This window comes from Dyadobacter psychrotolerans, assembly GCF_004349265.1.
Classification (GTDB): Bacteria; Bacteroidota; Bacteroidia; order Cytophagales; family Spirosomataceae; genus Dyadobacter; species Dyadobacter psychrotolerans.
The window spans coordinates 1-115,343 of record NZ_SMFL01000006.1; the positions used below are offsets into that span (position 1 = coordinate 1).

Genomic DNA, 115,343 nt, shown 5'->3' on the forward strand with positions numbered 1-115,343 from the left:
AAGTTAGATTGCCTGTATTGACAGATCAGGATCGGATTGAAGCAGATTTTGGCCCAATGACCTCCGTTTTAAGATGCCTTGACCAACTCTCACCCGAAGGAATGGCCCATTGACTTCCGAAATCAAAATCATTATTGGCCCAGTAACCTCCGTTTTCGGTCAAAATCGAAATCTTGACTTGCTGATAACCTGGCCCAATGACCTCCGAAAAATGATCCTGAATTTTGGCCCGTTGATTTCCGTTATGACTGGCCCATGATACTCCGAAATGACTGGCCCGGTGAAGTCCGTTTTAGACAACCGCTTAAAAATTATACATGATGAATCAAAAACCATACAAGACTATGTAAAAATCAACCGTCAGTTTATCGAAGTCTATATTTCTGATAAATCGAAGGTCGAGATCATGGTTAAGAATTGGTATTTGCAAAAGGCAAAAGAAAGGTTTCATCAATTGGCAAAGCCGTTATTCGAGCAGTTTACTTCAAAGTATAATTTGACAGATGCTAATTATCAGCTTGTAATCCGGGAGATGCAAAAAAGATGGGGAAGCTGTACACCAAAAGGGAAAATCATTCTTAATCCTGAATTGATAAAAGCGCCAAAAGGCTGCATTGAATATGTTATCATTCATGAACTGTCTCATTTAATTCATCATGACCATACCCAGAAGTTTATTGATCTGCAAAGTAAGGAGATGCCGGATTGGGAAAAATGGAAAGCCAAACTGGAAAAGTTGTTGGCTTAGCAAGGCCGGCTACATGCTTTTCAATAATGTTCCCCAGTCGGCCGTTTCTCCATAAATGGGCCTGGTCTGACGAGTACGTCAAGCCGTCATTGGCTTCTTGCTAACATATTAATCAGACCACACCCAACAAAAATTACCTCCCTACTCCTCATCCGCCAAATCCACAATCGGCAGCGTAATCTCATTCCGCTCATTAAGGCCGATTATTTTTTCAAGAACAGATCTTGGGGAATCTTCGGTGAATCTTACAATGTGTTCATATACCACATCATCATTTCCAATATTGTCGGTTACTTCGTATTCAGTTATTAAAAGCTCGTCGTAGCTGACGCCCAAAAGTTCAGCCAGCTTTCTCTCGAATTTTTCGGATTCCTGGTCGGCCATTTCATCTTGTAGTGACATATCTCGGTAATTTAGTTATGATAGAATTTTAAACTTTTATCATAAGTTTCGTGCCAGTCAAAGGTCTGTCGCAAGTTACTTTTTTACCATTGCGTCATTCGGAGCTTTGTCATACAACTCCATAGAGTTATTCAGCGGCAGTCCCTGTTTATGGATGCAATCACAGAATATAGCCCCTGCCTTTGTCCTGTTGGTTCCTGCAAATTGTGAGTTACAGTCCCGAAGGTTGTTCCTTGGGGCAATTTGCCAGCCGAAGATGGAGAATAAAATAACGGCTACAATAATTGCCGCTGTGCCAAGAAAAAATTTGATGGGAAAGGTTTTGTTCAGGGTTTTTGGTACGGTAATGATGTGCGGCGCGTTGCTGTGGTCGAAAGGAAGGATGTATTTGATCTTATCGTAGTTCCAAAGGATCAGGTACAGACAGGCCAACATCATCAATGGCGAGGTGAAGGCTGAGCCTTCGAAACGAACGGCGTAGGAGAGCATGAAAATATTCAGGATGACAGGAAAATAAATGAGTGCACCAAGGATTACCGTTCTGGGTATCACCAATAGCAGCGCGGCGATTACCTGGACCACACCGATGAACGTGTAATAAAAACCGGTATGGTGCAGCGCTACCAGGTATTGTCCCATGGGATGATTGGCTGACAGGCCCACGGCAAAACGCTCGCCCAGTATCTTGACCATCCCCGAGGCAATAAAGCCGTAAGCGAGGATCACACGCAGGAAAATGGCAAAATAATTCATCCATTTGTTTGATTTCGCCTGCAAATGGATCTTGTCTAGTCTAGCAGAAATTCCCATTGTTTTTCTTTGTTATATTAAAAGTACTTTGCAATACAAAGCAAAACAATTTATTTCAGCTTTCAAAATGCTATAACGGTCATCCTAACTTAATCATGCTGCAAAAAAACGCCCGCCATGTTTTCTAAAACACAGCGGGCAGTCTCTTTTAATTTTCCTCGCAAATCTTAATTCAATATCAGTATTTTCTGCTGCTGAACATTTTCATTGCCGATAAGCCTTACGATATACATACCGGAAGTGATTTTGTTTACAGGAATGTTCAGCGGCCCCTTTTTACCTGAAATATCTTCTTTGTGGAATACAGCTCCATTTGTACTTACCAGTTCGAAAGACTGATGACTCCCTTCCAAAAGCAAATTCATAGACCCCGAATTCACCAGCGACGGCCTCACAAATCCACCTTCTGCCAGTTCGTCTGTTTGCAAAGAAACAATCCTGGAATACTCAAAGGTTTTGTCCAGATCCATCATTTTCAACCGGTAATAAGCATTACCCAATGCCGGCATAGAATGTGAAAACTGATAAGTGGTGCCATTTATTTGATTGGAAGACGCAACAGTACCAACGGTTTGAAATTTACCCTGATCAGCACTATACTGTACTTCGAAGTTTGAAAAATTCTCTTCTGATGAGGTCTGCCAGTTGAGCCTGGCGCCTTCTGCTGTTTTAACGGCTTTAAACGATGTTAATTTTACTGGTAAAACAACGCTTTCCAGGCGGTAAATGGCATTACTAGCCAAGCCTACAAGATGAACTTCGCCACTTTCCGATTCACCTATGTCACTAATATCAAAATCAGCAATTCCTGCGATTGTGTTCGCTTTTACCACCGTTTCCCAACCGTCATTGGCCGCATTCCGTTTTGTAAAATGAATATTACCAGAACCATAATCGGCACTGATAAAATAATTGGCCAAAACCCCGTCGGTTCCACGATAAAAAACACCGCCAATTACCGAGACTCCCTGATAAGCGAAAGCAGGCGCAAAGTTAGGGAAACCACCGCAGTTACCTGCAGCAGGTGTATATGGCAAATCTCCTTCAAAACAATTCCATCCATAATTTACACCAGGCGCAGTTGCTGCCGGCCTGAAATCAATTTCTTCCCTCATTGATTGTCCAACATCTCCTATCCACATGTCTCCTGTCGTTCTGTCAAAACTCCATCTGAACGGGTTTCTCAGACCGTAGTCATACACTTCATTGCTAAAAGGATTACCCGCAGGGATAGCGTACGCAAGTCCCTGAGAAATATTGTTTACATCCAAACGAAGTATTTTCCCCAATAAATAGGATTTATCCGTTGGTGACGCCGGCGTGGTACGTTGCGAATTATTACCAGGGCCTCCCGCTCCTCCTCCATCGCCAACGGATAAATAAAGCAGACCGTCGTTCGGACCAAAATGCATTTCACCGCCGTTGTGATTGGAGTAAGTCGGATGAGGAATCCTTAGTATTTCATCCGAAGCGGTCACAGAAGCCGTATAACTTAGCGGATCGGCGACCTTGTATCTTCTTAAAACCAGATCGCTGTTCGGCGCATTTGCATTGTCTGTGAAATAGACAAACAGTTCCCCCCGATGCGTTGTGTTTTGTTCAAATTCCGGGTGAAAAACAATGCTCAGCAAACCTCCTTCACCCTGGCTGTAAATCATGCTGCTGATGTCCATGAAGATACCTCTGTAAGGATATAACCCTTCTTTGGTATCGCTGTTATCAAATACCTTAATGACGCCGGCACGCTCGGCAACGAACATTCGGCCGGTTGCATCCCCGGCATGTACAAATTGCATTGGAGCGGTCAGATTTTCAGTAATCACAGGCCTTAAAGTTACAGAAGGCTGCGCGTACAAATTTTCCGCAGCTGTAATCAGGGTAAGAACCAATCCTAAAAGCCTGAGTGTACACCGCTTAGCGTAGTTAGATGTGATGATCTTCATAATGTGTAGTAAAGTTTAGTTTTTCATTCAGTTCAAATAAATTCTACTGTTTTTGAAAATAACCCCTACAACATCTGTGCCAAAAATCTACAACATATTCTTTTTATAATCTGATTTACAAAAAGATATAGACAGTGCTAAAACAAAAGGCCCCCAAATCATCAGATATGAGGGCCTCAAACATTTTCTTTAAATATTAGGAATATAAAAATTCACCAAATTCACTGGTGATCGTCAGTTTTTTTACATCCGATTCCTCAACCCGGCCAATGACTTGTGCATCTATGCCAAACGAATTTGATATTTCAATTACACGGTCCGCATGCTCCGGAGAAAGATAAATCTCCAGACGATGCCCCATGTTAAAAACCTTATACATTTCCTGCCAGCTTGTGCCACTTTCTTCCTGTATGAGTTTAAACAAAGGCGGTACAGGAAGCAGGTTATCTTTGATAATATGTAAATTGTCAACGAAATGTAAAATCTTGGTTTGCGCACCGCCGCTGCAATGTACCATCCCATGGATTTCCGGGCGAAGTTCATCCAGTAACGCCTTGGCTACGGGAGCGTAGGTACGTGTGGGAGAAAGGATGAGCTGACCAACATTCAGCGTTGTTCCTTCAACAGCGTCTGTAAGCTTTTTTGTACCGCTATATATCAGATCTTCATTTACCTCAGGATCAAAACTTTCGGGGAATTTTTCAACAAGATATTTCCCCAACACATCATGACGGGCAGAGGTTAGTCCGTTACTGCCCATACCACCGTTGTAGGAGTTTTCGTAAGTTGCCTGTCCGGAAGAAGCCAGTCCGACAATTACATCACCTGCCTGGATATTTGCATTATCGATCACTTCTGATCTTTTCATCCGGGCAATGACGGTGCTGTTAACCGTTACCGTTCTAACCAGGTCGCCCACATCGGCTGTTTCTCCGCCGGTACTGTATATTTCAACCCCGTAACTGCGGAGCATATCCAACACTTCCTCCGCACCGTTGATCACTTCGGCGATTACTTCACCGGGAATGCGGTTTTTATTCCTGTCAATGGTAGATGAATACAACATTGGGCCCGTCGCTCCTACGCATAACAAATCATCCGTATTCATGACAATGGCATCCTGCGCAATTCCTTTCCAGACTGAAATATCGCCGGTTTCCTTCCAATATAAATACGCCAGAGATGTTTTTGTTCCTGCGCCATCTGCATGCATAATCGTGCAATATTCGGGATCACCAGCCAGGGTATCAGGAACAATTTTGCAGAACGCTTTTGGATACAAACCCTTGTCGATCTTTTCAATTGCCTTATGCACATCTTCCTTAGATGCTGATACGCCGCGCTGCAGATAACGGTCGGTGGTTTTCATTCGGGAATAATTTATTGAATACGGAAATCCATTTGAAGGCACAAAAGTATGAAAAAACCGGGGGGTAAAGAAGAGAAAGTGAAAGCTGCGACTCTTGTTAAACCTTTGGTTTCACGTAAAGATGCCTAACTACTAGTTTTCAGAAACTTATATTTAAATTGGCAATTTAACATAAGAATAAAATAAATATATCTAAAAAAGGGCGTTATCTTTGTAAATAATAGATAAGTTAATAAAAGGCAATATATTCTTCTGTATAGATTTTACTATACACTGAACCAAACTGATCCTTCATGCAATTATCGATTCGACGCGTTTTTCTCTTTATTATTCTGATTACAGCTACTTCGGTTTTCAACCCGTCCAACGCCCAGACCAAAAAAAAGCAGATCGCCTCAGCAGATACTTTGACACACATTGAATCGCTTGTTTCATTCGCCACCAAACACCTCCATATTCCTTACCGCTCAGGCGGCGCTTCAAAAAGAGGTTTTGACTGCTCCGGTTTTGTAAGATATTGTTTTGATAAAATGTCTATCACCCTGCCCCATTCCAGCGCCGCCCAGGCAGAAAAAGGTGAACTGATAGAACTTCCTCAAGCCAAACCCGGCGATCTCATTTTCTTTAAGGGACAAAGCTCCAGGAGTTCTAGAGTTGGCCATGTTGGAATCATTACTGAGGTGACTCCCGGATATGTAAAATTCATCCATTCTGCTTTTAAGGGCGGCATCCGCTACGATTTGCTGAACGCAGACTATTACAGCAAACGCTTTGTAGCTATCCGCCGGTTGGTTGATTAACACAATACTTCACCGCTAAGCCGGAAAATCTCAACATAGCTTGTAAATTTGCAGCAGTCACGGAGATCATTCTCCGGTTCACTATTGATTTACTGCATTTTGAAACTCTGGCAAAAAGAAAATACCGTTACGTCTGAAAAAATTGAGCGCTTCACAGTTGGCAAAGACCGTGAAATGGATTTGTACCTGGCTGAATTTGACGTGCTTGGCAATCTCGCACATGCAACCATGCTCGAAACCATTGGCCTGCTCACCAGTGAAGAACTTACCGACTTACGCGCCGAACTAAAAGTTATTTATGATCAGATTGAAAAAGGATCGTTTGTAATTGAAGATGGCGTTGAGGATGTTCACTCGCAGGTAGAGCTTATGCTGACCAGGAAACTGGGGGATACCGGTAAAAAAATTCATAGCGGCCGATCAAGGAATGATCAGGTACTGGTAGATATGAAGCTTTATACCCGCAACCGGTTGTTTCAGGTTGTGCAGGCTACGGAAAAGCTTTTTTCTACACTGATAAAAAAATCGGAAGAACATAAAAATGACCTGCTCCCGGGTTACACCCATCTACAAATCGCCATGCCGTCGTCCTTTGGGCTTTGGTTTGGTGCTTATGCGGAAGGCTTGATCGATGATGTGATCCAGTTAAATGCGGCTTATCGTTTGGCAAACCGCAATCCTTTGGGATCCGGTGCGGGTTATGGCTCTTCTTTTCCACTTAACCGTACGCTTACGACAGAATTGCTGGGCTTCGAAGGAATGCATCATAATGTGGTTTATGCACAAATGAGCCGCGGAAGAACGGAACAGGCTGCGCTTACTGCTATATCGTCTTTGGCCGCAACGGTTTCGCGCCTGGCGATGGATGTTTGTCTTTACAACAGCCAGAATTTCAGCTTTATCGTTTTGCCGGATGACCTCACTACGGGAAGCAGCATCATGCCCCACAAAAAAAATCCGGATGTTGCAGAATTGCTTCGTGCAAAAACCAACCGGATGAAAGCTTTACCGATGGAAATAACGATGGTTTTGAGTAATCTGCCATCGGGTTACCACCGCGACATGCAGCTGCTAAAGGAAATACTGATGCCAGCTTTTGACGAAATACTGGATTGCCTGGACATCGCTTCTTTCATGCTCGAAAACATGAAAATCAAGCAAAATTTGCTCGATGATGCCAAATATGATTTACTCTTTAGCGTGGAACGTGTAAATGAACTGGTGATTAACGGCGTGCCTTTCCGTGATGCGTACAAGCAGGTTGGTGCAGAAATTGCTGACGGAAGTTACGCTGCTCAAAGGGTATTAAAACATACGCACGAAGGAAGTATTGGCAATCTTCAGAGTAAGGAAATTGAGGAGCGAATGAAGAAGGAAATCGGAGCTTTTGGCTATGATAAGGTTACAGCGGCTCTGGAAGAGTTATTGAAGATGTAAGCAGGAGTAGTTGTTTGCATAAACTGCTTTTTTATAATAATTAAAATTAGAAATTATGCCTTCAACTACAGCAACTCGTTTTATTCTTCTTTCCGCAATATCGTTGGTAATATACCCGGCAGCAGCTTCATTTTTCGCAGAATATTTGCTGGGTTTATTTTCAGAACGCACGGTATTTAATAATTATCTTGGCTACCAGTTTACGGCTGAGAACTGGCGTATGACGTGGTCTATGCTGATGGTATACGATCTATGGTCTTACATCCTGCTCGTGCAGCTGCCATATTCCTTTATTTACCGGTTCAGCGGACTAGACAAGTTGCATGTAATTTTTAAGTTAGCCGCATTTTATGTTCTGCTTTTCTCAGTTAAAATGCTGACACCGCAGTCCTCCATCGTGAGCTTTTTCGGATCAGAACGTTATATGGAAAAGTCTGTTTTGCTGCTGGCTATAACTCTGGTTGTTTGTCCGGTATTGATTGTTGTATTGGATAGATTCGGAGGGATTTTGAAACGACAGGAATCGATTGCATGACATCGTTTTTGATTTTTTTTACAAATGAGTCGAATACGAATCTGTTTACTTTTAACTTAAAACTAAAAAACTTTCTTACTTACCAGTTTGTCAAAAAGAATCAGCACGGAAAGCAGAACACCTATACCTAACAGCGCCACACTACCCCAGTTTTGAATAAAAAACAAAGTTCCGATTAATAAGGTACTCAATGCCGTAGTTGTCAGTAATATGCGCAGAATGGTCATTGAAGACTTTTCTGAATGTGGAAATTGAACAAACGCTCCCAGCATAAGAACTAATCCAGCACCCATCATCAATCTCCCTCCATTCCAATGTTGAATAAAAAACAGGCTCCCCACCACGATCAGTGCGAAGGCGGCAAAAAAGAAGATGATCCGGATTAGGGTAAGGTAGGTTTTCATAATGCTAAAAGTTAGGGAATGATTAATTGGCTTCTTCAATTACTCGTTTTATTTCTGTAAATCAAAAAGTAATAATTCAACAACAAGTGAATAATCAAAAGTCCAGCAAGCAGGATAAACAGACTTTTTTGATGATCTATTTTCAGAAAAAAATCATTTAACAAAGTAAATAAAATAATGTAGGCAACTATAAATAACCAGTGAGTCACATTACCCGGCCTTTTCGCAAAAATCAAAACATACTTGTTCATTACGCTTGTGGTTATTTAGATAAAAGGAAACCATTTCCTTATTTACTCATCCAGAACTATATTCTCATCTCCCTCTTTATAATTGGCATAAATCAGGAGGAGCGTCATCATTTCATTTTTTGAATTCATATCTCCAAATGAAAAGACAGGTTTTGGCGGATTGTTTGGATTGAATGGATTGTCGGCTGTGTTGTCATAAGTACAATCCAGATGAATCACTGAACCTTTTGGCACTTTCACCAATTTCTTAACCTTATAAAGTTCCTGCCAGCGGAAATCCCATTGAGGAATATGCACCAGTTTGATCGTATCTCCAGCGGGTGAAACAGCGTAAGCGTAAAATTCCTTTCCCAGATAATGCATGTGTGGCCAGACGAACATAACCGACTGGTCTTCCTGTGTTTTTACATGAAGCGTATGCCGGCTGATATCATTTGGTAACAGCAGCAATGGCGGTGTGATATCCCGCTCCCCGATTCCGCCTGAACCCAAACTGATCACTTTTACCTGTCGTGCGGCGTTTTCCTTCCGATAAAAAAGATTAACCCCGACAACCGAACTTTCGTCGACAGCGCCTGGAGAATAATGTGCGGTGATGATGACAACACCCCGTTTCGGTAAAATCCATCCAAAATTCTTCGGATAATTTTCAACTGATGTCCCCGGAATCCAGCCCGTGTAATACACCATTTTCTTCTTAAACCTTTCCTGCATAAGAAGCTTGGTACTGCTCATTTCATCGTCGGTTGTATTGATGGCTTCCTCGCCAGTCTGGATATTTATTCCGGGTTCCGGGATATCGTAAAATCCGTAGTTGATGTGGTGGATAATTTTTTTGTTGTTGCTGTAAAGCTCCACGGCTTCAATATTCTGTGCCTGTGCAAAATCGAACGGAATTTTAAATACAACAAACCGTTCTTTGTTATCTCCTTTTACGGTAAAAGATGAATCAATTTTAAGCGTAAGGTCCGGTTTTCTGTTATAAGAAGTTACATTTAGCAGCGCCTGTTTAGCAGCGTCCGACTTTTCTGAATAATCACCCTTTGGTGCTTTGTTATCAATCCAGGAAAGGATTTTACTTTTTTCGGCTTCGCTTAAAGAACGGTCGTTGGCAAATTCGCGGTAATGATTGTCGGCACGCCATGGAGGCATGTAGTTGCTGGTAATTACTTTTTTAATGGTTGTAATTCTTTTGGAAACATCCTGATAGGTAATCAAAGAAAACGGAGCCGCATCACCCGGACGATGACAGGAAACACAGTTTTTTGTAATGATGGGTTCAATGTCTTTAAATGTCAGTTTTTGGGCAAAAACATCTTGCAGACAGAGTATTAAAAAAGATAAAAAGAGTAATTTTTTTTTCATAAAATGATCAGAGATCGGTGATGTAACATCCCACTGCTTTTGTGCTGACCAGATCAACCGGTTTGCTTTGGATGTATGAGGTTATTGCGTCGGAAAGGTAATATGCAGTTGCTTTGCTTCTTTTTTTGCCAAGATCAATCACCCAATTGTCGATCGCGCCGCTGTAAATAACTTTATCATTTACATCCAGCAAAAACACTTCGGGGGTGACTTTGGCGTCCAGCTTGACAACCAGCTTTTTCGCAGAGTCAGTCAGCAACGGGAATGTGATTTTATATTTTTCTTTAAAAGCCTGGTAATCTTTTGGCAGATATGATGTCCCCGGAAAAATACCGATAACATCCGTAGTCTCTTTGTTTTGCTCCTGGATCTGATTTAAGACCAAAGAATAATTCTGGCTTAAAGGACATTCCGGTGAAAGGAAAACAATTATCCGCAGTTTTTTGTCAAACGAAGAAAGCTTAACCACTTTACCATCCAGATCCCGTAGCGTAATCCCGCCCACATGCTGACCAAAAGCAAGTGAAGAAGCCAAACATACAAACAGGAAAACAACCTGTAAACATCTTTTTAAAAACATCTTCAAAATTACAAAAAGTCCTGTAAACAATAACTCCGGCTTTTGGCCGGAGTTATTGTCAATTCAAAATAAATCATTGAAACACCTTATGGCATATCCCACCAAACGCGTCCTTTGATATCAGAAGGAATACCAAAGCTTGGATCTTTCTGCTGAGCATCCAGAGCCGCTTTGTTATTCTCATAGTTGATATCCGTAATAGACGGAACACCTATTGCGAATCTTCTTGGCATTACCTGAACCGTCCCACCCTGGCGTACCGTTTCCAGTTTCAGAATTTTTCCGGTTGTACTTGGTAAACCGGTCCTTTTGATAATTGCCCAGGCCTCGTTCTGGTTTTTGTAGTAATTGATATACTGCTGAACAATGATTTGTTCCAAGGCGTTGGCAGCATCGTATTTAATACCAGGCTGAGCCTTGTAGGTTGTTACCTCGGCAGGCGTTAGTGCCACATAGTCAGCCAGCTTAGACTTATTAGCCATTTCATCGTAATTGGCCAATGAAGCATCGATTCCCTTGTAATACCAGCCTTCGGCATCGGTACCCAAAATACCTCTTACTGCAAGCTCCGCACGCATGAAACACATATCAGCATAAGTGATGACAGGGAAAGTAGTGTTTCCTGTTCCATTGTTATAGGTACTTAGGAACAAACGATTCTGAATCATTGACGGAAGTCTTCCTGTTGAATCAGCACCACCAAGCTTAACAGTTATAGCTGTATAATAGGCCCTTGTTACAGGATTAGTAGATGCTGATGCATCCGGATCTACAAACTGTCCACGGTATAGCTGTCCGTCCCAAACCATTTCAGCAGGAAGTTTACCTTGTTCTTTTGCCGCATCAAACCTTCTTTTATTGAAAAATGATGGCGTATAGAATACACGGGTTCTTGGATCCTTGGTATTCCACATAAAATCCACGAGATTTTTAGCGCTTGACATATCGCCATTACTTGAAGGATTGTAGTTACCGTCATTAAAATAGGCGGTACCACCAATAAGCTTCCAGTCATCGGCAATTGCGTTGATCACCTCAGCATCATTTGCCAGCACTTCTGTAGCAATTGCTTTTAGTTTTGCAGGATTGCGTTTCATCAAACGGAAGGCCATTCGTAATCTTAAACTATTGGCAGCTTTAATCCATTTTGTAACATCTCCTTTGAAGTAAACATCGTTGTTTGCCAGAGCAATCTGCCCCACCGGCTGAGTTGTTTTAAGTATTGCAACAATCGCTTTAAGTTCTGCATCCAGAATGTTATACAGCTCTTCCTGCGTATCGTATTTTGGTGTAAATAAGGCAGGTGTTGCATATCTTGCCTTAAAACCTTCACTATACACAATACTTCCGTTCACGTCAGAAGTATACCAGGCATAATAGGCAAGCGGGATACCGGCAATGGCACGTAAATGAACATACTGTGCTTTTTTCTCTTCCGGAAGTTTGTCAATAATCTGCTGAACATCTACCAACTTGTTTCCAACAGACCCGTAGAATGTCCCCGGACGATTGTTCATATTACCCGATCCGTCAAAAACTGTGGCGGCGTTCCCGTTTACCGGTACATAACTTTGTGCCCAATAGTGCATCCCTCTATTATAATCATAGTAGTACTCAAAGCTGTTGCGGTGAATGGCCAGCAACCCCGAGGTGAATTCATATTCAGGTGGGATACTCAGGATCGCATCAGGATCCGTATTCATTTCAGCAAACTTGTCGCGGTCGCAGGCAGCAAGAAAAACCGAAACAAAAAATACCAGAATATATTTTATGGATTTTATCGTTTTCATACTTTTCATTTTTTTAAAAATTGGCTTGATCATCCTTAGAAACTACCATTAATTGTAAAGCCCATGCTGCGAATGTATGGCATACCAGAGCTTTCTGTCATGGCACCGGAACCGGTACTGTTCAGGTTCATTGGATTCACTTTATCTTTTGCACTATTGTACAAATACACCAGGTTGTTACCAACAATAGATGCTCTAAGCCCATTCAACAGGAATTTGTTGGCAATGTTTTTAGGCAGATCGTAGGCGATGCTCACCTGCTGCAGAGAAACCCATGAAGAAGTAAAAATGGCATCTTCACGAATACCTACACCCCAGCTGTGTCCATTTGCATAATAAGCAAGCGCTCTTGTCGGACGAACAATTCCCTGATCGTAAGCTTCCTGATTCGTCATACCGGAGATATCATGTGTTTTACCATCAAGACCTGTGATGACAGTTCCCTGTCTATAAACACCGTCTGCAATAATTCCATCAGTCATTTCTACTCCACTTGCATTGGTATAAGTAAGTCCTCCGGTTGCTGTGTTACGTCCGAACAAGGTACTCTTGGTATTTCCAAGCCACTGGCCTAAATCCGTAGTGGTTGAGAATATTTTACCACCGAATTTAGAATCAAGCATTACATTAACAGCAAACGCTTTGTATTGGAAATTATTTCTCCAGCTTCCCATAAATTTCGGAAGAATAGATCCCACAACAGGTGATTTGTCAAGACCCTGAACATAGTTCGTTGCTCTTGCAAAATAGGTAGAACTTGCACTACCTGCAATTAGCACGCGTTTGCCGTTTAGCGGGCTATCGATTGGACTTCCGTCTGCAGCTGTTGCCTGATATTTGGCATACGCATACGGCGCAATGATTGTTCCATATTCTCCTCCTACTTTTGCAACGGCTTCATAACCATCGCCACCACCTAAACTGGTGTATTTAAGACCAAAAGGCAGGGAAACAACCGTGTTGCGGTTACGTGTGTAGTTAATGAAAGTAGTCCAGGAGAAATTCTTTGTTTTAACCGGAGATGTATAAAGCTGAACTTCAACACCACGGTTACGAACAACACCTGAGTTGATCAACGCATTACCAACACCTGACGAATTTGGTACACCAAAAGAAATGATCTGGTTTTTGGTATCCTGCGTGTAGTAAGTAAGGTCTGCACCTACACGGTTACGGAACATTTTCAATTCCAGACCAGCTTCAAACTTGGTGGTACGTTCCGGTTCCAAAGCCTGGTTTGGCAAAGTGTTGGACTGATACTCATAGCTGATCACCGAGTTTCCGTTGGCATCGATGTATGGGCTGTTTGATCTATAAGCACCGGTGTTGGCCGTGTAGGCATTAGTACCGTTACCTGAGATCACATAAGACATACGAAGTTTACCATAGTCAAAAGCCATTGGAAGCGAGCTTTTGAAGGAATCTGTAAATACCCATGCAAGATCGACACCAGGATAGAAGTAAGAATATTTACCATGGCCATCATTATAAACCAGTGTTGAGTTCCAGTCATTTCTACCATAGATATTCAAAGTAAGGTAGTTACGGAATGCCACACTTCCCTGATAGAAGAATGACGACAACTGTGTCTGTCTTGGTGGCGCTTCCGACAAACTAATCGGGTTTCTTGAGTTGGAAAGCCTGTAAATATCAGGCAGAATAGCTCCGTTTGTGTTGTAACTTGCTTCTTTGGAAGTGGAAGTATTTAATTCTCCACCACCTTGTAAAAGCACGTCAAAATCACCCATTATTTTGTTGTAATTCAAATTTGCACGGTAACGGGCAACAGTTACATTTCTGATTGAAGAGCTATACCCCGGATTTGCAAAGCCGTTATCACGGCCTCTTGTCTTTTTCTCGTAGTTGCTTCCAATATAGTTTACACTGGTCGTTCCTTGAAATTCCAAGCCTTTGAAAAGCGGAGCTTTGATATCGATACTTCCACGGAAGTTGTCATCGATTTTGCTAGCTTTATCTTCAAACAGCGGGAACAACACGTTATTAGACAAATCGCTGAAATCTCTGTTTCTTTCAGAACCGCCGTTTACTGCATCTTTGTAGTTATTAAGCCAATAGTTGGTATCGTAGTTACGTGCACCTCCGTAAGCGAAATTACGGAAGATACCCGCTCCACCCTGATTAGCAGGGTTGTACGAATTACTTTTTACATAGGTAACATTACCATCAATAAGCACTTTTCCAAGTAGACGTTGCGTAGCACGGAAATTGATACTGTGCCTTCCAAAATCGTTACCCGGTGTAACACCTTTGGCATCGTTTCTAGAATATGACATACGGAAAGTCCCGTTTTCGCTTCCACCCGTAACACTAACATTGCTGTTGTTTGTTACACCGGTACGGAAAAGGTCCAGGATGTTGTTAGGCATTGGATTATTGGCTCTAAGCTCGCCTGTGATATCACGGAACATTTGACCGGTCATTTCAGGACCAAAGCTATATCCATAGTTCGCAGTGTTGATAGCGAGCTCACCAGCTGCATTGGTAATCCAGTCGTTTGTATGCGCTCCAACACCAAACTGATTTTGGAAATCGGCTGTGCGATAGGCCTTATCCCAAATTGTAGAATGTGAAACACTTACACCAAGACCTTTTTGAGAGAACCCTTTTTTGGTTTTGATCAAAATTACACCGTTGTTGGCGCGGCTACCATAAAGTGCAGTAACAGCTCCACCTTTCAGTACGTTAATAGATTCGATATCATCCGGGTTGATGTCTTTAAGGATGTTACCAAAATCCTGATCTGCACCGCCATTGTGCTGAACTACGTCCTGCTCCATGATGATGTCATCGATTACGATCAAAGGCTGGTTACGATACTGATCCAAAGACGCACTACCACGAATTAAAAAACGTGGTGATGACTGAGGACCGCCAATACCCGGCTGCACCTGCAGACCCGGAACCATACCCTGAAGGGCGGCGATCGGGTTGATTGCGCCTGTGCGGCGGATATCATCTCCTTCAACAGATGTTGTTGCATAACCCAAGCTGCGTTTTGCACGATCACCAAAACCGGTTACAACAACTTCGTTCAATGCGTTATTATCCGGTTTCAAAACAACGTCAATTGTCTGAAGATCGGCAACAGCGACTTCTTGTCTTAAATAACCAACAAAACTAAAAATCAGGGTTGCTGATTTGTTTGGTACGTTGATTTTGTATTTACCGGTTGCATCCGTCGTTGTTCCGATCGTTGATCCTTTTACAACAACGTTCACACCCGGAAGCGTTTCTCCGTTTTCTTCATCTGTTACTTTTCCGCTGATGGAAATGTCAACAGCAACGTTTGATGATGAACCATCTTTGATGATGGCTTCTTTGGCGTAAACAGAAGATGACAGTAACGCAGCGATCAGCAACTGATGCACGCTTAACCTGATTCCTCTGCCACCCGATTTTGTTTGTAAATCAGACTTCATAGATTGTTGTTTTATTTTAAAATAGCTTCTTGAATAATGTTTTTCCATGGCTTTTGGATTTAATAATAAACATTAGATTCTTTTTAAATGATTGATAATTGATGTCTCCTTTTTCTATCCATTCAGGCGCTGTTTTGGTGAATACTATACGTAAACTAATCGGGTAATAATGTGAAACAGAGGCCGCTGCCGGAGCGACCTCTGTAGGTAAGGGTTTTAGTTTAATAATCTTATTTCTCCAACCAGGTCTTCGTGCTGGTAAGATCTGCTCCTCCGGTTGCTGTCCGCCAGTTTGCCGAGTTATAATCTGCTTCCGATGAAGGATATACGAGTCGGTGGTAAATACCAAAATTGGAGTCGTAATAGGCTGAGTTGACGGTTGTCATAGGCGTCAGGTTTCCTGTACGTCTTTTCAAAGCCCACACGTCCCATGGCTGCCTGAAACCATCAACCCACATTTGGGCATAAATCTGTTTCAGCGCATTGGCTTCGTTGGTAGCATCAAAAGCAACTTTTGCATTCGTAAGTAAAGCGGTAATCGTAGCGGCACTTGGCAACGCAGTAGGTTTGGAAACAACCCATTCAGGTGAATCCATTGCCACTTTTGTCCAGAAGTTAACAGATGCAGTAACTCCTTTTTCATATTCGCCTTTTGCAGTAGTCAGATTCTTGGTTGCTCCAATTCCGGATGTATAAATTTCCGCTTTAAGAAAATGAATTTCTGCAGCAGTGAAAATAGGTTCAGGAATAGTCGTTTGATCCTGCGCGAAGTAATAATTCAACGGAGAGTAAAGGTTTCCTGCTCCTTTGGTTGCCCAGCTGGTTAATCTTATATTATCGTAAGGCAATCCACCTTCACCGACTGTGGCAGTGGTTGGATTTTGTGGATATGGTGCCCACTGTCCGGCGTTGTTTGGCTCAAAAAAGATCTTGCAGCGCGGATCAAAAATTCCACTGCCGTCTTTGTTGTCATTGGATGACATATAGCTCCACATGGTGGTTCCCATACGGTGAAACAAGCCTGAATTGAATGACCATCTTCTGCCATCCAGAGTTAAATTTAATGCCTTTGGCCATATCGCTATATTCTCTCCGTCAGCAAGTAAAGGTTTGGCAAGTGCTTCTGTAATAATTGGTGTTGCAGTTGCTGCATCTTTTGCAGACATCGTTAAAGCATAACGCAGGCGCAGTGAATTCGCAAATTTTGTCCACTGTGTTATATCCCCTTTCAGGAATGTTTCATATCCACCGATGGAGATTTGATCCGCACTGGTGCTGAAATTATCCACTGCCCATTTAAGTTCAGCCAAAGCACTTTTGAACACATCGGCCTGTGAATCATATTTTGCACGATATGCTGCTGCTCCTTCTGTTGCAGCCCGTCCTGCCTCTGTATATGGCATAGCTCCAAAAAACTCAGAAACTTTTAGCGTTTTATAAGCCATTATCGTCTTTGCCATCGCCTGAAGATTTTTGTATTTGTCCTTATTTGGACTTTCTTCAATGCGTTTTTCCAACAAGCGGAAGTTACCAAGCGCCAGATAATAATTTGACCATAATTCCGATGCAGCATTTGCCAAAACATAACCAGAGTTAGAAGTCGTTACCGCCTGCTGTGTGATTGGATAGATCCAGGTGTGATAGGTAACCTGTTCCTGCCAGCCCAATACCAGTGTTGATACCAACCCGTTATACAATTGCTCTACCGGAGCTGCAACATCCTTATCCCACGGCTTGTTTATTTCTTCGAAGCCGTTTTTACAAGCTGTAACCGACAGAATCACTGCGATCAGGCTCGTATATATCAATTTATTTAATTTCATGATATTCATATTTTCAGTAATCGATACGATTATAATTGCGCTTTGATAGAGAATCCGTAAGTACGTGTACCAGGGAAAGCAGACCATTGCAGACCTTGAGTATTACCAATTCCATTCACACCTTCAGGATTCAGATTATCAGGCAGTGTGGTGAACAGATAGAATAAGTCACGGCCAATGACTGATAAAGATAGTCCCTGGAATACTTTGGTTCTGGCTGCGATGCTTTTAGGAACTGTGTAAGTCAATGAAAGCTCTCTCAGCTTAGCCCATGAGTTTTCAAAAACAGAGGCGCTGCGGGGCATGTGAATATCTGACCATCCGCCATAAACACTTGCATATTTGAACATGTAGTTAACCACATCCGTGTTTGGGGTACCGTCTTCAAAAACACCGTCAAGTATTACACCATGATTTGCTTTTGTTTCGTCAGGATAAGTGTAAGGAAGTCCGCCACCGTTACGTTCCAGCAAGGTTTCAGGAGCAAGTCCGTTACCCATAGCAGCAGCGTAATCCGTTGAGTAAATCTGACCGCCGAATTTGTAATCGATCAGGGCATAAAAACTGAAATCTTTGTAACGGATGTTGTTACCCAAGCCTCCTGTTAATTTAGGAGTAGAATTTCCGATGGCAACCGGAGCGTCAGTAGTAACATATTTTGTACCCACCACTTTTTTTCCGTCGGCATCCATGATCTTCTGTACGATTCTCTTGCCGTTCGCATGAATTTTATAATCGTATCCGTAGATGGTACCATAGTTTTCTCCAACTCTTACCTGCTGAGCTGCACCGTAAGTAATTCCAAATACATCGCCAAGGGGATAAGTATCAACGCCCTGATCAAGGCTCACAACTTTATTCTGGTTGTGCGCTCCGTTGAAGGTTGCATCCCATGTGAAGTTATTTTGTTTGATTATAGAACCTCTCAGGATAAATTCAAACCCTTTGTTCTGCAACTCTCCTGTGTTGAATGTAACACTTTCCACACCCGAAGAAACCGGTAGCGGCGCACTTAAGATTTGGCTGGTTGAGTTGATCTGGTAGTAGGAAACATCCAATCCAAGTCTGTTATTAAGGAATCCAAGCTGAGTTCCCAACTCGAATGATTTTGAGCGCTGTGGTTCAAGAGCCAAAGGAGGTAAACTTTTCTGCAGACTACGTGTTGGTGAACCGCCAAATGCTCCGGCAGTATACACGTAGCTCGTTCTGTAAGGATCTGTACCGTTTGCACTCGCTGCGTAAGCCACTCTCAATTTACCAAAGTCAAGCCACGATTTGGTTGACTCCATGCCGAATGCTTCCGTAAACACAAAGCTCAAACTTGCAGAAGGGTAAAAGAAGGAGTTTGTCGCAGTTGGCAATGTGGACGACCAGTCGTTTCTTCCTGTAACCTGTAAGAACAGATAATCTTTATAACCTAAGTCAACAATACCATAAACAGAGTTGATTTTACTTTCCTGGCGGTATTCTTCCGGAAGCCATTTGGTGTAATCAGTTCCCAAAGTTGCAGTAGTGTTACGCAGGAAGTACTGATAAGGAACACCAAATGGACCGGCATTCCACTGTTTTGAGCCGTGGTAACGGTTATACCATGAACTTCCACCACCTGTAAGACTGGCAGTAAGATCTTTGGTAAACAAATGGTCTGTATGAAGTGTACCGATTACCTCAGAAGTGATCGTGTAGTTTTTGTTCATTTCGTAACCATACTCTCCATTTAACCCGGCAATATCTGTCGGTGTATATTTGGATTCGAATTCATTGGTGTTGTAATCGATACCCGTTCTTCCAACAAGGTTAAACCAAGGTGTGATTTCAGCAGATAATTTCACCGATCCAAGCAATTGATCTCTCTGCAGATTCGTATTTCTCTCCATTGCATTCCAGTAAATGTCTTTACCATAACCGGCATACGGGTAACTCAATGGATACTTATCTGTATTAAACATGTTTTTAGATCCGTCTGCGTTTTTGTAAACATCTTTTTCAATGTTTTTATAATCACGTGACATACCGTAAACCATAAATTTAGTCCAGCTATTATTATCTCCGATGTTCGGGGTGTTCAAACGGTTAAAGCGTGTATAGCTTGAGGTTGCTTCTGCTTTAATCTTCTTCGAAATATCGATGTTCGAACCAATGTTTACCGTAGTCTGATCGTAGTTACTGTTTGGAACAATAGCTTTGTTATCGCTTCTGCTCAAAGAAACGCGAACGGTACCAAACTCACCGCCTCCCGAAAAGGATACGTTATGAGTCGTTGTATTGCCTGTTTTGAAAAAGGACTTAATGTTATCCGGATTTGGCTCCCATTTTCTTTTGGTGCCGTCCCACCACGTAATTTCGGTACCATCCAGTTTATGACCCCATGATGCACCTGTTCCGTACCAGCTAAATAATCCCCAGGAATTAAGTCCGCCCGGAACAGATCCCTGGCTGGCAAATTTGTCAGGAATGTTTGCACCTGACCACGGATCAGCAGCAGGGTATCTTGGATTTCCGGCAGCGTCTGTTGGAAAAGGTTTGTCAGCAGACCAAAGACCGATCGCTCCGCCATAACCGTATTCATTTTGAAAATCCTGGTAGCGATAAGCCTGAGTCCATCTTGTAGAAAAGTTATAATCAATTCCTAAACCCGGCTTTTTCGTTCCTTTTTTCGTAGTAATTAAAATAACACCATTGGCTCCTCTTGCTCCATAAAGCGCAGCAGCCGTAGGTCCTTTCAATACGTTTACCTCCTGAACATCATCGCTGTTGATAAAGTTAAGATATGATCCCCAGTCTTTTAAAGCACCAAGATCGTTAGACTGAGTTCCTGATTTATTATCAAGCCCCATTGCATTTTCCTGAACCTGAACACCGTCTATAACCAAAAGAGGCTGGTTATTACCCAAAAGACTGTTGTTACCCCTTATAACTATACGTTGCGATCCACCCTCTACTCCGTTTGGGGTTGAGATGTTAAGACCGGCAACTTTACCCATCAAACCCTGCGCAAGGTTTGGTGGTGCTACTTTGGTAATATCCTTTGATTCAACTTTCTGAACGGAGTATCCGATTTGCCTTGACTCTTTTTGAATGCCTAGGGCAGTCACTACAACTTCTCCTAATTGCAGGTTATCTTCTGATAAGGAAATATCTAAAACAGAAGAGTTTCCAACAGCAGTTTCTTTGGTAACAAAACCAATAAATGAAACCACAAGCGTGTTGCCACCTGCGACATCAATAGAATACGTTCCGGCCAGATCCGAGGTCGTGCCCTTGGTAGTACCCTTTACAATGACCGAAGCGCCCGGGATCGCCGACCCTTTCCCGTCAGTGATCTTACCGGTTATGGTCTGTGCCATTACCGGAGCGCCTACCATCAAAAAGACAATAAGTCTGAGTAAAAAATTTCGCATATAATGTATTGGGTTATAGTGAATATTTCTCTCCCTTGTCATAAAACTTATACTAAAATGGCAGAAGGAGAATCATGATGCCAAATTAATAAATTATTTTAATAATTATTCTGCAATTAGTTAATTTTTTTTTCAAAAACTCCATAGTAAAGGTATCAACGATAGAGATAACCCCAAATAATCTATTGCTTTTTTACTATTACCCGAAAGAATATTCGCCTTAGTCTGTCGTAAGACAAACAAATACAACATCTTAACAATAAAATATTTTTTATTGGAATAGTATTATAAAGAAGAAGATTTCACCGGTTTTTGGCTGACCCTAAACGTATTTGAAGGTCAAGTAAGAGACAGCGAAGTTCCAGCTGATCCTGAAATTGCAGTCTGCAGCTCATCAGCGTGACATATTGTTACCTTAAAAACACCTTCATCTAACGCCACAAAAGCATTGTCAAGTTTAGGAATCATTCCTTTATTTATTACGCCGGAATTTTTATATTGTGAATAGGTAGAAGGTGTTAGGGAATTAATAACGGCATTGTCATCATCCGGATCTGAAAGGACACCCTTTTTCTCAAAGCAGTAAATCAGATTTACTTCATAGTGTTTTGCCATCGCCACGGCTACTGCCGACGCCATGGTGTCAGCATTGGTATTAAGAAGTAACCCCTGGTCACTATACGTGAGCGGCGCTATTACAGGTGTGAGGCTGCTTTTCAGCAAAGCCTCAATCTGAATATCGTTCACTTCTTCAATATCTCCTACAAAACCATAATCGATTGTTTTGACCGGACGTTTGACCGAACGTATGATCCCGCCATCGGCACCGGTTAGCCCGATCGCATTACATTTAACCGCCTGTAACTGCGCAACCAGATTTTTATTCACCAGCCCCCCATATACCATCGTCACCACATCCAGCATTGCCTTATCCGTGATCCGGCGGCCTTCAACCATCACCGTTTCGATCTGAAGTTTCGCAGCCATTTGCGTTGCGACTTTTCCGCCGCCGTGTACCAGTATCTTTGGTGAAGGTAATTTTGCAAAATCATTTAAAAACCGGGAGCAGGCTTCCGGATTATCGATTACATTTCCACCAATTTTTACAACGTACAAAGGCATAAGCATAGAATGATCTGTTTTTCTGGCAAAGAACGTATGTTTGCATGAAATTACATTTCAATCAGACGATTTTGCTGAATGAATTTTTTCATAAAAATTACGTTGGGTACATTAAGCCGGAGTAAAATCTACAAGCTTACCAGACAATTTAATTAAAAAACGCAGGATGTGTTTTATCCTGCATTTACCGCCGACATATCAGATGAACCGTTTTATTTTTCTTTCGTTTCTTGCCTTCACTTTTCTGACAAGCACGCTTTCATACAGCCAGATTCAAGATGTGGCTCGCTGGACTTACGCCTTTTCCAAGACGGATGTTAAAAAGGGTGAAACTGTCGATCTTGTTTTTACAGCAGTAGTTGACAACGACTGGTATATCTACGCCTCCGATTTCGATCCTGATCTTGGCCCGACGCTTACAACGATCAAGCTGGAGACAAACAAATCCTTTGAGATTATAGGTAAACTGAAATCGATTAATCCAAAGCAAAAGTATGAGGACGTATGGCAGGGCAACGTGCGTTATTTTGACAAAAAGGCCGTTTTTAAACAAACGGTAAAAATCCTGACAGACAATCCGATTATTAAAGGAGCCTTAGATTACCAAACATGCCGCCACACAAACGGAGTTTGCGTTCAGGGGAATAAAGATTTTGAGTTTAAAGGAATAAAGGTTGTGGCAGGTATTGCTGCTCCATCCGAAACAACTGTTGGTGCTGTAAATCAGGAAGAAAATAAGACCTCAGATGAAGCGACCAGCGCGCCAGCTGTTGCTTCATCCACAGATTCTTCTTCCACAATACCAGTAAATACAGATTCTGTCTCTGCCAGCACCACGGCAACCATTCAGCCTGTTTCCTCAGAAGATCCGGCAGCGGGCAAGTCGCTCTGGGGTTTTGCATTGGCTGCATTTTTATCGGGACTGGTTGCTTTGCTTACGCCCTGTGTGTTTCCAATTATACCTATGACGGTAAGTTATTTTACCAATCAGGAAAATGGAAAGGTTAAGGCACTTTTGTACGGACTTTCTATCGTACTTATTTATACATTAATAGGAACCGTAGTTTCCCGCATCAACGGGCCGGCTTTCGCCAATTTTCTGAGCACGCACTGGTTTCCAAATCTGCTGTTTTTTGCCGTCTTTTTTGTTTTTGCCCTATCCTTTCTTGGGCTTTTCGAGATTGTTTTGCCAAGTCGTTTTGTAAATAAAATGGATGCAAAAGCCGACAGAGGCGGGTATGCGGGTATTTTCTTTATGGCATTTACGCTTGTGCTGGTTTCCTTTTCCTGCACAGGCCCAATTGTAGGGAGTTTGCTGGTTGCTTCTGCAGGAGGCGAGGTTATAAAACCGATCATCGGTATGGCCGCGTTTTCTGCTGCTTTTGCTATTCCTTTTACTTTGTTTGCCCTATTTCCGCAATGGCTTAAATCCCTGCCTAAATCGGGCGGCTGGCTGAATACGGTGAAAGTCGTTTTGGGCTTCCTGGAACTTGCTCTGGCTCTCAAATTTTTCAGTATAGCTGATCAGGTTTATCACTGGCGTTTGCTCGACAGAGAAGTTTATCTAGCTTTCTGGATCGTCATTTTCGGTATGCTTGGTTTTTATCTTTTGGGTAAAATACGGACGCCGCATGATTCGGTTGTTGAGAAGGTCAGTGTGCCGAGGATTTTGCTTTCAATTGTAACTTTCACCTTCGTTATTTACATGATTCCCGGCATGTGGGGAGCCCCTTTGAAAGCATTGGCAGGTTATCTCCCTCCCCAATCTACGCTGGATTTTGATTTAAGTAAACGAACCACCGGCACTGCAAAAGCGGCTTCCGGAGAGGTAAAAAAATATGCAGACCTGTTTCACCTGCCGCATGAGCTCGACGGCTTTTTTGATTACAAAGATGCACTGGCTTATGCAAAAAAAGTAAACAAACCGGTATTTATCGATTTTACTGGTCACGGCTGTGTAAACTGCCGCGAAATGGAAGCACGTGTATGGCCGGATCCGGAAGTACTTAAAAGACTTGAAAATGACTTTGTAATCGTAGCGCTTTATGTTGATGATAAGACAGAATTGCCCGAATCGGAATGGTATACTTCCACGTATGACAAAAAAGTAAAAAAAACCATCGGTGCACAGAATGGCGATTTGCAGATTACGAAATACAATAACAACGCACAGCCGCATTATTGTATCGTAGATAACGAAGGAAACCTGCTTGTTCCGCCAAAAAACTATGATCTGAGCCCTGCAAGTTTCGCCTCTTATCTGGATAGCGGAAAAGCTGCTTATAAAGGGAAGTGACACAACTAACCCCAGGTTTAAACCTGGGGTTAAGTAATACTACTAAACTAAGCCTCCAACACCAACTCCTCTTCCTTCTTTTTCTTATTCGAACGTCTTTCAAAACGCTCTTTAATTTTATCTACAACATAATAAACTGCCGGTACCAGGAAGAGCGTCAGCATTAAAGAACTGGTAAGTCCGCCGATAATCACCCAGGCCATTCCGTTTTTCACTTCGGCTCCGTCGCCGGATGCCAGTGCTATCGGCAACATACCTGCGATCATCGCTATGGTTGTCATTAAAATCGGGCGCAGACGTTCCTTACCTGCTTCGATCAAAGCTTCTTTCAAACTGCGGCCCTCTTCTTTAAGCTGATTTGTAAAATCGACAATCAGGATCGCATTCTTGGCCACAAGTCCCAAAAGCATGATCATCCCGACAATGGAGAAAATCGTAAGGCTTTCCATCGTGAGCGCCAATGCAGTTAATGCGCCAACCAAGGCAACCGGAATTGAGAACAAAACCACAAAAGGATAAATCAAACTTTCATAAAGCGCCACCATGATCAGGTAAATTAACACAATACCTAAAATTAAAGCTGCTCCCAAACTCCCGAATGCATCTGCCTGGTTTTTAAGATCGCCTCTGTATTCAACACTGATTCCCTCGGGCAATTTATAAGTTGCCATTTTCGCCTGTATATCAGCACCAATTGAACCGGACGGGCGGCCAATGGCCTGAGAATTGACAGAAATAGACGAGAGACGGTCAATCCGCTGCAAAACACTTTCTCCGATCCCTTCCCTGATCGTAGCAAACTGCGACAATTCAAAGGTTTGTCCTTTTGAGTTCACGAAAGTCAGTTGACGAATGTTATCGGCTTTTGAGCGGTCAAACTGGTCCAGACTGATCATGATGTCGTATTCTTTGCCATTTTGCTTGAATTTCGAACGGTCGTCACCGCGGAAAGCAGTTTGCAGCGCCACACCCACTTCGGCAGCATTAATTCCAAACTGCGCCATTTTATCGCGGTCCAGTGTCACACCGACTTCCGGTTTCGGATCATCTACGGAATAATCGACATTCTGAGTTCCCGGAATCGAAGCCACAATTTGTTTTACCTCAGCAGCAGTTTTGCGGATCACGGCCATATCTGTCCCTTTAATCGCAACCTGAATTGGTGCCTGGTTCGCATTACCTGTGATCGAAGTCGGACTTACTGTAACCTTCACCCCAGGAATCTGTAAAATTTCCTTTTGGATTTCAACTCCAAAATCCTCAGCCGAAATAGTTCTGTCCTTTTTATCTACCATTTTTACTGTAAGATTAGCCAGGTTACTATTTGAAGTTGCGCCCAAACCACCGTTACTAAAACCGACATTGGTAAAAACATTTACAACTTCCTTTTTGGCAAGAAGCAGTTTCTCGACCTTCTGAGCTACCTGATTGGTTTGATACACAGATACAGTCGGTGCCATTTCAACTGTGACATCCAGTTCACCTTTATCACTTTGCTGCATAAATGCTGCACCGATAAATCCGCCTGGTACCAATGCAATTGATCCAACGATCAGGAAAAGAGAAATTATAAAAATATATCTTTTATGACCCAAAACCCAGGTCAAAATCCTTCCATATTCTTCCTTAACACGATCCAGAAAATTTTCAAAACCGATGTTCAAACGGCCCCACAAACTGTTTTTACTCAATACTTCTATTTTACCAAAACGTGAAGCTAAAAGTGGAGTCAGTGTAAAGGAAACCATTAAACTCATTAAAGTCGAGAATACAACCACGAGTGAAAATTCTCTCAAAATATTTCCGATCAAACCTGATGTTAAGGCAAGCGGCACAAAAACCACGACGTCGACCAGGGTAATGGCCAAAGCAGTAAAACCGATTTCACTACGCCCGTCCAGCGCAGCCTGACGTTTGTTTTTGCCCATTTCCATGTGGCGGTTGATGTTTTCCAAAACCACAATTGAATCATCGACCAAAATACCTACAACCAGCGAAAGTGCCATCAAGGTCATCAGGTTTAGCGAAAACCCTAGTGCACTCATCAGAATAAATGTCGGGATCATCGAGGATGGCAGCGACACCAGGATAAACATCGAACTTCTGAAACTATGCAGGAACAACAACATCACTACGGATACAATCAATACCGCAAGACCAAGGTCAAATACAACCGCATTGGCAGAAGCCAGTGTATAAATCGACTGATCGGAAGCAATATTAAATTTCAGGTCAACATTCTGATACTGTTTTTCAAGAACTTTAAGTCTTTCGGTTGTCAGCTTGCTCACATCCACTGCATTCGCATCCGATTGTTTTTGGATTTGCAAAGCAACCGACGGACGGCCGTTGATGTGGTTGATAGCAGTTTGGTCTGCGATACCATCCACTACTTCGGCAACGTCTTTCAGATAAACCTCCCCACCAGTAGCTGAGCGGCCAATGCTGATGTTACGCAAATTTTCAACTGTTGTCAGTTTCGCATCAAAACGAATAGAAAGCTGGTCGGCCTGTGTTTTAACCTGTCCTGCCGGATACGAGGTATTGGCGCTGTTGATTGCCTGAGACACCTGCCCGATCGACATTTTATAACCTTTCAGTTTTTCCTGGCTAACGTTCACCTGAATCTGGCGTTCTGTTCCGCCGATGATCGTAACCTGACCAACACCCGTAACATTGGAAAGCTGTGGTTTCAATTTATCATCAAGCAAATCATAAAGTTCCGAAGGCGACATATTGGCTGTCACACCCATCCTTAAAACCGGAATTTCATCAGTAGAAAACTTGTTGATTACCGGCCGGTCTGCATCGTCGGGAAGCAAAGAAATTACCTGCTCGACTTTCCGCTGAGCTTCCTGCTGGGCCAGATCGACACTAACACCCTGTTTCAGCTGAATAATGACAGACGACACGCCTTCCTGCGAAGTAGAGTTGATCTGATCCAGACCTTCAATGGCAGAAACGGCATCTTCGATGTGTTTGGTAACATTGGTTTCAACCTCATCGGCCGCCGCACCGCGATAGGTTGTCATTACGCTGACAACATTGGCCTCAAACTTGGGTAACAAGTTATAAGACAATTGCTTATAGCTGATCACACCGAACAGGATCAGAACGGTGAAAACCACCGTAATGAAGAGCGGTCTTTTTACGGCTACTTCTGTGATAGACATATTATTGGTATTTTCTGTGAAAATAATTATTTCGCTGCCTGAACGGTTACGCCTTCACTCAGGTTGATTTGTCCGGTTGTTATCACTGTTTCGCCGGCTTTCAATCCCGACAATACTTCAATTTTATCACCCAGTTCACGACCTACTTCAATTTTACGTTGTTTGGCAATGTTGTTTTCCATCACGTATACATAAGGATTGCGAATGCTTTCAACCAAAGAACTGCGTGGGATCAGCAAAGCCTGCTGACTGGTTTTTTGTAAAAATGAAACAGAAACAAAGGTCCCGGCTTTAAGCTGGCTTGTATTCTGTATCACGATTTCAACCGGATAGTTGTGCGAATCATCACCCTGCGGAGCTATGTAGGAAATGACACCGTCGATTTTTTTATCAGGATAAATATCCGTTTTAACCTGAACATGCTGTCCTTCTTTTAATTTGTAAACATCACTTTCGCTGATCATAACCTGCACTTTCAGTCTGGTTACATCCAGGATTGTTCCCAGTGATGTGCCCACATTAACAAATTCTCCCGGCTCAATATTCTTTTTAATGATACGTCCGCTGATCGGTGCTTCTACTGTTGCATCACTAATCTGCTGCTTAATTTGTTCGGCCTGGTTCAGCGCGTTTTCGTAATTGTATTTTGTATCGTTTACCTGAATTTCGGTAGCTGCATTTCCGGCAAGCAGTTTGGTATAACGGTCAGCATCTTTTTTCAGTTTGTTGATATTAAGCTCCGTAGCCTGCAATGAAAGCTCTTTCAGTTTACTGTCAACACTGACAATCGTTGCGCCTTTGTTTACATAACTTCCAAGTTCATATTTAACAGAAAGTACCTTCCCGGCTGATGTTGCCATAATTTCAGCCTGTTTGTAAGGAATCAGATTTCCAGTACGTACCAGCTGTTGGTCTGTACTTCCTTCACTTACAATCGCAACCGTAACCGGTATGCTGATACCTGTTTTCTCAGGCATTTTATTTTTTGAATCAATTTTTGATTTATTCGCCACCAGCTGGTATCCGATCAGGATTCCGATTAATGCAATAGAGCCGATTATGATTAATTTTCTTTTCATGACCTTGTTGTCAATAAATGGAATGAGTGGATGATATATTTATGGAAGCGCCGAATAAAATCCCTGCAGCGAGCCCTGTGACTGTTCAATTCCAAGCTGCGCCTGATAATAGCTCAGCATCGAATTGATGTAATTGCTTTGTGCCTCCTTGTATGATGATTCAGCATTCAGCAGATCGGAAAGCGTGATTGTGCCTTCTTTATATTGTAAAGTTGTCACGTCGTACACTTCCTTCGCCAGCGTAACATTGGCGTCATCGTTAGCCAGGTTAACTCTTGCTTTTTGAAGCTGCGTGGTTGCGTTATTATTTTGAAGTTCGTAATTCTGAATATTCAGTTTCAGCTGCTCGTTTTGTGTCATCAGGTTCAAATCTGCCTGTTTGTATTGTGCATCTCTTCTGAAACTGTCAAAAATCGGAATGTTCAGTTTTAATCCTATCGCACCGAAACTAAACCAGTTACCCCAGGATTGACCAAGCTCATTGCCGAGCGCCTGTACACCATATCTTCCGTAAACTGAAACTTTTGGCAGATAACCAGCACGAATACGATCCTTTTCAATTCCCTGTAACTGCATATTGATCTTTTGGGTTTTAAAATCTGTCAGATTGGAAGGATCAAAACTGCCGGGCTCATAAGCCTGAAACGGCTTATTTAAAGGATTATCGGTCAGTTCAATCTGCTCCGACATCGGCATTCCCATTTGAAATTTCAACTGATTTTGTGCCAGCGTCAAATTGCTTTCCGCAAGTGTGAGCTGGGATTGGATATTATTCAGACTCACTTTGGTCCGGTCATAATCCACTCTTTTAATGACACCGTTGTCCAACTGAAGCTGAAGGGTTCCAAGTATTTGCTTCGTTTTATCAAGATTGTCTTTCAATAATTCAATCTGCGCCGTGGTAACAAAAACCTGGTAATAGTTATTGGCAACGTTGTAGATGATGTTCTCTTTAATTTTCTGAGAATTCAGTTCAGCGTTGGCAACATTTGGTTTATTTGCTTTCAAACCTGTTAACAGGGCCTGATCGAAAATAACCTGGTCAACCTGCCCGGAAACATTCGACGAATATTTAGTACCCAAAGTCAGACGCCGGTCTTCCGTTGAACCTAAAAAGCCTGCCGGTATGACCGTCGACTGCAGCTTGATGTTATCATCCAGCAAGCCTGTGGCGGCTACCTGTGGCAAATAATACGAAAGTGCCTCTCTTGTTTGCTGATCGGCAACACTTTCCTGGATTTTACCGATCCGTACATTTCCGTTGTTTTTCAAACCATAATCTATACATTCCTTCAGGCTCAGTTTTGTCTGGGCAAAAAGCGAATTCGATAAGGCGACTAAGCTCAGGATTGCTATAATCCGATTATTTTTCATCTTTCTTTTTTTAATTTTTCTGTGGCTTTTGGTAAGTTAGTTGATACCTCTACTAGTGACATATCAACTATTAATATAAAATTTTTTATTTCTCAATAATGGCGGCAACACGATCTAAAAACGACAGAAACAGCTTGCGCTCTTCTTCCGAGAAGTGTTCCATAATCTGGTCATTAAAGGTCATAGCCAATGCCTGTATCTTTTCGCAAACAAACTTTCCGCTTGTAGTAAGTGAGATCAGGTTCTTTCTTTTATCCTCAATATCACTTTCAATTTTCAAAAAACCATCTTTCTGTAAAGTCTGTACAGAGCGCAATATTCCCGATTTATCCTTTTGAAGAATGTTGGCAATGTCCTGCTGGGTAATTGCGTTTTCTTTAAAATATACAACCATCAAAACCGGCACCTGCTCGGCCATTACCGGAATTCCCTCCAGTGTCAGTTCTGAATTCATTTTTTTGAAAACGAGCCGGGTTACGGTTCCAAGCTTTATTTGCAATGAACCCTTCATTTCCTCACGTTTATCCATGCACTCTTTCATTATTTTCTGGTAAATCTAATTTTCGGGCACAAAAGTAATAACAGTTGATGTATCAACCAAATGTGCGAACAAGTTTTTTTCTGTTAATTGATGAACGGTCAATTTCCTGTACGAGCATAAAAAAGCCCCGCAAAACCTAAGCTTTGCAGGGCAGTTGAACCTTATATTTTAAATCTTATTTCCCCAGCGTTTTAATCAACATGCCTTTGTCAACTTTCGCAGAAAGATCCATTCCGTTTAGAATTGCAAGATCATCCATTTTGTTATCCGGCATATTGTATGATTTCAGCGCATCACGAAGCGATCCTGAATTTTGTACCGTTTTAATATGAATACGATCAGGCTCACGATTTAGTTTTGATGCATCAGTAAGTGCCTTAAAGCCCTGCGCAACACCTTTAAACTGATTAAAGTTTGCCCCAAAGTCAGTACTTCCAGCTACCCCGTGAATTGCATAAATATTTCCGTTATACTGAATCAGCCAGCTTGCAACCTGAGCTGCATTTGCTGCTGCTGCCTGGCCTTCTGCCGCTTGTTTTGATACCAAAGCAATAGCAGGATTACCATTAATCGTTATTTTATTATTTTCAGAAACCTGAAGACCATAATTTTTTATAACAGTTTGTGCAGCTTCATCCAAAGATTTCCCTTCTGCCAAAGTAAACAGCATCATTGCCTTCCCATCCTTCGAAGCCATCTGGAACTGAGCCGGTGTGTTTTCAGATTGCCACCCCGAAGGTACAGGGAACTGGAATTTTAAGCCAGGATGGAAGAATTGCCCGTCTTCAACAAATCCTTGTTTTGGATCAATACCATAAATAAGTCCTTCAATGCGGCGCAGATAAGCATCACGGTTAACTTCATATTTTGCCTGATGAGCTGCCTGATAAGTTGTTGCCAGTTTTTCTACCTTCACCTGACGATTGCCCGGATCCGGGTGGGTAGACTGAAACGTAGGAATGCTCTGACCAGATTTTTCACTGATTTTTTTCAATGTGCCAAAAAAGTCAGCCATTTCATGCGCATCATATCCAATTTTACTTGAATATTCAACACCCAATTCATCCGACTGGCTTTCATGATCTCTGCTATACTTTAAAAGCAGCAAGCCAAGCCCTTGTGAAGCCTGATCAGCCAAGCCTCTGAATGTAGGAGAAAGAACGGAGCCCGCTAACAGTACTCCTTGCGAAAAAACCTGTTTCGTTTGCTGGCTGGCAGAATGCCTTGCCGTAACGTGCCCAATTTCATGGCCTAAAACGCCCGCAAATTCGGCTTCATTGTTAAAATGAGCCATAATACCCCGGGTAAAATAAACATATCCACCAGGAACTGCAAATGCATTTACAACCGGTGAATCAACGATAAAAAACTGATAGGTTAACTCCGGACGATGAGAAATTTTCCCCATTGCCTTTCCTTTTTCATTTATAAAAGCATTCAGATTTTTATCGTCATATAGGCCCATTGACGCAACAACTGACGGGTGCGACTCAGCACCAAGTGCCTTTTCTTTGTCTTCCGACATAAATATAATTTCCTTCTTTCCCGTTACAGGATTTTTGGAACATCCCGACAAAATCCCGAGTACCAGAAAACCACAAAGGATTTGTAACTGAACTTTCATTTTCATAAAATTAAGCTGATGCGTTTTGTTAGTGAGTTTGTCAAAATTAAACAAGTCCTGACCTTTTCTCAAAGAATCATGCCAAGACCTTTGTATATACGTTGTGCGTTGCAAGTGGTAACTCTTTTGCATTTATATAAATTATATGAATCCTATTATTATATTACCTTCGTTAATCAAAAAGTACGAATACAAGTAATGCCCGGCCGGTTTCAAAATATTAATGAACATGCTTTTTCCATTTTTTCTTCGGTATGATTCATAAGAAAAGCACATTCAGCTTATTGCCGGACTGGCTCGCCCGTTTCGACTTTCTTGGATTATTCGAGAAAGATCCATTCGGTAATTATTTGACAATCAAAAGATTTTTCATTTTTGTTATCGGGTGGTTTACCTATTATCGTTACACGGCAGTCAATAAAATACGTATTACAGGTGCAGATCAGCTTTTGACACTACCTGATAATGGCGTACTTTTTCTTTCCAACCATCAGACCTACTTTGCTGATGTGATTGCATTTTACCACATTTTTTGTGCTGCAAAATGGGGTTACAAGGATACTATTTCTCCACCATTTTATTTGTTCTCACCACGTGCACGATGCTATTATGTGGCCGCTTCGGAAACCATGAAGGAAGGTTTACTTCCAAAACTTTTCAGTATCGGCGGTGCCATTACAATTGACCGTTCCTGGCGGGCTAATGGTGAAAATGTAAAACGACAGCTCGATAATTCTGCCCAGGATAAAATCGGGATGGGACTTCGTCACGGCTGGGTTGTAAGTTTTCCACAGGGAACAACCAAACCCTACGCGCCTGTCCGGAAAGGAACCGCTCACCTGATAAAAGATCATCAGCCAATCGTCATCCCCGTCGTTATCAATGGTTTCAGAAGGGCATTTGACAAAAAAGGATTGCGTTTTAAAAAGCGTAATACAAAACTGACCGTTCATTTTAAAGAGCCTATGCATTTCCTTCCTGACGAATCTTTGGAAAGTATGATCGAACGGGTTACCAAAGCTATTGAGCAGGAAGTTCCCGGAGACGGAAATGCTTTGCCGACACCTGCTGAGTAAATGTAATGGCATGCTTTTGTTCTTCCTTATACGCAGGCATATTACCTTTTTAAGTAAATAATTATGGGGCAAAAAGTATTAATCACCGGTGGAACCGGTCTTGTAGGAAAGCGTTTAACAGAAATGCTTTTAAAAAAGGGATACGAAGTAGCTTATCTGAGCAGAAAAAAGGAAAATATCCCATCTGTAAAAGTTTACGAATGGAATATTGATAAAGGATATATTGAAGATGGTGCAGTTGAAAATACGGATTATCTGATTCACCTTGCAGGAGCTGGCGTAGCGGAAGGAAGGTGGACTGAGGAACGTAAAAAAATCATCATATCAAGTCGGGTTGACAGCATTAACCTGATTGCAAAAAAGATAAAAGAAAAGAACATTAAGCTGCAATCGTTCATTTCTGCTTCCGGAAGCAGTTATTATGGTGAAGATACAGGCGACAAACAACACACCGAAGAATCCCCAGCCGGAAATGATTTTCTTTCACATGTAACCGTTGTGTGGGAAAAAGCCGCTGATTCCATTACAAAACTTGGCGTAAGAACAGCCATACTCAGAACAGGAATTGTACTCAGTACCGAAGGCGGAGCTATTCCGAAAATGGCGCTACCTGCCAAATTTGGATTTGGAGCGCCGCTTGGTTCCGGCAAACAATGGATTTCCTGGATTCATCTCGATGATCTTTGTAACATGTACATTAATGCAATGACAAATAACTCCTGGCACGGCCCTTACAATGCCGTAGCATCTGGGCCGGTTACCAATGAGGAACTTACCAGGCAAATTTGTAAAACACTTGGCAGGCCGCAATGGATGCCAAATGTACCTTCATTCGCGTTAAGGCTGGTTTTTGGCGAAATGGCCAATGTGGTTTTAGGCAGCAACTTTGTAATCAACAAACGTGTAACTGCTGAAACTGACTTTAAATATCAGTTTACTGATTTAGAGAAAGCGCTGGAAGATGTATTTAATAAATGATAGTACCTTATTCGCTTTAGTAACACAGAGATGTTATTCCTCTTCCTCATCTTCTGTATGTTTCTGAACAGTTGACAGCCATTTGTCCCGTTGAATCTGTGCCCGGAAATCGTCGAGTACATTCAGCTGTATATTACCATTGCTGAAAGTCGTCATCTGCAATCCAACAAAAGCCATGGCTTCATTCAGTCTGGTTTCAAGCGGGTTGTTTCCAAAAATACATTCCTGCCAATACCACTCAAGCGACTCGCCGGCTACTTCTTCAACGATATTAATGTAGTCCTCTAAAGTATATCCAATATATGGTTTACCAAAGCGCATCCAGAGCAGAAGCATGACATCATCCAGCGACTGTTCATGACTTGTTTTTTTTCTGATGTATAAATCCAGAATCAGGGCAACCAAAGCTCCTTTGTGATAAACAGAAACCTTGCGGTCGGGAATGCCCTTTTCGTATCCATCCAGCCAAAGATCAAAGGAAGAGTCGGTCAGCGAGAGACTGGCGGCTCCGTTGTTTTCAAAATGTCTTTTCATATAAACCTGCAATTCTTTGATGTAGGTTTCGTGATTAAACACACCAGCCCTCTTTAAAAACAGGTCACCATAATAAGTTGTGCAGCCTTCAGCAACAAAGCAGGTTCTGAAATAATTTTCTTTTGTAAAATCGTAAGGAAAAAGTTCTATCGGCCTGATTCTGATGATATTCCAGGCATGAAAAAGCTCATGAGAACTAACACCCAGCAAATCAGAATATAATCCCTCACCCTCATCGTCCGGCCCGAGAACGACCATTGTTGAGTTGCGGTGCTCGACGCCATGATAAAATGCTGTGGGCAGAATAAGGTTCAGAAAGTGGTAATCCTGCTCCGGAAACTCTTTCATCGTGGCAATCTGCTCACGGGAAAATCTTTTAAAATCTCTTTCGATCCTTTTCCAGTTTGGTTTCAGATTTCCATGCATCCAGATTTTAAAATCGACACCGTTTACCTCATATTCTGATTTTTGTAAAGTCAAAGAAGCCAGAAGCGGACTGTCGACCAGCTGATAAAAATCTCCGGCTGTAAGTGTATTAGCGCCATGGAAAGGAAGTCCGCAGGCCACCTGATAACCCTCCGGAAGATCCAGAAAAACCTGATAAGGCTCGGATATCCTGCCTTCGGTATACATGCAAAAATTGATAAAATTGAGATACCAAAGTTCACCATCCACATAACTGCTGCCCGCATTTTGAATCGCGGCATAATAAGAATATTGAACCTTTACCTCCGTTTCTCCCTTGGTAGCTATACGCCAGCGGTCTTTTGTGATTTTAATTATAGATAGTTTCTCACCCGATTGGGAAACGGCTTCAATAAATTGAATATTTTTGGCAAAATTTTGAATTTCGTAACGTCCTGGCCTCCATGCAGGAAGTTGAATTTCTATGTAGTCGCTGGCAATATCCGGAATGATATAAGTTAGACATAAAAAATGGGATCCGGGTTCGGCGACAGAGATGTGATAATGCATAAATATTTAAATGGGATTACTGGAGGCCCTGACAGTTTGGTTTATAAACCAAAACTGAGGTTTTAAACGTTAACCGTAACAATATATAAAATAAACGAATTATAGATGAAAATTAAAATCCTCCCTTCATGTTTCATTCTGTTTACCCTTTTGTCAGGTTTCGGAGCGATGGCGCAAACAGATGAATATTACCGTCCGGATTCCCTGAAACCTAAAACGCCGGAAAGAAAAGAAATCCCGCCCGTTGAAAAGCAGGAATTTATAGAAAAAAAGAAAGAGGTCGATTTCAAACAACAGCCATTTGTTGACAGAGTAAGGCTTGGCGGTAGTTTTGGATTGAGCCTTGGAACGGTAACTAATATCAATTTATCACCCATGGCTGGTTACGAACTAACCGAAAAGCTGGTAGCTGGTGTTGGTGTTACAGGTATGTACTTCCGTTCAAAATTGTTTGGGATTAATTCCCTTTATTATGGAGGAAGGGCTTTTGTGATGTACTCCATTTTTCCAATGGTAAACCTGATCGGTGAACTTGAAACAATGAACGTGGAAGTTGACACTTTTCAGAAATATGATGCCAGAAAGTGGATCAATTCCCCCATGCTGGGCGCTTCTTATTCCCAGCCAATTGGCGGACGTTTTATTAAAGCCGTTCATTTCACAGCACTTTACAATTTTAACTACAATAATCAGCTGGACGATTACGGAAACAATATTTCTCCGTACGGCAGTCCTTTTGTATTCCGAATTACGTTCCTTTAAAAATTAATAAATAGTTAAGGTCAGTTTTTGATTTCTGACCAGACAACATCAGCAAATATGGAAAATCCGGTTTTAATTTTTGGCGCAGGCGATCTTGGCGTTCAGGCCCTTGATATATTCAGACGTAACCAGGTTTTGGTTTACGGACTTTTAGATGACAAAAAAGAACTTCATGGTCAGGAATATGGCGATGTGAGTGTTTTGGGAGATACCGACGATCCTAATTTTGTCAATATTGTTGGTGATAAATGTGAAGCATTCGTTGCAATCGGCGAACGTTCGGTACGGGAAAAATTGGTGGAAACACTGGTGGAAGATCGTAAAACCATGCCGGTAAATGCCATCCATGATACAGCAATAATCTCTGAAATGGCTGAAATAGGGCATGGAAATTTAATAGCCGCGCGTGTTACGATCGGGCCAAAGTCAAAAGTGGGCAGCCACTGCCTGGTTCAGACTGCCGCCGTTCTGGATACCTGGGTACAGGTTGGCAATTATGTTACAATCGGTACCGGAGCGATCATCAATGACCGGGTAAAAATTGCAGACGGTGCCTATATCGGTTCCGGCGCAATCATCGTCGCTGGTATTGAAATCGGTAAAAATGCACGTATCGGAGCTGGTTCAGTTGTTGTTGAAAACGTGCCGGCTAAGGCTACTTATTTCGGAAATCCGGCTAAGAAGGTTTAGGAATAATTTTAAGCATTGGCATTGCTAAATGAAGATATAAGTATCTTCAATCACACACTAAATATTGATTTATTTAAACGGAATGATACACTGTGGAAAGGAATACTGGAAAACGTCTGCGAACACTTTTTGCGATTCTTTTTTAAGGAGGCTGATTCTTTGTTTTCCATGGAAAAAGGATTTCAATTTCTGGATAAAGAATTGGATCAATTGTTCCCTGCGGAAGACATTGCAGCTCCGAAATTTGTTGACAAACTGATAAAGGTCGTTGCAAAATCCGGTAAAGAAGAATGGATATTAATCCATGTAGAAGTACAGGGTTATAAGGATGACGATTTTGGCAAACGCATGTTTACATATTTCTATCGCATTCTGGATAAGTATAACAAGCCTGTGACTGCGATCGCTATCTTTACAGACAATGATAGAAAGTTTCATCCTGCATTTTATCAATACGAATACCTGGGAACAAAAGCCACTTTTAACTTTAAGACTTACAAGATTTTAGATCAGGAGGAGGAAGTTCTGTCAGAAGATGAAAATCCTTTTTCTATTGTCGTGCTGACGGTACTTCTTGCACTGAAGAAAAAGAAGATAACGGATGAAAAACTTTACGATTTAAAGTACTCATTGGCAAAAAACCTGCTCACAAAAAAAAATTGAAAAGAAAAAAGTTGATGACCTTTTAATCTTCCTACAACACTACGTAACCTTTGCCGACCCGGAATATAATGTTAAATTTGAAAAGAAAATTGAGGAGCTAACAGAAAACCAAAGAACCATGGGCATCAGGGAACTCGTACTTGACCAGGCAAAAAAAGAAGGAATTGCTTTGGGCGAAAAGAAAGGAATTGAAAAGGGAATTGAAAAAGGAATTCAAGAGGGGAAAACCGAAGTCGTAAAAAACATGCTGATTACTGGCAGGTTCACGGATCAGGAGATTGCAAACTTCGCGAGTGTTCCGGAAGTCTTTGTTACAGAGATCAGAAAAACGCTTTAAATTCTTCTATTGTATCTTAAAACCTCTGACTCCCAGTTGGGAGTCTTTTGTTTATTGTGCAATAAAAATTCTCCATAGTTTTTTTATTAACACGAAAAGACACTACCTTTGCAGTCCTTTTGTCAGAAATAGTGAAAGAGCTAAGTAAATACAACATAGACATTTACGGTTTGGAAGACAAACAGTATGACTATGATATGGAGTCGGGAGATGCGTTTTTCGAGGAACTGGAACAGGATATCGTTGAAAAGGGCTATTTTAAAACGCATGTGCAGCTGACGAAGTCTGCAACCATGATCCAGATTCATTTTCACACTGAGGGGACCGTCGGATTAACTTGCGACAGAAGCCTTGAACCGTTTGAAGAACCATTTATTTCAGATGAAAAAATCATTTTGAAATATGGCGACCGGAATGAGGAATTGACGGATGAGATTGAGATCATAAACAGAAATACTCCTCGAATAAACATCGCCAGGTACATTTTTGAGTTTATTGCACTCTCTCTGCCATTTAAAAAAATACATCCCAGCCTGCGCACTGAGGATGATAAAAATGGCCTGACGGAGGATGAAGATGAAGTAGTGCTGGTTTATTCCTCTCAAAGTGATGATGAGACTGACGAAGATGAGCCGGAGGAAAAAATAGACCCGCGTTGGGAAGCATTGAAAAAGCTAAAAGGAGAATAAGTTTTGTTTACGTATTCTTTGAATACGATAAAATAGCAAAACATATAAATAAGAATTTCAAAAACGAATATTAACATACAGAACATAAAGCATCATGGCACATCCCAAGCGGAAAATTTCCAAAACCCGTCGCGATACACGCAGAGCGCATGACTTCCTAACTGGTAAACAACTAGGAACAGACGCTTCAACAGGTGAAATCCACCAGTTCCACCGTGCGCACGTACACGAAGGAAATCTGGTTTACAGGGGTAAAGTAGTAGTTGAAAACTATACTAAAACGGTTTAATTTTTAACAGTGAAGATATCAATTTCGCAGCAGCCCTATAAAAGTTGTTGCGAAATTCTTTTTTACTAAGGCACAACTGCTAAATTTACACCTTCGATTTCTAACTTATTAGTATAAAATAACAGCGTGTAAATGAAAATTGCGGTAGATGCTATGGGGGGAGATTTGGCTCCACAGGCTATTGTTGAAGGGGTTATACAAGCCGCTTCTGAACTACCATCGGAGGCAAGAATCGTGTTAATTGGAAGAGAAAGTGCTATTTTGGAGATTTTTAACCAAAATAATTTTACTCCTACCAATATTGACATCGTTCATGCAGAAGATGTTATTGAGATGGGCGAACATCCCACCAAAGCACTTTCACAAAAGCCTAATTCCAGTATCGGAGTAGGTTTCAGACTTCTTAAAGAGAAAGAAGTGGACATATTTTGCAGTGCCGGCAACACCGGTGCGATGCATGTAGGTGCACTTTTTAGCATAAAAGCAATCGAAGGAATTCTAAGGCCCGCTATTGCAGGCTTTGTTCCTCAGGTAGGAGGCGGACATGCTATTATGCTCGATATTGGTGCAAATGCCGACTGTAAGCCGGAGGTTCTTGCCCAATTCGGAGAAATCGGCTCTCTTTTTGCTCAGTATACTTTTCAAATAGAAAGTCCACGCGTTGCGTTAATGAACATCGGTGAAGAAGAACAGAAGGGATCATTAACATCACAAGCAACCTACCCGCTTCTGAAAGGGAATAAAAAGATCAACTTTATTGGAAATATTGAAGGGAAAGACCTCTTCAATAATAAAGCAGATGTAATCGTAACGGACGGTTTCACAGGTAATATTCTGTTCAAACTTGGCGAATCGCTTTATGAGATTGCCCGTAAACGAGGAATAAAAGATGATTTCATTGATCAAACCAATTACGAATCGATAGGCGGCAGCGCAATTATCGGAGTAAACGGCAATGTGATGATCGCGCATGGAATTTCGTCACCACTGGCTATTAAGAATATGATAGGCTGGGCATACAAACAGGTTAAATCCAAAGCATACCTGCACATTGCCCAGGCCCTGAACTGATACCGAATGCAGACAACCACGCTAATATCAATAAAAACGACATTGTCTTTTACCACAATCCAACCGGATTTTGATTGTTATATTGAACCATGACCCAAATTAGAGCCTCTATTACAGGAATACAAGGGTATGTGCCTGACTACATTCTCACAAATGCCGAACTGGAAACGATGGTTGCCACCAACGATGAGTGGATCGTTAGCCGTACGGGTATCAAAGAAAGGCGCATTCTGAAAGGAGAAGGCTTGGGAAGTTCGCATATGGGCGCAGAAGCGGTTAAAGGCCTTTTAGCTAAGACCAACACTTTACCTTCTGAAATAGATCTTTTGATCTGTGCAACCACTACTCCTGATTTTATTTTTCCCTGTACTGCGAACCTGATCTGTGATATGGTTGGTATCCGCAACGTTGGGAGCTTTGACATTCAGGCTGCCTGCTCAGGTTTCGTTTATGCACTTACACTGGGGTCTCAGTTTATTGAGACCGGAAAATATAAAAAGATCGTTATTGTTGGCTCGGATAAAATGTCCGCAATAACGGACTATACAGATCGCAAAACATGTATTCTGTTTGGCGACGGAGCCGGAGCAGTTTTGCTTGAGCCTGATACCGAGGGATATGGAATTTACGATTCTATAATTCGCTCTGATGGAATGGGTTATCCTTATCTGCATCAGAAAGCCGGGGGGAGTCGCTACCCTCCTACGCATGAGACAATCGATAAACGGTGGCATCATGTTTTCCAGGACGGCGCACAGGTATTTAAGTTCGCAGTGACAAACATGGCCAACGTTTCCGCTGAAATTATGGAGAAAAATGGTTTGTCCAGTGACGACGTTGCCTGGCTGGTGCCGCATCAGGCTAATCGCCGGATTATTGAAGCGACAGCCAACAGAATGGGTGTGGGGATGGACAAAGTGATGATGAACATTCAGAAATACGGCAATACAACCTCCGCTACAATCCCGCTTTGTCTTTGGGATTACGAATCACAATTAAAAAAAGGAGATAATCTGATATTATCCGCCTTCGGTGGCGGTTTTACCTGGGGCTCAGTATATTTAAAATGGGCTATCGGGGAATAAGAAAAGAATATCTGGCTGAAATGAATCTGCCAGGTACTCTTCTACATTTTTCATTGAAAACTATTTCGCATTATTATTGAATTAAAATGGCAACTACAGCAGATTTGCGTAACGGATTGGTAATACACTATAACCATGATCTGTTTCAGGTTACAGAATTTCAGCACGTTAAACCCGGCAAAGGAAATGCTTTTGTTCGTACAAAATTAAAAAGTCTTACATCCGGCAAAGTGTTGGACAACACTTTTTCATCTGGTGCTACCATTCTACCGGTTCGCGTTGAACGTCATAAATTTCAGTTTTTGTACAAAGATGAAGTCGGTTTCAACTTCATGAACTCTGAAACTTTTGATCAGGTTTTGATTGATGAAAAACTGATTACCAATGCCGATCTTATGAAGGATGGCCAGGAAGTTGAAATCCTGATCAACACAGAAACTGAGGCTGCATTACTTTGTGAATTGCCGCCTTTTGTGGAATTAGAAGTAACTTATGCGGAGCCGGGCTTAAAAGGCGACACAACCAACTCCCCTAAAAAATCGGTTGAAGTTGAAACGGGAGCCCGTATCATGGTTCCTTTGTTTATTGAGGAAGGCCAAAAAATCAAAGTCGACACACGCACCTACGATTACGTAGAAAGGGTAAAATCATAATTTCATTTTCTGTTAAAGGTAAAAGAATCGTGTTATCTGCTTATAAATGAGCCTGAACCGTTTCTTTCCTTCACTGCTTAAAACTGTCCAAATGGAAACTAAAGAAATTCAAAAGCTAATTGATTTCATCGCCCAGTCGGGACTTGATGAGGTGAATATTGAAACGAACGAATTAAAGATTAAGGTAAAAAGGTATGGTTCTGCTCCGGTAGTTTATACCTCAACTCCCCAGGCAACAGCTCCTGCGTCTTCACCTGTTCAGGCAGCACCTGTTGCACAGTCGAACAGCGCAGCACCAACTGAAACAAGCGCTGCACCTGCTGCTTCAAATCTGATCACGATCAAATCACCAATGATTGGTACGTTTTACCGTGCATCAAGCCCTGAAACCCCTTCATTTGTAAGTATCGGTGATGAAATCAAACCGGGTAAAGTGGTTTGCGTAATTGAAGCAATGAAGCTTTTCAACGAAATCGAATCTGAGATTTCAGGAAAAATTGTAAAAATACTGGTAGAAAACGCAACTCCGGTTGAATTTGACCAGCCTTTGTTTTTGGTTGAGCCTGCATAAGGGTAATGGCTGATCTGTAACTAAATAGATTTTCATGTTTAAAAAGATACTCATTGCCAACCGGGGCGAAATCGCCCTGCGTGTTATAAGGACCTGTCGTGAAATGGGCATTAAAACGGTTGCTGTATATTCTACTGCAGATCGCGATAGTCTCCATGTCCGCTTTGCTGATGAGGCCGTTTGTATAGGTCCTCCTCCAAGCCGTCAGTCTTATCTTAGCATTCAAAATATCATTTCAGCGGCCGAAGTTACCGGCGCTGACGCCATACATCCGGGATACGGATTTTTATCAGAAAACGCTGAATTTTCACAGATCTGCGCGGATTACGGTATCAAATTCATCGGTGCCACAGCAGCCCAGATCAACGGAATGGGCGACAAGGCAACCGCCAAGGCAACCATGATTAAAGCAGGCGTGCCGGTTGTGCCTGGTTCAGAAGGTTTACTTGAATCTGTTGAACAGGGAAAAAGACTTGCTGAAGGTATCGGTTATCCGGTAATCGTAAAGGCAACTGCCGGAGGGGGCGGACGCGGTATGCGGGTAATTAATAAACCGGACGAATTTGAAAAAGCATGGAATGATGCACGTACCGAATCGGCTGCGGCATTTGGAAATGACGGTTTGTATCTTGAAAAATTTGTAGTTGAACCACGCCATATTGAAATTCAGATTATCGGAGATCAATACGGTAAAGTTTGCCATTTGTCAGAACGCGACTGTTCAATTCAGCGTCGTCATCAAAAACTGGTAGAAGAAACACCTTCCCCTATTATCACGCCTGAATTACGTGAAAAAATGGGTGCTGCCGCTATCAAAGGCGCACAGGCTATCGGTTACGAGGGTGCAGGTACGATCGAGTTTCTGGTAGACAAATACGGCGAGTTTTTCTTCATGGAAATGAACACCCGTATTCAGGTTGAACACCCGATCACAGAAGAAGTAACGGATTTTGATTTAATTAAAGAGCAAATTAAAGTTGCTGCCGGCGAACCGATCAGCGGCGTCAATTATACTCCAAAACTTTTTGCAATGGAATGCCGGATTAATGCCGAGGATCCGGCAAACGGCTTCAGGCCATCACCTGGTAAGATCACAAACCTGCATTTTCCTGGTGGTCATGGCATTCGTATCGACAGCCATGTTTACAGCGGCTACACCATTCCGCCAAATTATGACTCTATGATTGCCAAGCTTATCGTAAGCGGACAGTCACGCGAGGAAGTACTTACACGTATGAAACGTGCTTTGCAGGAATTTGTCATTGAAGGTATTAAAACAACAATCCCTTTCCATATTAAACTAATGGATGATCCCGGCTTCAAATCCGGAAATTTCACTACAAAATATCTCGAAACCTTTGATTTTTCTACGCTCTAGGCGCAGAGGGATTAGGATACAGGGCAAAGGATAATAAAGTCCGGTTTCGAAAGAGGCCGGACTTTTTGTTTTAATAAAGGAACCCGAAGCATTACCGCTAAAAAGTTTTTATTTAAGATTGTTTATATGCAGTCTAAATAACTCTACTTTTGCAGAAAGATATTTTTTGCAAAATCGCAATCATGACGGTAAAAGGAGAAAAAATGATGTATCATGGAGAAATACCTGCTACTACCATTTCGATTGAGGAAACTAAGGCAAACCACTGGCATTATCCTGATTTTTCTGCGATTAAGAAAGATGAAGTGATCGAAAATGACATCGGTTATGACGACGAATTTCGGATCGGATTTGGAAAAGAACTGTTACTCGAAGATATTTATGTTTGGTATGGGCGCTTTCGCTCACTTTCCAAAAAACCGGTGCTTGTTAATAGTTCGGGATCTCATGTCCAAATGAACTTCAGTCTGCAAAATTCAACGGTTTATTTAAATGAAACGCAGTCACGGCCATTTGTAAGATTTAAACCGCATCAGCACAATCTTTTACTTCTTCCCAAAAAAAATATGTTGGTTCAGTGGCAGCCAAAGGAGGAAACAGAAGTTTTTGCAATTAATATCACTACCGATTTTTTCTTCAAAACCTTACCGGAAGAACATCCGCTTTACCGGCATTTTCAAAATGGTATTTCAGAGATATTGCCGGCGTTTTTGAGTCAGCGAAATTTACCTGTGACGCCCAAAATGATCTCCACCTTATTTGAAATCCTGCATTGCACTTACAGCGGTTATCATAAGAGCCTGTTTGTAAAAGCAAAGGTTATCGAACTTCTGGCACTGCAATTTGACCAGTACGAACAATTACCACTTCCTGATTTTGACTCTGCATTGAAGCAGGAGGATATCGAAAAAATGCATCTTGCAAGAAAAGTCCTGCTGGAAAACATCGAAACACCATTGTCGTTAAAAGATCTTGCACATCAGATTGGTACCAATGAATTTAATCTGAAAAAGTATTTTAAAGAAGTGTTTGGTACTACTGTTTTCGGCTATCTGCACGATTTCAGGATGGAGCGTTCGAAGGTTTTACTATGTGAAGAAGAAACAAAAATCTCAGAAGTAGCCCAGCAAATGGGTTATAAGCATGCCACGCATTTTACTGCAGCCTTTAAAAAACACTTTGGTTATTTGCCCAATAAAATCCGGATCCTTTTAATACATCTCCTCCAGTTTGCCGAATATCTGATTGAATGTGGAATGGAGATGATAGAAAGCGGAGTTGTGACGGAGGTTGTTTGAGTTGAACGTAAAAAGAGGGAGTTTAGCAGCATTCGTTCCATTCTTAGAATAAATCATCCTTGAAAATCGAATATTAGGCGTGTGACTTACAAGGATGATCTCGATTAAGCAGTTTATACAACTAATAATTATTCTCCCTAATGATCAGAAAATTGGCTGCCAACTGAAACGCTATAAATTCAAACACAAATACCGTTGTCGACGAATTAAAGACTTCACCGGTGGCAAACGTCGCCCAGATAGCCGCTATTCCGGTTAAAGCCATAAATGCCGCATAGATAACCAATGAATATTTGTACTTCGAAGGCGCGAACATGGTACTGAACGGAACCATCATGGCAAAACCAAAAACAGCAATTGGCAGAAATAAGTCTCCGGCAACAAAGTAAGCCAATAAACCGGCCAGGAAAATCACAAAACTGATTCCGACAAAATTGGAACTCATGATTTCCTTTTGGCTCAGAAGATGTTTGCCATATTTGCTTAATCTCAAAAACAGGTTGCTGACCGGCGTAATAATCCAGGTAGAAAAGGCAACAAGTGCGAGCAAAATGATCAGCGGATTCAGGAAAGGCTGCAAAACTTCATTGTTCGCAGCAATAGACCTGAGAATTTTCGAACCGGCATAAAAGCCGATAATGACGCCCCACTGATATTTGGAAGTAAGATTGCCAATCCAGAACGCATACTTTAAAAAAAGCCTGTAAAAAATATTATTTGCTTTCAAGGCTTCAACCATTCCGCTTTGGGCATAGGAAGAATTGGGATCATTTTTCAGGGATTCCCGGAAATGTTCCAGTGCCTTTTTCTGGTTACCTTTTTCAAGCAGATTCCAGCCGTAGTTTGCATGGGTATAGGCATTATTCGGATCTTCCCGTAGAGCACCTTCAATGGTCTGAAATGATTCTTCATGTTTGTTCAGTTTAAGCAGTGCAGTACTTCTGGTGTTTAAACCAAGAATATTTTCCGGATCCAGTTCCAGTGCACGGTTAGACATGTCCAATGCTTCCTCAAATTGCTTCCGGGTTAATTTTACCGAAGCCCACAAAGCATAGAAATCCGCATCGGAAGGATCAAGTTCCAATGCCTGTTTTATATATTTTTCAGCATCATCATATTTATCACGATAAATCGAAATCCGAGCTTTGATATAAAACAAGTAGGCACTTTCCGGACTAATACCAATCGCCGTATCGATCAATGTAACTGCCTTATCAATTTGCCCCAATTGAAAATTTACCTCGGTTAATAAAACCAATGTCCGCACATCGTTGGGATCCGTGCTTAGTACATCTTTTAAAATGCGTTCTGCGTCAGCATATCTTTGCTGCTGAATTAATATCTCTGCTCTCTGAAGAAGGGGTTCAGTCATTATTTTTTTATTTTTAAATGCAGAAGAATATCATCATACAACCCAGAATCATTGGCGAAAAGGGCGAAGTTTTTGGCAGTAGTAAACCATTCCAGCGTGCTGGACTTATGCTTTCTGCTTGCATTCATCAGATCCACCGTTTTAATCGGTTTTGGAATACCGTCCGTAAACGATGATTCTATTTTTTCTTCAATAGCAATATCAATTAAAGCTTCAATATCCGCACCTGAATAATGTTCCAGTTTTTTAGCAAGACCTTTTAAATCAATACCATCAACTGGTTTATTCCGCAATTTCAATTGAAGAATAGATTCTCTTGCCGCTTCATCTGGCGGCGGAACAAAGATAATCCGGTCAAACCGGCCTGGGCGTCTGAAAGCCGGATCTAAATGCCAGGGCGTGTTCGTCGCACCCAGGATCAGAATCCCTTCATTGTTGTTATCAATCCCGTCGAGTTCCTGCAAAAACTGGTTGATCAGATGTCTGCCGCTCGACTGTTTCATGTCACTTCGGCTTGCTCCGAGCGCATCGATTTCATCAAAAAACAGTACACAAGGTGTATTTTGGCGGGCAACTTCAAAAATATCATGCAGATTTTTCTCGCTGCTGCCAATCCACATATCCAGAATATCACTCAGCCCGACATTGATAAATTTTGCATTTACCTGTCCGGCAGTAGCCTTTGCAATGTATGTTTTTCCGCATCCGGGAGGGCCATAAAGCAAAATCCCGCCACCGGTTTTCTTTCCGTACGCTTTATAAAGATCAGGATGCAAAAGCGGTTTAATGATTTTCAGGTCAATTTCCTTTTTAACATTTTCCATCCCGCCCACATCACTAAAATTAATGGAAGGTCTCTGAATAAAGCTGCTTTCGAAATTGTCATCATATTCTTCATCGTCGTATTCATCCTCATCATCTGACGCTGTTCCGGAAAGCCGTAACTCCCTGTCCAGTTCTTCATCCAGATACCCGGGATTTAGTTTTAATGCTCTTTTATAAATTTCCATAGCACTGGAAATCGTATTTTCCCGAAGCAAAGCTCTGGAATACAAAAGAAGCATATCGAAGTTTCGGGGTTCATCTTCTATAAGATGTTCCAAAATCACATTACATTTTGAATATTCATTTCTTAAAAAGAAAACTCTGGCGAGTCCAAATTTTGCGTTACTGTCTGATGAAAGTTTTAATAGTCCTGAAAACTCTTCTTCCGCTTCTTCAAGCCGGTTGGCCCTTAATAAAATTTCCGCAAGATGCTGTTTCAGAGGAATATTGTCGGGAGAAAACCTAAGCGCCTCCTTTAAACTATTGATTGAATTATCGTCCATATCTTATTTTCTGATGGGTACTGCCCTTGAATTCCTGACTAACCATTAATAATACGGGAAATATCATTTAACCGTGCCATTTTGGTAAAAGTAATTTTCAGGAAAGCCCTCGCGGGAAGATTACCTGGGTTGATCACAGTGCAAAACAGCGGCGAGCCAGGCGCGGATGCGGCGAATATCTGGATTCGCGGATTTGGAACATTTAATTCAGGTGCACAGGGCCCGCTGATATTAGTGGATGGAATTGAACGCTCTTTCAACGGAATTGATGCCAATGAAGTTGATAACATTACGATCCTGAAAGATGCATCTTCCACCGCGGTTTTTGGTGTGCGAGGTGCCAATGGTGTTGTTTTGGTAACAACAAAAAGAGGTTCTAATGAAAAACCAAGAGTTTCTTTTTCATTGCAAAAAGGCTTTCAATCTTCGACACGTGTTCCTGAATACCTGGATTCGTACAATGCACTTCATCTGTATCGGGAAGGACTTATCAATGATGGACTGAATGCCAACCTGTACACAGACGAATACATTGAGAAATTCAGGGACCGTTCTAACCCGACCTATCAATATTTGTATCCAAACACCGACTGGATGAAGGAGTTGCTGAAACCTTATTCTACTATGACACAAACAAACCTGAATGTGTCAGGAGGATCAAAATCAGCCAGATATTTTGTTTCACTTTCCTACATGAAACAAAAGGGACTTTACAATTTTGAAGATAAAATTAAAGATTATGATATACAGGCAGTAACCAATAAATACAATTTCAGGTCAAATGTCGATCTGGATATTACGAAGGATCTGTCGATGGAGCTCAACCTGGGGGCGATCATCCGTGACCGTAATTATCCCGGAACAAGCGCCGACGGAATCTTTGCATCTGCAAAGTCCATCCCTGCCTGGTGGTATCCGCTTGACAACCCGGATGGCTCAATTTCAGGTATGGCACCGCGCACAGCAAGTCCATACGGTTTGCTCACGCAGTCAGGATATCAGCGGTTGTTCGAAAACACGGTTCAGGCCACCACCGGTTTTAAACTAAAAATGCCTTGGATTACACCAGGCCTTAGTGCACGGGCGAGGCTATCTTTTGATGTGGTAAACACCCGGAACGTAAGCCGGATCAAATCTTACAGCACTTATCAATATGTTACGGACGAAAATCAGCCGGACTTAAGTAAAGGGCAATACCTCCTGGTTGGTAACGCCGGTAACAATACACTTAGCTACGATGTGTCAGGGAACGGCACGCGGAGAACTGTGGTGGAAGCTTACCTGAATTACGACCGCGATTTCGGAAAACATGGTGTGAATTTAATGGGTCTTTACAATCAGCAAAGTTATTTTCTGGATGTATCCGGTGGACAGGCAAATGCAGTAAGAGGGCTTCCGTTTAAGTATCAGGGATATGTAGGCCGCGCTGCTTATGCGTACGACGATAGGTATCTGGCGGAATTTAACTTTGGTTTTAACGGATCTGAAAACTTCCCTTCCGGTAAACGTTTCGGATTCTTTCCTGCTGTCTCCGTCGGCTGGATTATTTCCAATGAAAATTTTATGAGACGCAGCGACGCATTTTCATTCGTAAATCTTTTGAAAGTTCGCGCATCTGTCGGAGATGTAGGTAACGACCGGTATGGTAATTTGGGCGATAGCCGCTTCCTTTATTTAAGTACGTGGTCGCTGACCGGTGCAGGTTATCGGTTTGGACAGAACTACAACGGAGATTCATATAGTGGCGCCATTGAATCCGCGACAGGAAATCCAAACGTAACCTGGGAAAGAGCACGAAAAATCAACGTAGGTCTGGAATTGGGTCTATGGCAAAATGCAGTATCATTCACCGCAGATGTATTTTCTGAACATCGGGTAAATATTTTAACTACACCGCAAACACTTCCTGCGATGGTTGGGATCGTTTCCTCTCCTCTGGTGAATGCAGGAGTTGTAGATAATAAAGGTTTTGAGTTGGTTTTGGAACACAAGAAAAACTTTGGCGAACAGGGTTATTATGTTCGTGCCAATTATTCCTTTGCCCGAAACAAAATCATCAACATTGCAGAACCGGCCTACACAGGAAGAGAATGGCAGGCAAGAACCGGCCGCAGAGTTGGTGAACTTTACGGTTTGACCGCCATTGGATTATTTAACAGTCAGGAAGAAATAAATGCCAGTCCGGTTCAAACGGCTTATGGTATTACAAAACCCGGAGATATTAAATACAAAGATATCAATGGTGACGGAGCAATCACCAATCTGGATCAGGGGTATCTTGATAAAGTAAACACACCGGAAGCCATGTTTGGGGTTTCGCTTGGTTATCATTATAAAGGCTTCGATCTCAGTGTATTGTTTCAGGGAGCGCTGGGCGGCAGTGTATGGCTCACGGGTATTTCTGTATGGCCGTTCAGCCGTTATGCAGGTGTCCTTTCTGCTGTGCAGGATAACTACTGGACACCCGAAAACCCCGACCAGAACGCCATGTTCCCAAGGATGACTTCCAACGACAATCCGAACAATTATCAGAACTCGACTTTTTGGGTATACTCTAACAATTATCTCAGACTAAAAAATGCAGAAATCGGCTATACTTTCCCTAAAAAGCTGATCAAAAAAATTGGCTTTGATAACGCGCGAATTTATGTAAATGGCGTAAACCTGCTGACCTGGGACAAAATCAAAATCTTTGACCCTGAAATTCCAAACGGAACCGGTAATTATCCTCAGCAAAAAGTTCTTAACGCAGGTCTAACCTTTTCTTTCTAAAGACATGAAAAAAAATACAATCATATTTCTCATCACTGCGTTAATTACCTTCTCCTGCCAGGATTTCCTTAACGTAGTACCTAATGAACTCATATCCGAAGAGGATGTGTACGACAATATCAAAAATGCGGATGCGGCTCTTGCCAATCTTTACAACGCCCTGCCCAATGACGGTTTTCCGGAACCTGAGCTTGGTGCAGGAACAGATGAGTGTAAACATCACTGGGAAAATCCGCCCATACTTAAATATAATCTGGGAGCCTGGGGACCAACTGACAATCCCTATGATAACTGGACGGCTCGTTACCGCAACATACGTGCTGCTAATATTTTCCTGAAAAATATAGAAAAAACGACTATTCCGGGTGACCTGGCATCTTACTATACGCCACGTATTCCAAGGTATGTTGCAGAAGCCCGCTTTCTTCGTGCCATGTTTTACTTCGAGCTGTTCAAACGTTAAGGCGCAGTTCCTCTTACACATGACGTGATGAACCCTGCTGATATTGCCGGTAACCAGGTATCCCGGAATTCTGTTGACGAAGTTGTTGCATTCATAAGTTCTGAGTGTGATGCCGCGGCAGCAGGTCTTCCGCTTTCTTACTCAGAAACGCCCGAGGAGCTGGGACGTATCACCAAAGGCGCTGCACTTGCCCTTAAAGCAAGAACGCTTCTTTATGCCGCGAGCCCGCTCTTCAACGGTAATCCGCTTTATGCCAATGTTAAAAACAGCGATGGCAAAGCGTTGTTTAATACAACTTATGATAAGGAAAAATGGAAAAAAGCGGCTGATGCAGCAAAAGCGGTGATTGATTTGGGGGTATATAAACTGTACTCTCCCAGCCCGGAAAACCCTGTCAATAATTATGCACAGCTGTTTTATACAAGAGAGTATAATGAGACAATCCTGCCTTACACCTTTGGAGATAATAATACTTTTGAATCCAATTATCTTCCTAACGGACAGCCATATAAAGGAAATGGCAAGATGAGCGTGACCCAGGAAATGGTAGATGCTTATGAAACTGCAACGGGTTATCCGATTACGGACCCTGCTTCGGGATACACGACAGCAGGATCTTGGAACGGCCAAATGTGGGATGGATTGAAACAGGCCAATGTTACTAACATTTCCAATATGTATAAAAACCGTGATCCAAGATTTTATGCTTCCATCTTTTTCCAGTATTCTGTTTGGCGGACGGCTGTTATTACCCGTCCGGTAAAACTGGCCTGGTTTGGTGCAAACGGCGGAAATCTTTCAGACGGATGGCCTAAAAACGGCACTAACTGCGAAAGTGGTTATAACTGGCGCAAATGGTGTTCACCTAATGTCGACCGTAATGCCAACACGGGAAATGCTGCACGCAATTACCCAATCATTCGCCTGGCTGAAATGTACCTTAACTACGCCGAAGCTATGAACGAATACCTTGCCGCTCCTGATGCAAGTGTTTACGCAGCAATAAATACGGTAAGAAAACGGGTTTCCATGCCAGATTTGCCTATCATAACCACCGACGCAGGTAAAGACGGAATGCGAAAAAGAATCCAGAATGAAAGGCGTGTCGAATTTGCTTTTGAAAACCACCGTTTCTGGGATGTACGCAGGTGGCTTATTGCAAAAACGGTTGATAACGGACCGGTACATGGCTTAAATGCCCGTCCAACCCAGGCCGAACTGGAATCGACCGGCTTGCCAACAACCAGTGAAGCAGCAGGCGTTGCTGTTTTTTACAAAGTTGTGATATTACAAAACAGGGTATTCAAAGACAATCACTACCTGATGCCGATCCCTCAATCTGAAATAGACCGTGATCCGAATCTGGTTCAGAACTACGGCTGGTAATTTCTAACGTGTAGTTAAAAAATAAATAACTTGAGGGTGTCTCATAAAGGCATCCTCTTCTTGCTTGAGCTTATGATGTTTTAATTTAATTGTCCTCCTACTTCTTTTCAAATTCGATTGAATTTCTTATCTTCAGGTATTGAAAAACACTTGAAGATGAGCAGAAAACAACCTACTTTCAAGCCATATAATCAACAGCAGATCATGCTGTTGCCTACAAGTCTAGAGGATTTGATTCCTAAAACGCATCCAGTCAGAATTGTTAATGACGTAATTAACAAGATTAATCTTGACCCGCTTAACGCAGCTTACAAAACCAGGGGATCTTCCAGTTATCATCCACAAATGCTTCTAAAAGTGCTGGTTTACGGCTATGTGAGCAATGTTTATTCCAGTCGAAAATTGGAAGCGGCTTGCAAGGAAAGTATCTACTTTATGTGGCTGAGTTCGATGAGTTATCCTGATCATAATACGATTAACCGTTTTAGAGGCGTCCGCCTAAAAGAAGCTTTGCGTAATGTTTTTGAGCAGGTGGTCCTGCTTTTGGCCGAAGAAGGATTGCTAAGTATAGAGGAGATTTTTGTTGACGGTACTAAAATTGAGGCGAATGCCAACAAGTATACTTTTGTCTGGAAAAAAGCCATTCAGGCTAATAAAGAGAAAATGAAAAAGCAGCTTGGCCAGATCTGGGAGTATGCCCAAAGTGTGGCCAGCAAAGAAGATGAGCTTCCTGATCCGCCGGATTTTACTGAAATAGATACAAAGAAAGTCCAAAGTACCGTTGATAAGCTCAACGAAGTACTCAGTAAAAAAGATGGTATCGACAAAAAAGTCAAGTCGAAACTTCGTCGTGTAACCAAAGAGTATCCGGCCAATATTGCTAAATATGAAAGGCAGGAGGCTATTTTAGGTCAACGAAATAGTTACAGTAAGACCGATACCGATGCTACTTTTATGCGATTAAAGGAAGACCATATGAAAAATGGGCAGCTCAAACCAGCTTATAATGTGCAAATATCGACTTCAAACCAGTTTATCGTTAACTATACGCTACACCCCAATCCAACAGATACAACCACATTAAATGATCATCTTGCCCAGCACGAAAACAGTTTTAAAAGTTTTCCAAAGGTAGTCACTGCGGACGCCGGTTATGGTTCACAAGAAAATTACACCTTACTAGAAGATAAAGAAATAGCCGCATATGTTAAGTATGGCTTGTTCGACAAACAGCAAAACAAAACCTATAACGCTAAGCGCCCTTTTAGTGCCGACAAACTTTTTTATAACCCACAAAATGATTGTTATATCTGTCCCATGGGCCAGCAAATGGAATACATCGGTAACAGTAAAAGGAAAACCAGCACTGGTTTTGAGCAGACATCCAAGATGTACCAGGCTAAGAATTGCTACGGATGCCCGTTAAACGGTGGTTGCCATAAGTCCAGCGGCAACAGGATCATTGAGATCAATGTCGAACTGGAACGTCAGAAAAAGAAGGCATATGAACTACTCAACAGCCCGGAAGGGATTGAGCGGCGAAAGAAAAGGTGTTTCGATGTAGAACCTGTGTTTGGAAATATAAAAAACAACCACCAGTTCCGTCGCTTCATGCTTAGAGGTAAAGAAAAAGTGGAGATTGAATGGGGATTACTGGCAATAGCACAAAATATCAGAAAAAAGGCAGCCTAAGAAGGGCTGTTTTCACTTCTAATTATCTTACAAAACTACCAGAATTGAATACAGAGATTTTTCCAATCATCAAATGAAAAATATACATCTATAACAAAAAAGGTGTCTCATTTTAAATTTGAGACACCCTCACGTTGCGTTTATATGTCCGGTTTTTGAACAAATGTTTTCTCTTATCTTTCCTTTCTACATTAACTAGTAGATTTCTGCCAAAAACAACTTGATAAATTATGCTTATCGCAATCAGAAATCACCAGCAAATGACTCATAGAACTCTGTTTATTTCTTCCTTAATTCTGATTTTTATATTTGCAAAACCCTTTTTTCAAACAAGTTTTGCACAAAAAAATAATTTACCCGAAGCAGATTGCCCCTGCCGGAAATTGGCTACCATAACGTTCCCCGGCGCAACCATCACAGCCGCAGAATGTGTAACATCCGGTTCTTTCACTCCACCTGGCAGTACGCAGCCAATCGAAAAACTGCCTGCTTTTTGCAGAGTTGCGGCAACTTTAAAGCCGACATCCGATTCAAATATCCGTATCGAATTGTGGCTTCCGCAAGCTGGTTGGAATGAGCGTTTTATGGGTACCGGAAATGGCGGTCTGGCAGGAGGAATTGCCTATGGCTCACTTGCAGGCGGGCTGAAACGGGGATTTGCAACGGCCAACACAGACATGGGAACTTACGGCGGAGCAGACGCACTCATCGGCCATCCTGAAAAATGGGCCGATTTTGGTCACCGCGCCACACACGAAATGACAGTAACCGGTAAAGCCATTTTACAGTCTTACTACGGAAAAGCTGCGAAACACAATTATTTCGTAGGCTGTTCCACAGGCGGCCAGCAGGCACTGATGGAAGCTCAGCGGTACCCCGATGATTACGATGGAATACTTGCCGGCGCGCCTGCCAATAACAGGACGCATCTGCACACGGGTTTTGTCTGGAATTATAAGGTAACCAACCAGTTTCCCGGCAGTGCATTATTACCCTCCGGTAAAACGAATTTTATAAATGAAGCCATTCTTAAAGCTTGTGCAGGAAAAGATGGCGGTGCTCCGGGAGATCACTTTTTGACCGACCCGCGGGCCTGCAACTTCGATCCGGAAACGCTGCCCAAATGCCCGGATGGAACGGATGAAGCAACCTGTATTACCAAAGCTCAGCTCGCCGCCCTCAAAATGATTTACACGGGCCCGATCAATCCGCGCACCGGTGAAAGAATTTATACGCCAATGCCGTTTGGAAGCGAAAATTCTTCTACGGGAATTGACTATCACCAAAATCCAAAACAAATGCCCCTGGCCCATTTTTACCAGCAGCACTGGCTGATGGGCGCAGAATTCAATTTTGCCGATTTTGACTTTGATAAAGATCAGGACCGGCTCGATTCTCTGCTTGCGCCTGCTTTGAACGCCAATAATCCGGATCTCGAACCTTTAAGAAAACGGGGAGGTAAAATCCTGATGTATTCCGGCACGGCCGATGCTATTGTGCCTTTTCAGGATGCGGTGAATTACTATGAGCGGGTTGTAAAAGCACAGGGCGGATTAAAACAAACCCAGCGTTTCTTCCGGTTTTTCCTTATCCCGGGAATGGGACACTGCGGCGGCGGCCCGGGTCCGAACGATTGCGGCCAAAGTCTGAGTACAAATGTTCCTCAGGATAAAAACCATGATGTACTTACTGCACTCATCAACTGGGTTGAAAATGAAAAAGCACCAGACAAAATAATCGCCACAGCTTTCACAGGCGGCGATTCAAAAAAAGGAATCCGCTTCCAAAGGCCGCTTTTCCCCTACCCTCAAATCCCGACTTACAGCAAAGGTGATGTGAATTTACCAGCAAGTTATAAAGGAGTTGTTTACCCGGAAAGAGAGGTTTTGAGGGTTGCAGAGCGGTATTTGAAGTGAAATGATATTATTGAAGCATTAAACTTTTATTCAAATTGCTGTCCGGTTTCACTCCTAGCACAAATTTTGCTGACTCCGCCTATCACCAAATCAGCAAAATCATGTTAGATAGCACTCAAACATTAACACCTGCTCCCGGCCCGGCTTACCGGCTTTAGGATATCTTTATCGGAACCTGGCATACGACGGGAAATATGAAAACCGGCGGTGAAAATGAGGATATCAAGATTGTTGGAACAGATACTTATGAGTGGTTTCCTGGCGGTTTTTTTGTTTTACATAAAGCAAATGTGCTTATGGGAACCGACCGCAAAGAAAGTATGGAGGTTATCGGGTGTGATGCCGCCACCAACAGTTATCCCATGCATTTTTTTGATAATCAGGGAGAATCAGGCATCATGCATACCAGCGAACACCATGGCATCTGGACATTTGCATCCGACACGCTCCGTTTCACCGGCGCATTCAGTAAAGATGCCAATACCATTTCCGGTATTTGGGAACAAAACCTAAACGACAGCTGGGAGCTTTTAATGGATATTAAATTGGTACGGCAATGCTAAATTCTGTTCAGGCTCACAGATGATCTATACTTTATCTCTTTTTAAAAAAATCCGCGCCAAAAGCCCTATAAAAACATAGCCCGGGAAACTTCCCGGGCCAGATCAATACAAAACACATCAAAGTTTTAAACCGTCGCAGGAATCGTATAAGGACCACGGTATTTGCGGGTTAGATATTTGTTCGCATCATCGTCTCCGACAAACTTCTCAGTTTTAGGATCGAATGTCAATGCACGGCCTGTGCGGTAAGCTATATTTCCCAGATGTGCCAAACCGGATGACAAATGCGCCGTTTCTACCGGACCATTGCAAATCTTTGGATCACGGGCTACTACGGCGTCAATAAAGTTTTTGAAGTGGTCGCCACCTGCTTTACGTGTCGGTCCGGGCTTTTTATCTTTACCTAAAAAGGTCTCATAAAAATCGTAACCCTTCACAACCAGGTAACCCTCGCTGCCATAAAATATATTTCCAATCCCGACGCCACCTTCTTCGTTGGTCATCCAGGGCCGTACTTCAAATTCGATAATCTTTTTTTCTTTTGGATAAACAAAAGAAGAGCTCAGTAATTCCGGCGTTTCCTTGGCATCGTCCCAAAGAAATTTACCTCCCGAAGAGGTTATTTTTTCAGGAAAAGTATCAACTCCCAGTCCCCACATACACATGTCGGTTTCATGAATTCCCTGGTTACCAATGTCGCCATTTCCATAGTTCCAATGCCAGTGCCAGTCATAATGCACATAGTTTTTGGAGAAAGGTTTCATTTCTGCCGGGCCAGTCCAAAGGTCATAGTTTAGTCCTTCCGGTACAGGAGAAGTTCCTCTGTCTCCAATATCCGGTCTCCATTTGTAAACCAGTCCCCGCGCCATATATACATTCCCGATCAGCCCGTCGCGCATGTGTTTCACTGCTTCCTGCAATGCAACTGAGCTGCGCAGCTGTACACCGTGCTGCACTACACGTTTGTATTTTTTGGCTGCGTCAATCATCTTTCTACCCTCGCTCAGATTATGAGAACCGGGCTTTTCCACATAAACATCTTTTCCTGCCTGCATGGCCCAAATGGCAGCAAGCGCGTGCCAGTGATTTGGCGTCGCAATACTTACTGCATCAATTGTTTTATCATCAAATACCTTCCGCAGATCGTTTTCTGTTTTTACAGTTTTGCCCGTTTTGGCAGTATATTCCTTTGCACGTGTTTGTAAAATATTGTTATCCGGATCGCAAAAAGTAGCCAGTTCTACATTACTCAGATTACTGAAACCGCTGATGTGGTTTTGTCCGCGGCCATTCACGCCCAATACGGCGACGCGCACACGGTCGTTGGCACCGAAAGCACTTGCCGGAATGATAGATGGAATGGACAAGGCAACAGCTGCACCAGCTGAGTTTTTAATGAAATTCCTGCGGGTCACTTGGTTATCGTCATGCATAGTTTAGAAATTTAGGAATAGCCAGGGTGAGGTATTTAATTAACCAGACGAAATTTCATAAATATTCCCTTACTGAATAATACAATTTATTTGCCCTTTTGTACTAATATTGACAAATGCTTATTTTATAACTCACGGACGACAGCGATATCAACGTTTCAAATTATATCCAATGATTAAAAAAATAATTACAGCGGCAATGATCTTCATCATGATGACTTGTTTGCAATTAACCGCCCAGGACTTCAAAGAAAAATACCGTCCGCAGTTTCACTTTTCACCAAAAGCCCACTGGATGAACGATCCTAACGGCATGGTGTATCACAACGGCATTTATCATCTTTTTTATCAATATTATCCCGATGCCAAGGTTTGGGGGCCGATGCATTGGGGACATGCCACAAGTAAAGACCTGTTTACCTGGAAAGAGCAGCCTATTGCGTTGTTTCCGGATAGTCTGGGTTACATTTTCTCGGGAAGTGCAGTTGTTGATGCTAAAAATACATCCGGTTTCGGGAAGGATGGCAAAGTGCCTCTGGTCGCTATTTTCACGCTTCATGATCCTGTTCAGGAAAAACAAAAAACCGGTAAACATGAAACGCAGGGAATTGCTTACAGTCTGGATGATGGAAAAACATGGACGAAATACAAAGCAAATCCTGTCTTGCAAAATCCTGGTATCAGCGATTTCCGTGATCCGAAAGTAATGTGGTTTGAACCTCAGAAAAAATGGATCATGACCCTGGCGACTAAGGATAGAATTACGTTTTATTCTTCACCGGATCTTAAATCCTGGACAAGTGAAAGCAACTTCGGAGCCGATGCAGGTGCGCACGGAGGGGTGTGGGAATGCCCTGACCTGTTCCCAATCATGCACAATGGGAAAAAGGTATGGGTTTTGATCGTGAATATCAATCCTGGCGGTCCAAACAAAGGTTCGGCCGGGCAATACTTCCTGGGCGATTTTGACGGAAAAACTTTTACTGCTTATTCAAAGGAAACCAAGTGGCTGGATTTTGGTACAGATAATTATGCGGCGGTAACTTTTTCCAATACCGGCAACCGGAATATTCTGCTGGGCTGGATGAGCAACTGGCAATATGCCAATCAGGTTCCTACCGATCCGTGGCGAAGTGCAAACACCATTGCACGTGAGCTGGGTTTGAAAACAGTGAATAAGGTAATCTATTTAACATCGGTTCCGGTCAAAGAACTTGATCTCTTGAAGGTAACCAGCTTTGATCTCAAAAATGTAAAGGTTAAAGATCAGCTTAATCTTACAGAGAAGGCTAACAACAAAACAGGACTTTTCAGGCTGGATTTTGATCTCAAAAATGCAGGAGATTTTTCAATTGTTTTAGCTAATAAGGAAGGTAATGAATTGATTGTGGGTTATGACAAAAAAGCCAACCAGTATTACATTGACCGTACAAAATCCGGAAAATCTGACTTTGAAAAAGGTTTTGCAGAAAAACATATTGCTCCGCGAATTTCCGTAGATGCCAACATGACCATTTCACTGGTAGCGGATGTTGCCTCGGTAGAACTTTTCGCAGACAATGGCCTGACTGTGATGACGGATATTTTCTTTCCCGAAAGTGTCATGACAGAATTTTATATCAAATCTGCATCAGGAATCACCATTGACAAGTTGAAATATACAGTTTTAAAAGCTTCAACGAAGTAAAAAAATGTAATTGCCACGAATACACTAGTGAGGAAGAATTCATTCCACAATGTAAAAAACCTATTCGTGGACATTGGTGGATCCGTGGCATAAATTAAAGATTCCCCACAGCCTGATGGATTTGTTTTACCGTGTCTCCGTAATTTTCTTCATCCGGCAGACCGAAAAGAGATTTTTCTTTGATGATTTTGGCTACATTTTCAGGAACCAGTTTTTCCCAACCCGGTTCTCCCCGTTTTATTTTTTCAAGAACGCTGTCCGTAGTCATGCTCATGTTCTCTTTGTTGTAATTCCTGATATCCTCGATTTTATCATTGATGACCAGATATTGAAACAAAGGACGTAAATGATCAGGGACAACAAAGTTTTCGCAGCTGTAAACTGAACCGTCCGGCTGCAAGGTGGGATAGATAAATAACTTTACCTTACGGCTGAACAGCGTAGCAAAGGATTCCAGAATACCTCCTGCCAAAAATTCATAATGTTTTTCTTCAAAAATATCCTGCAGACTCGGACTTCCCAGAAGCAATCCCGCCTTGAGTTTGGTAAGCCGTGAAAGGTATGCCACCAGACGGTAGTATTCGTGGTGGTTCGAAATCATTACCATGTGCCCGAGCGAGCAAAGAATGTCAACGCGGTCGAGGAAATCTTTTTCATCAATATCGCGGTCACCACTTTTCAGGTTGTGCAGCGTGAGTTCGGAGATCAGGACAACTTTGGACTCGTCCACATCCGGCTCTGCCAAAAACTGCTTCTGACCATTGCTGATCAGGTCAATATGTACATTGGTGATGGGGCGCAAACGGCCGCGCATCATCAGGATATGTTTTTTATATAATGCTTCCGAAGGCTGTAAAACCCCTCCATCGCTGCCGAAAAGTGCCGCATCCGTAAATCCGTTTTTAACCAGACGAAGACTCATCAGGCGGTTATCCACCTTCGCAAAATCCGCCCCGCTGAAACGAACCATATCAATTTCAATACGATCCGTAGTAAGATCGTCCATCAGGGAAAGTAAAAGTGTTTCGGGCGATTTATGATAAAAGAAACAACCATACATCAGATTTACACCAATAATCCCAAGCGCTTGTTGCTGCAATAGGTTTTCGTCATCGCGCATACGCACGTGTATGACCACATAATTTGTCGGTCCGCAGGGTGTGAGCTGAAACTGCAACCCGATCCAGCCATGCGATTCGTTTGTTTTCTGAAAATTCAGTGCAACTACGGTATTGGCAAAAGCAAAAAACTGACTTTCAGTACCACGTTTTTCTGAAAGGCGTTTTTCTACCAGATTGTACTCGCGGTTCAGCATTTTCATCAGCCTCGATTCGACCACATAACGCCCGCCTTCCTCTGTTCCGTAAATCGCGTCACTGAATGTCATGTCATAGGCCGACATGGTTTTTGCTATCGTGCCGGACGCGCCACCGGCCTTAAAAAAATAGGCAGCTGTTTCCTGTCCTGCTCCAATTTCCGCAAAGGAGCCATATATTCGGCGATCCAGATTGATTCTTAATGCTTTTTGCTTGGTGCCAAGATTCTTTTTGTACATAGCTGTATTTTAGTAAGATGAAGAGCTTTGTATGTAAATATAAGAAAAATACCACTTTCCATCATATTCACAGATGACAGATTATATATTAGAACAGAAAAATTCTATAAATTATTAATATTTACTGAAAATTTAATCTCTGCTTAATTTATGACGTCCGGTCCAGAATATTTATTTGTTTACGGAACCCTTATGCAGGGATACAACAATCCCTTTGCCCAAAAATTACAGGAAATGTCTGTTTTTGAAGGAAACGGCTTTTTTCGGGGAATGTTATACGCTGTAAGCTGGTATCCGGGAGCGGTTTATTTTGAGGAAAGTACAACACCGGTTTATGGTGAAGTTTACCGAATGTCAAACGTTCCGGAATTGCTTCGGGAGCTGGATGAATATGAAGATGTATTTGAGGATGAAAATATCAGCCTGTACGTACGAAGAGTTGTTCCGGTTGGTCTTGAAAACGGAAGTGTCGTTAATTGCTGGACGTATTTGTATAATCAGTCTGTTGATGTCTTACAGGAAATAGAAAGTGGAAATTTCCGGGATTTTAAAGGTGCATAGTTATACAGAGTGGACCCCGCGCGGAGCCACCTTAACTCTGTGAATCCGCGCGGCGTCCGCTCTGTGTAAACCTAAAACGATCATTCCGAATCCTTCACAACATATTTATTTACATGTTCCCGGTTCCACTCGGTCAGTTTGTTGCTGATAAATGTCAGTTTATACTCTTCGTCGGTATCGCTCTTATAACCAAGCACTTCCACTGCATGACCCTGATTACTCTTCGAAGAAGCTGTTATCATATATTTATTACCGAGAATTTGAATGACCTGTTCCTTCGTCATCCCGATCTCTACTTTTTTGATATTCTCATTCGTTTTCCAGGCGATGTTATTCATCGCACAAGCGTTCAGAAAACAAATTATCAAAAGAGCAATAACTGTATTTTTAATTTTCATTTTGATTTGATGGCTAATTCATCATAGCAACGCAGTAAAAAGAACTTTAATATTCGGATATTGAATTTCATAAGAAATTTAACATTGAATATTTCTAGGCCTCTCTGACTTTCTCACCAATAATCCTTAGTCCATCCAAAGTAAGTCTCCTGTCAATTTCCACGAATTCGTCTTTCAACGTTTCTATAATAGAAGACAAACCGCCCGTTGCAACGGCAATACAATCCCCTCCAAGTTCCGTGCGGATGCGGAGAATAAGGGATTTTACCAGCCCTTCATAACCCAAAAGAATACCGGCCTGAATTGCTTCCGTTGTATTTTTCCCGATTGCCGATGCAGGAAGTATCAGCGGAACCTCGGGAAGCTGGGCTGTATTGGCAAATAAGGCTTTTACTGCCGTTACCAGCCCGGGCAAAATTGCAACGCCCAGAATTTCTCCCTGTTTGGAGACTGTTGTAAAAGTAAGCGCCGTTCCGAAGTCGACAACCACGCAGTTTTGTTTGTAACGCGACATCACGGCAACCGCATTGGCGATCAGATCTGCCCCGATTTCATGCGGATGATCGATTGCAATATTCAGGTCCGGATAAATCTCAGGGCCAACCATAATGGTGTCTTCTCCGAACAAAGACTGCAGTACTTTTTGGATAATAGGCGTCATTGCCGGCACCACGCTGCACAAAACCACCGTTTCTACATCTCCAAACCACAAAGCAGCCTCGAGAAAATGAAGCCTCAGACGGGATTCGTAGTGCGCCTCACCCTCCTGCACCAGCGAACGCATCCGCCAGATGTGACTCCATGTACCTGAATCGTAAAGTCCGAAAACGGTGTCGGTATTACCAACGTCAACTGCTAAAAGCATAAAGTATTTTTAAGTCTCGGCGACAAATTAAAAGCATTATGGAAATAAAACTTCATTCCCGGCTTCATTTCCCGCCGGTTTATTTTTGTTTATATCTAATTTTGAAAAAAAATACGTTTCCTCAGCTTTTACAATTACTTCCGAAAGGTTTGTCAATTTCGTTTTGGTGCAAAATATGTACAATTATACCCCGCTCCGTTTTTCTTTACTGATTTTATTTTTACTGATTGTCTTTCCTTTTACCGGAAAAACTCAAACAATTCCTGAGTGGCAGGATCCGCAGGTAAACAGTGTCAACATTGAACGGTCAAGAGCAAATTTTGTCCCATATCCTGACCAAAAAACGGCGATACAGGGAACTGCAAAATCGTCATTTATTACTTCACTAAACGGAATCTGGAAATTTAAATGGGCTTCACATCCATCCAAAGCGCTTCCGAATTTTTTTGATCCTAAATTAAATATTACCGGCTGGGACGATATTACTGTTCCGTCCAACTGGCAGGTCGTGGCAGCACGGGAAGGCAGGCCGTATGATAAACCTGTTTTTACAAACATCAAACATCCCTTTAAAGCAAATCCGCCACGTATTGTAGCCGATACCAATTCGGTTGGGATGTACCGGAAAACTTTTACCATACCTGCCGACATTAAAGACAAAAGTGTTTTTATCCGGTTCGAAGGTGTGCAGTCGGCTTGTTATGTTTGGCTGAACGGAGAAGCGATTGGTTATCATGAGGACGGAATGACGCCTTTTGAATTTGATATTTCCGAAGATGTTAAACCGGGTGAGAACAACCTTGCCGTACAGGTAATAAACTGGTCGGATGGCAGTTATCTGGAAGATCAGGATTTCTGGCGGTTATCCGGAATATTCAGGGATGTGAATCTGCTGATTTTACCCAAAACAATTGTTACAGATTTTTCTGTTCGCACCGACCTGGATGAGAATAATGAAAACGCAGTGCTTAAAATCGCAGCTTTTGTAAAAAACTTCGGAAAAGAGAATATCTATGCACATCAGGTTGTGTTTTCTCTTTATGATGCCAATAATGTGGCTGCTGCCAATCCGGTTAGTCAGACGATCGAATCGCTTACCGAATATCAGGAGAATACAATCCGGCTGGAAATTCCGGTGAACAACCCGAATAAATGGAGCGCAGAAACTCCTTATTTGTACAATCTTTCCATTCAGCTGATGAATTCGGACGGGAAAGTGCTGGAAGCCATAAATCAGAAAGTTGGGTTCCGGTCTATCAAAATTAAAAACGGACAACTGCTGGTAAACGGAAAAGCGATAACGATCAAAGGTGTTAACCGTCATGAATTTGATCCGGAAACCGGACGCGTCATCAGCAGGGAATCGATGATTACGGATATTAAACTGATGAAACAGCATAACATCAATGCTGTCCGTACCTCTCATTATCCAAACGTTGCGGAATGGTATGACCTCTGTGACCAGTATGGCCTGTATGTGATGGACGAAGCCAATATTGAAAGCCATGAATTGTGGGGACGAAACATCATTCTTGCCGATAAACCCGAATGGAAAGCTGCCTTTATGGCAAGAGGAGCCGCCATGCTCGACCGGGATAAAAACCATGCATCGGTTATCATCTGGTCATTGGGGAATGAGTCCGGCATGGGTGCCAACTTCACTGCCATGGCCGATTTTATACGGCTTGCAGATCCGTCGAGACCTATTCATTACGAAGGAAGAAAAGATTACAGACCCACATCGCTTAGCAATTTTGACATTATTTCGGTAATGTACCCTTCCACAAAGGATTTAGTAGAATTAGTAAAACAGGATAAAACCCGTCCATTGATCATCTGCGAATATGCGCACGGCATGGGCAACAGTATCGGAAATTTTAAGGAGTACTGGGACATAATTGAGAAATACCCGACCATGCAGGGAGGATTTATCTGGGACTGGGTGGATCAGGGATTGAAGCTAAAAAGACCGGATGGCTCTTTTTACTGGGATTATTTTAATTACATCGACGGTGCCAATGCCGGTGACGGGCTCGTCAATCCGGACCGGACACCTCAGCCAGAACTAAACGAAGTTAAAAAGGTATATCAATATGTAAAATTTGAAATGCCGGATACCCTGCGACAGGGACAGAAAACGGTTATAATCCGTAACAATTATGATTTTCTTTCACTCAACGGATTTGATCTTTCCTGGTCTTTACAGGAAAACGGGAAGATTATTTCAAAGGGCATCATTACAAATCTCAACACTGCACCACGCCAGGCGCAGCAGATTACCATTCCGTTTGAATTGCCCAATGCTAAATCTGCCAACAGTGAATTCTTTTTGAATCTAAGTCTGGTTACCAAAACAGCGAATTTGTGGGCTGCAAAAGGACATGAAATCGCCTGGCAGCAGACGCCCGTTTCAGCATATGTGCCGGAACGCCAGAATGTAAGTTTAACAAGAAATACCGCTTTAAGAGTTACTCAGTTAAATTCAAGCCGCGTGCTGATTACGGGCCAGTTTTTTTCTGTGACTTTTGATAAAAGAGCGGGCCGGATGATTTCTTTTAAAAACAAAAAAGAGGAAATGATCAAAACGGGTCCTTTTGCAAATTTCTGGCGGGTAACCACAGATAATGATGAAGGCGGCGGGGAAAAAAGTTTTGCCTCATCCTGGCGAACTGCCGGACTGGATACTTTGCAGCTGCTCAAATGTGATATGCGTACAGAACGTGTAAACACACATGCCTACCGGATTCATTTGACAAAAGTACTGAAAGGAACAGACGGCGAAATGCAGGTCAATTCGGTTTATACCGTTTTTTCTACAGGAGATATTCATGTAAAAAACACTATTACCCCCTTAGGAAACTGGCCTGTTCTGGCTAAGGTTGGGGTACAATTTGAAATGCCTGCTGATTTCAAAAAAATACAGTGGTTTGGAAACGGACCTTTTGAAACCTATGCCGACCGGAAAACAAGCGGGCGCGTTGGACTTTACTCCGGAACCGTGGAATCCCAGCATTTCCCTTACATCTCTCCGCAGGAAAACGGAAATAAAACCGATGTTCGCTGGGCTTCGGTTACCAATCAGGAAGGAGTTGGTTTGCTGGCAATCAGTGATTCTTTGTTTAATGTAAATGTTCATGATTATACCGACAAAGCACTAACTGCTGCCAAAACGCGGGCGGCTGTTCTGGCAAGAGGTGATGTTACAGTTGTGAATCTGGATCTGGCACAAATGGGTCTGGGAGGTGATGATAGCTGGTCACCGCGCGTGCATGATAATTACAGACTTCCTGCAAAAGTATACAGCTATGGTTTCAGATTAAAAGCAATCGACAACCTGACCAATTTGGACGAGGTACTTCGTTCGAAGCTGCCTTATCTACCCGGAAATACGGTTATTGAACGCGTGTCGCCAGAAAATACTGCACTTGAACCGGATGAAGAAGAAATTGCAGAGGAAGAGGAAATCGTAAAACCTGTTGTCCGGAAAAAGACATATAGAAAAAAGGCGCCTGTCAAAAAGAAGCGCAGAAGAAGAAGATAAATTATGACGGTCATGTTATACGTTTTTACAACATGACCGTTTTTTATTTTTTAACCGGCACTAAAACATACTGTGCTTTTACATCAATCTTCTGCGCGATTTTAACAAAAACGATTTCCGGAACATCGATTTTATGATCGGCCAGCGGCACCTGGAAGTCAGAATTAACTGAAATTTTTCCATCTTCGATTTTAATTTTTCCGCTTATCGTTCTGGTTTTGGTTACCCCATGTACCGTGAATTTTCCTGTTGCCGAGGTCTCATATTCTCCGTCTTTGGAATAATCAATTACCTTATCCATTTTCCCGCTGAAAGTACCGGTCGGATATTTTTCCGATTCCATGTAGTTTTCGTTAAAATGCTCCTGCATGAGTTTATTGGGAAATACAAAATCACGCATGTTCATCCGGATCGCAAGTTCACCCGTCGAAGTATTCAGAATCGCCTGACTCTTTTTGTTCTCTGCCTTGATATTTTCCAAAGGTGTTTCCGATGAAAAACGGGTATTACCAGTGGAAGTAGAATACATTAAACTCTGACCAAATGCCTCTCCCATTTGACACAGCACGGCCGGTATCGTTAAGATAACGACAACAAAAAAGTATCTTTTCATAGTATCAGATTTTTTCTTTGGCTGCTCTTTTATTTTTTTTATCAAAACTGAATGTCCGGGAAATGTTGAATCCATAGTGAATATCTCCCTTTGACCAGGTTCCGGATGTTTCGCCAATAAACTGTTTTTCAATCATACCTAATGAATTGGTAAAATGAAGCTGAAAAACATGTCCTCCTGTTTCAATATCCACACCAAATGACATAGAATCATGGTAAGGAGCTGTAACCGTATTTTTTTCGCGAGCCGTGTAAAAGTATTCTCCGTTCAGCGATACGCGTTTGGACAGTTTGTATCTCCCTCCGATACCCAAAGCCAGCAGGATCTTTTCGTCACCGGTCACTTCCGGATGGTTCCTGAAAAGCCAGGTGGGCGAAAGCTGTAATGAGAGTTTTTCTCCAAATTTTCTGGCGATAAGCACCTGTCCGGTATAATAAAGTTTGTTTTGAAAAACCAGTTCCCTGTTTACAGTTGCAATTCCTGTACCTCCAAAAACGGTAACGGACACCGGTATGGTACGGCCACCAGTCGTTTGTTCGATTAATTTATATTTGGCAAAAAAGTCATAAACTTTCTGGGAAGTACTTCTTCCCACGCCAACTTCCAGCCTGTCGGTCACGCCATATTCAAAACCCATCCGCATCGTAGCCTGATCCAGACCAAAGAACTGATAAGCTCCTGAATTTAACCTTCCGAATCTGTGTGAGATACGAAAGTCCAGATGCTTTTTCTTCATCGTTTCCACCGATTGCCCGTTTACAACCCGGGTAGATTTAAAGGTGGCTTCAACAGGAAAAGAGCGTGTGCTGTCCTGTTTTTCTAATTGACTTAACAAATCGTCCTGGGCATAAGTTATCACAGGGAAAAAGATAAAAAGCAATAATCTGGCGGAGTTCATATTGATGCTTAGGCGGTTACAGTGAGCGTATTTCCATCCGTGGACAGGGAAACTTTATAAGCTTTCAGGGCTGAAATTGTTCCTCCGGTAACCGGACCTTTTTCAACTGCCCCATTGGTAGAAAACTCCGAAAGGTGATTGGAACAGTAGAGATCATTGTTTGCAGAACGGTACTGAAGTGTAGTTCCCTCATGCGTACAGGCCTTTGCAAGCGCCGCGTAAGTATTCCCTGATGTAAACGCCACAAGCACATCGCCAATCACTTTGAACTGCCCGGCTGTTTTTAAACTGGAATAGGATGCGTTGGTGAGGTCAATTGTAAAGTTGATACTGCTGCCGGTTGTGGTGCCGGTAATGCCCGTTCCTGTTCCGCCGCCAGGAGTCGGATCCGGATCTTCTTCCGACGTTCCGCAGGATGTCATAGTTACACCCAGACAATAAAAAGCCATTAATGCAGAAGTACTCAAACCCAGGCTTTTGATAAACTGGCCCCTTTTCATTTTTTCTTCTTTGGTCATGTTCATAGTGATACGGTTCTGTTTATGAGTGAATAATTGCAATATGCCGGGCCCTATTTAAAAACAGGCGTGTAGCGCACCGACAGCCACATGCCTGTGGTCATTAGATTTACCTTACCGTATCCAATTCCTTTTAAAGGAACTTTGAGATAAGGTTCTGCGAGAAGTGAAAATTTGTTCGAAATGCGGTATTCATATCCTGCGGAAAGATTCAGATGACTGAATAGCGCCAATCCTGTGTTTGTACCCTCCCAATTGTATTTGGATTTAGGAACATGTTTGATATAATTGTAGGTGTATTTTTCTTTTTTGAGATAAAAAGAAGAAAACCCTGTTCCTGCAAAAAACCGTGACCGGGCGGTTTGTGTAAAATCGTATCGCACGCCCAGCGGGATTTCAATCATATTACAGATTCCGTCAATCGTAGAAGGCGTTGCGATGTCCGTCACGTATTTTTTTAACTCATATTCTCCGGCATTTGCACGGTACTCCTTAATACTTCCGATGATACCGGTCTGAATGTACAGCTTTCGCAAAACCGCATACTCAACCAATAACGAAGCTGCTTTACCCGGTTTGGAATAATTTTTAAAACCTACCGTACTTAAATCCGGAGAATAACCCAGCCGGATCGCCAGTTTTGGTGACAAATCTCTCTGTTTACCCGCTTGTTCGATTTCCGCCGGTTCCTGTTCCGGAATTTCAGGTAATGGCAAGTTTAGTTTTGAGTTGTAAAGAGAATGCTCCAATGGAACCACGGATAGTGTAACTCTATTTTCCTCTTGAATTCGGGCCTTAACGATTCCGTTTTCTACCCTTTCAGATTGATAAAAATCCGGCACTTCTGTTTCACTTTTTTCCAATTTTACTTTGGTGAATTCTGTTTTTGAAGGACGAACCAGCGCCAACTCATCGGTTTTAATGATTTCAGTAACGGATGAATTCCGCTTCTGATTATTTTCCTGAAAAGAAATAGCCCCGTAGCCCCCTTCCCTCTTTGAACGGTTAGGTTCTAAGTACACTCCGCCTGCCTTAGAGCGGCTGCGGGGCAATGTTTTTGTGCTTTTATTTACTTCGTTTTTTTCAAAAGGCGGGCTTACCGGATTTTCAGATTTTTGAGCCATTTGATTTTTATCATTTAACTTTTCTGTTTCTCCGGCCGGCTTAGTTTCTTCGTTTACTATTTTATTTTCAGCCGTTTGACCATTTGACCTTTCTGTAATATCAGCCTTCCGTTTAGCTTCCTCAGCTTGTATTATTGTCGATGAAACCGCCTTTTTGTTTCTATCAGCGACTAATTTATCAGAACTGTAATACATCATTAAGCCCGCAGGAATGAACAAAAGCAATAACCCAAGCGGTACCCATTTCCACCACCAGCCGGCCGGTCTTTTCCCGTCTTCCTGGTCGAGACGCTTGCTTAAGGCATCCCAATCTTGTGGTTCATAAGTTGGATCAAACTCTTCGGATGACTTTCTGAAGAGTTTATCCAGTTCGTCATCTGGCAACTCTATCATAATTGTCAATGTTTATTTTGGATAACATCTCTCTTAACTTTTCTCTTGCCCGGGACAAATTGGATTTTGACGCCCCAAGCGAAATATTCAGCTGATCAGCAATTTCTTCGTGTGTATAGCCGTCAATTACATATAAACTGAATACAATCCGGTAAGCCGGAGTTAGTTTCTGAATCAGGCTGATCAGTTCTTCATGAGAAAGTTTGCTGATCACCGTTTCATCTACCGATACGTTTTCGCCCGCCTCGACATTGTCAAATACGTCCCGGCGTAATTCCTGCCTGTAATGATCAAGGGCCGTGTTGATCATGATCCTGCTCAGCCAGGTTTTAAATGGCCGCTCCGGATCGTACGTTTCAAGTTTGGTAAAAACCTTTAAAAATCCGTCGTTCAGAATTTCCTTTCCCTCTTCCCTGCTTTTTGTATACCTCAGACAAATGCTCATAGCATAGCCATAAAACTGTTTATACAACAGTTCCTGACTACGGCGGTTTTTTCTTAAACAGCCGTCGAGTAGTTCTTGTAGAACGGCGGAGTTATACCCGGGCATGCTATTTGGTTTTTTAACTATTACGTGGGTATCAACTGAACGGTTGCGTGGATGAAAAATAAATTTTATAAATCAAATAAATACATATTTCGGGAAGGCAACCTATAACTTCGGGGCCATAAGTGAATTCTTGCGTAAATTTGTTACACTTACACCGGTAAAGATTTAATCTGATAAAGATACACCATGGAGCAGGATGTGCGATGGATACAGCGATTTTCAAACTTTAACAAAGCTTTTGAAAAAATTAGACGAGGCTGCTGATCCTGGCCGCGTGGCAAACTTTAATGATCTGGAAAAAGAAGGGCTGATTTATAGGTTTGAATATACCCACGAACTTGCCTGGAATGTGATGAAAGAATATCTTGAGTATGAAAGTACAACCAGCATTATGGGATCCAGAGACAATAGATGAACAGCTTGATGATTTGCTTTTACCCTATTTATTTGACCTATCTATTTATGATCAGATAGGCAATAAAGCCCTTCCTGAACACATTGACCGTGTTGGAAAGCAATTATATTCCTGCAGGTGTTAAACAAATTTCCACCCGGATTTACCACACATCCATTAATCTCTCCGATCTCATTAAATATTACGTATTTTTGACACCGTAACTGCATAGTTATGATTGTCAGGGATTTGTTTATATCATTTCATCGTTATAAACCCCTGAATACTAATTCGAATTACTGGTTATAATGGCGGAAACAGATAATAAAACAGGAGCGAAATCTCCTTTTGTAATAAAAAAAATAAGCTGGGACGGGTTAAAAATTACACTGAAACTGTTCCGGTACATTCTTCCCTACAAAGGTGTGTTTATTGCCGGAATGATTTTTCTGGTACTCTCCACGGCAACTTCACTGGCATTTCCCAAACTCATCGGAAGTGTTGTTGAAGTAATGGACGGGAAATCAAAATATACCATTAACCAGGTTACACTCTTCCTTTTCGTAATCCTGATTTTCCAGGCGATATTTTCTTTTTTCCGGATTTATCTTTTTACTATTGTTAGTGAAAAATCGATGCTTGACATTCGTACCGATGTCTTCAGCAGAATTATCACTTTACCTGTAACGTATCTTGAGCAAAAGCGTGTCGGCGAACTGACCAGCCGGATTACGTCCGACGTTTCACAGTTACAAGGTCTGCTTTCGTTTACCGTTGCCGAGCTTTTCCGGCAGATAGCCACGCTGATCGTCGGCATCGCTATCCTCTTTTACACTTCCTGGAAACTTACCTTGTTCATGCTTGCTACCTTCCCGCTGCTGGTAGTAGCGTCAGGCTTCTTCGGGCGTTACATGCGCCGTTTATCCAAAAAAGCACAGGATGAACTTGCTGCGGCAAATGTGGTGGCGGAAGAGACTTTACAGTCAGTAAACGTTGTGAAGGCATTCACAAATGAACATCTGGAGATTAAACGTTACACCACCATTCTGAGTCGTGTGGTTGACCTGTCTCTGTACGCAGCAAAGTTCCGTGGCGGTTTTACTTCATTTGTTATTCTCGCACTTTTCGGAGGTATCGCAGGTGTTGTCTGGTATGGAGCCGGTCTGGTACAATCAGGCGAGATACACCTGGCAGATCTGTTCACTTTTATTCTCTACACTACTTTTATTGGTGCATCAATAAGTGGAATGGGTGACTTGTATGCACAGATCAATAAAACGGTCGGTTCATCAGAACGCCTGTTTGAAATACTGGAAGAACCTGCCGAAATCACGATTGAGGAGTCGGCGAGTGTTCCGGCTTCCATGGTTACAGGTCATGTTACTTATCAGGATATTCACTTCTCCTACCCTTCCCGCAGCGATCTTCCGGTTTTGAGAGGAATATCTTTTGACATCAAAGCAGGAGAAAAAATAGCCTTGGTCGGTTACAGCGGAGCGGGAAAATCCACGATTATTCAGTTGCTGCTGCGTTTTTATAATTATAATTCTGGTCAGATTTTGGTTGATGGTAAACCATTAACCGAGTATGGGATTTCGGAAATCAGGAAAAATATTGCCGTCGTTCCACAGGAAGTGATGCTGTTTGGCGGAACAATCCAGGAAAATATTCTTTACGGAAAACCTTCTGCAACACCTGTGGAAGTTTACGATGCTGCCAAACGCGCTCATGCATTGGAATTCATTGACACATTCCCTGAAAAAATGGACACCATTGTCGGGGAACGTGGAATCAAGCTTTCAGGAGGCCAGCGTCAGCGGATTGCCATTGCAAGGGCTATCTTAAAAGATCCAAAAATACTGATCCTGGATGAAGCCACGAGCTCACTGGATGCAGAATCGGAAAAGCTGGTTCAAATTGCGTTGGATGAACTGATGAAAAACCGGACAACAATCGTTATTGCCCACAGGCTGGCAACAATCCGGAAAGTAGATCAGATTTATGTCATCAGAGAAGGACAAATAGCCGAATCAGGCACGCATCAACAGCTTTCTCTGATGGACAACGGCTTGTATGCTAATTTAATTAAACTTCAATTTGAAACCGCTGAAAGCCTTTAATGGAAATTAATAAAGAAATAAATAAAAAGGCTTCTGCTGCTTTTTTTGAACAGGAATTAAATAAAGCTTCCCAGGAGGAAAATCAGGCACAGGAAAAATTCAACAGGTTTGCCATATCCAGAATTGCCGTTTTCGTGGCCATAATCGGCAACATTGTTATCCTGAACAAAACCGGTAGTCTTGTCTGGCTTGGTTCACTTGTGCTGCTTATCGTTTTGTTTTTTGTTTTGATGAAAAAACAACAGACAGCAAAGCGGGAGCGAAACTTCCAGCGTAATATTCAAACGGTTAATGAGGACGAACTGGAAAGGCTTTCCTTTAAATTTAAAAGAACAGATACAGGAATTCATTACCAGGAAAAAAATCATGGTTATGCTACGGATCTGGATATTTTCGGAGAATATTCGCTTTACAGATTACTCAACCGTACTCGTACAGCCGAAGGAAGCAAAAAGCTGGCTAGCTGGCTAAAAAATCATGCACTTCTTGATGAAGTTCTGATGCGGCAGGAAGCTTCTGAAAACTTCAAAAAGTATCCCGGCATTATCCAGAACTGGGAAGCAACTGCTTTGCTTCATGAGCATGCCGCACAGCAGGTTGGCGCCTTTCGTGCCTGGTCGTCCGAAAAACTTCCTGATGAACTTTCTTTCTCTTTGAAATGGCGTTTCTGGCCGGTTATAACTTTGGCAATTGGCATTCTTGCCTTGGCAGGACTTATTCCTGGCTGGGTGGTTACTTTAAGTTTAGTGTGGCACGCACTCATAATCAGGCGATTTTTAGCAACTGTCCAATCCATCGCAAACCGGACAACAGCTCTGGGTTTTACCCTTCTTGCCTATTCAGAATTATTGGAAAATGCAGAAATTGCACCTTACAATTCGAGATGGTGGAATGAAAGAAAGGCATTGATTAAAGGTTCGGGAAAGGCGCTGAAACAAGCCGGGAGCCTTTTTGAAAAACTTGATTATCGCAATAACATCTTCTTTTCTCTTTTTGTAGGCATCCCGACACTTTGGGATCTGCACTGTCTGGCAGGACTTGAAAAATGGAAACAGGCGCACCAGGCACATTTAAATAGCTGGCTGGAAGTACTTGCAGATACAGAAGCAATGAACAGCCTGGCAGGACATGCCTTCGCCAATCCGGAATATACCGTGCCTCAGGTAACCTGGGATAATGGTGTAAATATTGAAGCAAAAGCCATGGGCCATCCGCTGATTCCCGAAGAAAAAAGAATCAGTAATGACTTTGTAATGAACGGAATGGGCCAAACTATATTGGTAACAGGCTCAAATATGTCAGGAAAAAGTACATTTCTAAGAACCATCGGGCTCAATATCGTACTTGCTCAGGCTGGCGCGGTTGTTTCGGCTTCGAAGTTTGCCTGCTCGCCAGTCAGGGTTTTCAGCAGTATGCGAACTCAGGATTCTCTGGAAGAAAATACTTCTTCGTTTTATGCAGAATTGAAACGTCTTCGCCAATTGCTCGAAATGGCAGACGAAGCTGATCAGTCGCCCGTATTCTATCTTCTTGATGAAATTCTGAAAGGAACCAACAGCGCAGACCGGCACCGCGGTGCAGAGGCATTAATCAGACAGCTTCATCCGAAAAGGTCAGCCGGGCTCGTTTCCACGCACGATCTTGAACTGGGTGAATGGGGAGCAACCGAAAATTATGTTCAGAATTTCCATTTCCGTTCCGATGTGGAAAACGGTCAGCTGCATTTTGACTATAAACTGCATCACGGAATCTGCCGCAGTTTTAATGCATCTGAATTGATGAAAATGATGGGAATTGATATCGGACCGGAGAAGGAAACTGTTTAATTGTTTGAAGGTTTAAACAATATTTCCATTCAATTTATCAGTGTTTTGCAGGTTTATTTTTAAATCAATAAGCTCGTAATTTCACCTGCTCCAAATGATATCCGCGGTTTTACGTAACTTTACCTTTCTGAATTACGTTTGTTGATAACGTGAGGATGAAAATCTTAACTTAGAATGTCTTTAACAAATAACAAATAACGCTTACAATAAACTGAATGGTAGTAATGATGGCGGGACATCTCGTTTTGGGATTGTCCATTTTGGAAGGAATACAGAGTTGGTGGCCGGGGGCCCTGGAAGTACTGATCATGGCAGGACAGCTTATTTTAGGCTTGTCTTTATTGGTAGGATTGCATGAATGGGGACACATGGCAGCTGCCAAAATGTTCGGGATGCGGGTTGAAAAATATTTTATAGGTTTCCCTCCTAAGATTTTTAGTATACAAAGAGGTGAAACAGAGTATGGTATCGGTGCTATTCCGCTGGGAGGTTTTGTTAAAATCTCCGGAATGATCGATGAGTCGATGGATACTGAGGCGATGAACAAAGATCCTCAGCCATGGGAATTCCGCTCGAAGCCAGCCTGGCAGCGTTTGATCGTTATGCTTGGTGGTATCATCGTCAACGTGATCGTTGGTATTATTATCTTTGTTTTTCTTGCCTATAAAAACGGAGAACAGGTTTTATCCAGAGAAGAATTAAACAAAAACGGAATTGTGGCAAGTGATCTTGCTCAGGAAATTGGTTTACGTACCGGCGATAAAATCGTGAAGGTGAACGGCAAACCATACGACAGTTTCAGCGATATTTTAAGCTCTGATGTTTTCCTGGGAAGCAACAGTTCCTACACCGTTTTGCGTAATGGCGAAGAAGTTGAAATTGATATTCCAAACGACTTTATCGAAAGACTATCGGACACTGAAGAAAAAGGAATTTTTGTACAGGCACGTATTCCGTTTAAAGTGGGAGAAGTCGTACCGGATATGCCAGCTGCTGAATCCGGTTTGAAAGTGGGTGATCAGGTTGTCTCCATCAATGGCAAGCCCGTTAAATTCTATGATGAATTTCAGGTTGAAGTTCCAAAGTATAAAGGCAAACAAATTGACCTGGGCGTTGAACGCAACGGCGTAAAACAGGACCTGAAAATGACTGTTACTCCGGATGGAACTGTGGGGGTAAGAGCCGACAGGACACTCTTGAATTTTACAACAATCAATTATACATTCCCGGAAGCTGTCAAAGAAGGTACAGCAGATGCTTTTGGTGTGGTTTATAACAACATAAAAGGTTTTGGAAAAATTTTCCGCCGCGAGGTTTCCGCATCAAAAGCACTCAGCGGTCCAATCGGTATTGCACGCATGTTTGGCGGTGTCTGGGACTGGGAAAACTTCTGGCGTCTAACCGGGCTTCTTTCCATGGTTCTTGCATTTATGAACGCTCTGCCAATTCCTGCTTTGGATGGCGGGCATGCAGTAATTCTTTCATATGAGATCATTTCAGGCAGAAAGCCTTCGGATGCTTTTCTTGAAAATGCACAAAAAGTGGGTATGGTATTACTGCTTGGACTGATGGCATTTGCAATCTTTAATGATGTCTGGAAAGTTATATTTTAAAATGGACAAGGGAAAGAGGGAGGAAGGAGGATGGGAAAACTTCTATTTAATGGCTCAGAAAAAAGCTAGATTTGGGCTTGTCCTTTCCTCCATTCTCCTCTCTTCACTACTATTCTTTTCAGCAAGTCCAAAGCACGAATACCACGTGAGTGTAACGCAGATGCAGTATAATCCTGCAATCAAAACTTTTGAAATCAGCATCAGAATCTTTACCGATGACCTTGAAAAAGGGCTGGCAGCAGATAACGGGAACAAGCGGTTTTTGATAAAAAACAATGACCAGAATGACCCGTTTATCGAACGTTACATTCGTAAAAACTTTCTGCTAACCGATCATTTAAAAAAAGTTGCAGCATTGCGTTACATCGGAAAAGAACAGGAGGAAGACGCAACATGGGTTTATCTCGAAATTCCTTTTCAGACTACCCTGGATGGATGTAAATTACAGAACAGTATTTTATCCGAAGCTTTTGAGGATCAGGTCAATATGACAAATTTGAAATACACTTCTGATAAAAAAACCTTTCTTTTCAAAAAAGGACAACTTGTGCAGTCCTTATAATTGTTTTACCTTTCCGAAGCCTGACATAATGAACCATGGCATGGCTATTTTGTTTTATACTCCCTTTCTTTTGAAAGTCATTATTTATATATTGGGAAAAGATTTTCTGTCATTTTGACAGACCGCCTATGAAATTTGAACCTTCTGACTTATATAGTCGGCTGCTTATGTCCGATTCGGATATGGATAGCCTTGAAATTGTCCCTCTCGGAGGTCCTGACGGATCCGATGAGCCTTTTGAATTACCTGGTGAACTAGCCATATTACCGATAAGGCAAACCGTTCTTTTCCCCGGCATGGTGATTCCGGTCACCGTAGTCCGCCAGAAAGCAATCCGCCTTGTTAAAAAAATATATCGCAACTCTGACATCAATCTTCGGATTTTAGGTGCTGTAACCCAGGAAAAACCCAATAAGGAAGATCCCACGGCAGATGATTTATACAGCGTAGGAACCGTAGCACAGATCCTGAAAATGATCACTTTGCCAGATGGTAATGTAACGATCATTGTTCAGGGCAGACAGCGTTTTGAGATCAAATCTATTATCAGTGAAGATCCCTATATCACGGCCTCCGTTCAGGCAATTGAAGATACTTTTGTAGCGCCTACCAAAAAAGAATCGAAAGCATTGCTGCAGTCGCTTCGTGACGGTGCGCACAAAATAATGCGGCTGAACCCTGAAATTCCTCAAGAAGCACGCATTGCACTTGATAATATCGAAAGCCCGGTATTCCTGATCCATTTCCTTTCTTCAAACATCAACGTAGAAGTTGCTGATAAACAGAAACTTCTGGAAGAGAAAAATGGTCACAAGCAAGCTACACTTCTCCTTCAGTACATGATGCGGGAGATTGAAATGCTTGAACTAAAAAGGGAAATACAGTCAAAAGCAAGCTCGGATATTGACCAGCAGCAGCGGGATTATTTTCTGCGTCAGCAAATTAAGGTTTTGCATGATGAGCTGGGAATGGATAGCCCGGAACGCGATATGGACGAAATCCGTCTGAAAGCAAGCCAGAAAAAATGGACGGATTCTGTTCGCAGCCATTTTGATAAGGAGCTTGCAAAATTACAGCGTATCAATCCAATGGCTCCGGAGTATCCTGTAACCATGAATTACCTTGAAACTCTGGTTGATTTGCCATGGGGACAATATACGAAAGACAATTTTGATCTTGTAAGAGCTCAAAAAATTCTGGATTCCGACCATTTCGGCCTTGAAAAAGTGAAGGAACGGATCATTGAATATCTGGCCGTTCTAAAACTGAAAGGAAATCTAAAAGCACCGATTCTTTGTTTGTATGGACCTCCCGGGGTTGGAAAAACTTCACTGGGAAAATCTATCGCAAAAGCATTGAACCGCGAATACATTCGTATGGCATTAGGCGGGGTTCACGATGAAGCTGAAATACGCGGTCACCGTAAAACCTACATTGGTGCCATGCCGGGCAAAATCATTCAGAATATTAAAAAAGCTGGTTCTGCGAATCCTGTTTTTATCCTGGATGAAATCGATAAGGTAAGTTCAGATTACCGCGGCGATCCTTCTTCTGCTTTGCTGGAAGTATTGGATCCCGAACAAAATTCTTCATTTACTGACAATTACCTGGAAGTTGAATACGACTTATCCCGTGTTCTTTTTGTAGCAACCGCAAATTCACTGGATACGATCCATCCGGCTCTTCGTGACCGTATGGAGATTATCGAAATGACAGGTTATACAATTGAAGAAAAATTACAGATTGCCAAAAGATACCTGGTTCCAAAACAGAGGAAAGATCACGGACTAAAAGCAACCGATGTGAAAATTGACGATGCTGCTCTGGTTAAAATTATTGAAGGATATACCCGTGAGTCCGGTGTTCGTAATCTGGAACAAAAGGTTGGTGCTGTGGTGCGGAAAATTGCCAAGTCAGTAGCAATGGATCAGGAATATCCAAAAACGATTAAGGCAGAACAGATTGAAAAATATCTGGGCGCTGAGATTTTTGATAAAGATCTTTATCAGGACAATGACTTCGCAGGTGTTGTAACTGGTCTTGCCTGGACTTCGGTTGGGGGTGAAATATTATTCATTGAAACCAGTCTAAGTCGCGGAAAAGGTGGATTGACTTTATCAGGTCAATTGGGTGATGTCATGAAAGAATCAGCTGTTGCAGCACTTTCTTACCTGAAAGCCAATGCTGACCGTCTTGGAATCGATTACAGGGTGTTTAATCATTACGATCTGCACGTACACGTTCCGGCTGGTGCTGTGCCGAAGGATGGCCCGTCTGCTGGTGTTACAATGGTTACATCCATGGCTTCCATCTTTACACAGAGACGAATCAAACCATACATTGCAATGACTGGTGAGATTACGCTGAGAGGAAAAGTACTTCCGGTTGGTGGTGTTAAAGAAAAAATTCTTGCAGCACGTCGCGCAGGAGTAAGGGAAATTATTCTTTGCAAAAAGAATCGTAAGGATATTGAAGAAGTACCGGCGAACTATATTAAAGATCTGACCTTCCATTATGTGGATCAGATCGATGAAGTTCTTGCGATCGCACTTTTACCTGAAACAGTAAAAAACCCAATTCATTTTGTTTTTCCAAAAGAAGAAAAGGAAAAAGAAGAAAGTGGATTCGTTACGCTGAATGTTTAATCGATTTTAAGAATTGATATCTAAGACGGTCCGGTGGTGCAAATCATCGGACCATTTTTTCGAGTTTCCAGACAGGTTCAGGTCATAGAATCAACAATTGAATTTGGCTCCGCGAAGAGCCCCCTGTTTATAGAACCAATTTACGAAATTGAATCTCCGGCTCCTTCTGAGCCTCCTAAAAACAAATTCCTAATTTTTTAATGTAGGAAACTCCTGCGGAGTGTAGGCCCACTAAAAAAACCTCATTTTCTATAAACAGGATGCCCTTACCGGGCATCACCACTTAAATCGATATTGAAGCAATAAACCGAATCATGTTCTGTTAAGGGTCCTCTTTTAAAACTTGCGTCATTATCAACAAACAAGAAACACACCCAAATGTCCTTACCACAACTTTCTCCGGAACTTCTGGATCAGCGTCCTGACTTATTGCCGGACCATACAAAACTACTTGCATTACCAGAAAAAATTATACAATTCGGTACCGGGGTCCTTCTTCGTGGTTTGCCTGATTTTTTTGTAAACAAAGCAAACCTGCAGGGGATTTTTAACGGCAGGATCGTGGTTGTAAAATCGACCAATACCGGCGGAACCGATGCGTTTTCAGAGCAAACAAATGTGTTTTCCCATAGTATACGCGGTATTGAAAATGGTAATCAGATTGATGACATCGTTATCAACACTGCTATTAGCCGGACACTTGCCGCTGCTAATAGCTGGGCTGAGATCCTGGAATGCGCGCGTAATCCGGAGATTAAAATTGCCATTTCCAATACAACCGAAGTAGGTATCCAACTTGTGGATGATGATATCTCCGCTACACCACCCACTTCTTTTCCAGGAAAACTGACTGCCTATCTTTACGAGCGATTCAAAACTTTCCATGGTTCGGCAGAATCAGGAATGGTTATTGTTCCGACAGAACTCATCGTTGGCAACGGCGACAAACTTCGTGATATCGTTTTTGAACAGGCTGAACGCCATAACCTGGGCAAGGCTTTCACAGAATGGCTGGAGTTCAGTAATGAGTTTTGCAACTCTTTGGTTGATAGGATCGTTCCAGGAAAACCGGACGCCGAAACCGTTTCTGAATTAACAGAAAGGCAAGGATTTAAAGATGACATCCTGATCGTTTCAGAAGTTTACAGCCTTTGGGCCATTCAGGGTGGCGAAAAGGTAAGTTCTGTATTAAGCTTTGCGCCAGCCGACAAAGGTGTTGTCATTGCTCCGAACATTGATCTTTTCCGTGAATTAAAGCTTCGTCTGCTTAACGGAACACATACCCTGGCTTCCGGGCTTTCCTACCTACACGGACTTGATACCGTTCGTGAAGCTATGGAAAACCAGGAAACATCGGATTACATTGCCGGCGTCATGTTAAAAGAACTGGCACCCGCCATTCCTTACGAATTGAATTTAAGCGTGGCAGAAGAATTCGGAAACACGGTTCTGGATCGTTTCAGGAACCCTTTTATCCGTCACCAGCTTATCGATATTACCGTACAATACACCGCAAAAATGAAAATGCGGAATATACCAACACTTTTAAGTCATTACGAAAAAACAGATGCTGTACCTGAGCTTTTTGCAAAAGGCTTCGCGGCATTCCTGCAATTTATGAAACCGATCCTCCATAAGGACGGCGGGTTTTATGGTGACCGCAACGGACAGCTCTATCCAATCCGCTGTGATTCCGCTGCGTATTTTGATGAGAAATGGAAAAATGCCGCTTCTCCGCTTGACCTGGCACATCAGGTTTTAGAAGATGCTGCTTTGTGGGGAGCTGACCTTACTTTACTTCCTGGTTTTGAAGACGCAGTCAAAGAAAATATGACTGTTCCGCTTATTACGGAATGAACAAACCATCACCATCCTCGGGAAGCTGCTATAATCTAACCTGTAACTGAACTAACCCCAGGCTTGAGCCTGGGGTAGTAGTCAAATCAGCATACGTAACGGCTTTAGCCAAAGTTAATCAGCGTCGTCAGAAGGACTGGCTACATTTATGGCTAAAGCCGTAGGATATTTACGTCCGAATGCCCCAGGCTGAAGCCTGGGGTTAAGTATAGTTGTGATTCATCACGGTGCCATAATCCTGCTTACCTTCGTAAAATCAACATAGCTATATTTCCCCAGAACAGACAATTCAAGCATAAGCTTATATGTCCCCCACCGATATTTAACTTCTGTTTCTACAACTTTTTTTTCAGTCTGAGCAGGCTTACGTTTATCCTTTTTTATCAAAATTTCTGAGATTGCCCTTCCATCCATTGCTGACGGAAGAGGTAATTGGTACAATCCTAAAATTGTAGGAACAATATCGACATTCGATGTTGGCAAATCAGTTTTGAATGACTTTTTGAAATCCGGCCCTTTTGCAAAAAGTGCAATATTTACTTCATAGGGACTTGATCCTCCATGCCCGGCAACACCTACCGAAAAATCAGTTCCTGCGTAGCCCTTCATATTTTTTCTGTCATCCCAATTGGGCGCAACCAGAATGTCTCCCGAACGGCGATGATTAAAATGAATGATATCAAAAGAAAGCGTCCCTTTTACCCAACCCTCGGTATCTGCTGTCTTTCCTGGTTTTGCAAAAATGGCTCCGACCCATTCCTGCTTGTGTAAAGCAGACACGATATTTTGAATTATATTTTTATCATGATCTTTCACATACACAGACCCTTCGGCAACTACGACATCATCCGAATCTTTATTTTTTTTAAATCCTTCTTTGATTAAAAAATCAGTTAAATTAATTTTTCCGGCATGTGTGACAAAACCATGGTCCGTGGAAATAATGATGTTAAACTGATCTGCCAAACCACTGCTTTCCAGAGCTTTCAAAATTCTCCCAAACTGGCCGTCGACAAACTTTATAGATGCCACTGCTTCATCAGATCCCATGCCGTGGTCATGCGCCGCTCCATCCGGATCTGACAGCCAGATCGCACTTACCAGCGGACCATCCTTTGTTATTCCGTATTTCAGAAGCGCATCTGTAACCCATTCATGCCTGGCATTATCATCATGTTCGCTGTCTTCAGGTAATGGACCGACTTCCCTTATTACGTCAGATTTAAGGCTTTCAGGCAAAATAAGACCGGGATTAATAATTGCCCCGTTCACTTTATAATTTTGCAAAAATGCCTGCCCTGTTGTTCCCGAACTGAAAACCATCATTCGTTCTCCTGCTTTTTCCAGAATTTCACCCAGTGAAACTGCGGTCAGCAACGGTCCGGCTATCACCTCAGAAGCCTTGTTTAAATCACCATAACCTGTCCCGATTGCTTTATTTTTATTTACTTCCGGAAAATAAACGGTGTTCCCTAAAATTCCATGTGTACCCGGATAGGATCCAGTTGCGTAAGAAGCAGAATTTACTCTTGTAACAGTTGGAAAGACACTATGATGTTGTGAACCAAAACTTGCGTCCTGCCTGAAAGCAAACAAATTGGGCATCTGCTCCCTGGTAATATAATCCGGACGTAAACCGTCGAAGAAAACAATGAGCGTTTTGTTTTTATACTTTAAAATACTACCCTTTTCCTGCGCTGATGTAGGATTAATATTCCAGAACAGCAATAAAAAAAACAGCTGGTAAATCTTATTTTTCTTCATATAAATAGTTACCTGATTTCATCCACAATGACTGAATTTGTTTCTCTGTCAATACCATAAATCACGAGCTTTGTTTTTACTGAGCGGTCAATGGCAATACCCTGACCATGCATCCCGACAGGAATTGTTTTTACATGTTCAAGCGTGTATCCGGATGTCGGAATCTTCATGACATATAATTCGGGTTTGTCGTGGCCTGTCAGATAAAGTAATCCGTCATTACCCCACGCCCCTCCGGAATTGCTTTTAGGTGTAAAAAGCGCAACAATATTTTTTGGAAATATCCAGGATTCAACCTGCTGCCACGCTTTGGTATATTTTACGAGCGACGTCCAGCGCACATCCCGTCCTTCACTTGCTTCCTTTCCGCCATAATGTGCAAAACCGATATACCAGAAACCATCTTTTTCGTCCATCCAGGTCAGCGAACCGTGCTCTGCAATGCCAAAACTGTGGTTACCGATATGCAGTAAAGTTTTGGTATCGAAGATTTCTACTGAACTCGCCATCGGAATTTCCGGATAATTGGAATTGGCGCAGTATAGTTTGCCATTCGATACCAGACCGCTGTTGAGATGTTTAATGCCTTGTTTGGCTCCGTCCCAGGAACTTACCAGCTTGCCATCTGTTTTCGTATACTTTTGAATGGTACTGTTATTGATCACATAAAAGAAATTCCCATCAACGGCCACCGCCTGCTTTGCCTCAGGAAGTTGGAATTTGTGAAGTTCAGTGACCTGCTGGGCGATACTACTGACAGACAGAAAAAAGGAGAAGTATACAAATATAAGCAGTCTGGGATGCGTCATGGTTTAATTCTATAAGAGTCAATTTAATGACTAAAAATAGGAAATTAAAGGCCACGCCACCGCATTATTTTTGTGTTAAGTTCTGACATACTGACTTCATCTGCATTGTAGTAAATATCTCCTTTTGAAGTGTTTAACCAGAGAACAGGCGCTACTTTTTTATTTACATAAAGTCTGACAACCTTTCCTCCTTTTACTTTAAATGATCCTTTGGCATAGTCACCACCTGCGAAACCATTTATTTTATTAAATGAGCCAGACATTTCAGGCAGTTCATTTACCAGAGCCTGATTCAAAATATCGTCCTTTCTGATTTTTAAACCAAAAGAACCTTTAATTTCAAGCAGATCTTTGGTCAGTACTAATTCGCTGCTCTTATAATCCTGTGATCCCTGAAAGCCTATAACTGCTGCGATGATGAGTAAAATGCCTCCGACGAAATAGGAAATAACCATCTGGCTGGATGAGCCTTTGTAGAATGACTTCCCTTGAAACACCATCCAGGCATAGGCAATTAACGGATAAGTGGTCATGAACATGCTGGCCCGGTTGTTATTAAAAAAACCAATAAGCACCGTTCCGACAAAAAGAGAAATGCCCAGGAAAATGTGAAATCGCTTGAAAAATCTCAGATAGGAATCAATATCTATTTTAGCCCTTTCGGTTTCCGACATCGTATTGTAACCCGACAAAATGTACTTCGCGTTGTTTTTGGTTACAATAAAACCCAGTGAGTAAAAAACCAGTGACAGAAAAAAGGCTACGTATATCATTTTATTCCAAATTAACTTTTGAACCCGGCTACCTCATTAAAATCCAGTCAGAAATAATTTTTAAAGCGGTTGGCGAAAAGGTTTCTTCAATCTGCCCGTACTCAGACACGTTACCCGTGTTAGCGGTTTGGAAGAGATGGTTAAGATCCGGCAGCTCCATGGCCGTCAATTGAACTTTTGGATTTTTGCCCAGAATGTTGCGCATGACTTCCAGGTTTTGCTTTGGCGGTACCTGTAGATCCTTTGAGCCATTTAGCGCTAAAACCGGCCCGGTTACTTTTCCCAGATATTCTTTTGGTTTCAAATTCATAAAGCCAATAAACCAGGGATTGAAAGTTTTCATAATCTGCTTTGCCTGCTGTCTGATTGCGGTTTCAGTTGCGCTTCCTTTTGATAAGGCTGTCAGCTGTCCAACAAAAACGTCTTCTATTTTCTTTAAAGTACTGTCGGTAACCGGCCCGTTTTTAAGAAGGGCAAAAGCTTTGGCGTTTGTTTCTGCCTGTAATTTGAGGTTATCTGCGGACGCACCCGACTTTTCGCCGATCAGCCTTGCCTGTTCCAGCATCAATTCATCGATTTCCATTGCTGGTGCAGCTAATAACACCAGAAAATCAGGACTGCTGTTTCCGGAAGCTACAATCGGCCCGACCAGTCCGCCTTCGCTGTGTCCGATTAAACCAACTTTTTTAGGATTCATTTTTTGTTCTGCCCTTAAATATTCCAAAGCAGCCGCAGCATCCTCCGCAAAATCGTAAGTCAGTGCTTTGGAAAAAGCACCGCCCGACTGCCCCACACCCCTGTCGTCATAACGCAAAACAGCAATTCCGTTTCTGGTCAGATAATCAGCTATAACAGCAAAAGATTTATGACCAAAAATTTCCGAGTCCCGGTTTTGCGGTCCGGAGCCGCTTACAAGAATTACAGCAGGAAAAGTCCCGTTCCCTCGCGGCACAGTCAGCGTACCGGCCAATTTTATTCCTGACTTTTTATTTTCAAAAGAAACTTCCTTTGCCTCATAAGGAAATGGTGATTTGGGTGTTTGCGGACGATTGGGGCCCGCTTTTGCTGCATCTGTTCTGGCAAGATTAAGAGGCAATTTCATTCCGCTTTGCTGCCACTCTCCGTTAACCAGACTATCACTCACCATCTCTCCTGCATAAACAACCTTTATAGCATCCAGGTTGATGGTAATGCGTTTGCCATCCTGAGCAACTGAACTTGCCCTGATGCCTTTCGCACCCTGCGCCGGAATGTCCATAGTCGCCTGGTATACGTTCGCTTCCTGACTAATATTAAAAATAATGTCAACCTGTCCGCCCGGTATTTTTAACGAACCAGCCCAAATTCCCTGCATCTGTTGTGCTGAAACAGACACCGCACTCAAAGCGATAAAGAGGATAAGAAAATGTTTTTTCATAAAAATTGAAACAGATAAAAAATGAGCACCTTTGAAAGTATTTCCGCAGCCAGAAGTCCGCCGGTAAAACAGGCAACCGCCTTTCCCTGCTTGATATTTGTAGAAATAGAAAATGCGTTGAACATCAGTGCAATCATCCAGATTGCGGGTATCATGGTAAATACAGCACTTAAAAGGAGCTTTACCGGATTGTCCAGGCTTACCGGATAAATAGGCAAGAATCCCATCAAAGCAACTGGCAAAGTAATGATCCTGGCCATAGCCATCGTTCCTGCCACATCAATCAGGCGGATTCTGGATTTTGAGAAAATTAACCCTACCGGATAAAATACAGCAACTACACTAAACCAGGCGATAAATTGCTCGCCTAAAAACCAAAGATATTTGCCTGAGGCACCAAAATGAATATCAATAGCACCGTCAAAATGTGTTTTACTAAAATATGAAACAACAGATGCAGCCAGCATAGCAGCCCAGCCGATTAAGAGCGCCTGTTCCCCGGCTATGTAAATGAAGGGATTAAAAAGCCATTTACTCAGATTTGCGGATTTCGGGTTATTCATCCTTGCTGATTTTTAAAATGAGGTCATCAAGCATATTACGAACCGTCGGATAACTAAGGCTTAGCTTTTGAGCCATCTCTTTCAGACTGCCGCTGCTTTTTATAAAACTAAGTATAAACTGCTGGTCCTCGGAAGACATTTTTGCCAATACAGGCAGATCAAACTTGCCGGAGACAGCTGTTCCGCATGCTTCACAACCCAGGCTGGTAACCTTGAGCGCTGCTTCACAAGCGGGGCAAAAATAGGGAAGTTTTTTCGTTACATTATTCACAATAAACAACAGATATTTAATATTATTAAACATAAAGTTAACAATATTTATTTTTATTCAAAATACATTAAATAATATTTGATTTCAACCTACCTTAATAAATATTGATATTCCCAAAAGGCTTAACATTTGGAACAAATACAGTACACGCTTCTTTCTAATAAACCTTACTTTTGTATAAAGACGATTTGCCCCACGATGGAAGAAAACACACAACTTCAGCTTGCTGCTGAATTCATGCACCATACCAATAAAAATATTTTCCTGACCGGAAAAGCCGGAACGGGCAAAACGACTTTTTTACACAACCTTAAAAAAACGCTTCATAAAAGAATGGCCATTGTTGCACCAACCGGTGTGGCAGCTATTAATGCGGGAGGCGTAACCATTCATTCATTTTTCCAGCTGCCTTTTGGCCCGCATATCCCGGACAGTTTTCTTAAAACCCAGAGTGTTCACAAGTTCAGTAAGGAAAGAATCAATCTCATCAAAAGCCTGGATTTGCTGGTAATCGATGAAATCAGTATGGTGCGTGCCGATATGCTGGATGGAATTGACGAAGTTTTGAGAAAACACAAAGATCCCAATCAGCCTTTCGGAGGAATACAGCTGCTGATGATCGGTGATTTGCACCAGCTTTCACCGGTTATCAAAGACGAAGAATGGAATATGCTAAAAAGCTATTACGATACCATTTTCTTTTTCAGCAGCCATGCACTCAAAAAAACAAACCCGGTTCGTATTGAACTGACGCATATTTACCGCCAGTCGGATACCACGTTTATTGACCTGCTGAACCGGATCAGAGAAAATAAACTGGATAAGGAAACGCTTGCGACACTTAACCAACGCTATATCCCCGACTTCAAACCCGCTGACGATGAAGGTTATATAACACTAACTACTCACAATGCCAGTGCCCAAAATATCAATTCAGTAAAACTGAAAGAAATTGAGGGAAAACTAAAAACCTTCGAAGCCGAGGTAAGCGGCGACTTTCCTGCTGTTTCTTATCCGACAGAACAAAGTCTTGCACTTAAAATCGGGGCACAGGTGATGTTTGTAAAAAATGATGTTTCCAGAGAAAAGCTTTTTTACAATGGCAAAATCGGCCAGGTTACAAGGATAAGCCCTGATGCGATTTATGTAAAATGTAAAGGTGAATATGGTGAGATCGAAGTCGAAAAGGCGGAATGGCGAAACGTTAAATATGCATTAAACGCTCAAACCAAGGAAATCGAAGAGCAGATTATCGGCAGTTTTATTCAATATCCGCTTAAACTAGCCTGGGCAATCACCATTCATAAAAGTCAGGGATTGACTTTTGAAAAAGCAATCATTGACGCCAATGCTTCCTTTGCACACGGCCAGGTGTATGTGGCGCTTAGCCGTTGTAAAAGTTTTGAAGGCATGGTGTTAAGCACAAAAATTGGCTCGACCAGCGTGAAAACAGACGGAACAGTTGCAGCTTATTCCAGAGATGCCAGCAACAATCCGCCGGATAGCAGACAGCTTCTTGACGCAAAGTTTTCATTTCAAAGGTCGTTGCTTTTTGAATTATTTGATTTTACTGAAATCAGGAGAGCATTTTTTAATCTTAACCGAATCCTGGAAGAAAATGCAAGTATCCTGAATCCTGCCATTTTGGATACCGCCAGACAGACAAAGGATTCGTTTGAAAAAGAGGTTTTTAATGTAGCTGAAAAATTCAGAAACCAGCTTAACCAGCTCATGACTGACGCTACACTGCCGGAAAACAATGAAACTTTAAAGGAAAGAGTAACCAAGGCTATCGGTTATTTTTCAGATAAAATTGAAAATGTGCTGTATCCTGAGGTCAAAGGTCTTGAAATAGAAACGGATAACACGGCGATAAAAAAGACGGCTTTACAGGCTTTGGAAAACCTGCAAAAATCGGTTTCGGTCAAAAGTGCGTGTGTAAAGGCTTCATTAAATGGATTTACTACAAATGCCTATCTGCGTGCCAAAGCAAATGCAGACATCGACTTTAAAGCACAAAAGGATGCCGGCCCTGCTGCCAAAAATGTTACTGTTCCGAAAAATATGGAACACGGCAAATTATATGCAGCATTAAAAACATGGAGAAAAGAAGTTGCAGCAGAGCACGACGTACTGGATTATCTGGTTTTACCCATGAAAACCTTGTTGGAACTGGCCGAAGTTTTGCCTAAATCAATGGAGCAGTTGGCGAAGATCAGAGGAATTGGCAAAGCCAAAGTAAAACAATACGGAGCCGTTCTTATTGAAATGATCTCTGACTATTGTAAAGAGAATAATGTTGATGTATCACAAATCGGCGATTCCGAAAAACCGGAGGCTTTTGTTAAAATAAAAAAGGAAAAACAGGACACCAAAAGGGCCAGTCTGGAATTATTTCTTTCCGGAAAAAACATTGAGGAAGTCGCAGCAGAAAGAGGATTTACGGCCGGAACCATCGAAGTTCATCTGATCCATTTTATTGAAACAGGTGAACTTGATATTTATACTCTTTATGAAAAGGAAAAGATAAACGCTATCGTTGATTATATCACCGAAAACAGGCAGGCTTCCCTTGGCGAAGCAAAAACAGCTTTGGGAGAAGATTTTTCTTATCCGGAAATCAGGGCTGTTTTGAAGTACCTGCGGGCAGCTGATCTATAAGTTTAAAATCGATAACCGGCTCTTTTCCGGACGACTGTCTTTCAAACATAGTATTGATTTCGGTATAATCCTTAAAAAAACCGCAGTTTTGTAGAAAGAAAAGGTCTTTGTCTTTTCCTCCTGCATAGTCCATCCGATAACCTTTGCGTGCCGTTGCATCTGCTGTAAATTTTGCCTGGGTTAGTTCCGTCCATTTACCGGAAGAGCTTCTCACCCATTGATTTCCAAAATTGACTTTCCTTTCCAGGTCGCCCATTTGAGGGATAAAGTTTTCTAGAAAAGAGTGAAAACGTTTTAGATAAGTATGTGTTTTAGGGCGTTTGAAACTGGCAATAATACGCCACTGGTTTTCTTCCGGAGCAAAAAAGTAAGCGGTGTAAGTCGTTGTGCTGTCGCCGGCAGGTTTTCCATTTAACAAAAACCGATAGGTATTCCCCGCCTTCCAGTTGTATTTTAAATAACTCTGCCCCCCCGAACCTTCGTTACCAAATTCGCCCGTATGCACGTCCGCTCCCTTTCTAAGCATCACAATCTGCTTATCCAGCGGAATTGATTTGGGGTCATCGGTTTTGAACGGGCTCCACACCGAAAACAAGATTCTACGTTCTGTTTCAGAATTTACCTGCATTCCAAAATAACCTTCACCGAAACCATCAGCCATAAAATATGAGCCGATAACGTCCTGCTTCTCCGGTACGGTTACCTCGTTGTAAAACCATTCAATATCCTCGTTGGCCGGCAAGGTATAATTTAAATGAACCGACGGCCCGCGCCTTCCCCAATAGAAATAATTGTCTTTGCTGTCTTTTACAAAAAACGTTTGCTCGTCAACCGCACTCCCTTCGAAGATTAACTCGCTCAAAGCTGCAAAAGTAGCCGCCGTTTTAGAAATACCTTTTAAAGAGATTTTAACATAACCCGCACCGGCAACATCCCACTCCCCTGTATCGAATTGATCGGACGTACCTGCCAATGATATAGTCTTGGATTTACCGGAGATGGTTACACTCAATTTGCTTTTCCCGTCGACACTGGCTTTCAGAAAGATTTTCACCTTTCCGGCTTTTGCAAAACGTACATAAACATCAACAACTTCAGCGGGATCAGCCCAGTTTGTGATTCCTTTTTCAGTAATCCTCGCCGTCTTCCCACCGTGTATCCATGCATTTCCACCAAGCGGCAAGTGAATACTATTCTGTGCAAACAAGTTTGCAGCAGTGAAAAATAATCCGGAAAATATAAAACTAAAAAAACGTGACATTTTAGGAGTAGAAAATAGTGGCAATCAGGTTCAGCAAATATAATGCACGAGGGGGTAGGTATGTGAGTCTCTGTTGTATTTTTTCAAAGTTTAATAAATGTAGAAGGGACAGTTACTAAAATGAAAAAAGTACAAACCGACGATAATTCAACTACTTATCCCTTAGGATTATATAAATATTTCGTTGTGGTAAAATAACATTATTTATTAAAAAATTTTATTAGTTAACAAGACTTTGAAATGTGACCTGCGAGGACGTAAATTTCATAACTATTCAACCATCCACTGTACATTCTGACTTATGAGCTCAAAAACCGCCCAAGAACTTGCGTTGCCCGTGGGCGTCACGCTGGACCGTTTTATCATGTTAAGCCAAAGTGCTTTCCCTTACGCAACAGGGGAACTCTCCCAACTGCTACGTGACATTGGCTTAGCTGGCAAGATTATCAACCGGGAGATAAACCGGGCCGGACTTGTGGATATCGCCGGCGGAAACGGCACCGAAAATGTTCAGGGCGAAAACCAGCAAAAACTGGATATCGTTGCGAACATCAGGTTTATCAGGGCTTTAAAAAATGGCGGTGAGGTTTGTGCCATCCTTTCAGAAGAAGACGAAGACATCATACATACCGGTAATGATCACGGGAAATATATAGTAGCCATGGATCCGCTGGACGGCTCTTCTAATATCGACGTAAACGTATCGATCGGAACCATATTTTCCATTTACCGCAGGGTTACGCCAATTGGTTCAGCAGCAACGATGGAGGATTTCCTTCAGGGTGGGCGCAAGCAGATTGCAGCAGGTTACATTCTATATGGCTCCTCTACAATGCTCGTATTTTCAACCGGTGACGACGTAAATGGATTTACGCTGGATCAGTCGCTTGGTGAATTTATCCTGTCACATAAAAGTATTTATTCTCCCAAAAACGGGACAATTTTCTCTGTAAACGAAGGAAATTATTACAGCTATCTGCCTGCCGTACAGAAATATCTGGATGATTGTAAGCGCAAAGGATTCAGTGCGCGGTACATCGGCTCGCTGGTAGGTGACTTCCACAGAAACCTTTTAAAAGGAGGTATTTATCTGTATCCGTCCACCAAAAAAGATCCAAAGGGAAAACTGCGTCTTTTGTATGAATGTTATCCGCTGGCATTTCTCGCTGAGAAGTCGGGAGGAAAAGCAAGTGATGGTTTTGGTCCGATCCTCGACATTGTGCCGACTTCTTTTCACCAGCGTTCTCCAATTTATGTTGGTTCAGAAACGATGGTTGACGAGGTCTTGAAGCCATAATCCGTTACAGCTGATATAGTTTTTGTACCTTTGCACCATGCAGACTACGGAAAACAAATTTGAGCAGTTTAAACTTAACCGTCAATTACTCAATGCTATTGAAGAAGCGGGATATACTGAGCCAACCCCGATTCAGGAACAAGCCATACCACTCGCGCTCTCAGGCCAGGACATTTTAGGAATAGCCCAGACAGGGACAGGCAAAACAGCAGCTTACGCATTACCGCTTCTGATGCGGATTAAATATGCGCAGGGAGAGCATCCGCGTGCGTTGATTCTGGCCCCGACCAGGGAACTGGCCATGCAGATTTCAGAAGCAATCATGCAGCTTGGTAAATATACCGACATCCGTACCGTGGTACTTTACGGCGGACTCGGACCAAAATCCCAGATCGAAGCCATCCGGAAAGGTGTTGACATTATTGTCGCTACCCCGGGCAGGTTCATGGATCTTTATCTGAAAGAAGAGATCATCGTAAAACATCTGAATGTGATGATTTTGGATGAAGCGGATAAAATGATGGACATGGGTTTTATGCCGCAGATCCGCCGGGTTTTAGAAATTATCCCAAGAAAAAGACAGAACATGCTTTTCTCGGCAACGTTCTCCGATAAAGTTGAAAATTTATCCTACGAGTTCCTTGAATTTCCTACCAGGATTGAAGTAACCCCGCAGTCGACAACGGCGGAAATGGTGACACAAAAATTATATGAACTTCCGAACTTCCGAACCAAGATCAACTTGCTTTCTTATTTGCTGGAAGACAGTGAAACTTTTAACCGGGTTTTGATTTTTACACGAAGCCGGGAAGTTGCCAGTCTGGTTCATCAAAATTTACTTGGACGGGTTGTTGCTGAAAATGAGTTACGCGTAATTCATGCCAATAAAGGACAAAATACCCGTATCAACGCGATGGAAGCCTTTCGCGAAGGTTCGATCCGGGTAATGGTTGCTACGGACGTAGTGGCCAGAGGGATTGATATCACGGAAGTAAGCCACGTGATCAATTTCGATGTTCCGCTGATCTATGAAGACTATGTTCACAGGATCGGAAGAACGGGACGGGCAAACCACATTGGACAGGCCATTACGTTTGCTACGCAGGCCGATGAGTATCACATTCATAAGATTGAAAAAATGATCCGGATGGAAATTCCCCGTGAATATTTGCCGGAAGATCTCGAAATCGCTGCTACGCCGGTTGACGAACGCCAGGATATGCTTCGCGAAATTGATAATCAGAAGAGGAAAGAAGATCCTACTTTTTTGGGTGCATTTCATGAGAAAAAAAGAACTTTCCGTCCGGCAATGAAGGCTCCGGGTAAAAATCAAAAAGGCGGAAAACGCGGTGCTGCGCGAACTAAAAGAAGATAATGCAATAGATTTCGGATATTTCCGTTTATCTTGGACAATAGAAAACCTGTTCTCTATTTAAGCTTTATGAAAGATTATTTTGTTATTTGGCTTGCTCTTTTAATCCCTGCTGCCGGTTTCGCCCAGGGAACTCACCTTGCGAGCGCAAGTCCTGGTTCAGACACCAATGTTGCCTCAAAAAGGCCTTTAGAATTAAAGGAAAGACGCATTTTACCGCTGTTTGGAGAGCTCAGCAAAACCTCCGTACAGATTGACGAAGAAATCAAATTTTTAAGTGAATGCGACAAGTCGTTTTCAAGCCGTGCAGAAGCAAGCAGCTTTTTTACTGCCCGCGCCTGGGAATATCTGCAGGAAGGCTCTTTGGACACAGCATGTTACCGCTTTAACCTGGCCAATTTGCTGAACGATAAAAACGTAGAAACATACTGGGGACTTGGCGTTGTATCTTACCAGAAACAGAACTGGGCAGATGCCAAACGAATGCTCGGCCGCGGTATCGAACTTCAGGCAGACAATGTTCCCTTGCTTGTAGATCTGTCAACCGTAGACCTGAAATTGTATGCGTTGACAAATCGGAAAGAAGAACTCGACGAAGCTGATGCGCTTCTTAAACATGCAACAGCTCTGGACTCTACCTATGCTTTGGGGCAGTACAACCTTGCATTGCTACATTACAACAAAGATGAAGCCGATCTTGCCTGGGAAGCGCTGCATAAAGGCCGTAAGCTTGATTTTGCTCAAATCAATTTTGAATTTATAGAATTATTGAAAGCGAAAAAGCCGGATCCGATTGGTTTCTTCAAGTAAATAGAGCTGATTAAAATATTATAAACGAAGAAGTCAGACCCGGAACGGTTTGACTTCTTTTTTGCACCTATTTCAATTTCGTGATTTTCCTTTTCTGGGATCTTTTGAAAAAATAGCTGTTGATATAAACGATAAGAACTACACCAATAAGAATAAACAGTCCGTTCCAGCCTGCGGAAAATCCCACAAACCTTTCCTTACCGTCCAGCGTCAATTCATAGCGCAGTCCATGGCGATTGGCTGTTGTTGTGATGTCATCAAAAGGCAGCGCATAGTCGTAATGGATTGGCGTTACAAGTTTGTCGTTCACATCGATATAACCATATTTATCCTTAATCCTGACCAGCGAACGACCGTTGTGAAAGTAGGATGCAAAGTCATATTTCAAAGGTGTCCTGATCTTTCCGGATTTATCGATATGACCAAATTTACCATTAATGGAAACTGCTGACCGGTTTTCCGCTGTAAAACCATTGGCTTCATCATACAAAAACGGAATCCTTACTTTGCCGGTCTTATCTATACATCCCCACTTCTTATTTTTCTGAACCCAGAATAATCCATTTGTAGGTTTCCGAGTTTTGGTAAACTCGAAAGGCGTAACCATCTCTCCGGTGAACACATTAATATAACCATATTTACCACCATATTTCACCCGTTCCATTCCCTGCCCCGAAAACTTGTATTCAGGGTCAATATCATCCAGAGCAACAGGAATTTTCAGTACCAGATTTTTGTCAACAATACCATATTTACCTTTGTATAGAAAATGATAAATCCCGCTTGATTCCTTTATTTCCTTCTCGATAAAAGGACTGAAATTCCAGTTTAAAAGATAAAGCTCATCCTTTTTCCACCAGATAATATCTTCCTTCGCATCCCGGTTACAGAGGAAAGCTATCTTAGCTTTGGCAATCAGAAAGTCATTTTTGAAATACTCAATCGGAATCCGGTAAAGTGTTTTCCCTGTCGTATCGATATAGGAAAGTCCGTACTGTTTGCCTGCGGGATAAATAACCCAGGTTTTGCCCTTATAAAATTTATCGGTTCCAAGATAAACCGGTTCGACGATCACTTTTCCTTTTTTATTGATAAACCCATGCAGTCCCTGCCCCTGCGAATCGGTTTCGAATGGTACAAATTCGGCCAGCCCGTCAGAAAAGTCACCAATATCTTTGTAAGCCGGCGTGAGTTTATTTCCATTTTTATCCAAAATAAAACTGCTGTACGTGCGGCAGGGAATATCTATTTTCTTGACAACATAAACATTCCCGTACAGCTGATGTTCTGAATACTGATTTAACCAGGATGGATTTTGAGCGGAAGATTTAAAGGCCAGTAAAGCTTGTAACTGAAAAACGATAACAACAATTACTAAACACCGGCCTGCATGCTGAAGTAGTTTCACTATTTGGTTATGTTCATTTCCGGATACATTTGACAGGAACGAATATACCAATATCCGTTTTTAAAGCACAAAAAAAAGACAAACCCGCCGGAATAATCTTCCCGAAAGGTTTGCCTTTGTGACGTAACCAAAATTTATCTAAAGAAAAATCCGGTTGGTTGTATGCCTACTTTAACGGAGTCCATAACGCTTCCGTCCGTGCGATAGCGAACTGCGTATCCCGACTGCGTATAGGACGGGATCACCGCCGCGTAGATGAGCCCCTGCTGCGGGTCAACTGCCATTCCTCCAAAAACTCTTTTAATAATCGGTGTAGCAATATTAATTTGTGTATCGGTGATCGCAAATTTGTAGGTCTCCCCGCTTGCTCCATAGTTTGAAGAAAGTCCAAAGAGTATTGCCCGGCGATCCAGACTGAAAACGAAGTTATCCGCTGATTTGGTAGCAGGTGCAGCTATCTTCAAAGTGGCTTCAATTGCATACGAATCGGGATTAATTCTCACCACATCCAGGCCATTTTTAGCCCATAACTTTCCATCGGCATCCATACCAAACGGCACAGGCGTTCCCGCAAAAGTCCATGTTTTCACAATTTCGTCCGTAGTTGTATTAATGGCGGTAAGCACTTTTCCGGTAGTGAAAGTCGTAGTTCCTACAAACAGTTTTCCATTACCTAATACAAGATTATCCGGTCCGTTACCTATACTGATTTTTTTGGTAACCTTGTTTGTCTTTAAATCAACTACTGCCATGTAACCGTTTTTATAAGTGTAGCTGCCGTTTTCTCCCCAGCACGAAACGTAGGCTTTGTTACTGTTCAGGATCACAACTTCACGGGGATTTTCAATGTCCGGCGTTCCGATTGTAGCAATGGTTTCGAAAGTATTGCTGTTCACGATCTGTACTTTATCAAGTCCGGGCTTATCGTTATCAACGAGTATCAGTCCAATATCTCCTGTAACAGCATATCCCTGTACCCCGCCGGCAAGCGAAGAATTATTTACAGCAGAAAAAATTTCGACTTCGGCCGTGTTTCCCTCACGTTTAAAAAAGGAAACACCGCCATTATTTTGCTGAAAGTTTCCTTCATTCATTACAAAAACACCCTGAATATAATTTCCCTTCGGATCAGGATCTTTTTGGTTACAAGACCAGGCAAAAACGGATAACGAAACGGCCAATATGGCCTGAGATAATTTTCTTTTCATTCTTATTTTAATTTAAAAGTAATAGCCGGCTTGGTCCGACTGGTTATTATTTGTTTTGGGGATGATACTTTATTTTTTGTCAGTTTTAAAATCTACACTGCTCAATGTCACATTTATAGCATAACTTCTTCCAGGCATGGCATTATTCCTGACATTGAGATAAAAGGCGTTTGTGATGTTATTTATCTGACCCTGTATGTTGACCTGAATTTTTCCCAGGCTCCATGAATTTTCTGCCAGCAAATTTGTCAGCAGGTAACCATTAAAAAACTGCGAATTGTCAAAGGTAGTAAATCGCTTTCCAACCGCCTGTATCTGGCTGGTGAGTCTTGTATTTCCAACCTGCACAAAGGCATTTAAATTGCCTGAATGTTTTGGTACAAATACCAGCTGTTTGCCAACAATTTCAGCCGCATAATTGTCATATGCTTTTTCCTGGCTGCTTCTGTTTAAGGTATAACCCAGATTTGCTCCTGATTTCAAAATACCAGAATTCCTCATCCATCCTGCCTGGATTTCTACACCTCTTGTCAACACTTCCTGCAAATTTTCAACATGGTAATTTTTCGAAGGATTCCAGTAAGTCCAGTTTTTGATGCGGTTGCGATAGGCGGTAACACCCGCAGTAAAGAAATTTTCATTCAGGACAAACTTCTGCTCTGCGCCAACTTCCTTATTCCAGCCATTTTCAGGCCGGATGTCAGGATTACCCAGGGTCTTCCAGTAACGCTCGTTTAAAGTCGGCACGCGATAACTTCTTGCATACGAACCTTTTATTTTGAGGTCATAACCTTCATTTTTAATCAGGCAATATTCTGCCCCGACAGATGGAGTGATTGGAGGGCTGTATTTTGTAATAAAAGCCTGTCTGAGATTTACAGACATAATAAGAGCTGGTGTAACCTGCCAGCGTGTAAGTGCAAACAGATCAGCCCTGTTTTCGGTGACCAGTGGCTTTTCATAACCTGTGAGCTGTGCCCGGTAATTTGCCCATTCAGCTCCGGTTTTTATTTGAATATTACCAAAGGAATTCATTTTCCAAAAAAGATCTTTTTCAACACGACCTGAAAACCGATCCGTAACGGCGTGATCCAAATTGGAATAATTTCCGGTGGCAAAATCAATCACATCACGTACCCAGGAAGAACGCACCGACCAGCCTTTAAACTGGTACCGGATCATTGTCCGATATGCCTCAGTCAGTGTAAGCTCTCTTCCTGCTATTTCTTTGGGGGAAAGAGTAAGTTTATTTTTAGTCAGCCAGATATGGACTGAAAATTCCTGTTGATTTTTTGACCTGAAAAAAAAATCCTGAACCAACCCCTGCTGAATGGTTTGTGACGAAAGCAAAGCATATCGCCGCCTTTCCGTGGAAGAAAAATGATTAATCATCCGGTTGTAATTCAAAGCAGTTTTTCCTGAAAAATTCCAGTTATCATTCAGCCGAAAACCATATTTGGCACCGGTTTGCAGCTGATAGTTTCTGAAACTGCCATAGCGCTGACTAACATGCGAATTGAATCCCGCCGGCTGCGCGATGCTGTTCAGTAATATACTTCCTCCTACCGCATCCGACCCGACAATACTTGCCGCCGAACCATACTGAACAGCAAGCTGATCAAAACCAATGACCGGAATTGTAGAGAAATCTGTTTGACCCAGTGATGCTGAATTGATGTTCAGTCCATTCCATAAAACAGCCGTATGATTTGCCGATGTTCCGCGGAAAGAAGCCGTACTTAATTGTCCGGGGCCGTAATTTTTAATCGCAATTGGTGTATTAAACATCAGCAAATCACCCAGGTTTTGAAACCGGAAATTGCTTAATGTTGCTGAATCGACCTTTTGCAATTTTAACCCGCTCATGAAACGCTCGGGAGAAACAGCGGTTACAGTTACAGGTGCCAGAAGAATAGTATCCTTCTGTGCCATCAGATTACCGGCTACGGAAAACCAGATCACTGTAAAAAATAACAGACGGACACGGTTGTATTTAAACACAATAAGAAAAAATCGTAATTGTCAGACGGTCTTTCCTCCGAAAACCGAAATCATGTATCTTATCTGGCAGGTCTCCTGGCTTGTCCTGTTGAAACTACGCCTTCCCGGACTCTCAGTGAGAGAATGAATTAATGTTGGAATGACGGATTATTGCATCATTCTTTAATTCGGTCACTCACTCATTATTCCAGTGGCAAATGAAGTAATGAATCAACAATTACGGACTTACAGTTGCGGGGACAGCTCCCGGGTTTAACGGGATTCCCTATTAAGCCTGTTTCCGGTACAGAACCGGCACGGCGCCAAAACGCTGCAAAGGTAATAAATTGAATCGATTTAAATCCCTTCCTGAGTCAACCGCTGTTCAGGTTTACAAATCTGTTATCTTTGTGTAAAAAAAGTCCTCTTTGGCAACCGTTATTTCCAACCCAAATTTTTCACCTGCATCACATAAAGGCATTCTTCTGATGCTCGGTGCCGCTTTTTTCTTTGCCCTCACTTCGGCTCTTTCAAAATGGCTTGGAAAAGAATTTCATATTGTACAGCTGGTATTTTTCAGAAACATTGTTGGTGTGGTTTTTATCTGGTCGAGCATCCGGAAGAGGCCTTTCGAACAAAAAGGAGGTGGAAAGCTTGGCCTGCTGATATTCCGTGGTGTCGTTGGAACGCTGTCGCTTTATCTGCTTTTTTATGCTATCCAAACACTTGGGCTTGGCCGTGCATCGACTTATCAATATACCTATCCTATTTTTCTTGCGCTGTTTTCCTGGCTGCTGATTGGCGAAACGCTTAATGGCAAAGAATGGGCAGCCATTTTTATGGGCTTTGCAGGAATTCTCCTCGTTTTCCGGCCAGATCTTTCGCTGTTATGGAGAGACAATGTGCTGGGACTTGGCAGCGCGCTTCTGACGGCGGTTTCTTATTTGTCGATCCGGCAATTGGGCTGGGTTTATGATTCCCGCGCGATCATTCTTTCTTTTATGCTAAGCGGAATTGTACTGCCGATATTTTCGATGCTGATTGGTACCTATTATCCGCAGGAAGGACTTGATTTTCTGATCGGGACATTCAAATGGCCCTATACAACCTGGCAGTGGCTTGGGTTTTTGGCCATCGGACTGACTGCGCTTGCAGGACAAAAAATGCTGACGCAATCTTTTACCTACGATAAGGCCGGACGTGTTGCTACCGTTGGTTATTCCAATATCCTGTTTTCGAGTATTCTTGGGTTTATAATGGGCGAAGCGATTCCATCGGTCTCAATGATTGCCGGCATGGTACTTATTGTTGCCGGCGGTGTACTGGTTTCGATTTCTAAAACCAAACAATCACCAGCCGCCTCAACTACGAATGATTAAGCCTTAGCCGTATTCAGCCTTTCATTAAACACCAGCCTGTTCATAAAAGGATCTACTACCGTAACCGAAATAGATTCCCATGGCTCGTGTTCAAGTCCCGGGCGATTGTATTTGTATTTTTTCCCATTGAGCTCCTGATGCAATTCCCTTACGCCTTCACATTCGATAAAAACCTTTCCGCCCGGCGTGCAGTCCCCATGATGTTCTGACAGATGTAAAACAATACCGTTGTTGGAAACCTGCATGTACAATGGTGCGTTATCATCAAAACGGTGCGTCCAGTCTACCGTAAAACCAAGCCAGTCTACATAAAATTCGAGTGCTTTTGTTTCATCAAAAATTCTTAAAATCGGAATTACCTGGCTGGCTTTCATGGATTTGGAATTTAAAAAATTATCTTCTCATCTTTGTTTGGCAAATAAAAGAAAACAACATGAAAAAGTATATTTCCATATTTTTTATTTTCACTCTAACGGCATTAACTGGTTTTAAATCCGATTCCGGAGTGAAACCGGTTGAGGGAATTCAGTGGATGACGATAGAACAGGCTTATGCCAAAATTCAGAATGAACCCAGAAAAATATTGATTGATGTGTATACTGACTGGTGTGGCTGGTGCAAAGTAATGGATAAGGAAACGTTTAAAAATAAGGCGGTGATTGAGTACATCAACAAAAAATTTTACGCTGTAAAACTGGACGCTGAACAAAAGGAAGAAATCACTTTGGGAGATAAAAAATTCATATCACAAGGCCGTACCCACCAGCTTGCCCTTGCCCTGACCAATAATCAACCGAGTTATCCGACTACTGTTTTTTTGGACGACCAGTTCCAGATGATCCAGCCTTTACCGGGTTATATGAAGGCAAAGGAATTTCATGAAGTAATTACCTTTATTGGCGATAATTATCACAAAAAGGAGGCTTTTGAAACTTATAAGGTGAAGACGTATCCGGGGTTGTATTCGGTTAAATAGATAATCAGATCAATTTACGCACACAAACAGGTAATATATTTATTACTTTTACATAAATGAAATATAGCGAACTTTTTAGAATCCTCAAAAAAGATGGCTGGTATGAAGTTAGGCAATCAGGTAGTCACATCATTATGCAGCACCCTGCAAAAAAAGAACAGTTAACCGTACCTTTTCATAACAGTAAGGAAGTAAAGAAAGGATTGTTGAGTGCGCTGTTGAAACAAGCAGAAATTAAAACAAATAAGCGATGAAAAAGCCATCAATCATCATAAATATTATTAAGGAAGAGATAGGTTACAGTGCCTCTGCCTCTATTCAAAATAGGTTTATTGGTACTGAAGGAGATGATTTCGATGAACTAAAAACTAATATTCTTGAGGCTGTAAATTTATCATTTCAGGATTTAGGCTTTGTTTACACAATTGATGAAATTGTGTTAAAACCGGATATCCAAAGTTTTTTTGATTTTTATAAGGTAATAAATGTAAAAGCGCTTAGTGAACGGATAGGAATGAATCAAAGCCTTCTTGCACAATATATTAGTGGCATAAAAAAGCCTTCGGCAAATCAAACTAAAAGAATATTACAGGGTGTGCAGCAAGTAGGAAAGGAGTTAACTGCCATTCAGTTTTTAATGTCATAATAGCCATTGAGAATCGGATCACAATGTTCAACCCCATTGGGATAGTTACTACCACAACCCATTTTTCCCCGCATTTCATCCGGGGCTATTCAGGTTAATCCCTGTTAGGGATTCTGTCCAATAGTTATGAGGCTATTCTTATCAATACAAATTTATACCGTTTCCCCTTCCTGCATTCGTTCTGCGTTTTCTGCGATCCTTAATCTTTCGATAAATTCGGCAATATCACCTTCCATTACAGCCGGAAGGTTATAAACTGTGTAACCGATACGGTGATCGGTAATGCGGCTTTGCGGGTAATTGTAGGTTCTGATTTTGTCCGAACGGTCGCCGCTGCCAACCATGGACTTACGCTGCGAACTGACCGCATCGTTATGTTCTTTCAGTTTGATTTCATACAAACGAGAACGAAGCACCCCCAAAGCTCTTTCTTTGTTTTTCAGCTGTGAGCGTTCATCCTGGCAGCTCACAACCAATCCAGAAGGAATATGTGTCAGACGAACAGCAGAGTATGTGGTGTTTACAGACTGCCCACCTGCGCCTGATGACATAAATGTATCAATCCGGACATCATTCATATTGATCTGAACGTCAACTTCTTCTGCCTCAGGCAAAACGGCAACCGAAGCTGCTGAGGTGTGGATACGTCCCTGCGATTCTGTCTGTGGTACTCGTTGAACGCGGTGAACACCGGATTCAAATTTCATCTTTCCATAAACATCCTCACCTTCAACTTTACAGATAATTTCTTTGTAACCACCGTTAGTTCCTTCGGTGAAATCCATGATGGATGCACGCCAGCCCATTTTTTCAAAAAACCGCTGATACATCCGGAAAAGATCGCCGGCAAAAATAGCGGCTTCATCTCCACCTGTTCCGCCGCGTATTTCAAGAATGATGTTGCGACTGTCGTTCGGATCTTTCGGAATAAGCATTTCTTTAATTTCCTGTTCCAAAATCTCCATTTTCGGATTCAGGTCATTGAGTTCTTCCTTAGCCATTTCCCGCAGATCTTCATCTTTTTCATTGTCGATAAGCTCCTTGGTTCCCGCAATATCTTTTTGCAGCTTTTGATAAATTGCATACTTGTCAACAATCTTGCCCAGATCCTTGTATTCCTTGCTTATCTTAGAATAACGGGCAGAATCTGAAACAATTTCAGGTTGTATAATCTGTTGCGAAACCTCTTCAAAACGTTCCTTTATGGCTTCTAATTTATCTAGCATGATATTACGATCTCTTGGGCATTAGTCATTTGGGGCACAAAGATAGTCAATATTCAGTTTTGAATGCTTACTGACAATGATTCAATCTTGAATAACGGAAAATGTGGGTTTTGATTTAAAATACGCATATTTGAATTCCGCTTTCCCAAAATGCGTTTAATCCTTATGAAACACCTGCCCGCGACATTTAATAAGTCTCTTGCCTTAACTTTTGTTTTACTGGCCATGCTGTCTGCTTGTAATTCCAAACGTCTGGAAAATACCAAAGAACTCTCCAAGGAGATCAAAGCATCTCAGATTAAGCGTGTTACAAACACACAGCTTGTGTACACTGTTGACGAATGGGGCAAAAAAATTTCTAAAATTGCAGAAAAAGCGCTCGAAAAAGAGCTAAAAGCAAATCCGGAAAAAGCCTCTGAACTTTGCAAAGATTTGTCTAAAATACCGCTTGTTGCTGCCATGCAAAAGGAATATGGCGTTCTAATTCAATTATTGGGAGCAGCAGATGTAAAAAATCCCGCACTAAATCCCAAAGAACGCGAACTAATGGAGGCTTATTTATATAGTGCTAAGGCCAAAGCCGCTGCCAGTGATAACGTCCAGCAGCTGAATGATACACTCTTGGTTTATAACGTGCCTGTTTTGGCAGAAAATCCGGTTTGTAAAACATGTATGGCCGGGCAGGAAATACCTTTTGCGGTCTGGCGCTTGCTTTTTGATAAAAAAGAAATTATTCGCAAACTGGATGCAAAAATGCTGAAAGAGTAAGATGAGGAATGGTTTTAGTTTAGAAATACTATCATTGCCTTATACCATTATGAACCCTTCATCCGACAACATATCTTCATTTGAATCTTTCAGGGAAAACAAGAAGATTCCCAAGGTGATCGAAAATGAAGTCTTGAAAGCCCTGTCGTTTTACCCCGAGCTCAGGAAAACCCCCATTGATTTTGTATTTAAACAAAATATAAAAAAATCGGTAATGCAGGCACAGCCTGACGTTCCTGCAATGCTAAAGGGAAAACGTGGCTATAAAATAAACATCAGTGCACTTTTTCGCTTAACGACCACCGCGATCCCTATCCATCAAATACCTCAGGACATTATGATCGGCTGGATCGGACATGAACTTGGGCATGTGATGGATTACGAAAACCGCAGCATTACGGGTATGGTTAAGTTCGGATTAGGTTATCTGTTATCGGCCAACTTCATCCGCCATGCGGAACGGGTAGCAGATACCTACGCCGTTGATCATGGATTGGGTAGTTATATTCTGCAGACCAAAAAATTTATTCTGAGTCACGCCCAGCTTTCCGAAAAATATAAAAACAAGATTGCAAGGCTTTATCTGTCCCCTGATGACATCGTCGAACAGGTACGAATTTACGAAGCCAAACAGCTTGGCACTACATCATAAGTGCTCCTTTACGTATTTTCCAAATTCCAGAAACTGTTCTTCTTTCATCACTCTGGGAATTTTAACCTGTCCGCCAAGTTTTTTCGTTTCTTCGCTCCATTGGTAAAAAATCTCTTCCGGAATCAACTCCACCTCTACTCCTTTTAACGCCTTGCCACGCGCAACGTTATAGTTTTTATTATTTTCCCGAAGTGTTTTATCCAGCGATTCCGCTACCTGAACATCATCCGGTTTTTTATCACAGCTCAGATACCATTTATGAATATACTCTTCGTCGCGATGGACGGCAGCTACAATAAATTCCTTGATCACAACATCATATTCCTGTTCAATAACCCGCAACCCATCGTTCATTTGATTTACAGACAACTGGCAGCCTACTACGTTAAGATAATGTTTTGTGCGACCGGTAATAACTATTTCTGCTTTTTGCTTATCCGTAAACTTTACCGTATCGCCAATCATATATCGCCAGGCACCCGCAACGGTTGAAATCAGCAGGACATAAGACACATCTTCTTCGACTTCTCCCAATGAAAGTACTTTTGCACCTTCTTTAACCAATCCGTCTTCATCCACATGGTTTTCATCAAAAGGCACAAATTCATAGAAAATGCCATTGTCCGGAAATAATGCCATTGCCATCGTATCCGGCCGTTTTTGAATAGCCATAAAACCCTCGGAAGCCAGATAGGTATCGATATAGATCAAAGGATGCGCAAGCAATTTTTCCATACTTTTCCTGTAAGGTTCAAAAGCTACACCACCGGTCGTATAAACCATCAGATTTGGCCATATATCATGAATGTTGTTCAGGTTATGGTAGCTGATAATTTCTTTTAACATTAATTCCACCCAGGCTGGTATACCTGATATACAGCCTATGTCCCAGTCTGCTGCCTGCTCCGCTATTTTTTTTACGCGCTCATCCCAATCTGTGATGTCCGCAATTTCACGTCCCGGTTTATAAAATCCGCCAAACCAGGCTGGCAGGTTGCTGGCACTGATCCCACTGATTTCTCCCTCTTTATGATCTTCTTTTTCAATCAGGTTTGTACTGCTTCCCAGCATCAGGATTTGCCTTGTAAAAAAATCACCCGGCAGATCAAACGCTTTCAGATTTGCTATTTCAATCATCCCCGCTTTACGAATCGAAGCAAGCATTTCTTCTGTTACCGGAATGTGTTTGCTATGACTTGTCGTGCCGCTGCTCAAAGCGAAATAACCCTGTCCGCCGGGCCAGGTAACATTTTGGTGCCCTTCGAGGAGATAATGCCACCAGTCACCATGCATTTTATCATAATCATGAACGGGTATATTTTTCTGAAATTCAGCGATGATATTATCTCTCGCCAAGATATCCTTAAAGTGATAGGCTTTGCCAAAGGCGGTAAATTTCGCGGTTTCAAGAAGTTCTTTCAGTACCTTTTTTTGTGCTTCAACAGGATCAGGATCCGACATGATCATACCTGTAAAGTCAATTGCTTTTTTAATTAATTCACCAATGATGGCCATCTTGTCGTAGAGTAAGTTAATATTAGTTCAAAACGGGAAAAAGTCATGCCACATTTAAACAGAGAGTTGGTAATTTTACGCTTGCCTGTAAACCAGTTCACTGATATGAAACCGCATTTATCTTTGAAAAACAATCTTCTGATCTTTCTTCTGACAGTTGTCGCCTCCAACCTGCTTCATGCGCAGAATAACATTCTGGTTTTTCAATCCGATTTTGGCCTGAAAGATGGAGCTGTATCTGCCATGAAAGGCGTAGCGTCAGGCATATCTGCTAACATTAAAATTTACGACATAACGCATGAAATTCCTGCTTATAACATTTGGGAAGCTTCCTATCGTCTGGTTCAAACTGCTCCTTACTGGCCGGCGGGAACTGTTTTTGTTTCCGTTGTAGATCCTGGAGTGGGGACAGACCGCAAGTCGGTTGTTTTGCTTACTAAGTCAAGTCACTACTTTGTCACTCCTGACAATGGAACGCTTACGCTGATCGCGGAACAGTTAGGTATCCAGGAAATCAGGGAAATTGATGAAGCTGTAAACCGGCGAAAAAACTCAGGAGCATCTTACACATTCCACGGGCGGGACGTTTATGCTTTTACAGGTGCCAGGTTAGCTGCTAAAATTATTACGCTGGATAAGGTCGGGCTCAAACTCCCTAATAAAGTTATATCCATTCCTTACCAAAAGCCTGTATTTGATGGTAGTAAAATCAAAGGAGGAATTCCGGTTCTGGATGTGCAGTACGGGAATGTCTGGACAAATGTTGATCAGAAGACCTTTGACAAACTGGGTGTTCGGCTTGGAGATACTGTAAATGTGAGATTGTTTACAAAGGATACGACAGCATTCGATGGGACGATAAAATATGTCAATACCTTTGGAGAAGTAAAGGAGGGTGAAAATGCAGGTTACTTCAACAGCCTGATGAATTTTTCCGTGGGAATCAATATGGGAGACTTTGCAAAAACCTATAAGGTTTCCAGCGGAGGTGAATGGTTTGTTGAATTAAGTAAAAAGTAAACCCTTCACCTCCTGCTTTTATTATTTCACAGTCGTCTGGTAGATTTCGTACCAGTCCTGATGGCTCAGTTTAATATCAGAAGCACTAGCAGCATTTCTGATCCGGCTTTCAGATAAAGAACCGATAATTGGCAAAGTGCCCAGTCTCATCAGCCAGGCCACGGCAGTCTGTTCAATGTTGGCATCGTATTTACTGCCGACTTCTTCAAGTTTTGCTCTGAGACGCACAGCCTGCTCATCTTCTCCGCTTAAAATTTTCCCCCCTGCAAGCGGAGCCCAGGCTAGTGGTTTGCTGAAACACTGTTTGATATAATCAATCCGCCCGTCTTCGATGGCCGAGGTATTCATCAGATTGAGTTCAATATGATTCGTTACAATCGGGATTCTCAGGTATGATGCAAGAAGCTGGTGCTGAAATACAGAAAAATTCGTCACACCAATGTGTTTTGCCTTTCCCGACTTCACAACCTCTGCCAATGCACCGGCTGTTTCTTCAGGATCTGTCAGAAAATCACTATGGTGTAATAAAAAGATATCCAGATAATCGGTCTGTAATCTTTTCAGGGAGCCGTTAATACTATTGACAATATGATCTCTGGATGTATCGTAATACTGACTGCCGGAATCTGAGTTTCTGATACCGCATTTGCTGAACAAAACGATATCCTCTCTCTTGAAAGATTTATTACGGATGATTTTCCCAAAGTGTTCTTCAATGGTGGTATTCCCGTATACATCTGCGTGGTCAAAGGTATTGATGCCAAGCTCCAGACATAAATTAATCGTTTTCTCTATGGCGGTTGTGGTGACAGCACCTTCGTCCGTCCATCTCCAGAAACCATAAATTGCCTCGGATACTTTCGGCCCGGAATCGCTTAAACTAACTTTTTTCATTCGGCGGTTGTTTGAATCAAAGTGCAAAAATACCCTTATTTTAAAAATAGCAATCCAAATTCCTCTTAAGCAGGCGTTTTGTTTTGAGGCTTTGATAAAATTGCATGAAAAATCCGGAGGACCAGAAGACTCCGGATTCGTTAAATTTCTATAAAACTCTGTTTTTTAATCAGTCACAACAACTTTAAACAGTTTTGATCTGCCCTTATCGTTCTGGGTATTTACTTTAATATGATATAAGCCGGGCAATAAGTCAGATTTCGCTTTTAGTAAAAATGAGTTATTACCATTAGCCGGATTTACCACAACAGGAACTTCGGAGCCCGAAGAATTATACAGCCTGATAGAGCCTGGCTTCATGTCTCCTCCCTGAACCGTAAAACTACCCCGGTTAGGATTCGGATAGATAAAACTTTCCGGATTTGCTTTATCAGATATTTTTACCGAAATTATTCTTGAATAAGCAAAACTGCCATCCAAATCCAATTGTTTAAGCCGGTAGTAATAGGTTTGTCCCTGCTGCAATTCACCGTCTCTGTATTCATAATCAGATTGGGATTTTGTATTGATATTACCTTTCAAAAAAGCAGTTTCAGAAAATCGGATCGCATCATTACTTCTTTCAACTGCAAATCCCTCATTTTCTTCTTCCCAAACAGTCGACCATTTTAATACAACTGAATTGTCCTGCGGATACCCGTTAAAAGAAATTAATTTCACCGGAAGTGTACCGGTAACTGTGCCATTCACTGTTACATCATTTAACCTGAAAGTGCCGCCAGCCTGGGCTGTTCCGGATCCGCTCACACGCTGCGTCCCGTAAGGGTAAATCCGAAATGTGACTGTTCCGCCAACGGGCGACAGAAAGTCGGTAAAATCCCAGGTAGCAACCGACCCCGTTGCTGCTGTCGTCGGTGCAGCTCCCCAGCTGGTACCGGCAGTTGCAAACCCGTCGGTACTGTAACGAACTTCCAGCTGATTGGGAGCCGTATTGCTGCCTTGCCTGAAAAAGCTCAATGAAGTCAGATTTAACTGATATCCGGCATTAGCGGCTACCGAAAATTGAATGTAAGAGTCGGTGATAATTGCGGTATTATTAAGCGTGCTGGAGTTAAAGGTACTGAGCGTGGCATTGCAGGTGACGCTGGTTCGGCTCAATCCGGATCCGGTTGCATTTGTCGCAACCACAGGAACATTTCCGGGGGTAGGACAGGCTGAAGCACCTGTGAAAGTGTTCGTGTAGATTTGACCAAATACCGTGGCAGGTAAAATAAGAGTTAAAATCAACAGCAAAAGCGATTGGGTACGGAAAATAACTTTCATAAGTACTTTGGTTTTAGTGTCATGAATGATTTAACTAATTATTAATCAGGCAAAACATTGAGACTTACAACCAGAGAAAAAGTCATTTATTTTTCCAGCCTTTTATCCTTCACGATCAGATAAAAATCATTATCCAGCGCCAGATAGCCATAATCATAGACAAAATGGTAGATATTGCCTTTTTGTGTAGGTCTGATACTCGTAATCAGATTAAAATCAAAGCCTTTAGTAGCCAGTGTTGTTTTTGTAGTTTTTGATTTTTCATCGGGACAAAGCTCTTCCAGTATCCTGCGGTTTTTACGGAGCTGGTTATTCATATTACGGATCACGTTGTAGGAATCCGAATTCAACCGGTTATTGTAGCTGTTTCTGCACATATCAGAGCAAAATTTCTTATCAATTCTGCCCATCAACGGCTTTCCGCACTCCAAACAATCTGCCATTTCATTCAATGATTAATTAAATCCAAACGGATCTAACAGGTGTGTATATCAACTTCTTGTGCAAGTTATAAAAAAGAACTTTTCCATTTGCAAACGGGTGCAAATGTTTTTATATGACTGTAAATAGTTAAAAACCGAATAACGTTTTGGCAATCCCACACCTTTGTCGTGTCGATTTACAACAGACAAATTCATTCAACCTTTAAACTATTACAAACATGAACTCAGTAAAATTAATCGGAAACGTAGGCCGCGAAATCAATGTAAAAGAATTTGATGGCGGAAAAGTGGCAACCTTTTCTTTGGCTACCCACGAGTCTTATATCAATAAAAACAAGGAAGAGGTCAAAAACACAGCATGGCATTCCATTGTAGCATGGGGACAGCTTGCAGAGCGCTGCGAAACCTTGTTGGAAAAAGGCAAGATGGTATCGATCGAAGGCAAACTAAATTACCGGCAATATCAAAACAAAGAAAACCAAACCGTCCGGGTAGTTGAAATAGTTGCGTCCAAAGTAGACGAGGTGGTGAAAGATCAGGAGGTGAAGGCGTGAGAATGGGCTTTTACTCACATTCTGATACAGAATCCTGGCAGTATTTATGTAGCCAGGATTCTGTATTAAAATCAACCATTCACCAAAGCCTCTTTCCATTTCCCGTAAGCTTCTTTGGTAGCTTCTCTTACAGCAAGGTCTGGCTCAATGGTTCTTAATGCGGATAACCCGGTGAAGGCGTCCTCTCTTGTTTTGTAATAACCCAAGCCAAAACCCGCAGCACGGGCGGCACCCTGAGCACCATCTGTGTTGATCAGTTCAACGGTTGCTCCTGAAACGTTAGCAAATGTTTCACGAAAAACGGGACTCAGGAACATGTTGGCTTCACCAGCCCTGATATTTTTTAATGATACGCCCACAGTTTCCATGATTTCCATACCATAATACAATGCGAAAACAATGCCTTCCTGAGCAGCACGGGTCCAGTGGCTTAATCCATGACGACTAAATTGTAAACCTTTGAAGGTTGCTCCGGGATCCTGATTTTCAAGCATTCTTTCGGCTCCGTTACCAAATGGCAGACAAAGCAATCCGTCTGAGCCTACGGGTGCCTGAGCGGCCAGTTCATTCATTTGAGGATATGAAACTGTTCCCTGCATCAGCGAATTTCTCAGCCAGCCATTCAGGCTGCCGGTTCCGTTGACACATAGAAGAACACCATAACGGGATGCTTTTGATATCGGATTCACGTGTAAAAATGTGTTGACTCTGGACAGCGAATCAAATTTGATCTGATCGCTTACACCATAAACAACACCCGAGGTTCCGGCGGTTGCAGCAACCTCACCCGGTTCCAGTACATTCAAAGAAAAAGCATTATTTGGCTGATCACCTGCACGATAAGTAACTGGTGTACCAGCTTTAATACCAAGAGCCAAAGCTGCTTCCGGCGTAACACGCCCCTGCTCAGAAAAAGTGGGCAGAACGGTTGGCATCAGGGAAGGATCAAAGCCGAAATGATTAAAAAGAAAATCGGCAGGACGTTCATTGACAAAATCCCAGAATATCCCTTCGGACAAACCTGAGGGTGTAGTAACAACTTCATTTGTCATGCGTGCTGCCAGATAGTCGCCTGGAAGCATAAATTTATCAACTTTTGCATAAACCTCAGGCTCATTCTGTTTTACCCAGCCTAACTTGGAAGCAGTAAAATTCCCGGGAGAATTAAGTAAATGAGGAAGTACATATTCTTCTCCCAGCGCTTCCATCGCCCGGTTTCCAACTTCCACTGCCCGGCTGTCACACCAGATAATGGAAGGTCGTAATACATTGAGATTTTTGTCGACTACCACCAGTCCGTGCATTTGGTAAGAAATACCTATAGCTCCGATTTCGTTAGGAGAAATACCCGATTTTTGCATTACTGCCTGAGACGCAAGGCATGCGTTTTCCCACCATAATTCAGGCTGCTGCTCAGCAAAACCGGGCTTTGGTGCGGCAATTGTCATTTCCTTCTCAGGGTAAAAAGCCGATGCAGCTACCACTCCGGTGTCGGCATGAAGTAAACAAGCTTTTACGGATGAACTGCCTAAATCAAATCCCAGGAAATACATATTTATTATTTTAATTATGATTAAATGCTACGAATTTTTAAAGATAAGCGGTTAAATTTTCAAAAATGCTCAAACATTCAAGATTTATCTTCGTTTAAGTGTAAAATATACACGTATTATTAAATACATGGGTTTTATTCATCCGGTATTCCATACGCTGTTAAAAATAATATCTTAAAACACCATTATTTTGTAAAGATATTGAGACTATTGGAATCAATTTGAAGTCTAAATTGTGTTATCCCTGAGAGTCCGGGATTTATGTAAATTTGTCTTTCCGGGACTTTCGCAAAACATCCTTTTATGAGAAAAGCTGTACAATTTATTTTAGTGGGCGGAATTATTCTACTGTCTGCAGGTTTCAGGCCAAAAGACAAAAAATGGGAGAAGACTTTCTCGAAACTAGATTCCGATGTAAGGAAAAACAGTAAAGCCTACCAAACTCTTGGTGAAGCTACCAAAACAATCGGGCACCGGCTTACGGGAAGTGCAAATGGCGAAAAGGCGGAAGAATATGCCTTTAAACTATTAAAAAGCTACGGATTTACTGATGTTGCCTACCAGCCTTTTGAAGTGGAAGCATGGATGCGTGATACGGTTACGCTTAGTATTGCTCCCGGAAGCAGCGACAACTTTCGCGACGTTCCGGTCGTTTCACTGGCGCATTCGCCGGTTGATGCAAAATTACAGGGCGAAATCGTAGACGTTGGTAACGGGCTGGAGGAGGATTTTGAAGCAGTTAAAGCTAAAATAAAGGGGAAAATAGCACTTGCTAACATCGGACTTGTTGGTGTCACAGGCAAAAAAAATCTTCACCGGTCAGAGAAAACGGCTTTGGCGATTCAGTACGGAGCGGTTGGCATTATCATGGTAAATGGTGCTCCGGGCAAAATTCTGCTTACCGGAACGGCATCCGTTACAGGTGGAATCATCTCGATTCCGGCTGTTTGTATTTCCAATGACAGTGGCAATGAAGTTCGTAAATGGCTTAAAGAGGAAGCACCTTTAGAAGCTAATATTGAAATGCATAATGTTTCAAAGCCGATTAAAGCACGAAATGTCATTGCTACATTAAAAGGAAAATCGGATGAGAAAGTGATCATTGGCGGACACCTTGATTCATGGGATCTGGCGACGGGTGCGATCGATAACGGAATTGGCTCGTTTGCGGTAATGGATGTGGCAAGAGCGTTTAAGTCACTTAAAGTAAAACCCGAACGCACTGTTCAGTTTGTTCTTTTTATGGGTGAAGAGCAAGGTCTGCTTGGTTCAAAACATTTTGTTGAAGAACTAAAAAAAACGGGTGCACTTGAAAAAGTCGCTTACATGATGAACCTCGATATGACCAACGACCCGATCGGTGCCAATACATTTGGAAGAGAAGAAATGACGGATTTTTTCAAAACGGTCGGTGCTGCTGTTAAAAATGTTGATCCTTCATTCAAAAATGAAATATTAAATCGTGCAGGCTTACATAGCGATCATCAGCCGTTTATGCTTGAAGGCGTTCCCATTGCAGGTCTTTCAGGTCAGCTGACTCCGGCTGTTTTACAATGCTATCATGCCGACTGCGATGATTTTAGCCTGGTAAATAAAGATCAGCTTGAAAATACGGTAAGAATCGCTTCGATGTACCTGTATGCACTGGCCAATACCGAAAGTTTGGCTGTGAAAAAACTTTCTGACACCAGCACCCGTGACTTTTTAATCTCTCAGGGATTAAAGCAGGAATTAGTTTTAGGCCAGGAATGGCGCTGGGGCAAATAAAGTGAAACTGAAACTGGTTATTAAACATGATACCGGTTTCAGTTTCACTTTGCAACTACTTTTAACCCTACAATCGAACCGATCAAAAGAAATACAAAAAACAGTCTCCAGAAATCGGTTGGTTCTTTGTACAAAATCATCCCCATCAACACAGTTCCTACTGCTCCTATTCCCGTCCAAACAGCATAAGCTGTACCAATCGGAATCGTTTGGATCGCCTTACTCAGCAAAAGAAAGCTCATACTGATACAAATCAGGAAAGCGACGGTCCACTTAAAATTTGAGAAATTATTTGATAATTTCAGGCAGGTTGTAAAGCCAATTTCAAAGGCTCCTGCTACGATAAGAAAAATCCAGGCCATTTTGTTTGAGACGATTTACGTCAGCTGGTAAGGTTGCAAAGCTCGCCCGTTTTATTACCAAAACATTTTACATTTGTTAAAAAAGCTCATTGCCGTTCACCGCGAATCCTGCTCAGTGAAACCTGGCTGATGCCAAGATACGAAGCGATATGACCCAGCTGAATTCTTTTTGACAACCCAGGATAAGTTTCAGTAAATTCCCGGTACCGTTCTGCTGCCGGTTTAAATTGCTGACTGATAAACCGCTGATCAGCTTTAATAAATTCCGATTCAGCCAGCTTCCTTCCCCAATTTGCAAGCTCAATCTCCAAATCATAAAGACGCTGTAACTCCCTGTGCGAAACTTTGTAAACTATGGATTCTTCCAGCAATTCAATACTTTCATATCCGGGTTTATCAGCAAAATAACTGTTTAAGGAAAGTAAAATATCAGCTTCCTCTCCAAACCAGAAAGTCACTTCTTTATCGTCCTGATTACAAAAGGCGCGTGCAACACCTTTTTCAAGAAAAAATAATGAGCGTTCTGTTTTCCCCTCCCGGATAAGTAAATACCCTTTTGGATAAATTTCCTTTTGCAGCAGTGGCACCAGCCTGCTCAGACAGATTTCTGCCGGATTTAAACTGACAATTTTCCTGATCGTGTTTTCCAAAGCGGTACCAGTTAACCAAA

The 115,343-nt window shown here is 42.2% G+C and carries 96 protein-coding genes and 1 riboswitch; of the genes, 48 read left to right on the forward strand and 48 right to left on the reverse strand.

What is annotated here, in order from left to right; genetic code table 11:
- The first annotated feature begins 280 nt into the window (after positions 1-280).
- Entirely contained in the window at positions 281-748 is a 468-nt protein-coding gene (locus E0F88_RS17025; RefSeq protein ID WP_229213799.1) for a M48 family metallopeptidase, read from the forward strand.
- 141 nt (positions 749-889) lie between these two features.
- Here E0F88_RS17025 and E0F88_RS17030 read toward each other — a convergent pair whose 3' ends face one another.
- The 4 genes from E0F88_RS17030 to E0F88_RS17045 all read right to left on the reverse strand — a co-directional run bounded on the left by E0F88_RS17030 (position 890) and on the right by E0F88_RS17045 (position 5,272).
- Entirely contained in the window at positions 890-1,150 is a 261-nt protein-coding gene (locus tag E0F88_RS17030) for a hypothetical protein (protein WP_131959488.1), read from the reverse strand.
- A gap of 75 nt (positions 1,151-1,225) precedes the next feature.
- Complete coding sequence (locus tag E0F88_RS17035) at positions 1,226-1,960, reverse strand: DoxX family protein (RefSeq protein WP_131959489.1); 735 nt, start codon at positions 1,958-1,960, stop codon at positions 1,226-1,228.
- 167 nt (positions 1,961-2,127) lie between these two features.
- Positions 2,128-3,903 (reverse strand): PQQ-dependent sugar dehydrogenase, encoded by a 1,776-nt coding sequence (locus tag E0F88_RS17040; protein ID WP_131959490.1) that lies wholly within the window; start codon positions 3,901-3,903, stop codon positions 2,128-2,130.
- Between the two features lie 196 nt (positions 3,904-4,099).
- Entirely contained in the window at positions 4,100-5,272 is a 1,173-nt protein-coding gene (locus E0F88_RS17045) for an AIR synthase-related protein (protein WP_131959491.1), read from the reverse strand.
- A gap of 293 nt (positions 5,273-5,565) precedes the next feature.
- Between E0F88_RS17045 and E0F88_RS17050 the strand changes: the two genes are divergently transcribed.
- The 3 genes from E0F88_RS17050 to E0F88_RS17060 all read left to right on the forward strand — a co-directional run bounded on the left by E0F88_RS17050 (position 5,566) and on the right by E0F88_RS17060 (position 8,044).
- Positions 5,566-6,072, forward strand: coding sequence for a C40 family peptidase (locus E0F88_RS17050; RefSeq protein WP_131959492.1), 507 nt, complete (start codon positions 5,566-5,568; stop codon positions 6,070-6,072).
- A 99-nt stretch (positions 6,073-6,171) separates the two neighbouring features.
- Positions 6,172-7,509, forward strand: a complete 1,338-nt coding sequence (argH, locus tag E0F88_RS17055; protein WP_131959493.1) for an argininosuccinate lyase — start codon at positions 6,172-6,174, stop codon at positions 7,507-7,509.
- A gap of 55 nt (positions 7,510-7,564) precedes the next feature.
- A complete protein-coding gene (locus E0F88_RS17060; protein ID WP_131959494.1) occupies positions 7,565-8,044 on the forward strand; it encodes a hypothetical protein in 480 nt (159 codons plus the stop codon).
- A 62-nt stretch (positions 8,045-8,106) separates the two neighbouring features.
- Here E0F88_RS17060 and E0F88_RS17065 read toward each other — a convergent pair whose 3' ends face one another.
- From E0F88_RS17065 to argB, 8 genes are all read right to left on the reverse strand, one after another.
- Entirely contained in the window at positions 8,107-8,448 is a 342-nt protein-coding gene (locus E0F88_RS17065) for a hypothetical protein (protein WP_131959495.1), read from the reverse strand.
- Between the two features lie 293 nt (positions 8,449-8,741).
- Positions 8,742-10,064, reverse strand: coding sequence for a c-type cytochrome (locus tag E0F88_RS17070; protein ID WP_131959496.1), 1,323 nt, complete (start codon positions 10,062-10,064; stop codon positions 8,742-8,744).
- 7 nt (positions 10,065-10,071) lie between these two features.
- Positions 10,072-10,644: a redoxin domain-containing protein gene (locus E0F88_RS17075; protein ID WP_131959497.1), complete on the reverse strand. Its 573-nt coding sequence runs from the start codon at positions 10,642-10,644 to the stop codon at positions 10,072-10,074.
- Positions 10,645-10,730: 86 nt separating this feature from the next.
- A complete protein-coding gene (locus E0F88_RS17080) occupies positions 10,731-12,434 on the reverse strand; it encodes a SusD/RagB family nutrient-binding outer membrane lipoprotein (protein WP_131959498.1) in 1,704 nt (567 codons plus the stop codon).
- A 35-nt stretch (positions 12,435-12,469) separates the two neighbouring features.
- The gene (locus E0F88_RS17085) at positions 12,470-15,874 is read right to left on the reverse strand and encodes a SusC/RagA family TonB-linked outer membrane protein (protein ID WP_220466322.1); all 3,405 of its coding nucleotides are present in this window, start codon (positions 15,872-15,874) and stop codon (positions 12,470-12,472) included.
- Positions 15,875-16,104: 230 nt separating this feature from the next.
- Entirely contained in the window at positions 16,105-17,697 is a 1,593-nt protein-coding gene (locus tag E0F88_RS17090; protein ID WP_165940097.1) for a SusD/RagB family nutrient-binding outer membrane lipoprotein, read from the reverse strand.
- A 29-nt stretch (positions 17,698-17,726) separates the two neighbouring features.
- Entirely contained in the window at positions 17,727-21,098 is a 3,372-nt protein-coding gene (locus tag E0F88_RS17095; protein ID WP_220466324.1) for a SusC/RagA family TonB-linked outer membrane protein, read from the reverse strand.
- Between the two features lie 339 nt (positions 21,099-21,437).
- Complete coding sequence (argB, locus tag E0F88_RS17100) at positions 21,438-22,226, reverse strand: acetylglutamate kinase (RefSeq protein WP_131959501.1); 789 nt, start codon at positions 22,224-22,226, stop codon at positions 21,438-21,440.
- Positions 22,227-22,422: 196 nt separating this feature from the next.
- Here argB and E0F88_RS17105 point away from each other — a divergent pair, with 196 nt between their 5' ends.
- On the forward strand, positions 22,423-24,516 hold the full coding sequence (locus E0F88_RS17105) for a protein-disulfide reductase DsbD family protein (RefSeq protein WP_131959502.1): 2,094 nt from the start codon (positions 22,423-22,425) through the stop codon (positions 24,514-24,516).
- Between the two features lie 47 nt (positions 24,517-24,563).
- Here E0F88_RS17105 and E0F88_RS17110 read toward each other — a convergent pair whose 3' ends face one another.
- The 5 genes from E0F88_RS17110 to E0F88_RS17130 form a co-directional block, all read right to left on the reverse strand.
- Positions 24,564-27,689 (reverse strand): efflux RND transporter permease subunit, encoded by a 3,126-nt coding sequence (locus E0F88_RS17110; RefSeq protein ID WP_131959503.1) that lies wholly within the window; start codon positions 27,687-27,689, stop codon positions 24,564-24,566.
- A 26-nt stretch (positions 27,690-27,715) separates the two neighbouring features.
- Positions 27,716-28,768 (reverse strand): efflux RND transporter periplasmic adaptor subunit, encoded by a 1,053-nt coding sequence (locus E0F88_RS17115; RefSeq protein ID WP_131959504.1) that lies wholly within the window; start codon positions 28,766-28,768, stop codon positions 27,716-27,718.
- Positions 28,769-28,807: 39 nt separating this feature from the next.
- Entirely contained in the window at positions 28,808-30,142 is a 1,335-nt protein-coding gene (locus E0F88_RS17120; protein ID WP_131959505.1) for a TolC family protein, read from the reverse strand.
- 85 nt (positions 30,143-30,227) lie between these two features.
- Positions 30,228-30,683, reverse strand: coding sequence for a MarR family winged helix-turn-helix transcriptional regulator (locus E0F88_RS17125; protein ID WP_131959506.1), 456 nt, complete (start codon positions 30,681-30,683; stop codon positions 30,228-30,230).
- A gap of 175 nt (positions 30,684-30,858) precedes the next feature.
- Positions 30,859-32,313, reverse strand: a complete 1,455-nt coding sequence (locus E0F88_RS17130; protein ID WP_131959507.1) for a M48 family metalloprotease — start codon at positions 32,311-32,313, stop codon at positions 30,859-30,861.
- Positions 32,314-32,561: 248 nt separating this feature from the next.
- Between E0F88_RS17130 and E0F88_RS17135 the strand changes: the two genes are divergently transcribed.
- Together E0F88_RS17135 and E0F88_RS17140 are read left to right on the forward strand one after the other, a co-directional pair.
- Positions 32,562-33,383 carry a lysophospholipid acyltransferase family protein gene (locus E0F88_RS17135; protein WP_131959508.1) on the forward strand — a complete coding sequence of 274 codons (822 nt, stop codon included), beginning with the start codon at positions 32,562-32,564 and terminating at the stop codon, positions 33,381-33,383.
- Positions 33,384-33,446: 63 nt separating this feature from the next.
- Positions 33,447-34,361, forward strand: a complete 915-nt coding sequence (locus E0F88_RS17140; RefSeq protein WP_131959509.1) for a TIGR01777 family oxidoreductase — start codon at positions 33,447-33,449, stop codon at positions 34,359-34,361.
- Between the two features lie 33 nt (positions 34,362-34,394).
- Here E0F88_RS17140 and E0F88_RS17145 read toward each other — a convergent pair whose 3' ends face one another.
- Entirely contained in the window at positions 34,395-35,870 is a 1,476-nt protein-coding gene (locus E0F88_RS17145) for a M61 family metallopeptidase (protein WP_131959510.1), read from the reverse strand.
- Between the two features lie 105 nt (positions 35,871-35,975).
- On the opposite strand from E0F88_RS17145, the gene E0F88_RS17150 reads away from it, so the two are divergent.
- The 12 genes from E0F88_RS17150 to E0F88_RS17205 all read left to right on the forward strand — a co-directional run bounded on the left by E0F88_RS17150 (position 35,976) and on the right by E0F88_RS17205 (position 45,356).
- Positions 35,976-36,632 carry a hypothetical protein gene (locus E0F88_RS17150; RefSeq protein WP_131959511.1) on the forward strand — a complete coding sequence of 219 codons (657 nt, stop codon included), beginning with the start codon at positions 35,976-35,978 and terminating at the stop codon, positions 36,630-36,632.
- Positions 36,633-36,689: 57 nt separating this feature from the next.
- Positions 36,690-37,322, forward strand: a complete 633-nt coding sequence (locus E0F88_RS17155; RefSeq protein WP_131959512.1) for an acetyltransferase — start codon at positions 36,690-36,692, stop codon at positions 37,320-37,322.
- A 168-nt stretch (positions 37,323-37,490) separates the two neighbouring features.
- The gene (locus E0F88_RS17160; protein WP_131959513.1) at positions 37,491-37,985 is read left to right on the forward strand and encodes an RpnC/YadD family protein; all 495 of its coding nucleotides are present in this window, start codon (positions 37,491-37,493) and stop codon (positions 37,983-37,985) included.
- Positions 37,986-38,103: 118 nt separating this feature from the next.
- Positions 38,104-38,322, forward strand: coding sequence for a hypothetical protein (locus E0F88_RS17165; RefSeq protein WP_131959514.1), 219 nt, complete (start codon positions 38,104-38,106; stop codon positions 38,320-38,322).
- A 119-nt stretch (positions 38,323-38,441) separates the two neighbouring features.
- Positions 38,442-39,011, forward strand: coding sequence for a YceD family protein (locus E0F88_RS17170; RefSeq protein ID WP_229213801.1), 570 nt, complete (start codon positions 38,442-38,444; stop codon positions 39,009-39,011).
- Positions 39,012-39,105: 94 nt separating this feature from the next.
- On the forward strand, positions 39,106-39,300 hold the full coding sequence (gene rpmF, locus E0F88_RS17175; RefSeq protein WP_131959515.1) for a 50S ribosomal protein L32: 195 nt from the start codon (positions 39,106-39,108) through the stop codon (positions 39,298-39,300).
- Positions 39,301-39,432: 132 nt separating this feature from the next.
- Positions 39,433-40,371, forward strand: coding sequence for a phosphate acyltransferase PlsX (gene plsX / locus E0F88_RS17180; RefSeq protein ID WP_131959516.1), 939 nt, complete (start codon positions 39,433-39,435; stop codon positions 40,369-40,371).
- 89 nt (positions 40,372-40,460) lie between these two features.
- Positions 40,461-41,456, forward strand: coding sequence for a beta-ketoacyl-ACP synthase III (locus E0F88_RS17185; protein WP_131959517.1), 996 nt, complete (start codon positions 40,461-40,463; stop codon positions 41,454-41,456).
- Between the two features lie 86 nt (positions 41,457-41,542).
- Complete coding sequence (efp, locus tag E0F88_RS17190) at positions 41,543-42,109, forward strand: elongation factor P (RefSeq protein ID WP_131959518.1); 567 nt, start codon at positions 41,543-41,545, stop codon at positions 42,107-42,109.
- Between the two features lie 91 nt (positions 42,110-42,200).
- Complete coding sequence (gene accB, locus E0F88_RS17195) at positions 42,201-42,680, forward strand: acetyl-CoA carboxylase biotin carboxyl carrier protein (protein WP_131959519.1); 480 nt, start codon at positions 42,201-42,203, stop codon at positions 42,678-42,680.
- A gap of 34 nt (positions 42,681-42,714) precedes the next feature.
- Complete coding sequence (accC, locus tag E0F88_RS17200; RefSeq protein WP_131959520.1) at positions 42,715-44,058, forward strand: acetyl-CoA carboxylase biotin carboxylase subunit; 1,344 nt, start codon at positions 42,715-42,717, stop codon at positions 44,056-44,058.
- 182 nt (positions 44,059-44,240) lie between these two features.
- The gene (locus tag E0F88_RS17205) at positions 44,241-45,356 is read left to right on the forward strand and encodes a helix-turn-helix transcriptional regulator (RefSeq protein WP_229213802.1); all 1,116 of its coding nucleotides are present in this window, start codon (positions 44,241-44,243) and stop codon (positions 45,354-45,356) included.
- Positions 45,357-45,477: 121 nt separating this feature from the next.
- Here the strand turns inward: E0F88_RS17205 and E0F88_RS17210 are convergent, their stop codons facing one another.
- Positions 45,478-46,728, reverse strand: a complete 1,251-nt coding sequence (locus E0F88_RS17210) for a tetratricopeptide repeat protein (RefSeq protein ID WP_131959521.1) — start codon at positions 46,726-46,728, stop codon at positions 45,478-45,480.
- Positions 46,728-48,056: an AAA family ATPase gene (locus tag E0F88_RS17215; RefSeq protein WP_131959522.1), complete on the reverse strand. Its 1,329-nt coding sequence runs from the start codon at positions 48,054-48,056 to the stop codon at positions 46,728-46,730. Before E0F88_RS17215 ends, E0F88_RS17210 begins: the two co-directional genes overlap by 1 nt.
- 81 nt (positions 48,057-48,137) lie before the next feature.
- Here E0F88_RS17215 and E0F88_RS17220 point away from each other — a divergent pair, with 81 nt between their 5' ends.
- The 6 genes from E0F88_RS17220 to E0F88_RS17245 all read left to right on the forward strand — a co-directional run bounded on the left by E0F88_RS17220 (position 48,138) and on the right by E0F88_RS17245 (position 56,848).
- Positions 48,138-50,828 (forward strand): SusC/RagA family TonB-linked outer membrane protein, encoded by a 2,691-nt coding sequence (locus E0F88_RS17220; RefSeq protein WP_165940098.1) that lies wholly within the window; start codon positions 48,138-48,140, stop codon positions 50,826-50,828.
- 4 nt (positions 50,829-50,832) lie between these two features.
- A complete protein-coding gene (locus E0F88_RS17225) occupies positions 50,833-51,291 on the forward strand; it encodes a RagB/SusD family nutrient uptake outer membrane protein (protein WP_131959524.1) in 459 nt (152 codons plus the stop codon).
- A 27-nt stretch (positions 51,292-51,318) separates the two neighbouring features.
- The gene (locus E0F88_RS17230) at positions 51,319-52,677 is read left to right on the forward strand and encodes a RagB/SusD family nutrient uptake outer membrane protein (protein ID WP_131959525.1); all 1,359 of its coding nucleotides are present in this window, start codon (positions 51,319-51,321) and stop codon (positions 52,675-52,677) included.
- 156 nt (positions 52,678-52,833) lie between these two features.
- Entirely contained in the window at positions 52,834-54,369 is a 1,536-nt protein-coding gene (locus tag E0F88_RS17235) for an IS1182 family transposase (RefSeq protein ID WP_131959526.1), read from the forward strand.
- Between the two features lie 260 nt (positions 54,370-54,629).
- The gene (locus E0F88_RS17240; RefSeq protein WP_131959527.1) at positions 54,630-56,285 is read left to right on the forward strand and encodes a tannase/feruloyl esterase family alpha/beta hydrolase; all 1,656 of its coding nucleotides are present in this window, start codon (positions 54,630-54,632) and stop codon (positions 56,283-56,285) included.
- A 167-nt stretch (positions 56,286-56,452) separates the two neighbouring features.
- Complete coding sequence (locus E0F88_RS17245) at positions 56,453-56,848, forward strand: DUF1579 family protein (protein ID WP_262709892.1); 396 nt, start codon at positions 56,453-56,455, stop codon at positions 56,846-56,848.
- A 125-nt stretch (positions 56,849-56,973) separates the two neighbouring features.
- On the opposite strand, the gene E0F88_RS17250 is transcribed toward E0F88_RS17245, so the two are convergent.
- Positions 56,974-58,281: a Gfo/Idh/MocA family protein gene (locus tag E0F88_RS17250; protein ID WP_131959529.1), complete on the reverse strand. Its 1,308-nt coding sequence runs from the start codon at positions 58,279-58,281 to the stop codon at positions 56,974-56,976.
- 172 nt (positions 58,282-58,453) lie between these two features.
- On the opposite strand from E0F88_RS17250, the gene E0F88_RS17255 reads away from it, so the two are divergent.
- The gene (locus E0F88_RS17255; RefSeq protein ID WP_131959530.1) at positions 58,454-59,968 is read left to right on the forward strand and encodes a glycoside hydrolase family 32 protein; all 1,515 of its coding nucleotides are present in this window, start codon (positions 58,454-58,456) and stop codon (positions 59,966-59,968) included.
- Between the two features lie 94 nt (positions 59,969-60,062).
- On the opposite strand, the gene E0F88_RS17260 is transcribed toward E0F88_RS17255, so the two are convergent.
- Positions 60,063-61,523: a nucleotidyl transferase family protein gene (locus E0F88_RS17260; protein WP_131959531.1), complete on the reverse strand. Its 1,461-nt coding sequence runs from the start codon at positions 61,521-61,523 to the stop codon at positions 60,063-60,065.
- 150 nt (positions 61,524-61,673) lie between these two features.
- On the opposite strand from E0F88_RS17260, the gene E0F88_RS17265 reads away from it, so the two are divergent.
- The gene (locus tag E0F88_RS17265; RefSeq protein ID WP_131959532.1) at positions 61,674-62,084 is read left to right on the forward strand and encodes a gamma-glutamylcyclotransferase family protein; all 411 of its coding nucleotides are present in this window, start codon (positions 61,674-61,676) and stop codon (positions 62,082-62,084) included.
- A gap of 80 nt (positions 62,085-62,164) precedes the next feature.
- On the opposite strand, the gene E0F88_RS17270 is transcribed toward E0F88_RS17265, so the two are convergent.
- Positions 62,165-62,482, reverse strand: coding sequence for a hypothetical protein (locus E0F88_RS17270; protein ID WP_131959533.1), 318 nt, complete (start codon positions 62,480-62,482; stop codon positions 62,165-62,167).
- A 94-nt stretch (positions 62,483-62,576) separates the two neighbouring features.
- Positions 62,577-63,347 (reverse strand): type III pantothenate kinase, encoded by a 771-nt coding sequence (locus tag E0F88_RS17275; protein WP_131959534.1) that lies wholly within the window; start codon positions 63,345-63,347, stop codon positions 62,577-62,579.
- Between the two features lie 175 nt (positions 63,348-63,522).
- Here E0F88_RS17275 and lacZ point away from each other — a divergent pair, with 175 nt between their 5' ends.
- Entirely contained in the window at positions 63,523-66,888 is a 3,366-nt protein-coding gene (lacZ, locus tag E0F88_RS17280; RefSeq protein ID WP_131959535.1) for a beta-galactosidase, LacZ type, read from the forward strand.
- Between the two features lie 43 nt (positions 66,889-66,931).
- On the opposite strand, the gene E0F88_RS17285 is transcribed toward lacZ, so the two are convergent.
- Genes E0F88_RS17285 through E0F88_RS17305 form a run of 5 tightly spaced genes read right to left on the reverse strand, consistent with a single transcriptional unit; the run spans position 66,932 to position 70,984 of the window.
- Positions 66,932-67,501, reverse strand: coding sequence for a YceI family protein (locus E0F88_RS17285; protein ID WP_131959536.1), 570 nt, complete (start codon positions 67,499-67,501; stop codon positions 66,932-66,934).
- A 4-nt stretch (positions 67,502-67,505) separates the two neighbouring features.
- Positions 67,506-68,399: a DUF5777 family beta-barrel protein gene (locus E0F88_RS17290; RefSeq protein WP_131959537.1), complete on the reverse strand. Its 894-nt coding sequence runs from the start codon at positions 68,397-68,399 to the stop codon at positions 67,506-67,508.
- Between the two features lie 8 nt (positions 68,400-68,407).
- On the reverse strand, positions 68,408-68,923 hold the full coding sequence (locus tag E0F88_RS17295) for a QcrA and Rieske domain-containing protein (protein ID WP_229213803.1): 516 nt from the start codon (positions 68,921-68,923) through the stop codon (positions 68,408-68,410).
- 47 nt (positions 68,924-68,970) lie between these two features.
- A complete protein-coding gene (locus E0F88_RS17300) occupies positions 68,971-70,434 on the reverse strand; it encodes a porin family protein (protein WP_131959538.1) in 1,464 nt (487 codons plus the stop codon).
- On the reverse strand, positions 70,415-70,984 hold the full coding sequence (locus E0F88_RS17305) for an RNA polymerase sigma factor (protein WP_131959539.1): 570 nt from the start codon (positions 70,982-70,984) through the stop codon (positions 70,415-70,417). The genes E0F88_RS17300 and E0F88_RS17305 overlap by 20 nt, the downstream gene beginning before the upstream one ends.
- A 238-nt stretch (positions 70,985-71,222) precedes the next feature.
- On the opposite strand from E0F88_RS17305, the gene E0F88_RS17310 reads away from it, so the two are divergent.
- From E0F88_RS17310 to E0F88_RS17340, 7 genes are all read left to right on the forward strand, one after another.
- On the forward strand, positions 71,223-71,399 hold the full coding sequence (locus tag E0F88_RS17310) for a nucleotidyltransferase substrate binding protein (protein ID WP_229213804.1): 177 nt from the start codon (positions 71,223-71,225) through the stop codon (positions 71,397-71,399).
- Positions 71,400-71,686: 287 nt separating this feature from the next.
- Entirely contained in the window at positions 71,687-73,498 is a 1,812-nt protein-coding gene (locus tag E0F88_RS17315; protein ID WP_131959540.1) for an ABC transporter ATP-binding protein, read from the forward strand.
- The gene (locus tag E0F88_RS17320) at positions 73,498-75,324 is read left to right on the forward strand and encodes a MutS family DNA mismatch repair protein (protein WP_131959541.1); all 1,827 of its coding nucleotides are present in this window, start codon (positions 73,498-73,500) and stop codon (positions 75,322-75,324) included. Before E0F88_RS17315 ends, E0F88_RS17320 begins: the two co-directional genes overlap by 1 nt.
- Positions 75,325-75,617: 293 nt before the next feature.
- Positions 75,618-76,937, forward strand: coding sequence for an RIP metalloprotease RseP (gene rseP, locus E0F88_RS17325; protein WP_131959829.1), 1,320 nt, complete (start codon positions 75,618-75,620; stop codon positions 76,935-76,937).
- A 1-nt stretch (position 76,938) separates the two neighbouring features.
- Positions 76,939-77,499 carry a DUF6702 family protein gene (locus E0F88_RS17330; RefSeq protein WP_131959542.1) on the forward strand — a complete coding sequence of 187 codons (561 nt, stop codon included), beginning with the start codon at positions 76,939-76,941 and terminating at the stop codon, positions 77,497-77,499.
- A gap of 128 nt (positions 77,500-77,627) precedes the next feature.
- Positions 77,628-80,144, forward strand: a complete 2,517-nt coding sequence (gene lon, locus E0F88_RS17335; RefSeq protein WP_131959543.1) for an endopeptidase La — start codon at positions 77,628-77,630, stop codon at positions 80,142-80,144.
- Between the two features lie 378 nt (positions 80,145-80,522).
- Complete coding sequence (locus tag E0F88_RS17340; RefSeq protein WP_131959544.1) at positions 80,523-82,001, forward strand: tagaturonate reductase; 1,479 nt, start codon at positions 80,523-80,525, stop codon at positions 81,999-82,001.
- Positions 82,002-82,223: 222 nt separating this feature from the next.
- Here E0F88_RS17340 and E0F88_RS17345 read toward each other — a convergent pair whose 3' ends face one another.
- Genes E0F88_RS17345 through E0F88_RS17370 form a run of 6 tightly spaced genes read right to left on the reverse strand, consistent with a single transcriptional unit; the run spans position 82,224 to position 87,631 of the window.
- Positions 82,224-83,765, reverse strand: a complete 1,542-nt coding sequence (locus tag E0F88_RS17345) for an alkaline phosphatase family protein (RefSeq protein ID WP_131959545.1) — start codon at positions 83,763-83,765, stop codon at positions 82,224-82,226.
- A gap of 8 nt (positions 83,766-83,773) precedes the next feature.
- Positions 83,774-84,574 (reverse strand): hypothetical protein, encoded by an 801-nt coding sequence (locus E0F88_RS17350; protein WP_131959546.1) that lies wholly within the window; start codon positions 84,572-84,574, stop codon positions 83,774-83,776.
- Between the two features lie 44 nt (positions 84,575-84,618).
- Entirely contained in the window at positions 84,619-85,347 is a 729-nt protein-coding gene (locus E0F88_RS17355) for a DUF3784 domain-containing protein (protein WP_131959547.1), read from the reverse strand.
- 28 nt (positions 85,348-85,375) lie between these two features.
- On the reverse strand, positions 85,376-86,764 hold the full coding sequence (locus E0F88_RS17360) for an alpha/beta hydrolase family protein (RefSeq protein ID WP_131959548.1): 1,389 nt from the start codon (positions 86,762-86,764) through the stop codon (positions 85,376-85,378).
- Positions 86,761-87,327, reverse strand: a complete 567-nt coding sequence (locus E0F88_RS17365) for a hypothetical protein (protein WP_131959549.1) — start codon at positions 87,325-87,327, stop codon at positions 86,761-86,763. Before E0F88_RS17365 ends, E0F88_RS17360 begins: the two co-directional genes overlap by 4 nt.
- Positions 87,320-87,631 carry a DUF2089 family protein gene (locus tag E0F88_RS17370; RefSeq protein ID WP_220466325.1) on the reverse strand — a complete coding sequence of 104 codons (312 nt, stop codon included), beginning with the start codon at positions 87,629-87,631 and terminating at the stop codon, positions 87,320-87,322. The genes E0F88_RS17365 and E0F88_RS17370 overlap by 8 nt, the downstream gene beginning before the upstream one ends.
- A gap of 96 nt (positions 87,632-87,727) precedes the next feature.
- Here E0F88_RS17370 and E0F88_RS34540 point away from each other — a divergent pair, with 96 nt between their 5' ends.
- Complete coding sequence (locus E0F88_RS34540; protein WP_310589726.1) at positions 87,728-90,259, forward strand: helix-turn-helix domain-containing protein; 2,532 nt, start codon at positions 87,728-87,730, stop codon at positions 90,257-90,259.
- On the opposite strand, the gene E0F88_RS17380 is transcribed toward E0F88_RS34540, so the two are convergent.
- Entirely contained in the window at positions 90,219-91,520 is a 1,302-nt protein-coding gene (locus E0F88_RS17380; protein WP_131959551.1) for a DUF3472 domain-containing protein, read from the reverse strand. The genes E0F88_RS34540 and E0F88_RS17380 overlap by 41 nt on opposite strands.
- A gap of 301 nt (positions 91,521-91,821) precedes the next feature.
- On the opposite strand from E0F88_RS17380, the gene fbp reads away from it, so the two are divergent.
- The 3 genes from fbp to E0F88_RS17395 all read left to right on the forward strand — a co-directional run bounded on the left by fbp (position 91,822) and on the right by E0F88_RS17395 (position 94,999).
- A complete protein-coding gene (gene fbp / locus E0F88_RS17385) occupies positions 91,822-92,817 on the forward strand; it encodes a class 1 fructose-bisphosphatase (RefSeq protein ID WP_131959552.1) in 996 nt (331 codons plus the stop codon).
- Positions 92,818-92,854: 37 nt separating this feature from the next.
- The gene (locus E0F88_RS17390; RefSeq protein ID WP_131959553.1) at positions 92,855-94,192 is read left to right on the forward strand and encodes a DEAD/DEAH box helicase; all 1,338 of its coding nucleotides are present in this window, start codon (positions 92,855-92,857) and stop codon (positions 94,190-94,192) included.
- Positions 94,193-94,258: 66 nt separating this feature from the next.
- Positions 94,259-94,999, forward strand: coding sequence for a tetratricopeptide repeat protein (locus E0F88_RS17395; protein WP_131959554.1), 741 nt, complete (start codon positions 94,259-94,261; stop codon positions 94,997-94,999).
- A gap of 67 nt (positions 95,000-95,066) precedes the next feature.
- On the opposite strand, the gene E0F88_RS17400 is transcribed toward E0F88_RS17395, so the two are convergent.
- The 3 genes from E0F88_RS17400 to E0F88_RS17410 form a co-directional block, all read right to left on the reverse strand.
- Positions 95,067-96,407 (reverse strand): WG repeat-containing protein, encoded by a 1,341-nt coding sequence (locus E0F88_RS17400; protein ID WP_229213805.1) that lies wholly within the window; start codon positions 96,405-96,407, stop codon positions 95,067-95,069.
- Between the two features lie 134 nt (positions 96,408-96,541).
- The gene (locus E0F88_RS17405; protein WP_229213806.1) at positions 96,542-97,615 is read right to left on the reverse strand and encodes a YncE family protein; all 1,074 of its coding nucleotides are present in this window, start codon (positions 97,613-97,615) and stop codon (positions 96,542-96,544) included.
- A 69-nt stretch (positions 97,616-97,684) separates the two neighbouring features.
- Complete coding sequence (locus E0F88_RS17410; RefSeq protein ID WP_131959556.1) at positions 97,685-99,547, reverse strand: TonB-dependent receptor plug domain-containing protein; 1,863 nt, start codon at positions 99,545-99,547, stop codon at positions 97,685-97,687.
- Between the two features lie 117 nt (positions 99,548-99,664).
- Positions 99,665-99,937, reverse strand: a riboswitch (cobalamin riboswitch).
- An 86-nt stretch (positions 99,938-100,023) separates the two neighbouring features.
- On the opposite strand from E0F88_RS17410, the gene E0F88_RS17415 reads away from it, so the two are divergent.
- Complete coding sequence (locus tag E0F88_RS17415; protein ID WP_229213807.1) at positions 100,024-100,974, forward strand: DMT family transporter; 951 nt, start codon at positions 100,024-100,026, stop codon at positions 100,972-100,974.
- Here E0F88_RS17415 and E0F88_RS17420 read toward each other — a convergent pair.
- Positions 100,971-101,348, reverse strand: a complete 378-nt coding sequence (locus E0F88_RS17420; RefSeq protein ID WP_131959557.1) for a glyoxalase superfamily protein — start codon at positions 101,346-101,348, stop codon at positions 100,971-100,973. The genes E0F88_RS17415 and E0F88_RS17420 overlap by 4 nt on opposite strands.
- Positions 101,349-101,407: 59 nt before the next feature.
- On the opposite strand from E0F88_RS17420, the gene E0F88_RS17425 reads away from it, so the two are divergent.
- The 3 genes from E0F88_RS17425 to E0F88_RS17435 are packed head-to-tail and all read left to right on the forward strand — an operon-like array spanning position 101,408 to position 102,596.
- Positions 101,408-101,950 (forward strand): thioredoxin family protein, encoded by a 543-nt coding sequence (locus E0F88_RS17425; protein WP_131959558.1) that lies wholly within the window; start codon positions 101,408-101,410, stop codon positions 101,948-101,950.
- A gap of 56 nt (positions 101,951-102,006) precedes the next feature.
- Positions 102,007-102,204 carry a type II toxin-antitoxin system HicA family toxin gene (locus tag E0F88_RS17430; protein WP_131959559.1) on the forward strand — a complete coding sequence of 66 codons (198 nt, stop codon included), beginning with the start codon at positions 102,007-102,009 and terminating at the stop codon, positions 102,202-102,204.
- On the forward strand, positions 102,201-102,596 hold the full coding sequence (locus E0F88_RS17435; protein ID WP_131959560.1) for an XRE family transcriptional regulator: 396 nt from the start codon (positions 102,201-102,203) through the stop codon (positions 102,594-102,596). Before E0F88_RS17430 ends, E0F88_RS17435 begins: the two co-directional genes overlap by 4 nt.
- A gap of 152 nt (positions 102,597-102,748) precedes the next feature.
- Here the strand turns inward: E0F88_RS17435 and prfA are convergent, their stop codons facing one another.
- A complete protein-coding gene (gene prfA / locus E0F88_RS17440) occupies positions 102,749-103,822 on the reverse strand; it encodes a peptide chain release factor 1 (RefSeq protein WP_131959561.1) in 1,074 nt (357 codons plus the stop codon).
- A 165-nt stretch (positions 103,823-103,987) separates the two neighbouring features.
- Here prfA and E0F88_RS17445 point away from each other — a divergent pair, with 165 nt between their 5' ends.
- Positions 103,988-104,590 carry a hypothetical protein gene (locus E0F88_RS17445; protein WP_131959562.1) on the forward strand — a complete coding sequence of 201 codons (603 nt, stop codon included), beginning with the start codon at positions 103,988-103,990 and terminating at the stop codon, positions 104,588-104,590.
- A gap of 49 nt (positions 104,591-104,639) precedes the next feature.
- Positions 104,640-105,242 carry a hypothetical protein gene (locus tag E0F88_RS17450; protein ID WP_131959563.1) on the forward strand — a complete coding sequence of 201 codons (603 nt, stop codon included), beginning with the start codon at positions 104,640-104,642 and terminating at the stop codon, positions 105,240-105,242.
- On the opposite strand, the gene E0F88_RS17455 is transcribed toward E0F88_RS17450, so the two are convergent.
- Positions 105,237-106,757: a GH3 family acyl-acid amido synthetase gene (locus tag E0F88_RS17455; RefSeq protein WP_131959564.1), complete on the reverse strand. Its 1,521-nt coding sequence runs from the start codon at positions 106,755-106,757 to the stop codon at positions 105,237-105,239. The two genes, E0F88_RS17450 and E0F88_RS17455, sit on opposite strands and share 6 nt — an antisense overlap.
- Before the next feature lie 45 nt (positions 106,758-106,802).
- Between E0F88_RS17455 and E0F88_RS17460 the strand changes: the two genes are divergently transcribed.
- Positions 106,803-107,777: an SAM hydrolase/SAM-dependent halogenase family protein gene (locus E0F88_RS17460; protein WP_229213808.1), complete on the forward strand. Its 975-nt coding sequence runs from the start codon at positions 106,803-106,805 to the stop codon at positions 107,775-107,777.
- Positions 107,778-107,798: 21 nt separating this feature from the next.
- Here E0F88_RS17460 and E0F88_RS17465 read toward each other — a convergent pair whose 3' ends face one another.
- The 3 genes from E0F88_RS17465 to E0F88_RS17475 form a co-directional block, all read right to left on the reverse strand.
- A complete protein-coding gene (locus tag E0F88_RS17465; RefSeq protein WP_131959565.1) occupies positions 107,799-108,671 on the reverse strand; it encodes an aldo/keto reductase in 873 nt (290 codons plus the stop codon).
- Between the two features lie 165 nt (positions 108,672-108,836).
- A complete protein-coding gene (locus E0F88_RS17470; protein WP_131959566.1) occupies positions 108,837-109,994 on the reverse strand; it encodes a T9SS type A sorting domain-containing protein in 1,158 nt (385 codons plus the stop codon).
- Between the two features lie 86 nt (positions 109,995-110,080).
- Positions 110,081-110,437 (reverse strand): DNA gyrase inhibitor YacG, encoded by a 357-nt coding sequence (locus E0F88_RS17475; protein WP_131959567.1) that lies wholly within the window; start codon positions 110,435-110,437, stop codon positions 110,081-110,083.
- 218 nt (positions 110,438-110,655) lie between these two features.
- Here E0F88_RS17475 and E0F88_RS17480 point away from each other — a divergent pair, with 218 nt between their 5' ends.
- A complete protein-coding gene (locus E0F88_RS17480; RefSeq protein ID WP_131959568.1) occupies positions 110,656-110,991 on the forward strand; it encodes a single-stranded DNA-binding protein in 336 nt (111 codons plus the stop codon).
- Between the two features lie 71 nt (positions 110,992-111,062).
- Here the strand turns inward: E0F88_RS17480 and E0F88_RS17485 are convergent, their stop codons facing one another.
- The gene (locus tag E0F88_RS17485) at positions 111,063-112,544 is read right to left on the reverse strand and encodes a xylulokinase (RefSeq protein ID WP_131959569.1); all 1,482 of its coding nucleotides are present in this window, start codon (positions 112,542-112,544) and stop codon (positions 111,063-111,065) included.
- Positions 112,545-112,847: 303 nt separating this feature from the next.
- Here E0F88_RS17485 and E0F88_RS17490 point away from each other — a divergent pair, with 303 nt between their 5' ends.
- Positions 112,848-114,311, forward strand: a complete 1,464-nt coding sequence (locus E0F88_RS17490) for a M20/M25/M40 family metallo-hydrolase (protein ID WP_131959570.1) — start codon at positions 112,848-112,850, stop codon at positions 114,309-114,311.
- 44 nt (positions 114,312-114,355) lie between these two features.
- On the opposite strand, the gene E0F88_RS17495 is transcribed toward E0F88_RS17490, so the two are convergent.
- Positions 114,356-114,673, reverse strand: coding sequence for a DMT family transporter (locus E0F88_RS17495; RefSeq protein WP_131959571.1), 318 nt, complete (start codon positions 114,671-114,673; stop codon positions 114,356-114,358).
- Positions 114,674-114,759: 86 nt separating this feature from the next.
- Positions 114,760-115,323 carry a Crp/Fnr family transcriptional regulator gene (locus E0F88_RS17500; protein ID WP_131959572.1) on the reverse strand — a complete coding sequence of 188 codons (564 nt, stop codon included), beginning with the start codon at positions 115,321-115,323 and terminating at the stop codon, positions 114,760-114,762.
- Between the last annotated feature and the right edge of the window lie 20 nt (positions 115,324-115,343).

Excerpts from the sequence above, each read along its gene's own strand:
- E0F88_RS17030 (WP_131959488.1), bottom strand. The coding sequence starts at position 1,150 with ATGTCACTACAAGATGAAATGGCCGACCAGGAATCCGAAAAATTCGAG.
- E0F88_RS17035 (WP_131959489.1), bottom strand. The coding sequence starts at position 1,960 with ATGGGAATTTCTGCTAGACTAGACAAGATCCATTTGCAGGCGAAATCA.
- E0F88_RS17040 (WP_131959490.1), bottom strand. The coding sequence starts at position 3,903 with ATGAAGATCATCACATCTAACTACGCTAAGCGGTGTACACTCAGGCTT.
- E0F88_RS17045 (WP_131959491.1), bottom strand. The coding sequence starts at position 5,272 with ATGAAAACCACCGACCGTTATCTGCAGCGCGGCGTATCAGCATCTAAG.
- E0F88_RS17050 (WP_131959492.1), top strand. The coding sequence starts at position 5,566 with ATGCAATTATCGATTCGACGCGTTTTTCTCTTTATTATTCTGATTACA.
- E0F88_RS17060 (WP_131959494.1), top strand. The coding sequence starts at position 7,565 with ATGCCTTCAACTACAGCAACTCGTTTTATTCTTCTTTCCGCAATATCG.
- E0F88_RS17065 (WP_131959495.1), bottom strand. The coding sequence starts at position 8,448 with ATGAAAACCTACCTTACCCTAATCCGGATCATCTTCTTTTTTGCCGCC.
- E0F88_RS17070 (WP_131959496.1), bottom strand. The coding sequence starts at position 10,064 with ATGAAAAAAAAATTACTCTTTTTATCTTTTTTAATACTCTGTCTGCAA.
- E0F88_RS17075 (WP_131959497.1), bottom strand. The coding sequence starts at position 10,644 with ATGTTTTTAAAAAGATGTTTACAGGTTGTTTTCCTGTTTGTATGTTTG.
- E0F88_RS17080 (WP_131959498.1), bottom strand. The coding sequence starts at position 12,434 with ATGAAAACGATAAAATCCATAAAATATATTCTGGTATTTTTTGTTTCG.
- E0F88_RS17085 (WP_220466322.1), bottom strand. The coding sequence starts at position 15,874 with ATGAAGTCTGATTTACAAACAAAATCGGGTGGCAGAGGAATCAGGTTA.
- E0F88_RS17090 (WP_165940097.1), bottom strand. The coding sequence starts at position 17,697 with ATGAAATTAAATAAATTGATATATACGAGCCTGATCGCAGTGATTCTG.
- E0F88_RS17095 (WP_220466324.1), bottom strand. The coding sequence starts at position 21,098 with ATGCGAAATTTTTTACTCAGACTTATTGTCTTTTTGATGGTAGGCGCT.
- argB (WP_131959501.1), bottom strand. The coding sequence starts at position 22,226 with ATGCTTATGCCTTTGTACGTTGTAAAAATTGGTGGAAATGTAATCGAT.
- E0F88_RS17105 (WP_131959502.1), top strand. The coding sequence starts at position 22,423 with ATGAACCGTTTTATTTTTCTTTCGTTTCTTGCCTTCACTTTTCTGACA.
- E0F88_RS17110 (WP_131959503.1), bottom strand. The coding sequence starts at position 27,689 with ATGTCTATCACAGAAGTAGCCGTAAAAAGACCGCTCTTCATTACGGTG.
- E0F88_RS17115 (WP_131959504.1), bottom strand. The coding sequence starts at position 28,768 with ATGAAAAGAAAATTAATCATAATCGGCTCTATTGCATTAATCGGAATC.
- E0F88_RS17120 (WP_131959505.1), bottom strand. The coding sequence starts at position 30,142 with ATGAAAAATAATCGGATTATAGCAATCCTGAGCTTAGTCGCCTTATCG.
- E0F88_RS17125 (WP_131959506.1), bottom strand. The coding sequence starts at position 30,683 with ATGAAAGAGTGCATGGATAAACGTGAGGAAATGAAGGGTTCATTGCAA.
- E0F88_RS17130 (WP_131959507.1), bottom strand. The coding sequence starts at position 32,313 with ATGAAAATGAAAGTTCAGTTACAAATCCTTTGTGGTTTTCTGGTACTC.
- E0F88_RS17135 (WP_131959508.1), top strand. The coding sequence starts at position 32,562 with ATGATTCATAAGAAAAGCACATTCAGCTTATTGCCGGACTGGCTCGCC.
- E0F88_RS17140 (WP_131959509.1), top strand. The coding sequence starts at position 33,447 with ATGGGGCAAAAAGTATTAATCACCGGTGGAACCGGTCTTGTAGGAAAG.
- E0F88_RS17145 (WP_131959510.1), bottom strand. The coding sequence starts at position 35,870 with ATGCATTATCACATCTCTGTCGCCGAACCCGGATCCCATTTTTTATGT.
- E0F88_RS17150 (WP_131959511.1), top strand. The coding sequence starts at position 35,976 with ATGAAAATTAAAATCCTCCCTTCATGTTTCATTCTGTTTACCCTTTTG.
- E0F88_RS17155 (WP_131959512.1), top strand. The coding sequence starts at position 36,690 with ATGGAAAATCCGGTTTTAATTTTTGGCGCAGGCGATCTTGGCGTTCAG.
- E0F88_RS17160 (WP_131959513.1), top strand. The coding sequence starts at position 37,491 with ATGGAAAAAGGATTTCAATTTCTGGATAAAGAATTGGATCAATTGTTC.
- E0F88_RS17165 (WP_131959514.1), top strand. The coding sequence starts at position 38,104 with ATGGGCATCAGGGAACTCGTACTTGACCAGGCAAAAAAAGAAGGAATT.
- rpmF (WP_131959515.1), top strand. The coding sequence starts at position 39,106 with ATGGCACATCCCAAGCGGAAAATTTCCAAAACCCGTCGCGATACACGC.
- plsX (WP_131959516.1), top strand. The coding sequence starts at position 39,433 with ATGAAAATTGCGGTAGATGCTATGGGGGGAGATTTGGCTCCACAGGCT.
- E0F88_RS17185 (WP_131959517.1), top strand. The coding sequence starts at position 40,461 with ATGACCCAAATTAGAGCCTCTATTACAGGAATACAAGGGTATGTGCCT.
- efp (WP_131959518.1), top strand. The coding sequence starts at position 41,543 with ATGGCAACTACAGCAGATTTGCGTAACGGATTGGTAATACACTATAAC.
- accB (WP_131959519.1), top strand. The coding sequence starts at position 42,201 with ATGGAAACTAAAGAAATTCAAAAGCTAATTGATTTCATCGCCCAGTCG.
- accC (WP_131959520.1), top strand. The coding sequence starts at position 42,715 with ATGTTTAAAAAGATACTCATTGCCAACCGGGGCGAAATCGCCCTGCGT.
- E0F88_RS17205 (WP_229213802.1), top strand. The coding sequence starts at position 44,241 with ATGACGGTAAAAGGAGAAAAAATGATGTATCATGGAGAAATACCTGCT.
- E0F88_RS17210 (WP_131959521.1), bottom strand. The coding sequence starts at position 46,728 with ATGACTGAACCCCTTCTTCAGAGAGCAGAGATATTAATTCAGCAGCAA.
- E0F88_RS17215 (WP_131959522.1), bottom strand. The coding sequence starts at position 48,056 with ATGGACGATAATTCAATCAATAGTTTAAAGGAGGCGCTTAGGTTTTCT.
- E0F88_RS17225 (WP_131959524.1), top strand. The coding sequence starts at position 50,833 with ATGAAAAAAAATACAATCATATTTCTCATCACTGCGTTAATTACCTTC.
- E0F88_RS17230 (WP_131959525.1), top strand. The coding sequence starts at position 51,319 with ATGAACCCTGCTGATATTGCCGGTAACCAGGTATCCCGGAATTCTGTT.
- E0F88_RS17235 (WP_131959526.1), top strand. The coding sequence starts at position 52,834 with ATGAGCAGAAAACAACCTACTTTCAAGCCATATAATCAACAGCAGATC.
- E0F88_RS17240 (WP_131959527.1), top strand. The coding sequence starts at position 54,630 with ATGACTCATAGAACTCTGTTTATTTCTTCCTTAATTCTGATTTTTATA.
- E0F88_RS17250 (WP_131959529.1), bottom strand. The coding sequence starts at position 58,281 with ATGCATGACGATAACCAAGTGACCCGCAGGAATTTCATTAAAAACTCA.
- E0F88_RS17255 (WP_131959530.1), top strand. The coding sequence starts at position 58,454 with ATGATTAAAAAAATAATTACAGCGGCAATGATCTTCATCATGATGACT.
- E0F88_RS17260 (WP_131959531.1), bottom strand. The coding sequence starts at position 61,523 with ATGTACAAAAAGAATCTTGGCACCAAGCAAAAAGCATTAAGAATCAAT.
- E0F88_RS17265 (WP_131959532.1), top strand. The coding sequence starts at position 61,674 with ATGACGTCCGGTCCAGAATATTTATTTGTTTACGGAACCCTTATGCAG.
- E0F88_RS17270 (WP_131959533.1), bottom strand. The coding sequence starts at position 62,482 with ATGAAAATTAAAAATACAGTTATTGCTCTTTTGATAATTTGTTTTCTG.
- E0F88_RS17275 (WP_131959534.1), bottom strand. The coding sequence starts at position 63,347 with ATGCTTTTAGCAGTTGACGTTGGTAATACCGACACCGTTTTCGGACTT.
- lacZ (WP_131959535.1), top strand. The coding sequence starts at position 63,523 with ATGTACAATTATACCCCGCTCCGTTTTTCTTTACTGATTTTATTTTTA.
- E0F88_RS17285 (WP_131959536.1), bottom strand. The coding sequence starts at position 67,501 with ATGAAAAGATACTTTTTTGTTGTCGTTATCTTAACGATACCGGCCGTG.
- E0F88_RS17290 (WP_131959537.1), bottom strand. The coding sequence starts at position 68,399 with ATGAACTCCGCCAGATTATTGCTTTTTATCTTTTTCCCTGTGATAACT.
- E0F88_RS17295 (WP_229213803.1), bottom strand. The coding sequence starts at position 68,923 with ATGAACATGACCAAAGAAGAAAAAATGAAAAGGGGCCAGTTTATCAAA.
- E0F88_RS17300 (WP_131959538.1), bottom strand. The coding sequence starts at position 70,434 with ATGATAGAGTTGCCAGATGACGAACTGGATAAACTCTTCAGAAAGTCA.
- E0F88_RS17305 (WP_131959539.1), bottom strand. The coding sequence starts at position 70,984 with ATGCCCGGGTATAACTCCGCCGTTCTACAAGAACTACTCGACGGCTGT.
- E0F88_RS17315 (WP_131959540.1), top strand. The coding sequence starts at position 71,687 with ATGGCGGAAACAGATAATAAAACAGGAGCGAAATCTCCTTTTGTAATA.
- E0F88_RS17320 (WP_131959541.1), top strand. The coding sequence starts at position 73,498 with ATGGAAATTAATAAAGAAATAAATAAAAAGGCTTCTGCTGCTTTTTTT.
- E0F88_RS17330 (WP_131959542.1), top strand. The coding sequence starts at position 76,939 with ATGGACAAGGGAAAGAGGGAGGAAGGAGGATGGGAAAACTTCTATTTA.
- lon (WP_131959543.1), top strand. The coding sequence starts at position 77,628 with ATGAAATTTGAACCTTCTGACTTATATAGTCGGCTGCTTATGTCCGAT.
- E0F88_RS17340 (WP_131959544.1), top strand. The coding sequence starts at position 80,523 with ATGTCCTTACCACAACTTTCTCCGGAACTTCTGGATCAGCGTCCTGAC.
- E0F88_RS17345 (WP_131959545.1), bottom strand. The coding sequence starts at position 83,765 with ATGAAGAAAAATAAGATTTACCAGCTGTTTTTTTTATTGCTGTTCTGG.
- E0F88_RS17350 (WP_131959546.1), bottom strand. The coding sequence starts at position 84,574 with ATGACGCATCCCAGACTGCTTATATTTGTATACTTCTCCTTTTTTCTG.
- E0F88_RS17355 (WP_131959547.1), bottom strand. The coding sequence starts at position 85,347 with ATGATATACGTAGCCTTTTTTCTGTCACTGGTTTTTTACTCACTGGGT.
- E0F88_RS17360 (WP_131959548.1), bottom strand. The coding sequence starts at position 86,764 with ATGAAAAAACATTTTCTTATCCTCTTTATCGCTTTGAGTGCGGTGTCT.
- E0F88_RS17365 (WP_131959549.1), bottom strand. The coding sequence starts at position 87,327 with ATGAATAACCCGAAATCCGCAAATCTGAGTAAATGGCTTTTTAATCCC.
- E0F88_RS17370 (WP_220466325.1), bottom strand. The coding sequence starts at position 87,631 with ATGTTTAATAATATTAAATATCTGTTGTTTATTGTGAATAATGTAACG.
- E0F88_RS17380 (WP_131959551.1), bottom strand. The coding sequence starts at position 91,520 with ATGTCACGTTTTTTTAGTTTTATATTTTCCGGATTATTTTTCACTGCT.
- fbp (WP_131959552.1), top strand. The coding sequence starts at position 91,822 with ATGAGCTCAAAAACCGCCCAAGAACTTGCGTTGCCCGTGGGCGTCACG.
- E0F88_RS17390 (WP_131959553.1), top strand. The coding sequence starts at position 92,855 with ATGCAGACTACGGAAAACAAATTTGAGCAGTTTAAACTTAACCGTCAA.
- E0F88_RS17395 (WP_131959554.1), top strand. The coding sequence starts at position 94,259 with ATGAAAGATTATTTTGTTATTTGGCTTGCTCTTTTAATCCCTGCTGCC.
- E0F88_RS17405 (WP_229213806.1), bottom strand. The coding sequence starts at position 97,615 with ATGAAAAGAAAATTATCTCAGGCCATATTGGCCGTTTCGTTATCCGTT.
- E0F88_RS17410 (WP_131959556.1), bottom strand. The coding sequence starts at position 99,547 with ATGGCACAGAAGGATACTATTCTTCTGGCACCTGTAACTGTAACCGCT.
- E0F88_RS17420 (WP_131959557.1), bottom strand. The coding sequence starts at position 101,348 with ATGAAAGCCAGCCAGGTAATTCCGATTTTAAGAATTTTTGATGAAACA.
- E0F88_RS17425 (WP_131959558.1), top strand. The coding sequence starts at position 101,408 with ATGAAAAAGTATATTTCCATATTTTTTATTTTCACTCTAACGGCATTA.
- E0F88_RS17430 (WP_131959559.1), top strand. The coding sequence starts at position 102,007 with ATGAAATATAGCGAACTTTTTAGAATCCTCAAAAAAGATGGCTGGTAT.
- E0F88_RS17435 (WP_131959560.1), top strand. The coding sequence starts at position 102,201 with ATGAAAAAGCCATCAATCATCATAAATATTATTAAGGAAGAGATAGGT.
- prfA (WP_131959561.1), bottom strand. The coding sequence starts at position 103,822 with ATGCTAGATAAATTAGAAGCCATAAAGGAACGTTTTGAAGAGGTTTCG.
- E0F88_RS17445 (WP_131959562.1), top strand. The coding sequence starts at position 103,988 with ATGAAACACCTGCCCGCGACATTTAATAAGTCTCTTGCCTTAACTTTT.
- E0F88_RS17450 (WP_131959563.1), top strand. The coding sequence starts at position 104,640 with ATGAACCCTTCATCCGACAACATATCTTCATTTGAATCTTTCAGGGAA.
- E0F88_RS17455 (WP_131959564.1), bottom strand. The coding sequence starts at position 106,757 with ATGGCCATCATTGGTGAATTAATTAAAAAAGCAATTGACTTTACAGGT.
- E0F88_RS17460 (WP_229213808.1), top strand. The coding sequence starts at position 106,803 with ATGCCACATTTAAACAGAGAGTTGGTAATTTTACGCTTGCCTGTAAAC.
- E0F88_RS17465 (WP_131959565.1), bottom strand. The coding sequence starts at position 108,671 with ATGAAAAAAGTTAGTTTAAGCGATTCCGGGCCGAAAGTATCCGAGGCA.
- E0F88_RS17470 (WP_131959566.1), bottom strand. The coding sequence starts at position 109,994 with ATGAAAGTTATTTTCCGTACCCAATCGCTTTTGCTGTTGATTTTAACT.
- E0F88_RS17475 (WP_131959567.1), bottom strand. The coding sequence starts at position 110,437 with ATGGCAGATTGTTTGGAGTGCGGAAAGCCGTTGATGGGCAGAATTGAT.
- E0F88_RS17480 (WP_131959568.1), top strand. The coding sequence starts at position 110,656 with ATGAACTCAGTAAAATTAATCGGAAACGTAGGCCGCGAAATCAATGTA.
- E0F88_RS17485 (WP_131959569.1), bottom strand. The coding sequence starts at position 112,544 with ATGTATTTCCTGGGATTTGATTTAGGCAGTTCATCCGTAAAAGCTTGT.
- E0F88_RS17490 (WP_131959570.1), top strand. The coding sequence starts at position 112,848 with ATGAGAAAAGCTGTACAATTTATTTTAGTGGGCGGAATTATTCTACTG.
- E0F88_RS17495 (WP_131959571.1), bottom strand. The coding sequence starts at position 114,673 with ATGGCCTGGATTTTTCTTATCGTAGCAGGAGCCTTTGAAATTGGCTTT.